This window comes from Kitasatospora sp. NPDC053057, assembly GCF_044546945.1.
In the GTDB taxonomy this organism is placed as follows: Bacteria; Actinomycetota; Actinomycetes; order Streptomycetales; family Streptomycetaceae; genus Kitasatospora.
In genome coordinates this window covers 1-108939 of sequence record NZ_JBITZP010000007.1, presented here as the reverse complement: position 1 = coordinate 108939, position 108939 = coordinate 1, and the positions used below count along the sequence as shown (strand labels likewise).

Genomic DNA, 108939 nt, shown 5'->3' with positions numbered 1-108939 from the left:
GTTCACCCGGACCCGGATGATGGAGACCGAGGCGTACCGGCCGGTAACCAACCCGCCCCACCGGGCCCCACCGAATGGCCGGTACACCGCTCACAGGCCCGTCGTGTGCGCTCGCGACGGGCCTGTCCTGCCGCCGCCCGGGCCAGGACGGCGGGACGACGGGACGCACGGGGCCGTCAGGGCGAGTATGGAGGGAAGGCTGCAGCTGCGCCCGTCGGCCCGAACGAGGTTTTGTGATGACTGTGCCATGGAAGTCGCCGTCGAGGCCCGGCAAAGAAGCCGCCGGGGCGATGGCCGGGCGCGGCATCGAGGCGCTGGCACGGATCATGCGGTCGGTGCCGGACCGGCTCGACGCGCACATGGGCGGCCTCTACCTCCTCTCGGAGGACCGGCAGGTGCTCGAACTGGCGGTGACGCTGGGGGCCGCCCGGCAGTTCACCAGGCCGTGGCGGCACATCGGCCTGACCGCGCCGATCCCGGTGGCCGAAGCCGTGCGCAGCGGCCAGGTCGTCTGGGTGGGCGGCGGGGACGACATGGCGAGGCTGTACCCGAGGGTCGCGGTCGCCATGCCGTACGCGTTCTGCCTCGCGGCCGTTCCGCTGGTCGCGCGGGGGACGACGTACGGCGCGCTCTTCATCCTCTGGCCCGCCGCGCATTCCCCCGAGCTGTCGGCCCTCGAACGTGAGGGGCTCGGTGCGCTGGCGGCGCGCCTGGCCGAGGTGGCGGCGGAGGCGGCCGACGCGGGCCGTCCGATCCGGGCCGGCCCACGCTCTGCGGCGGCGGAGGAACGTGTCGCGGATCCCCTCGGGTCGGCGATAGCGCGGCTGCCGGAGGGCCTCTGCGACATCGATCTGGACGGCCGGCTGGCCGCGGTCACACCCGCCGCCGAGGTACTGCTAGGCGAACCGGCGGAACGGCTGCTCGGCGCACGGCCGTGGGCGGTGCTGCCCTGGCTGCGGGACCCGGTGTACGAGTACCACTACCGGGGTGCGGTGATCAGCGGGCAGTCCACCTCCTTCGTCGCACTGCGGCCGCCGGACCGGTGGCTGTCGTTCCAGCTCTTCCCGGACGCCTCCGGACTCACCGCGCGGGTCGCCACCGCAGATCCCGGCACCGCCGCCGAAGCCGCCGTGGACCCCTCCCGGCACCACCGGCACTCCGGATTCTCGACCGAGCGGGCCGTGCACACGCGGCCCGGGGCGCTCTACCACGTCCTCCACCTCGCGAGCGCGCTGACCGAGGCCATCGGCGTGCAGGACGTGGTGCGCATGGTGTCCGAACAGATCGTGCCGGCCTTCGGCGGCCAGGCCGTCGCGGTCCTGATGGCCGAGGGGGGCCGGCTGCGCATCGTCGGGCACCGTGGCTATCCTCCCGGCCAGGTCGACCAGTTCGACGGCACCCCGTTGACGGAGTCCACCCCCGGCGTCCAGGCGGCGACCAACGCCGTGCCGGCGTTCTTCGAGTCCCGTGCGGAGCTGGAACTCCTCTACCCGAACCGCCGCGAGACGCAGGACGGGATGGCCGCCTGGGCCTACCTGCCGCTGGTGACCTCGCGGAGGCTGATCGGCACCTGCGTGCTGGCCTTCGCCGAACCGCACCACTTCGACCTGGAGGAGCGTGCCGTCCTCACCTCGCTCGGTGGTCTGATCGCCCAGGCCCTGGACCGCGCCCGGCTGTACGACACCAAGCTCGGCCTCGCCCAGGGCCTCCAGGAGAGCCTGCTGCCGCATGTGCTGCCCGCGGTCCCGGGCCTGGAGGTCAGCGCCCGCTACCTGCCGTGCACCGAGGGCATGGACGTCGGGGGCGACTTCTACGACCTCATGCGGGTGGGGCCCGACAGCGTGGCCATCGTCATCGGCGATGTCCAGGGCCACAACGTCAACGCCGCCGCGCTGATGGGCCAGGTGCGCACCGCCGTCCGGGCCTTCGCCGCCGCCGATGCCGATCCGAGCACGGTACTGGCGCGCACCAATCGCCTGCTGGTCGACCTGGACACGCCGCTCCTGGCCAGCTGCACCTACCTCTGCGTCGATCTCGCCGCCCGCGAGGCAAAGCTGGCCAACGCGGGCCATCCCGTACCCCTGCTCTACCGCCGCGACGGCCGGGCGGGGGTCGTGGAGCCGCCCATCGGCCTGGTCCTGAACGTCGACCCCGCCGCGGAGTACCCGCAGCTCCGCGTCGACCTGCCGATCGGCACCACCCTGGCCCTGTACACCGACGGCCTCGTCGACACGCCGGGCGCCGACCCCGACCAGGCGCTGGCCGACCTCACGGCCACCCTCGCCCGCCACGGCGGCCAACCGCTGGCCCGGCTGGCCGACGCCCTCATCGGCCGGGCCGGACACGCGGAGCACCGCACCGACGACATCGCGTTGCTGCTGGTCCGATCGGTCCCACGCTGAGACGCGTACGCCCTCTGATCCCCGCGGTCGAGCCTCGCGGGTGGGTCTGATTCAGGCCAGGGAATGACATGTTCACGACAGTAGAGTGATCTCCCCGTTACTGTACGTGCCAGAACCGTCATGCTGTTCCTGCGGAGACGATCCGGCCGTCGAGGTGCACCGGCCGCCTCTCGTCGCCTCCGGTGTCGACGCCACCCGATCGGGTGGTCGTCGTCCCATCCTGCGAGCAAGGGCCCTGCCGTCCGTCATGGCCAAGACGGACCGCAAGCCATTGCAGGTCCCAACTTCCTTACCAGCAAAGGTGATTGACTGATGCTGCCTGCCATGTCACAGCGCGACCGGGAGAGCTTCCTCGCCGACCGGCGGGTCGGGGTCCTGAGCGTCGCGGATCCCAGAGAAGGCGACCGCGCGCCGCTGAGCGTGCCGGTCTGGTACGGCTACGAGCCCGGGGGAGAGGTCCTCGTCCAGACGGGGCGCGAGACGGTGAAGGGCCGACTGCTGCGCGCCGCGGGCCGGTTCAGCCTCTGCGTGCAGGACGAGCGGCGGCCCTACCGGTACGTGAGCGTCGAGGGGCCCGTCGTCGCGGTCGAGGACCCGGTGCCGCCGGCCGTCCGGGACGCGCTGGCCCACCGCTACCTGGAGCCGGACGAGGCCCGCGGCTACCTCGACGCCACCGCCGACCAGCTCAAGGACGACATCCTGTTCCGGCTGCGCCCCCAGCGCTGGCGCACCGCAGACTTCGCGGCCTTCGCGGCCGACTTCACCGAGCCCGCCGATCCGCTCGCCGACAGCGCGGGCTGAACCGGCCCGCCGTCGGCACCGGCACGGCACGGCACGCGCGGCACCCCATCGCAACCGCCATAGCCGCCGCAGGCCGCCGTCGCGGCCGACGAAGCCGACCCTCTTGAGAAGGACCAATGACCTCTACCGACGTTTCGTCACGCCTGATCCACATCCCGGCCGCCCGCCCCGCCGCAGGCGCCCCCGGCCCCGACTACCCGCAGGACCTCACCCTCCCGGAGCTCTTCGCCCGGCAGGCGGCCGCACACCCGCACGCACCGGCCGCCCGGTACCGCGACCGCACCCTCAGCTACGGCCGGCTCGACGCCGACTCGACCGCCCTGGCCGCCCGACTGCTCGCCGCCGGCATCGCACCGGGCGAACCGGTGGGCGTGTGCGGCAGCCGCTCCCCGGAGGCGCTGGTCGCGCTGCTGGGCATCCTCAAGGCCGGCTGCGCGTACGTGCCGCTCGACGACGACCTGCCCCCGGCCCGCCTGCGGGCCATGGCCGAGGACGCCGGACTGCGCGCCGCCGTCACCCTGCCCGGCGCCGAACGCCGGGTCCGCGGACTGCGGGTGAGCATCCCGGTCGTCGCCGACGAGGGCGCCGTACCGAAGCCCGTCCGGACCACCGGCGCCTTGTCCGCGGCCACCGACTGCTCCTACGTCGCCTTCACCTCCGGCACCACCGGCCGCCCCAAGCCCGTGGCGATCCCGCACCGGGGCGTCGTCCGCCTCGTCCTGTCCGACCGCGAACTGCCCCCGCCCGGGCCCGGCGACCGGATCCTGCACGGCTACGGCCTGTCCTCGGACGCCTCGACGATCGAGATCTGGGGCGCCCTGCTCACCGGCGCCTGCCTCGTCATCGCCGACCGCGAGGAACTCCTCTCGCCGACCGCCCTGGAAGACCTCCTCCGCGCCCGGGGCGTCACCGTCGCCTACCTGACCACGAGCGTCTTCCACCTCCTCGCCCGGACCCGCCCGCAGGCGATGGCCGGCCTGCGGTTCGTCTCGGCCGGCGGCGAGGCGATGGACCCGCGGCTGGCCAACGCCGTCCTCGCGGCCTGCCCCGCCACCACGGTCGTCAACTTCTACGGCCCGACGGAGAATTCGGTCGTCTCCACCGCCCACCGGGTGCGCCCGCTGCCCGAGGACGCCACGCACGTCCCCATCGGCCGCCCGTTCGGCGCCACCACCTGCCACGTCCTGCGCGCCGACGGCACACCCGCGGCGCCCGGCGAGGAAGGCGAGCTGTACGTCGGCGGGGACGGCGTGGCCCTCGGCTACCCGGGCGACGAGCAGTTGACCGCGGAGCGCTTCGTCCACCTGCCGCGGGTCGAACCCGGCGGACGGCTCTACCGCACCGGCGACCGGGCCGTCCGGAGCGCCGACGGCCTGCTGGAGTACCGCGGCCGGGCGGACCGCCAGGTGAAGCTGCGCGGCGCGCGGATCGAGCTCGACGAGGTGGAGTCGCGTCTGCGCACCCACCCGTCCGTCGGTGAGGCCGTCGTCGAGGCCGAGGACGGCGCGCTCACCGCGTACATCACCCCCGCAGCCCCCGGCGCCGACCTGCCGCTGCCCGAGCTGCGCGGCTACTGCGCCCAGTGGCTGCCCCCGCAGGCCGTCCCCTCGCTCGTCGCCCTCGACCACTTCCCGGTGACCAGCGGCGGCAAGGTCGACCGCAAGCGGCTGCGCGCCACCGCCGTCGGCCCCGCCGACGAGGAGCCGCACGAGGCCCCGGCCGAAGGACTGACCGTCCTCCTCGCCGGGATCTGGCAGCAGGTGCTGCGCACCAGGCCCGCCCCCGAGGACGACTTCTTCCACCTGGGCGGCGACTCCCTGCTCGCCTCCGAGGCCGTCACCCGCACCCTCGCCGCGCTCGGCCTCGACGCCGGGCTCAGCTCCGCCCTCATCCGGGCCCTGCTCACCGCGCCCACCCTCCGGAGCTTCACCGAGGCCGTCCGCGCCGCCCGCGAAGGCTCCCCGACGGCCGCCGGCGAGACCACCGTCGACTTCACCCGCGAGACCGAACTCGGCTTCCGGCTCCCGCCCGTCCAGGGCCCCGCGCCCTGCCCCCAGGACCCGAAGGACGTCCTGCTCACCGGCGCCTCCGGCTTCGTCGGCGCCTTCCTCCTCGCGGCCCTGCTGCGCCGCACCGCCGCCCGCGTCCACTGCCCCGTCCGCGCCGCGAGCCCCGCCCACGCCGAACAGCGCGTGCGCACCGCCCTCGCCCGCTACGGCCTGCACCTCGACGAGGCCGACTGGCAGCGCGTGACGTGCTTCCCCGCCGACCTCTCCGAGCCCGCCCTCGGACTGCCGGACGACCACCGCGCCGAACTCGCCGACCGCCTCGACCTGATCGTGCACAACGGCGCCCAGGTCAACTTCCTCTACCCGTACGAACAACTGCGCGCCCCCAACGTGGACGGCACCCGCGAGATCGTCCGGCTCGCCGCGCCCCGCCGCGTCCCGGTCCACTTCCTGTCGACGGTCGCCGTCGTCGCGGGCTCCGGCGCCGCCGGGGTGCGCGAGGTCGCCGAGGACGCCCCGCTGGCCCACGCCGACGGGCTCACCATGGGCTACGCCGAGAGCAAGTGGGTGGGGGAGAGGGTGCTGCGCCAGGCGGCGGCCCAGGGGCTGCCGGTGGCCGTCCACCGCCCCTACGAGGTGACGGGCGACCAGGTGAGCGGCGTGAGCAACACCGAGACCGCCATCTGCTCCCTCTTCAAGACGATCGCCGAGACCGGGCTCGCCCCCGACATCGCCCTGCCGATGGACTTCGTCCCCGTCGACCACCTCGCCGAGGCCGTGGTCCACATCGCCACCCGCCAGGACGCCGACGGCCGCACCTACCACCTCACCAACCCCCGCCCTGCGATGCTCTCGGACGTCATCGAGCGGATGCGCGCGGCCGGCTACGCGGTCCGCACCCTGCCCTACCCGCAGTGGGTCGGCGAACTGGTCCGGCACGTCGCCGCCAACCCCACCAGCGCCACCGCGCCGTTCGTGTCGCTGTGCGTGGACCGCAGCCGCACCGCCGACATGTCCGTCAAGGAGCTGTACTTCGAGGGCACCTTCCCGGTGCTCGGCCGGCACAACGCCGAAGCCGCCCTGGCGGGCAGCGGACTGCACTGCCCGCCGGTCGACGCCGCGCTGCTGGACCGCTACCTGGAGTACTTCCTCGCCTCCGGCTACCTGCCGCGCCCCGCCACCGTCACCACCCAGGAGGGCACCCGATGACCGACACCGCCGTCCCGGCCCCCGTACCAGCCGCCGTACCAGCCGCCGTCCCGGCCCCGATCCCCGTTCCCGAGGTGACGCCGGGCACCGCCGGACCGCCCTGCGCCTACGCCCGGCTGCGCGCCGAACAGCCCGTCGCCAAGGCGCAGTTGCCCAACGGCGAGACCGCCTGGCTGCTCAGTCGCTACGAGGACGCCCGCGCCGCCTTCGCCGACCCCCGGCTCGTCCGGCCCCTGCTGTCCGCCTGGCCGCCCGTCGAGGGCGACGACGCACCGCCGCCGTGCCTGCCGACCTTCCTGGAGATGACGGGCGAGCACCACGAGCGCGTACGCCGCGTCGTCCTGCCGCTGTTCGGCCGCGGGCGACTGGAGTTCATGCGGCCCCGCATCCGCGCCATCGCGCAGGAGCTGATCGACACGATGACGGCCGCCGCACCCGACCGCACGGCCGACCTCGTCGCCGCGTACGTCGAACCGCTGCCGCTGCGCGTGCTGTGCGAGACCATCGGCCTCCCGCACGAGGACCGCGACCGCTACCTCCCGCACACCCTCACCCTGCTCAGCGCCGCCGGGCTGAGCATGGACGAGATCCTCGCCGCCCTGTACGCCCTGCAGGACTACGCCTCGGAACTGATCACCCGCAAGGAACAGGAAGAGGGCGGGGATGACGACTACATCCGCCTGCTCCTCGCCGAGAGCCGCCGCCCCGGCGCCGAGCTGACCAGGGACGACGTCGTCAGCTTCGTCGTCACCATGCTGATGGCCGGCTACAAGACCAACATGCAGCACACCGGCAACGCCCTGCTCGCCCTCCTCACCCACCCGGGCCAGCTCCACCGGCTGCGCGACCATCCCGCCGGGATCCCCACCGCCGTGGACGAACTGCTGCGCCACGTCCCGCTGATGAACGCGATCAACATCCTCGTCGCCGAGGAGGACTTCACCCTCCACGGGCAGCGGATCAGGGCCGGCGACGCCGTCGTGCCGGTGCCCGCCTCCGCCAACCGCGACCCCGAGGCCTTCACCGACCCCGACCGCCTCGACCTCACCCGCACCCCCAACCCGCACATCGCCTTCGGCCACGGTCCGCACGCCTGCACCGGCGCGCACCTGACCCGGATGCAACTGGCCATCGTGATCCAGGTGTTGCTGGAGGAGCTGCCCGGCATCGAACTCGCCGAGCCCGCCGAGTCGCTGCCCTGGGACGAGACCACCCCGCTGCGCGCCCCCGCCAGACTGCCGGTGCGCTGGTGACGACGGCATCCCCGCAACACGCCTCCGAATCCGCCCAGAAAGGACCGCGCCACGTGAGCGCACCCCAGGCTCCCGCCGCCACCACGGGTGACCACCCGCTGCCCCGCTACCCGTTCAGCACCGACGGCGACCGCCTCGCCCCCGAACTGGACGAACTGCGCAGCCGCTGCCCCGTCGCCCGGGTCAGGACCAACTCCGGCGGCGAGGCGTGGCTGGTCACCGGCTACGAGCTGGCCCGCGAGGTCCTGCGCGACCGCGCCTTCGCCCGCTCCGTGCTCGGCGAGGACGACAGCCCGGCCCAGGACGCCCCGATCCTGGCGCCCGAACTGATGGACGCCATGAACCACCTCCAGCAGGCCGGGCTGCGCGACGAGGTGCTCACCGCGCTCGGCCGCAACCAGCCCGAACTGCCCGCCGACTGGGTCGCCGAGGTCACCCGGGAGGGGCTGGAGCGGATGGTCGCCGAGGGCGCGCCGGGCGACCTCCAGCGGCACTTCGCCGAGTGGGTCGCCGCGCAGTGCCTGTGCCGGCTGCTCGGCCTGCCCTTCGAGGACCGCGAGTGGCTCGCCGAGCGCGCCGACAAGGACCTCACCATGGCGACGTACTCCGACGCGGAACTCGCCGTCAACTGGGAGGAGATCCGCGCCCACATGGCGGCCTTCATGGCCGCCCGCACGCCCGGGCGCCCGCGCGGCCTCGCCGACCGGCTCGCCGACCTGGACGACCGCCACCAAGGCCTGGACGAACGGCAGTTGTCCAACATCGTCGCCGTGCTGTTCGTCAGCGGCTACGAGGACTTCGCGAGCTTCCTGGGCGTCGCCGCGTTCAACCTCCTCCAGCACCCCGAGGCGATGGCCGCGCTGCGGGAGAGCCCCGAGTCGACACCCCAGCACGTGGAGGAACTGCTGCGGTGCAGCGTCGTGCTCGGCAACGCGATCCCGCGCTTCGTCACCCAGGACACCTCCCTGGGCGGCGCGCAGGTCAGGACCGGCGACCTGATCCTGCTCTCCCTGGACGCCGCCAACTTCGACCCCGAGGCCTTCGCGGACGCCGAGCGGTTCGCGCCCGACCGCTCGCCCAACCCCCATCTGCGCTTCGGCCACGGCCGGCACCACTGCCCCGGTGCCCACCTGGTGCGCCGGCAGTCCGACGTCGCCTTCCGGGTCCTGCTCCAGCGGTTCCCGGGCCTGCGCCTGGCCGTGCCGCCCGCCGAAGTCCCCTGGCACCCCAACCGGATGGCCATCATGGCCGCCGCCGTCCCGGTCACCTGGTGACCTGAGCGGCCCCGGTTCCGGGAGGCCCCGCCACCGGTGGCTCCCTGGCGACGGTCGGTCGTCAGGGCGTCGCCGGTGGCGGCAGCCGGCCCCGCCCTGACGCCCTTACAGCTGCGCCGTGAGGGCGACCAGCAGCGCGGCCAGTCCCACGGCCAGCCAGGCCACGTAGTCCCCGAGCAGCCCGGAGTGCAGTCGGCGCAGCGGCAGGACGGTCACCCGGTACAGCCCGCCGGTGCCGCGCCTCGGGTCGCGGCGGAGGGCGGCGATGGCGAGGCCGACGGCCAGCAGGGCGGAGAGCAGGCCCAGCAGGACTCCGGACACCGTCCACCAGGCCTCGGGCGTGGCGCCGGCGGGGGCAGCCGTGCCGCCGAGGGTCTCGGTGAGGTACCCGTTCCGGTCGGTGAAGGCGGCCGCTCCCGCCGCGAGCGCGCGCCCCACGCCCGGCAGCACGCCGACGGCCAGGCAGCCCGCCAGCAGCAGCGCCGGGACGAGGAGCATCGGTGCCGGCGGTCGCCGGCCCGGTTCGCGGATCTCGGGCTCCTCGCCGTCGCCGGTGGTCGCCGCCACCTCGGGGTGCTCGGCCGGTGGCGCGCCGAGCCCGCCGAAGACCCGCAGCCCGGCGCGCAGGACCGCGCCGCCGGTGAGCGCGGAGACCAGCACGAACACCACCGGCAGCCAGCCGCCCCAGTGCCCGGCGGCCTCCTCGGTGACGGCCTTGCCGAGCCCGGTGCCGAACGGCGGCAGCCCGGCCAGGGCGAGCGCGCCGAGGACGAACAGCAGCCCGGTGAAACGGAGTTCGCGGGCCCGGCCGTGCAGCCCGTGCTCGTCCACCGAGCCGTACCGGTCGAGCAGCACGCCGGTGAGGCCGAACAGTGCCGCCTTGGCGCCCGCGTGGCCGGCCACGTACACGGCCGAGCCGGTCAGCCCGGCCGGGTCGAGCAGCGCGGCGCCGATCAGGAACAGGCCGATGTGCCCGACGGTCGAGAAGGCGAGCATCCGCTTCAGGTGCCGCTGCTGCCAGCACATCACGGCGCCGACCAGCGCCGTCAGCACGCCCGCGGCGAGCAGGGTGTCGCGGACCGCTGCGTCCGGCAGTCCACCCGCCCCGGCGAAGACCACGCGGTGGATCCGCGCCACCCCGTAGACGCCGAGTTCGACCATCACCCCGGACAGCAGCATGCACACCGGGCTGGGCGCCACCGCGTGGGCGTCCGGCAGCCAGAAGTGGAAGGGCGCCGTCGCGGCCTTGACCAGCGGGCCGGCCAGGACCAGCACGAAGGCGACGACGACCAGGGCGTCCCGGCCGTGTCCGGCCGCGGCGTGCTGGTCCAGTGCGGCGCCGATCTGGGCGAGGCCGAGTTCGCCGGTGCGGGCGTAGAGCAGGCCGATGCCGAGCAGCGAGAGGTACGCGGCGGCCGAGTTGACCAGTCCGAAGGCGAGCGCGCCCTGCAGCGGGCGCGGGTCCTCGATCCGGTAGCCGGTCAGCGCGTAGGCGACGGCGCCCATCAGTTCGAAGAAGACGAAGGCGTCGAAGAGGTCCCCGGTGAGCGCGAAGCCGCACATCCCGGCCTCGAAGAGCAGCAGCAGGGCGGGGAACACCCCGCCGTGCTCGCCGGAGGGCTCCTCGAAGTACCGCCAGGCGTAGCAGAGCACGGCGAGGACGAGGACGGCCGAGAGCAGGGCGAGGCCGGTGCCGAGGCGGTCGGCGACCAGCACGATGCCGACGCTGTGGCCGCCGCGCGGGCTCCAGCCGCCGAGCCAGGACACCGCCCGGCCGTCCGGTGCGGTCCGGGCCCACAGCAGGGCCAGACAGGCCACGTCGGCGGCGGCCAGGACGGCGGTCAGCGCGTCGCGGCCCGGGCGGGGCAGCCGGCGGCCGGCCACGGCCAGGACGGCGGCGCCGAGCAGCGGGATGGCGACGGCCAGCGGCAGCAGGTCAGTGGTGTTCACCGGCCGGTCACCCGCGCAGCCCGGTGAGTTCCTCCGGGTCCACCGTGCCGTGCCGCTTGCGCAGTTGGATGACCAGCGACAGCAGCAGCGCGGTGACGGTCGCCCCGACCACGATGTCGGTCAGGGCGAGCGCCTGGACCACCGGGTCGACCACCGGGGCGTCGGTCGGCAGGTCGGAGTAGACGGGCGCGGTGGCGCCGCTGCGGTAGCCGACCGCGAGCAGCAGCACGTAGGTGGAGGACTGCGCGACGGCCAGGCAGCCGACCGCCTGCACCAGGTTGCGGCTGGTCACCAGGCCGTACAGCCCGGCGAGCAGGATCCACCCGGCGATCAGGTAGGGGAAGATGCTCACCGGCGCTCCCCGCGATGGACGATCTCGACCGCCTGGTCCAGGAAGTGCGCCAGCAGGACCACCACGCCCGAGGCGACCTCGACCCCGACGGCGGCGTTGATCACCGCCACCAGCCCGCTGGAGGACAACTGGTTGAAGGTGCCGAGCGGCAGGGTGTTGGCGAGGTAGCCGGCGCCCTGGGCGAGGCCGATCAGTCCGAGCGCGGCGTAGGTGCCGGCCGCGATCGCGTCCGCCACGTCCAGGACGGCCAGCGGGCGGATCCGCTTGAGCACCAGGTAGTCGGCGGCCACGTAGGCCAGATGCAGGGCGGTGGCGAGCGCGACGCCGCCCTGGAAGCCGCCGCCGGGGCTCAACTGGCCGTGGGCGACGAGGTATCCGCCGACCAGAAGGGTGACCGGCAGCAGGGTGGCGCCGAACAGCCGGGTGGTGGGCAGTACGGGTTCGGCGGCGGCGCGGCGCTTGTGCTCGTCCCGGGCCAGCCGCAGCAGCATGCCGGCGCCGAGCACCGAGCCGAACAGGATCGACTCCTCGCCGAGGGTGTCGAAGGCCCGCTGGTCGAAGTTGACGGAGGAGACGATGTTGGCGGTCTGCCGGGCCAGCCCGGCCGCCACCGCCCGTTCGCCGTACGGGTGGTGGCTGCCGCCGAAGCCGGGCAGCTCGGTCGCGGCGGTGATCAGGGCGGCGGCGAGGACGGTGGCGGCGGTCAGGAACAGCCGCAGCCGGGCGGTGCGGCTCACTCGGTGCGGTCCGGGTGTTCGTCCGACTGCTCCTGGCGTCGCACCCGCCGGACGGTCAGCAGGATCAGCAGTGGGGTGATCGCGCTGCCGACGCCGAGCTGGGAGAGCGCGACGTCGGGTGCCTGGAGCACGGTGAACAGCAGCGCCAGGCAGAGCCCGAGCAGCGCGAGGACGGCGGCCTGCCGGACCGGGTCGCGGGTGAGCGCGGCGGCGGTCGCGGTGACGGCGGTGAGCAGCAGGGCGATGACGGTGAGGGTGTTGGTCACTGCTGGGCCTCCCGTTCGGCGCGGACGGTGGTGCGTGCGACGGCCATGGTGGTGACGGTGCCGCCGATGGCCAGCAACAGGCCGATCACCAGCAGCTTGACGGCGGCCCGCCCCGGCCCGGTGTCCACGGCGAGGGCGAGCGTGACCAGCGGTGCGCCGAGGGTGGCGGCGGGGGAGAGGGCGTGCAGCCGCAGGTACGGGCCGGGCAGCACGGTGAGGGCGAGGGCGGCGAGCAGCAGGGCGGCGGTGCCGGCCACCAGCAGCACCAGGGCGAGGGTGTGCCGGGGCGTCACTGCTGCCTCCCGGCCAGGAAGCGGGTGAACACCAGTGTCCCGGCGGGTGCCAGCACCGCGAGGTCCAGCGCCAGGTCGGTGTACGAGGTGCGGCTGAACCCCTGGGCGAGCAGCAGCAGGACGACGGAGGTGATCGTCGCGGCGAGGTTGAGCCCGGCCAGCCGCTGCTGGGGTGAGCCGCGCAGGCCGAGCAGCAGGCAGGGTCCGATCCCGCCGGCGGCCAGCACGGCCGCCGCGAGCAGCCAGGCGTTCACTCCCCGGCTCCGGTCAACGCCCGTTCCAGCGCGGAGAGTTCGTCGCCCAGGGCGTGGACGGTCAGCTCGCCGTCCCGGCTCTCCACCGTGTACGCGCCGGGCGTCGAGGACAGCAGCGCCGCGCCCCAGGCCGCCCCGGTGCCGGGGGCGAGCCGTACGGTGCGGAACCCGCCGCGCCGGTGGCCGGGCGAGAGCACGGCGAGCGCGAGCCGGCCGGTGTCGGCCAGCAGGGTCCACGGGAACGCCCACAGCGCCCTGGCCAGCCGGGCCGGTCCGCCGGGAGCGGCCCCGGACGCGCGCCGGACGGCCACCGCACCCAGCGCCCCGAGGAGCGCCACGCCGCCGCCCACCGCCACTTCCAGCGGGGACACCGAGCTGATGAATACGATGTTCAGCAACAGCAACACCCCCCACCAGAGCAGGAGTTCGAGCATCGTTCGCATTCCACCACCCCCATGTCGGTCCTCCGGGCACCCGCCACCGCGGCGGGCGGCCCCCAGGTGTACCGTCCGGTCGGCGCACGCGTCCCGCGCGCAACGCCGCCGCGCGCGCGATCGCGGCACCGGACCACCCGTTCGCCGGACGGCGGGCCGGAAAGCTCCGATGATCGGCCCGGCCCGCGCGGTCGTACCGCCGGCACTCCTACCGCTTCGGCTACCGCTTCGGCTCGTGGGCCGGCTCGGTCACCTCGAACTCCGGGCCGTCCTGCGGCCCCTTCTCCTCCTCGTGCTCCGGTGGTGGACTGCCCTCGCCGGTCATCCGGGACTCCGGCGTCTCGACCGGCTCCGGCGGGTCCTTCGGAGCGGGGTTCCTCATGGTGCTCATCTCGCTCTCCTCCCGGGGCGGGACCGCGCGGCCGGGCAGGGCTGGACATCACGGCCTTGATGGCGGCTCCCTCGCTCCGGACGGGCCGGCGGCCGCGCGAAGCGGCCGCCGGCACCGGGCTCAGTCCTTCCCGGCGTCCTTGATCTTCTCGCCGGCCTGCTTGAGGTCGCTCTTGATCTGCTTGCCCTTGCCCTCGGCCGCGACGACCGGGTCGTCGATGGCCTTCCCGGCGGCCTCCTTGGCCTTGCCGTGGGCCTTCTCCGCGATGTTGCGCAGCTTGTCCTCGGTGCCCATCGGGTTGCGCTCCTCTCGTGCGTCGGACGGCGGGGCCGGGTCGTGGCCCCCGCGCCGCGTGTGCCCGGAGCGCGCGCTTCCACACCGGCCGGCGGCCGTCAACCTCGGCCGGGATCGGTTCTGGTCCGGCTCGGCATGGGCCGGCGGGCCGGGGGAGGTTCTACGGGCACCGGGGACACCGGCCTCAGGACGCCGTGGGCTCGTTGTGGGCCCGCCCCGCCCGGCGTCCGAGGGCGGTGAGCCGGTCGACCGGACCACCGCGCCGGTGCCGGGACGCGGCCCGCAGGCCCGGTACGCCGTGCTCCGGCGCGCCGCCAGCCGGCGGCAGCAGCCGCGCGGTCAGGCCGAGCAGCCGGTTGGTGGTGGCCGGCGCGACGCCGTGGGCGAGCACGCCGGCCTTGGCCAGCGGCGTCAGCACCAGCTCGCGCCGCCCGGCCTCGACCGCCCGGACGATCCGTCGCGCGGCGCGCCCGGCGTCCATCGACACCAGCGGCAGGGACGCGGCGGTGGCGAACCAGGCGTACTCGCTGCCCGCCTGCCCGGCGAACTCGGCGGCCGTGTGAGAGCCGGTGCGCATCAGCCCCGGCAGCACGGTGGTCACCCGGATGCCGTACTGCGCCAGCTCCGCCGCCAGCCCCTCCGAGAGGCCGGTGAGCGCGAACTTGGCGGTCACGTACGGCAGCAGGTGCGGAGCCGGGATCCGGCCGCCGACCGAGCTGATCATGACGATCGAGCCCGCGCCGCGGGCCCGCATCGCCGGCAGCACCGCCTGGACCAGCCGCAGCGGCGCCATCGTCATCAGCTCGTGCGCCCGCCGGAAGTCCTGCTCCTGCATCGCCGAGACCGGGCCGACCTGGATCAGGCCGGCATTGTTGACCAGCAGGTCCACCTCGGCGCCGAAGCGCTCCCGCACGGCCGCGAGCAGCCGCCCGGGCGCCTCCGGATCCATCAGGTCGCAGACCGTGCCGGCCACCTCACCCGGGCGGCCGCGCAGCTGGCGCAGCGCCCGCTCCAGCGCCAACTCGTCCCGGCCGCACAGCATCACGGCACAGCCCCGCTCCGCCAGCTCCCCCGCGATCAGCAGCCCCAGCCCCCGGGAGGAGCCGGTCACCAGCGCCGTCCGTCCGGCCAGCACACCCATCGCCCGCACCCTTCCTCGCTCCGGGAAGTCCGACGCCAGCGCGTGTGTCCGACCGCTCCGCCCGCAAACCGTGGGCGGTCCGCCCGATCAGGGCGGAGCCGGGTGCGCCCACGCCAGCAGCCGGTCGCGTGGCCAGGTGGTGACGAGCCGGTCGGGGCCGAGGCCGAAGCGGGCCGCGCGGGCGTAGCCGGAGGTGAGCCAGTGCAGTTGCTCCGGGGCGTGGGCATCGGTGTCGACGGCGAACAGGCAGCCCGCGTCGGCGGCCAGGCGGAGCAGCTCGTCGGGCGGGTCGCGGCGCTCGGGGCGGCAGTTGATCTCCACGGCCGTCCCGGCGGCGGCGCAGGCGGCGAACACGGCCTCGGCGTCGAATCGGGAGGGCGGCCGGCCGCGGCCGGTGACGATCCGGCCGGTGCAGTGCCCGAGCACGTTGGTGCGCGGGTGGCGGACCGCCGCCAGCATCCTGGCCGTCATCGGTTCCGGGTCCGCGCGTAGCCTGGAGTGCACCGAGGCCACCACCACGTCGAGCCGGCCGAGGAGTTCGGGTTCCTGGTCGAGCGAGCCGTCCTCCAGGATGTCGCACTCGATTCCGGTCAGGAGCCGGAACGAGCCGTCGGGCCCGTCGTGGGCGTTGCACGCCGCGACCACGTCGAGCTGGTGCCGCAGCCGTTCGGGGCTGAGGCCGTGGGCGATGGTCAGCCGGGGCGAGTGGTCGGTGAGGACGGCCCAGCGGTGTCCGAGCGCGCGGGCGGCCTCGGCCATCTCCTCGATCGGGTGGCCGCCGTCGGACCAGTCGGAGTGCAGGTGGCAGTCGCCCCGCGCGGCCGCGAGCAGGTCCCACCCGGCCTGGGCGGCCGGCCCGGCGGAGGCTTCGAGCCGGGCGAGGTAGGTCGGGGTCGCGCCGGCGGCGGCCTGGGCGATCACCTCGGCGGTGACCGGTCCTACGCCCGGCAGGCGGCGGGCAAGCGCGGCGTCCACCGGCCCGGGCGGCAGGGCGCGGACCGCGTCGGCCGCGGTGTGGAAGGCCCGCACCCGGTAGGGGGAGGCGTCCTTCCACTCCAGCAGGAAGGCGATCCGCCGCAGCGCCGTGGCCGGGTCCATGACGGTCGGTCTGCGAGCGGCCGCCGGTCACCGCCCCCGCGCGAGCGCGCGGGCGGCGGCGCCGGCGAGGACCGCGCCGCCGGTGGCGAGCAGGCCGTGGTGCTGGGAGGCCCAGAGTTGGGCGCTCCGTTCGTGGGCCTCCTCGTCGAAACGGCCGTGGGCGCCGTGGTCCTGGGAGGCGTCGCTCGGTGTCCAGAGGTTGGCGTGGTCCTCCGGGTGGCGCGGCCCGTGGTCCTGCTGGGAGTCGATGCCGGTGCGGGCGAGGTAGCGGTCGAGCAGGCCGGGGGCGAGCGCGTTGGCGATCAGGGTGGCCGCGGTGCTGCCGCCGACCCAGTACTCGCGCCGGCCGGGGTGGTCGGCGGCGTACCGGACGGCGCGGGCGGCCAGTTCGGGCTGGTGGACGGGCGGGACGGGCCGGGCCCGACCGCGCAGCCGGTTGAGCACCCAGTCGAACTGCGGGGTGTTGACCGCGGGCAGCTGCACCATGGTCACCCGCACCCCCGACCCGCTGGCCAGGAGTTCGCAGCGCAGCGCCTCGTGCCAGCCCTGGATGGCGTGCTTGGCGCCGCTGTAGGCGGTCTGCAGCGGGATGCCGCGGTAGGCGATCGCGGAGCCGACCTGCACGATGGTGCCGTGGTCGCGCGGCAGCATCCGGCGCAGCGCGGCCCGGGTGGCGTTGACGTAGCCGAGGTAGGTGACCTCGGTGACCCGGCGGAACTCCTCGGCGCTGATCTCGGTGAACGGTGCGAACACCGACACGAAGGCGTCGTTGACCCAGACGTCGATCGGGCCGAACTCCGCCTCGGCGCGGGCCGCCGCCGCCTCGCAGGCCTCCGGGTCGGAGACGTCCGCGAGGACGGTGCGCACCGGCGAGCCGGCGGCCTCGGCCTCGGCGGAGGCCGCGCGCAGCCCGGCGATGCCACGGGCGATCAGCACCAGCCGGTCGCCGTCGGTGGCGAACGCCCGGACGCAGGCCCGGCCGACTCCTGCGGTGGCGCCGGTGATGACCACGGTTCGGGGCTTGGAACGCGTACGGATCCTCATGGCGGGCGTCTTGCCCGGCCTCCGGCGCCGAAACGTTCCGCGCGGGTCGCCGTGCGCGGGTCACCGTTCAGGGGTGGTTGAAGCGTCATTGTGGTCGTCGCGGTCGGGGTCGTCCGGCCCGTCCGGGGGCCGGGGGCTCCGGCCGTTGTGCCGGTGCAGCTGCCCGAAGGGCAGCAGCAGCCAGCAGGACGCGAACCACAGCATGACGGCGGCGGTGATCCAGCCGGAGATCGCCGAGCCGGTCGCCACCCGCAGCAGGAGCAGCAGGGCCGAGCCGACGGTCAGGGCCAGCAGCACCAGGCCGATGGCCACCAACCGGGCGGCGGCGTCGACCAGTTGGGGCTTCAGGCGGCGCCCGGCGAAGATCCGGTGGTAGGCGACCGGGGAGGTCAGCGAGCCGGTGGCGAGCGCGCCGAGCACGACGGTGGCCACGTAGAGTCCGTGGTCGAAGTCGCCGAGTTGGGCGAAGCGGGGCATGAAGACCACGCTCAACAGGAACCCGAAGAGGATCTGCGAGCCGGTCTGGGCGACCCTGACCTCCTGGAGCAGGTCGCTCCAGCGCCGGTCCGCCCGTTCCTCGGGCGACTCCTGACGGCCGACCCTCGGCCGGGGAGACCGGCCGTCGCGGCCGTTGTTCGGCGTCGCCATGGTGATCGCCTCCGCCTCCTCACGTCGGCGCGTGTAGCCGCGCCCGGGCCGGGCAAACGCGGGGCATGGACGAGGAGCACGTGGCCTGCCCGGTCGCACCCGGGACGGCCCCCGAGTACTCGACCGTCCGCCCTGCGCGGCACGGTGGTCGGGACGGCGCAACGCCGTCCCGACCGGGGCTCGGGGCCGAGGTCCCGCCCGGTTCCTCGCCGGATCCGGCTCCGGAGCCGGATCCGGATCCGGAGCCCGGACGGCCGTCGGAGGACGTGTCGTCGGCGCGACCAGGCGCTCCGCCGGGCCCGGTGTGAGGAGGCCCGGCATGGACCGTACCGGGCGAGGACGACCGACGACCGACGCGGAGACCAGGCGGCTCGCGTTCGACGGCAGCGACGGCGCGGTGCAGCGCAGTCGTGAGTTCAGCCGTGCGGCGCTGCGGTCCTGGCACTGGCTGCCCGCCGCCGACGACGAGCAACGGGCCCTGGCGGAGGACGTCCTGCTGATGGTCTCGGAGCTGGTCACCAACGCCTGTCTGCACGCCCCCGGCGGCCCGCGCGAGCTGCGCCTGGACTGGGACGGCGCCCGCCTGCGGGTGGAGGTCGCGGACGCCAGCCCGGTGATGCCGCGGCTGGTTCCGTCCGGCAATCCGGGCCGGCCGGGCGGGCACGGCCTGCGGGTGGTCGACCGGCTCGCCCGCGCTTGGGGCGCGGGGCCCGACGACGGGGGCAAGCTGGTCTGGCTGGAGGTGCCGTCCCCGCTCGACCGGTACGTCCGGATCGACGCTCGACCGGTACGTCCGGATCGACGGCTTCATCCGTCTGGTTGACGTCCCGTTGTTGACGTCCCGTCAGTTGACGGTCCGTAACTCTTCGAGGACCCCGCACCGTGCCCGACGGGCCGGCCCGGGGTCCGCTACTGCTCCCTACTGCTGCCCGGGGTGCGGCTGAGGCGGTGGTGCCGGGTCGGGGTCCGGGTAGGGCGTGGGGTCTGGGAACGGCGGGATGGGCGGAGGCACCGGATCGGGGCCCTCTCCCGGCCGGGGCGCGGGGTTGGGGTGGGGGATCGGCTGGGTGTCCGGATCAGGGGGCGTCGGAACGGTCATGGCGCACCTTCGTCGGAAGTCGGAGGACGGAAATCAGCGACCGAGGCTCAGCGACCGAGGCTCAGCGGCCGAGGCTCAGTGACCGAGCGCATGGGCCAGTTCGCGCTTGTTCATCTTCGAACGGCCCTTGATGTTGCGGTGTTTGGCCTCGTTGTACAGCTGGTCGTACGTCGGGCCTTGGGAGCCGCTGTGCGAGCGCTGTCCGCCACGCCGGCCGGACGACATGTCGTGGGTCGAGGTACGGCTAGCGGTCTTGGACTCGCCGTGCCGGGCGCGTTCCTTGTTGACCGTCCGGGAGGCGATCTCCTTGGCCCGCTTCTCACTCTCGCCCCGGTCGAGCGCGCTCTCCTTGATGTGCTCGTACTGGCGCTCCCGCTTGGGGCTGGATCCTCGGGGCATGGCCGGCCCTCCTCTCCTGGTCCAGATTGCTACCTGAGCGCGTGTACCCGGACAAATCGCAAAAAATCATCTGAAAACATGAATTCCATGTCGTATGTCGGGTAGAACGATCCTGCGGCGGTTGGGACGAACGGCCGCCGGCACCCAGGCCGGGTGCCACCGGGACCTCGCCGTCGACACCGGGCCCAGGTCCTGGGGAAGAGCCCCCGATGCGCGAGTGGTACCCGCAGGCGTCGCCGGGCGTTCACCCCGATGCCGAGGAGGACGCGTGTCCACCCCTCTCGAAACAGCTGCCCCTGTCGAACAGGAAACCATCCCCTCGGGCACTCTGCCCGACCTGCCACCGAGACCCACCAGGACCGAACTCCGCGCGATGGGCAAGATCGAGGCGCGGGAACTCAGCGACGCGCTGTTCGAGCGGCTGTCCGGGCTGGCCCGGGAGAGCGCCGCTTACAGCTATGTGCGCGGCACGATCATCGAGCTGAACATGCCGCTGGTGCGGTTCATCGCCGCCCGCTTCCGGCACCGCGCCGAGGACATGGAGGACATCCTCCAGGTCGGCACGATCGGCCTGATCAAGGCCGTCGACGGCTACGACCCACACCGCGGCGTCGAGTTCCTCACCTACGCCATCCCCACCATCGCCGGCGAGATGAAACGTTTCTTCCGGGACACCTCCTGGCCGGTGCGCGTCCCGCGCAGCATGCAGGAGCTCTACTTGACGGTGGCCCGCGGCTCCGACCGGCTGGAGCAGGAGCTCGGCCGGCTCCCCCAGCCGGAGGAGATCGCCGAGGATCTCCACCTGAGCGTCGAAGAGGCCACCGAGGGCCTGGTGGCGGGCCGGGTCTACCGCCCCAGCTCACTGGACGCGCTGCGGGACCAGGACAGCGACGAGAGTGGCAGCGCGATGCTGGACCGGCTCGGCGGCTGCGACCCCGGCATCGAACTCGCCGACTTCCGCACCGCGATACGCCCCCTGCTCGCCGAACTGCCCGAGCGCGAGCAGACGGTGCTCAAGCTCCGCTTCTGGGACGGCTGCACCCAGTCCGAGATCGCCGGGCGGATCGGCGTCTCCCAGATGCACGTCTCCCGGCTGCTCTCCGCCACGCTGACCCGGCTGCGCGAGCGGCTGGAGGACCGCGACGCCCCGGGCTGGGCCGACGAACCGGCCGAGGCGGACTGACTTTTCCCCTGCCGGGTGTTTCCGACCCCCCTCAGCGGTTAGCCGCGCTGGGGGGGGATCGTCGTGTGAAGGGCGTCAAGGAGGAGCACCGTGTCCCCGAAGGTTTCCGACCACATCCTGGAACGACTGCGCGCCTGGGACGTCCAGTACGTCTTCGGTTATCCCGGCGACGGCATCAACGGGCTGCTCGCGGCCTGGGGCCGGGCCGACAACAACCCCGTCTTCGTCCAGGCCCGGCACGAGGAGATGGCCGCGTTCGAGGCCGTCGGCTACGCCAAGTTCTCCGGCCGCACCGGAGTGTGCGCGGCGACCTCGGGCCCGGGCGCGATCCACCTGCTCAACGGGCTGTACGACGCCAAGCTGGACCACGTCCCGGTGGTGGCCGTGGTCGGGCAGACCGACCGCAGTGCGATGGGCGGCTCGTACCAGCAGGAGGTCGACCTGCTGAGCCTGTTCAAGGACGTCGCCGCCGAGTACTGCCAGATGGTGACCGTCCCCGAGCAGCTGCCCAACGTGCTCGACCGGGCGATGCGCACCGCCGCCGCCCGCCGCACCGTCACCGCCGTGATCGTGCCCGCCGACGTCCAGGAGCTGGACCACAACCCGCCGGAGCACGCCTTCAAGATGGTGCCCTCCAGCCTGGGCAGTCCCCAGTGGACGGTCGTCCCCGAGGACGCTGAGCTGCGCCGGGCCGCCGACGTGCTCAACAGCGGCCGCAAGGTCGCGATGCTGGTCGGCCAGGGCGCCCGCCACGCCCGCGAGCAGGTCCAGCAGACCGCCGAACTGCTCGGCGCCGGGGTCGCCAAGGCGCTGCTCGGCAAGGACGTGCTGCCCGACGTGCTGCCGTACGTCACCGGGTCGATCGGCCTGCTCGGCACCCGTCCCTCGTACGAGCTGATGCGCGACTGCGACACCCTGCTGACCGTCGGCTCGTCCTTCCCGTACACCCAGTTCCTGCCCGAGTTCGGGCAGGCCAGGGCCGTGCAGATCGACCTCGACCCGTTCATGGTCGGGCTGCGCTACCCGTACGAGGTCAATCTGGTCGGCGACGCCGCCCGCACGCTGGACCGGCTGCTGCCGCTGCTGATCCGCAAGGAGGACCGCGACTGGCAGCGCACCATCTGCGACAACACCGAGCGCTGGTGGGAGGTGATGGAGCGGCGCGCCGAGGTCGAGGCAGACCCGATCAACCCCGAGTACGCGATCCACGCCCTCGACCACCTGCTGCCCGACGACGTCATGGTCACCGCCGACTCCGGCTCCGCCGCCAACTGGTACGCCCGCCACCTGCGCTTCCGCGGCCGGATGCGCGGCTCGCTGTCCGGCACCCTGGCCACCATGGGCCCGGGCGTCCCGTACGCGATCGGCGCCAAGTTCGCCCACCCCGACCGGCCCGCGATCGCCATCGTCGGCGACGGCGCGATGCAGATGAACGGCCTCGCCGAGCTGATCACCATCTCCAAGTACTGGCAGCAGTGGGAGGACCCGCGGCTGGTGGTGGCGGTGCTCAACAACCGCGACCTCAACCAGGTCACCTGGGAGATGCGCGCCATGCAGGGCGCCCCGAGCTTCCTGCCCTCCCAGCAGCTCCCCGACGTCGACTACGCGGGCTTCGCCCGCACCCTCGGGCTCGGCGCCGAATGCGCGACCGCACCGGAGGACGTCCCCGGCGGCTGGCAGCACGCCCTGAACGCGGACCGCCCCTACGTCCTGGAGCTGCGCACCGACCCGGCCGTCCCACCGATCCCGCCGCACGCCAGCTGGGACCAGATCCAGGCCGCCGCCGAGTCCGTGCTGCGCGGCGACAGCGACCGGGCGGCGATGGTGCGCCAGGGCTTCAAGGCGAAGCTCCAGGAGCTGCTGCCGTCCTTCGGAGGCCGGCATGGGCGCCACTGACCTCATCGGCCTCACCGTGCGCAACGTCCGCACCGGGCGCTTCCAGCGCTCGCTGTCCCTGGCCACCGGCGCCGGCTCGGTGATCACCGCCGCCGAGATCTACCTGGAGCACGACCGGGCCGGCTTCGGCAACCGCGTCATGTGGTGGCCGGTCCTGCTGGGCCCGGTCGGCGCCGTCGCCGGGGTGGCCGGGATGCTCAGCCCGCGCGCGGCGCGCACCATGCTGCCGGTCGCCTCCGCCGCCATCGTCGCCAACGGCCTCCAGGGCACCTGGCTGCACGTGCGAGGCATCGCCGAGAAGCCGGGCGGCTGGGCGATGGCCCGCTACAACGTCGAGATGGGCCCGCCGCTGTTCGCACCGCTGCTGATGAGCCTGGTCGGAGGAATGGGCCTCGTCGCCGCCGTACTGCGCCGGGAGTCCGCCGATGCCTGAGCCCCGCTTCCCCGGCTTCGACGTGCTCTCCCAGGCCCGGCACTGGGACCGCGAGACGACGGCCGTCGTGGTCGCCCGAACCGGTCCCCAGCCGCCGCTGCGGCTCTTCACCCCCGCCGAGGAGGCCACCGCCCGCGCCCTGCTCGACCAACTGCTCGACCACCCCGACGTCCCGCTGCTGCCGATGATCGACGCCCGGCTCGCCGAACTGGAGACCGACGGCTGGCACTACGCCGACATGCCGATGGACGACGAGGCCTGGCGCCGCTCACTGCACGCCCTGGACGAGGACGCCGACGGCCCGTTCGCCGCGCTCAGCGAAGTCCAGCAGCGGGCGCTGATCGGGAGGATCCAGGAACTGGACGGCGAACGCTGGCACGGCCTGCCCGCCAAGCACGTCTGGAGCCTGTGGACCAGGTACGCCTGCACGGCGTACTACTCCCACCCCACCGCCTGGAACGAGATCGGTTTCGGCGGCCCCGCCCACCCGCGCGGCTACCTGCGCCTGGGCCCGGGCCGGCGCGAACCCTGGGAGGTCGCCGACGCCCACTCCAGCCCGCCCCGGCCGCCCGACGACGAGCCGCCCCGCCCGGTGCCCCCCGCGACCGACCCCGGCCGGCACTCCCGGCTGCGCGCCGCCGCCCAGACCGTACGGGCCAACGCCGCCGCCGAGCGCGAGGTCCGCCGCACCAACGCCTCCGCCTGGCTGCTGCCCCGCGACGGCCAGGGCTTCGACCACACCCTGCGGCGCGACATGCGGCGCCACGCGGACACCGACGAGGTCGACCTGCTGATCGTCGGCTGCGGTGCGGGCGGCGCCACCCTGGCCCAGCGGATGGCCCGCCGGGGCTGGAGCGTCGTGGTGCTGGAGGCCGGCCCGTTCTGGGACCCGCTCACCGACTGGGTCAGCGACGAGGCCTCCTCCCACCACCTGTACTGGACCGAGCCGCGGCTCATCTCCGGCACCGACCCGGTACCGCTCGGCTCCAACAACTCCGGCCGCGGCGTGGGCGGTTCGATGGTCCACTTCGCCGGCTACGCACCCCGCTTCCACCCCTCCGACTTCCGCACCCACAGCCTCGACGGCGTCGGCGCCGACTGGCCGATCGACTACGACGACCTGCGCGAGTCCTACCGCCGCATCGAGTACGAACTCCCCGTCGCCGGCCAGTACTGGCCCTGGGGCGAGCCCCACCCCTACCCGCACCCGCCGCACCCCGTCGGCGGCAACGGCGAGATCTTCCTGCGCGGCGCCGCCGCCCTCGGCATCCAGGCCCGGGTCGGCCCGGTCGCCATCACCAACGGCCGCTTCGGCCGCCGCCCGCACTGCGTCTACCGGGGTTTCTGCCTCCAGGGCTGCAAGGTCAACGCCAAGGCCTCCCCGCTGATCACCCACGTCCCCGACGCCCTCGCCCACGGCGCCGAGATCCGCGCCGACTGCATGGCCGCCGCCGTCGAGCTCGACGCCGACGGACTCGCCCGCGGCGTCCGCTACTTCCACCACGGCCGCGAACACCTCCAGCTCGCCCGTACCGTCGCCGTCGCCGGCTACGCCATCGAGACCCCGCGGCTGCTGCTCAACTCCGCCTGCCCGCGCTTCCCCGAAGGCCTGTGCAACGACCACGACCTGGTCGGCCGCTACGTCATGGTGCAGGGCGCCCCGCAGACCTCCGGCCGTTTCGAGGAGGAGATCCGCGCCCACAAGGCCCCGCCGCCCGAGGTCTCCACCGAGCAGTACTACGAGACCGACCCCGCCAAGCCCTACCGGCGCGGCTTCACCATCCAGAACATCTCCCCGCTGCCCATCACCTGGGCCGAGCACGTCGTCGCCCAGGGCCACTGGGGCGCCGACCTGCGCACCTACCTCTCCGACTACGTCCACTGGGCCACCCTCGGCGCCATGGCCGAACTGCTGCCCCAGCCGGACAACCGGGTCACCCTCGCCGAGCAGACCGACCGGCACGGCCTGCCGGTCGCCGACTTCGCCTTCTCCCAGTGCGACAACGACCGGATGCTGATCCGGGCCGCCCGCGAGGTGATGGAGTCCATCCTGCGCGCCGCCGGGGCCAGCGAGGTCATCACCATCGACCGCTACGCCCACCTGGTCGGCGGCTGCCGGATGGCCGACCACCCCCTCGCCGGCGTCGTCGACCACCGGCTGCGCGCCTTCGCCGTCCCCAACCTGCTGATCACCGACGGCAGCGTGCTGCCCACCCAGGGCAGCGCCAACCCGGCGCTGACCATCATGGCCCTGGTCGACCGGGCCGCCGGCCTGCTGGCGGCGGGCGAACGCTCCGGACTGAGGGCGCCGTCATGAGCGAGGTCGACCGGATCGGCGTGAGCGTCTACACCGTCCCCACCGACGCCCCCGAGGCGGACGGCACCCTCGCCTGGGACCACACCACCCTCGTCCTCGCCGAGGCCGTCAGCGGCCCGAACAGCGGCCTCGGCTGGACCTACGGCGCGCCCGCCACCGCCGCCGTGATCAGCGAGGAACTCGCCCCGCTGGTCACCGGCCGCGACCCGCACGACACCAGCGGCGCCCACGAGGCCATGAACCGGGCCGTGCGCAACACCGGCCGCCCCGGGCTCGTCTCCGGCGCGATCTCCGCCGTCGACCTCGCCCTGTGGGACCTGCGGGGCCACCTGCTCGGCCTGCCGCTCGCCCGGCTGCTCGGCGGCGCCGCCCGGCCCGTCCCGGTGTACGGCAGCGGCGGCTTCACCACCTACTCGGCCGAGCAGCAGGAACGCCAGCTGCGCGGCTGGGCCGAGGAGCAAGGCATCCCCAGGGTCAAGATCAAGATCGGCGAGTCCTGGGGTACCCGTGAGCAGCGCGACCTCGACCGGGTCCGCGCCGCCCGCGCCACCGTCGGCGACCAGGTCGAGCTCTACACCGACGCCAACGGCGGCTACCGGCGCAAACAGGCCGTCCGGATCGGCGCCGCCCTCGCCGACCAGGGCGTCAGCTGGTACGAGGAACCGGTCTCCTCCGACGACCTCACCGGCCTGCGGTCCGTCCGCGACGCCGTCCCGCCCGACGTCACCGCCGGCGAGTACGGCTACGACCTCGCCTACTTCGCCCGGATGATCCCCACCGTCGACTGCCTCCAGGCCGACGCCACCCGCTGCGGCGGCCTCACCGGCTGGCTGCGCGCCGCCGCCCTCGCCCAGGCCCACGGCCTCGACCTCTCCGCCCACTGCGCCCCCCACGTGCACGCCCACGCCGCCGCGGCCGTCCCCAACTGCCGCCACCTGGAGTGGTTCCACGACCACGTCCGGATCGAGCGACTGCTCTTCGACGGCACCCTCGACCCCACCGGCGGCACCGTCACCCCGGGCGCCGACGGCGCCCCCGGCCACGGGCTGCGGCTGGCCCCCGCCCGGGCCGCCGAGTACCGCACGGGGTGACCGCGGCAGCGGCTCCGGCGAAAGGATGAAGACCATGACGACCACCTCGGCAGCGCTCTTCGACGTCGACGGCACCCTGCTCGACACCGCGTACTTCCACGCCCTCGCCTGGTGGGAGGCCCTGCGGCAGCACGACCGCACCCTGCCCGTCGCCCGGGTCCACCGGGCGATCGGCATGGGCGCCGACCAACTCCTCGACCACCTGCTCGGCGCCGACCGCGACCACGGCGACGACGAGGGCATCACCGCCGCCCACACCGCCCTCTACGCCCGGTTCTGGCCCCAGATCCAGCCGCTGCCGCGCGCCGCCGACCTGCTGCGCGCCTGCGCCGGCCGGGGCTGGCCGGTCGTCCTCGCCAGCTCCGCCTCCGAGCGGGAACTCGCGGTGCTGCGCCGCGCGCTCGACGCCGACGAGGTGATCACGGCGGCCACCTCCGCCGACGACGTGGCCGCCACCAAGCCCGCCCCCGACCTCGTCCGCGCCGCCCTCGACCGCGCGGGCGCCGAACCCGAGCACGCCGTCTTCATCGGCGACACCGTCTGGGACGTCACCGCGGCAGGCCGGGCCCGGGTCCCGTGCGTCGCGGTGGAGAGCGGCGGCTTCGACACCCGGGAGCTCCTCGGCGCCGGCGCCGCCGAGGTCCACCGGGACACCGCCGAACTGCTGGCGGACCTCGACCGCAGCCTGCTGGCCAGCCCGCCGGCGTGAGCCTCCCGAAGCTCAGGTGGAGCACCCCCGGGCGGAGTGAACTCCCCTGGGCGGGGTACCCGTGGGGGCGTCCCGAACGGACCCCGCCGGAGGAGGCCGCGATGGACCGACCCGCCGAACACCCCGATGCGTCCCGCTCGACCCGCGCCGAGCCGGACGGCCGGCCGCTCGACGAGCCCGGGGGCCCTCTGCCGCCCGACCGGGCCCAGGCGATCCTGGAGGCGGCGAAGCGGATCGGCTCGCTGCTCAAGGCCAAGGACCACCCCTTCGCGCTGGCCGGCGGGGTCGCCGCCTACGCCCACGGCGCCGACGTGCGGCTCCAGCACGACGCCGACTTCTGCATCCGCCGCGAGGACGCCGAGGCCGTCACCCACACCCTGCGCGAGGCCGGGGTCCAGGTGTTCCTGCCGCCCGAGGACTGGCTGATCAAGGCCCACTGCCTGGGCCAGGACATCGACCTGATCCTGGAGCACGCCAAGCGGCCGGTCACCTCGGAGCTGCTGGACCGCGCCGAGGTGCTGCCGGTGGACTCCGTGCAGATGCCGGTGCTCTCGGCCACCGACCTGGTCAGCGGCCTGCTGGCCGCCTTCTCCGAGCACCACTGCGACTTCGGGGCGGTGCTGTCGGTGGTGCGGCCGCTGCGGGAGAAGGTCGACTGGCGGCGGGTACGGGCGGAGCGCGGCCGGCAGCCGATGCCCGCCGCGTTCCTGTACCTCCTGGAACGGCTCCAGGTGATCGAACCCGAGGAGGCCGCCGTATGACCGCCGCCGACACCACCGGATCCGACGACACCGAGTACCGGCTCGCCCACCTGCGCGACCGCCTCGCCGACGACGAGGTCGGCGAGCTCAGTCTGCGGATCGAACTGCACGGCACCCACGTCACGGTGTGCGGCACCGTGCCGAGCGAGCAGCACCGCGCCGCCGTCGAGCGCATCGTGATCGAGGTCCTGGACGGCCTGACGGTGTACACCGACATCGCGCTGGCCGACGACCGGCCGCCGACCGGGGCGGAGGACCTGCCGTGATCCGGGTGGCCGCGGTCGGCGACATCCACCTCGGCCCGGACAGCCGGGGCCTGCTGCGGCCCGCCTTCGCCACCCTGGGCGAGCTGGCGGACGTGCTGCTGCTGGCCGGGGACCTCACCCGGCACGGCACCCCCGAGGAGGCCGCCGTGGTGGGGGAGGAGGTCGGCGGACTGCCGGTGCCGGTGATCGCCGTCCTCGGCAACCACGACTACGACGCCGGCCGGCCGGAGGAGGTCACCAGGATCCTGGCCTCGAACGGCGTCCAGGTGCTGGAACGCAGCTCCACCGCCGTCCGGGTGGACGGCCTGCTGGTCGGCGTGGCCGGCACCAAGGGCTTCGGCGGTGGCTTCGCGGGCCGCAGCGCCGGCGAGTTCGGCGAGCCCGAGATGAAGGCCTTCGTCCGGCACAGCCGCGAGTGCGCCGACGGGCTGCGCACCGCCCTGGACCGACTGGCCGCCGAGGGCTGCGACCTGCGGATCGCCCTGACCCACTTCGCCCCCGTCCCCGACACCCTGGCCGGGGAGCCGCCGGAGATCCACCCGTTCCTGGGCAGCTACCTGCTCGCCGAGGCGATCGACGGGGCCGGCGCCGACCTGGCCGTGCACGGCCACGCGCACCTGGGCACCGAACGCGGCCTTACCGCCTGCGGGGTGCGGGTGCGCAACGTCGCCCAGCCCGTCATCGGCCGCGCCTTCGCCGTCTACCGGCTGCGCCCGCCGGTCAGCTGACCGGCGGCCGGGCCAGCCGGGCCGCGCACTCCAGCAGCATCGCGTGCACGAAGGCCTGCGGCAGGTTGCCGCGCTGCTGGCGCTGGGCGATGTCGTACTCCTCGGAGAACAGGCCGGCCGAGCCGCAGAGCCCGCGGGTGGTCTCGAACCAGCGGGCGGCCTCGACGGCGTCGCCCTGCTGGTGCTCGGCGAGGGCCATCAGGAAGCCGCACAGCACGAAGGCGCCCTCGGCTTCGGCCAGCGGGCGTTCGTCGTGCCGGAAGCGGTAGGCGAAGTGCCCGTCGGTGAGCTGCTCGCGGCAGGCCCGCAGGGTGGCGACGGTGCGCGGGTCGTCGGCGGGCGGCCAGCCGCGCACCGGTGGCAGCAGCAGGGACATGTCGGCCGCCGGGTCATCGGGGGAGCGCTGCCAGCGGCCGGACGGGTGCAGCGCGCTGCGGGCGGCGCGGGCCGACAGCCGGTCGGCCAGTGCGCTCCACTCGGCCGCGAGCCCGTCCGTCAGCCCGGCCGCCCGGGACACCTGCGGGCGGGTGATCGCGCGCAGCCCGGCGGCGCAGATCAGCCTGCTGTGGGTCCACCGCTGGGCGTCCAACTCCCAGATGCCGGCGTCCGGTTCACGCCACCGCGCGGCGATCGCGGCGGCCGCGGTACGGACCGCGCCGCGGGAGTCCGGGCCCAGCCGGCCGTGCCGGGCGGCGGCCGCGAACAGCAGCAACGTCTCGCCGAACGCGTCCAGTTGGAACTGCCGGGTGATCCGGTTGCCGACCTGGTCGTGGCCGCCCGGGTATCCGGGCAGGTCGACGGTGTGCTGGTCCGGCACCCGCCCGCCGGTCACGGTGTAGGCGGGGGCGAGGTGCGGGCCGTCCTCCTCCAGCCGCGCGGCGGTGAACCGTACGGCGTCGTCCAGGAGCCGGTCGGGCCCGCAGGCGGCGACGGCCTGCCCGGCCAGGCACTGGTCGCGGATCCAGACGTAGCGGTAGTCGTAGTTGCGGCCCTCCTCGGCGCGTTCGGGCAGGCTGGTGGTGGCCGCGGCCACCATGCCGCCGGTGGCGGGGGAGGTGAGGCCGTGCAGCACGGCGTAGGAGAAGCGGGCGTCGCGCCCGTCGCAGGTGTGCCGGAGGTCCGGTACGGCGGCGTGCCAGGCGCGTTCGGTGGCCCGCCAGCACCGTTCCGGGTCCGGCGGCGGCGTGTCGAGGCCGCGGTCGGACACCTCCAGGACGAGGTCCAGCCGCTCGCCCGCGGCGAGGGCGACGTCCGCCAGCAGGCTTCCGTCGGGGCCGGGGCGGGCCGTCCTGGCGCCCGTCCAGCGCAGCCGCAGCCGCCCGGCGCGGATCGTCCAGCCGTCCGCCGTCCGGTGCGGAGCACGGGGGCGGGCCGTTCCGAAGCCGCTGCCGGCCGCCAGCCGCAGCCGCAGACGGGCCGGTCCGTAGTCGGCCTGGACGCGGCGCAGCAGCACCAGCCGGTGCGGGTCGGCGGGCAGCGCGAGGGCCTCCCGGCACACCACCACGCCCTGCTCGGTGATCCACCGGCCGCGCCGGACCAGCCCGTGGTCCTCGTAGTAGCCGCCGGGCACGAACCGGCCGACCGGGGTCACCGCGTACTCGCCGGTGCCGCCGATCAGTCCGGCGAACACCGGGTCGGAGTCCCAGCGGGGCGCGCAGAGCCAGGCGACCTCGCCGGACGGGCCGACGAGGGCTCCGCGTTCGCCGTCGGCGAGCAGGGCGTACTCGCGCAGGCTGCAGGGCGGGAAGGCCGTCAAGACAGCCCCCCTAGGCCATTCGCGGCAGGATCTGCTCGCGGTAGAAGTCGAAGAAGCCTTCCTGGTCCGGGCCGATCTGGCCGACGTAGACCTCGTCGAAGCCCGCGCCGACGTAGTCGCGCAGCCGGTCGGCGTGCTCCTGGGGGGCGTCCCCGCAGGTGACCGCCCGGGCCACCATCTCCTCCGTCACCAGCTCGGTGGCCTGCTCGAAGTGCCGTGGCGTGGGCAGGACCTGGGCGAGCTCGCCGGGCAGCAGTTCGCTCGGCCAGAGCCGGTGGGCGGTCTTGACCGCCCGCTCGCGGTCGGGCGACCAGCACACCTTCACACCGCCGATCACCGGTCCGGTGCCGCCCGCCGCGCGGTAGCGCCCGACCAGTTCGGTGTCGGGGGTCATGGTGACCAGCCCGTCCGCGTACTCCGCCGCCGACGCGGCCGCCTTGGGGCCGAACGCCGAGACGTACACGGGCAGTCGGCCGTCCTTCGGCGGGGTGTAGAGCCGGGCGTTCTCGACGGTGTAGTGGATGCCGCGGTGCGAGACGGGGCGGCCGGTGAACAGCTCGCGCATCACCGAGACGGCTTCCTCCAGCATCTCCGCCCGCACGTCGAACGGCGGCCAGCGGTCGCCCAGGACGTGCTCGTTGAGCGCCTCGCCGGTGCCCACGCCCAGCCGCAGCCCGCCGGCCAGCTGCACGTCCGCGGTGGCCGCCGCCTGGGCCGTCACCGCTGGGTGGAGCCGCACGGTCGGGCAGGTGACCAGGGTGGTCACCGGCAGCCGGGTGACCTGGGAGAGGGCCCCGATCACGCCCCAGACGAACGGGCTGCTGCCCTGGGCCTCGTTCCACGGGTGGTAGTGGTCGGAGATCGCCAGCCGGGTGAAGCCGGCCCGCTCCGCCAGCTCGGCCTGCTCGACCAGCTGGGCGGGGGTGAACTCCTCGCAGGACAGGAAGTAGCCGAACGCGGTGGTCATGGCGGCCTCGGTTCCTCGGTGGGCTCCTCGGGATTCCCCCGTCGGAGCGGCTAACCGGGCCGGGCCCGGTGAAACCTCGCCGCCGTCCCGCGGCTGCGCCACGTACTGAGGCGCTTCAGCGCGCCGGGGTGAACTCCGTGAGCCGGTCCAGGCCCGCGGCGACGGCCGCGAAGCCGCGGTCGAGCATCCGCAGCTCGTACTCCTCGACGGCGGCGGCCAGCTGCGTTTCGCCGCGGTGGACGGTGGTGAGCGAGCGGCAGAGCAGCGCGGCGTCGCGGAACGCCGTGTTGGCGCCCTGGCCGGCGCTCGGCGGCATGGCGTGGATCGCGTCGCCGAGCAGGGTGACCGGCCCGGTGCCCCAGTGGGGTACGGGCTTGGCGTAGCGGATCGTCAACGGCGAGCTGTTGCCCGTGTCGGACTGCCGGACGAGCTCGACCAGGTCGGGGTGCCAGCCGTCGATCAGGTCGAGCAGCCGGTCGCGCACCGCCGCCCAGGCCTCGGGCTCCGGGCCGAGCGGCTGGGGGAGCATCGCCACCCAGCGCAAGTAGCTGTCGGCGTCCGGCAGTTCCACGTCGGGCGCCAGCTCGGCCGCCGCGAGCCGCGGTGGCCGCCGGAACTCCATCCGGCCGATCAGCAGGCTCAGGCCGGAGCCGCGCACCAGGGTGCCGGCCCCCGGCACCAGGGTGGCGAGGCGTTCGGTCAGCGGGGTGCGGCCGAGCAGTGCGTTGCCGGGGACGGCGGCGACCTCGGCCCCGGGCAGCAGCTGCCGGCGCACCGCCGAACCCACGCCATCCGCCCCGACCAGGAGGTCGCCCGGCGCGCTGCCGCCGTCCGCGAGCCGGGCCTCGACCCGGCCGTCCGCCCGCTCGTCGTACCCGACCACGGCCCGGCCGAACTCCACCCGGTCCCCGAGCCCCGTGAGCAGCAGCTGCCGCAGCACGTGCCGGTCGGCGGCCGTGCCGTCGGCCGCCGCGCCGAGCCGGCGGAGCTCGTTCAACTGCGGGTCGACCACCCGCCGTTCGCCCGCGAGCGGGCCGGTCACGGCCTCCAGCAGGCCGTGCAGCCGGGGCGGCAGGCACTCCCGCAGCGCGGCGAGCCCCGGTCCGTCCAGGCCGATCCGGAAGCCCTGGTAGCGGCTGTCCGCACCGGGCTCGCGCTCGAAGACCCGGACGTCGATCCCCGCCCGGACCAGCCCCTGCGCCAGGCAGAGCCCGCCGATCCCGGCCCCGGCCACCAACACCTTCATGCGCTTCTCCTCGTCTCTCGTGATGGTCGTTCGGGTGTCAGCCGCGCGGGGTGAGCAGGATGACCGCGGCCGTTCGATTGACGTGCCATCAGCTTCGGCGATCCCGGCCCCCGAGCGGCAGACCGGTCCGTCACCGATCGGAGATGACAGCTGTCACCCCCGGCACCCTGACCGCCGTCATCCCGCCGGCGGGCCCTGCGGGGCCTCGGCCCGGGTGAACCCGTGGCTCCGCTCCACCTTCGCCACGTGCAGCGTGTAGTTCCGGTACCACTCGGCTTGGCCGCGCTTCTGCGCCGCGCGGTGCTCGACGTTGGTCCGCCACTCGCTGAGGGCCTCGGCATCGCGGAAGTACCCGACGGTGATGGCCAGCCCGCCGGGCGACTGGGCGTAGTCCATCCCCAGGTACCCGGGGATGTCCCGCACCAGCTCCTCCATGCGCGCGTTGGTCTCGCTGTAGCCGCTCTGGTCCGGGGTCCGCACGGCGGTGAACACCGCGACGTAGTAGGGGGGTTCGAAGGCCTCGACGGGCAGGACGGGTGCTTCCGCGTGATCGTTCATGGCGCCACCGTAGGGCGGCCCGCGCCCGACGATCCAGCGTCCCACCCGAACGGGACACACCGGGGACGGGACGGGGCGCGGTGGGACGGCGCGCGGTGGGACGGCGCGCGCCAACCCGGCCGGGACGGCTCCGGGCCCTCCGGAACACGGCCCCGACCGGGCCCGCGTTCAGGCGGCCTGCAGTTCCGCCAGCGCGCCCTTCGACAGGCTGACCCGGACCAGGGCGGCGGCCAGTCGGGCGTGCTCCTTCGGCGGGACGAGCGCGCCCAGGCCGCGGGGCGTGTGCGGCAGGCCGAGGTCCTCGGCGGCCGCACAAGCCCGCTCGTCGAAGAACGGGTGCAGCCACGGCCACACCGTCTGGACCTCCCGGCAGAAGATGTCCGCGCCCACCGGGCCGATCCGCGGGACCTCCCGCAGCAGCTCCCGCAGGGCGTCGGGATCGCCGTCGGCCTCGTCGCGCAGCCTGCGCAGGTCGCCGTGCCAGCGGTCGAGCACCAGCTGCGCCCCTTCGCCGAGCGCGGTCGCGGTGCTCTCGTCGTACCGGACGTAGTGGGCCCGGCCCAGCGCGTCCACCCGGTCCTGCCAGCCGGAGTCGGCCATCGCGCGCGGCGTGCGGTACCCGGCGGCGGACAGCTCCCGGGCGGCCTTGGTGGCGGTCCCGGCGCTGATCCGGATCGAGCACAGGACGGTCAGGACCAGCAGCCGGTACAGCGGCGAGGGCTTGTCCCGCAGTGTGATGCTGGCTTCCTCGGCGTACGTCCGGCCGTGCTCGGCGAGCAGCCGGGAGGTGATCGTGTCGACGGTCATCGTGCGGCACCTCCGTCCTCGTTCACATCGTGTCCGTCAGGCCGGGACGGTCAGCCCGCTCCGGGCAGCCGCACCTCCAGATGCCCCGAGAGCACCCGGGTCTCCAGCACCGGCTGCGGCGCGGTCGCGGGGCCGCCGGCCACCTCGCCGTCCCGCAGCCGGAACTCGCTGCCGTGCCAGGGGCAGCGCAGGCAGCCGTCGACGACGCTGCCCTCCGAGAGCGGGCCGGAGAGGTGGGCGCAGCGCTCCGCGAGCACGTGGCAGCGTTCGCCGTCGCGGACCACGACCACGGAGAGTTCGCCGGCCCGGCGGCGGACCGGCTGTCCGACGGGGAAGTCCTCGACCGGGCCGAGCGCGGCCCAGTCCGGCGGCGCCAGCCGGGGCACCGCGGCGGCCCGGTCGGGCCCGGCGGCCTGCCGGTAGGCGAGATGTCCGCCGAGCACGCCGCCGGCCGTCACGGCGGCCATCCCGGCCCAGCCGAGCAGCCGGCCGCGCCCGCGATGCCCACGGCAGCGGGCCAGCAGCGAACCGGCGTACAGCAGCACCCCGCCGGTGTTGGCGACCGCGTGCACCAGCCCGGTGCGCCGCCGCGGCGCGTCGAGCCGGGCCCAGTCCACCCAGCCCGCCAGCGCGGCGGGCCCGGCGGTCAGCAGGCCCACCGCCACCAGGGCGTCGGCCGAACGGCGCCGGCCCGGCGTGAGGTCGAGCAGTCCCGCCGACGTCCAGCAGCCGATCGGCAGCTGGACCAGCGACGGATGCAGCGGGTGGCCCAGCCAGACCCCGTGCAGGGCGTCGCGGTAGGGGCCCAGCGGAAGGGCCTGGACCGCGTCGGCGAGCGGCTGGGCCGGCGCGTCCAGCACCTCCCAGTGCGCGGGTGCCTCCAGGGCGCGGCGCAGCAGGCGGGACCAGCGGCGGGTGTGCAGAGCTGAGGTGTCCATATCGGGCGGCTAGCCGAACCCGGCCCGGCCAAACCCGCCCGGGACCCGGGGTGCCCGCCGGAGAGCCCCTCGACCGGCCGCGGGCCCACGCCTTCGTCCACGGCCGGGACATCGACGAGGGCGGTCAGGACTTCGTGGTTCCCCGGCGTGATCGGCTGCATACTGTCCGGACACGTCCGGAGGTTCTCATGCCCATGGTGGATGTCACGGCGCTCGCCCGGCTGGTCGCGGAGTACGACGCCCTGTCCGCGCTGTGCTCTCCCGAAGCCCAGCAGCGGCTGCGCGACGTCTGCTACACGATCGCCGTCTACACCGGTGAGACGGACGCCGTCCGCGCCGTCGCCCTGGCCCGCGCCCTGCTGGCCCCGGGCCATCCCGGGCCCGTCGACGGCGCCGCCGTGGCAGCCGTGCCGGTCGCCGCCCGGGACGACGGCGCGCTGCTGGCCGAACTCGGCGAACTCGCCGAGCGGGAGCGGGAACGGCACCGGCCGTTCTCGACCCTGCCGGACGTCCTCCAGCTGACCAGGGTCGCCGTGCCCGACTGCCTCGGCGCCGCCGTGAGCACCTGGCACGACGACGGCACCGTCGAGACGCTTGCCGCCGGCTCCCCGCAGCTGCTGGCGTTGGAACGCGCCCAGGGCGAGGCGGGCGCCGGGCCGCTGGCCCGGATCCGCCACCAGGGCGAGGGGCAGCTCCTGGTCCGGCTCGACCCGGTCCGCCCCGGCCGGTTCGCGGACCGGGCCCGGCGCTGCGGGGTGCGGGCCGTGGCCATCGAGCACCTGCGCGCCCTGCCGCACGGGTGCACCGCCTTCAGCGTCTACCTGCGGACGCCGGTGGACCCCGGCTCCCCGGCGAGCGCGCTGGTCACCGTCCTGGCCCTGCAGGCCTCGGTCGCACTGGACCGCTCGGCGCTGGCCGGGGCGGTCGCCGACCTGCTCGACCGCCGGCACGCCACCGGCCTGGCCATCGGCCTCACCATGGAGCGGTTCGGGGTGACCCCGCACACCGCGCTGACCCTGCTCGCCCGGGCGGCCCTGCGGCTGGGCACGGACCTGGACAGCGTGGTCCGCCGGATCGCGGCGGACGGCCGGTAGCGCTAGGCGGAACCGGGTTCGGGCTCCCGGGGGCAGCGGTGTTTCCGAGCGGCGGCCCCGGGCAGCCGCCGGGTGTCCGAGCCACTGCCACCTGGGACGACATCATGACCACACCCGATCCCGATCCCGACCGCACCCCCGGGCTGGACGAACACGGCGCACTGCCCGGTGGCGACACCCCACCGGCCGAGGGGGGAATCTCCGGCATCTCCCACCCGGAGCCCGTGGAAGTGCGGCGGGCCTGGGGGCCCTGGCCCGCCGCCGTGATCGTGCTGCTGGCACTGGCGGTCTCCGCCATGCTGGTCGGCATGATCATCGTGCTGACCTGATGCGCACGCCGGCCCGCCCGACCCGCGGTCAGCGATCGCTGGCCGCGAGCGCCTCGCGGACGGTCACCAGGCAGGGGTCGCAGTACCGGTCCGGCACCTCGGCGCCGGTGCCGTCCGCGGCCGGAACCACCCGCTGGGACGGTTCGAGGAACCGCCCGCACAGTGACGCCGTCGCGTCGTCCTTCGCCACCACGTGCCACACCACGGCGGGCGGCGACACCGCCGGGTCGTGCTCGGCCCACATCTCGTACATGGCGACCTCCGGGTCTCGGGGCTCGGTCACCCCATGCAACCCCGGGACACCCGGGTCGGCCACCGGGCCGGGCCCGGTGGGATGGTTACACCGCTCCGAGGCGGGCACACGCGCGGTCGGCCGGGACGGACCCGGCCGGGCGACACGAGGAGGCCCCAGATGAGCATGGTGAAGGAGTCCGTGGACGTCGACGTCCCGCTGCACACCGCCTACAACCAGTGGACGCAGTTCGAGGAGTTCCCCCGCTTCATGGAGGGCGTCGACGCGGTGACCCAGCTCGACGACCGCCACAACCACTGGCGCACCAGCATCGGCGGGGTCAGCCGGGAGTTCGACACCGAGATCGTCGACCAGCAGCCCGACGAGCGGATCGCCTGGCGGACCACGGACGGCGACGTGGAGCAGAAGGGCGTGGTGACCTTCCAGCGGCTGGACGACCTGCACACCCGGGTCAACATGGCCATCGACTTCCGGCCCGAGGGCATGGCCGAGAAGACCGGCGACGTGCTGGGCGTGGTCGACCGGCGGGTGAAGGGGGACCTGAAGCGCTTCAAGGAGTTCATCGAGGAGCGCGGCCGGGCGGAGGGCGGCTGGCGCGGCCGGATCAGCCCGGGCTGACCTCACGCGCAGGTGCGGCCCCGCTCCCCGGGGAGTTCCCGGGAGCGGGGCCGCATCCGTGCCGTGGGTCTCGGCGGCCCCCGGGTCGGCCCGGCTCGTTCCGGTGGGCGGATCGGCCGAGGGCGGCGGATCGGCCGAGGTCGCCCGTAGCGGCCGGTTTGCCGGGCAGATGCGGGGTAGGCGCGCGGCATGGAGGACTTCGGACCCCCGGCGGACGACTGGACCGCCGACGACACGGAAGCGTTCGACCTGTGTGACCAGTGCGGCCGGGTCCTCGCCGCCTCGGACCTGCTCAGCGCGCTGGTGCCGGACTCCTCCGCGCTGCACCCGAGCGATCCGGAGCTGGACGGCAGACGGGTGCTCACCGCTTGCACGCTGGAGCACCTGGCCGAGTTGGTCGAGCAGTACCGCGGTCGCCCGTTCGTCCCCGAGGAGCAGTGGGCCGGCAAGGTCTGCCGGACGCTCGCCGCGCAGGAGGAGCCCGTCCCGCTCAGCCTGGTCGCCCGGATGAGCGGCCTGTCCGTGCAGCAGACGGTGCGGGGGGTGGAGTGGCACAACACCCGCGCCCGCGAGTGGCAGGCCCGCTACGGCGACCGGGCGGCCGCCGACCAGGACGACGACGAGCCGTGACGCCACCGAACCGGCAACGGCCCCACCAGCTACGGAGGATGACGAACCATGAGGACCGCCAAGCGCTACCGCCTGGTCGCCACGGACCCGTACCGGGAGTTCGTGCTCACCGCCACCGGGGCGATGGGCAGCACGGGCACCCAGGTGTACGTGGACGAGTCCGGAGCCATCCGTGCCGAGATCGACGGCGACGGCGAGATACGGACCATCACCACCGCCCTCCCGCTGGGCCGTCCGGTCCGCGCGGAGCCGCTGGACTGACCGCCGGTCCGACGGCCCGATGAGCCACCGGCTGATCCCGAGGTCGCGCCCGGGACCAGCCGGTGACGGCTGTGTCGACGGCTGTGCGACGACGGCTGTGCGACGGCGGCCCGCGCGTCACGCGCGGCCGCTCGGATCGGAACCCGCCGATCCGGCATGGCCGAGGCGAGGCCGGGTACCCGCCGACATCCGGGGGCGCGGCCCGCCGCGCCCGACGCCCGCCAACGCTGCCAAGGAGGAGCGATGACCCACCCCACCAAGGTCCTGGCGATCGTGACGAACTACGGCGTCGAACAGGACGAACTCCTCGTCCCCCTGCGGCACCTGCGCGAGAACGGCGTGCAGGTCGACATCGCGGCCCCGCACCGGGATGACATCCGCACCCTGGTCCACGACAAGGAGCCGGGCGAGACCGTGCGCCCGACCCACACCCTCGACCAGATCGAACCCTCCGGCTACGACCTGCTGCTCATCCCCGGCGGCACGGTCAACGCGGACACCCTGCGGCTGCGCCAGGAGGCGGTGGCCCTGGTGCTCGCCTTCACCACCTCCGGCCGGCCCGTCGCCGCCATCTGCCACGGCCCGTGGATGCTGGCCGAGGCGGGCGTCGCCTACGGCAAGCGGCTCACCTCCTACCCGTCCCTGCGCACCGACCTCGCCAACGCCGGCGCGACCTGGGCCGACGAGGCGCTGGTCACCGACGACGCCAACGGCTGGCGGCTGGTCACCTCCCGCAACCCGGGCGACCTCGACCACTTCCTGCGGGGGATCGACTCCGCCCTGAGCGCCCGCGCCGGGGCCGCCGCCTGAACGGTGTCAGGGCACGGCGAAGGCCCGTACGGACGCCGCTTCGTACAGGCCTTCGCCATGGGCCGCGCTGGTCACCGTGAGGGGAACCGGTGGTGCTCCACCAATCGGGTGAACTCGTCCCAGAACACCGGACCGGCCCGCTGACCGTCCGCGCAGACCGCGACCCCGGCCAGCCCGTCCGGCGTGCCGAACCCGGCCGCCCGGGACAGCTCGATGCCCGAGCCCAGCACCGCGACCGGCTCCGGTCCGGTCGGGCTCAGGGCGAGTGCTGCCCGGTGGTGTCGTGCCCGGTGAGGTGGTCGCGCAGGGCGGTGATCGCCCCGGTACCCGGCGGCAGCCCCCAGACCGTCGCACCCGTCGTACCCGGTGGGCCCGCTCGGGGTTCGTGCAGCCGGCGCTCGCACCGCCGCAGCTCGTCCGGCCGGGCGCGGGCCCGGAGTGCGGGGAAGAGCTGCTCCTCCTCGCCGCGCAGGTGGGTGCGGAGCACCAGGACCAGGACGGCGGTGGCGCGGCGGCGCCCGGCGACGGACAGCCGGCGGTCGTCCGCCCGGTCCAGCAGCAGGCGGATCGACGCGTGGGTCCGCCCGGCGGCGTCCGCGAGCGCCCGTCCGCCCGGGAGGCACCGGCGTGCCAGCGGGTAGAGGTGCTCCTCCTCGGCCCTCAGATGGGGCAGGACGAGCCGCCGCAGTCCGTCCAGCAGCCGCAGGTCCTCGTCGTCGGTGGCTCCGTCGCGGGCCCGGACGCCGTCCAGCTGTCGCAGCAGCGCCTCGATGGCCCGGTGCTGGGCGAACAGCCCGCTCGGGAACCCTTCGGCAGCGTTCATGGGGACCTCCTCCCGCCGGCCTCGGTGACGTTGGCCGTCCCGGTCGTCGCTCCGGAGCCGGGACGTACCCGGCGGGTGCCCGGGATCGACGGCGGCAATCCCGCCGACGGCCATCGGCCCGGCGGCGTTCACGCTGGTGACGGTCCCGCCGGAGGCCCGCGTTTGCGCCCGGGCGGGCCGGGGACACGCCGGACCGGCGGGGGGAATTGTCGAGGAGGAGACCAGCGATGTCGAACGATGCCATCGTCCTGCTGCGGGAGGACCACAAGGAGGTCCGCCGCCTGTTCCGCGAGTACCGGGGGCTCGCCGACAGCGGCGGCGACGACGGGGCGCGGCGCGGGGCGGTCCAGCGCATCGTCGAGGAGCTGACCGTCCACACCTACCTGGAGGACGAACTGGTCTACCCCAGGATCCGCCAGGAGCTGCCCGGGCTCGCCGAGGAGATGGACCGCGCCGAGCAGGAGCACCACGTCGCCGACCTGCTCTGCGAGGAGCTCAGCCGGATGGCCCCCGACGACGAGGGCTACGACGCCAAGACCGCCGTCCTGATCGACGCCGTCGAGCGGCACATCGAGCGGGAGGAGGACGAGTGGTTCCCCAAGGTGCGGGCCGCGCTCGGCCGCACGGAACTGCGGGAGCTGGGCGAGCGGATGCAGGCGGTGCGCGAGACCGCCCCGCGCCACCCGACCGCCGGCGGCGTGCTGCACCGCATCGCCGACGCGCTGGAGGGCTGACCCGGGCCGGCCGTAGCAAGCAGATCCCGCGGTGACCGGACCGCGCAGGAAGGAAGTCCCGTGCCGTGGACGACCCTGAGGGAGTTGAGGATCATGGGACACGGCGGAAACGTGATCGCCGAGTTGACGACTGATCACCGCGAGGTGGCGAGGCTGTTCGACGAGGTCCTGGCGCTGCCACCGGGCGCCCCGCGCCGCCGCGAGTTCGCTCGCGCCGCCACAGGGCGTAGCGCCGGCCGTAGGCTGAGGCCATGACGGAGCGGCCGGCGGGCCTCGGGTGGACCTTCCTCACCAACCACGCCCGCGTACTGGTGCAGATCGCCCGCGACCCCGGCATCCGGGTGCGGGACATCGCCACGCGCTGTCTGCTCACCGAACGGGCCGTGCAGCGGATCATCGTCGACCTCGAAGCGGCCGGCTACCTCACCCACGAGCGCCAGGGGCGGGTCAACCACTACCGGGTGATCACCGGGAAACAGCTGCGCCATCCGGCCGACGCCGGGCCCACCCTCGCGGAGCTGCTGGCCGCGCTGTTGCGCTGACCGCACCTGGGCGAGGGTGGGCGAGGCTGGGCAGGGTCAGTCGGCTGTCGTCGCCCGGCTCGTAGGCGCGGCGTTCGTCGCGTAGGGCGGCTTCGAGGGTGTCACCCGGCGGGTGGGGGCCGGTCATGGCCGGCCCCGCCGGGGGCTGGGGAGCGTGGTCACCATCGCGTGGTCACCATCGATACCACCGGCCGCCACCGCGGCCGCCCGCGGCGAACACGAAACCGAGGAGCCACAGCACCAGTACGGCGAGCGCGATCCACCACAGGGCGTGGATGGCGAAGCCCACTCCGCCCAGGATGATCGCCAACAGCAGGACGAGGACGATGAGAAGCATCGGATTCGGCTCTCTCGTGAGGAGCGGACGATTACGAGTCCGGCGTGTGCCCGCTTCGGCCCGGTCCATACGTGGATGGCAGCCTCACTCTGAACGGCTGATAGCCCCCGGGGTATCCTGCCGGGATGCCTGCACCAGATGCCGGAACCGATCCAGCCGTCGTGCTGTCGGGCTACGGCCCCGTCGGCCGTGCCTACGCCGAGCGACTGCTGACCCAGGGGGACGGGCTCGCCCGCGACCACGGCGTCCGGCCGAGGCTCGCGGCCGTACGCGTCGGCTCCGCGCAGGTCCTGCTCCCCGGCGGCGAACCCGTCCCGCCGCGCCCGGCGTGGGGTCCGCTCGCCTCCCTGGAGCAGACCCTCGACCGGACCGGCGCGCGGGTGCTGGTCCAGGCGCTCCCGTCCTCCCCGCAGGCACGGCAGCAGGCCGCGGAGGAAGCCGTGCTGGCGCTGAGCCGCGGGGTCCACGTCGTCACCGCCACCAAGAGCCACCTGCTGAGCCACTGGAGTGAACTCGGCGCTGCCGCCCGGGCGGGCGGCAGCCTGATCAGGATCTCCGGGGCCACCGGCGCCGCCCTCCCGGCCGCGGACCTGGCCCGCACCGGAGTGCGCGGGCTCGGCTGCCGCTCGGTCCGGGCCTGCCCCAACGGCACCGCCACCTTCGTGCTCGACCGCCTGGCGGCGGGCGACTCCCTCGCCCAGGCGGTCCGCGAGGCCCAGCGCCGCGGCATCGCCGAGGCCGACCCCTCGGCCGACCTCTCGGGTGGCGACGCGGCCACCAAGGTGCGCCTGCTCGCGGCACTGCTGTGGGGCTGGGAGCCGTCGGCCGTACGGATCAGCACCGAGCCCGTGGACGCGCAGGCCGGCCCGGCAGCGGTGGCCGCGGCCGCCCGGGGGCACCGGCTGCGGGCCGTGGCGAGCGCGAGCGCCGACCGCCCGCTCGTGGTCGAGGTCCGCCTGGAGCAGACCGAGCCGGGCGACCCCCTGCACGCGCTCACCGGCCCGGAGAAGGCCGTCGTCTACGGCTGCCCCGACGCCGGTGACATCACGGTCAGCGGGGGCCGGTCCAGCCCGCTCGGCGCGGCGCTCGCGATGCTGCGGGACACCCTCGACGTGACGGCGCCCCGCGGGTACGGCTTCGGCTGAGGCAACCGGGCTCCTGGGCCCAAGGGATCGTGGAGGCGTTGTGGGGACGGATCCAGCCGCCCGGCGGGCGGCCGAGCAGGCGGACGGCGGCGCGGGCATGCGGCCGTGGCGGTTCGTGGTGTGGTTCGGCACCGTCAGCCTGCTCGCGGACTTCGTCTACGAGGGCGCCCGCTCCATCACCGGCCCGCTGCTCGCCTCGCTCGGCGCCTCCGCGACGGTGGTCGGCGTGGTGACCGGCGCGGGCGAGGCCGCGGCACTCGTCCCGCGCATGCTGTCCGGGCCGCTCGCCGACCGCACCGGGCGGTACTGGGCGCTGGCGATCGGCGGCTATGTGCTCACCGTGGCGTCCGTCCCGCTGCTCGGCGTGGTGGGGTCGCTGGGCACGGCCTGCGTGCTGGTGATCGCCGAACGGGTCGGCAAGGCGATCCGCTCCCCGGCCAAGGACACCCTGCTCTCCCACGCCACCGCCGCCACCGGCCGGGGCCGGGGCTTCGCCGTGCACGAGGCCCTGGACCAGGTCGGCGCCGTCATCGGCCCGCTCACCGTCGCGGGCATGCTCGCGGCCACCGGCGGCTACGGGCCCGCGCTCGGCGTCCTCGCCGTCCCGGGCGCGGCCATGCTCGGCCTGCTGTGGTGGCTGCGCACCCGGGTGCCCGACCCGAGCCGCTACGAGTCCGCGCTGCGCCCCACCCCGCGGGCCGCCCCCGGCCCGACCGTGCCGGCACCCGGACGGACGCCGCTGCCCCGCGCGTTCTGGGCGTACGCCGCGTTCACCGCCGTGACCATGACCGGCTTCACGACCTACGGCGTGCTCTCCTTCCACCTCGTCCGGCGCCATCTGCTCTCCGCCTCCGCGGTACCGGTGGTGTACGCCGGGGCGATGTTGACCGGCGCGCTGGCGAGCCTGGCGACCGGCTGGCTGTACGACCGGATCGGCCCGCGCACCCTGGTGGTGCTGCCGGTGCTGGCCGCGGCGGTGCCCGCGCTGGGCTTCAGCGACGCGGTGGCGGCGGCGGTGGCCGGTGCGCTGGTGTGGGGCGCCGCGCTGGGCGTGCAGGAGTCGACCCTGCGGGCCGTGGTCGCCGACCTCGTCCCCGCACCGCGCCGGGCGACCGCGTACGGGGTGTTCGCGGCCGTCGTCGGCGCCACCACCCTGGCCGGCGGGGCCCTCACCGGCGCGCTCTACGCGGTGTCCGTGCCTGCTCTGGTCACCACCGTGGTCGCCGTCCAGGCCGCCGCCCTGGTGCTGCTCGTCACCGTGCGCCCCGGCCGCGGCTGAAGGCCCTACGGCGTCCGCAGGGCCGCCTCGCAGGCGAGGCAGCGCCGGTCGGCCATGGCGGGCGGGTACCAGGGTTCGCCCGGTCGGGTCGGCCGGTAGTGGGAGTGCTCCATCGGGTCGGTGTCCAGGCCGCACAGGGTGCGGGGGAGTGGATCCTCGGGCACGTCCGGATCGCCGCCCGCGGCGTGCACCGCGAACACCACCGGTTCCACGCCGTCCGGCCCCAGGGCCTCGTCCTGTTCCAGTTCGAACAGGACGACGATCGCCGTCATGTCGTTCCACCCGTTCGTGTTCCGGCCGCCGTCCGACGGACTCCGCCGGTCACCGCTTCTTCTTCGCCAGCCACTCGGCGAGCACGGCGGCCTGGCTGTGGTCGACGTCCTTGGTGGCGGTCAGCAGGGTGAGCCTGTCGCCGGTGGCGAGTTCGCGCAGGTGCCCGGCGGCCTCCTGGTGGTCGTCATCGCGCAGCTCGGTGAGGTAGCGGCGGCGGAACTCGGTGAAGCGCTCCGCGTTGTGGCCGTACCACTTGCGCAGCTCGGTGGACGGGGCGACATCGCGCAGCCACTCGTCCAGGTGGGCGTCCTCCTTCTTCATCCCGCGCGGCCAGACACGGTCCACCAGCACCCGCTGCCCGTCCTGCGGAGAGGAGTCCTCGTAGATCCGCCGGTAGGTGATCTTCGTGGCCATGACGGGTCCTCTCGGTTGCGCGGTGCGGCGGGAGGCGCCGGGCGTCCCACACCAGCGTGTGCCCGGATCGGGCGGATCCGCACACCGACGGCGGAGCCCGGGGCGACCCGCCCCCGGCGGTGCCGCGTGGCGCCCCGGCGCACCGGGCGGCCGCCGCTAGGGTCCCGCCGGGGGGCGTCATCGGCTCCGCTGCGGAGGTTCCATGAGTGCGTCCGACACCACCGCGCCGCCGCGCACCCGGGTCAGGGTGCGGCGGGGCAGTACCTTGCTGCGCTGGCTGTTCACCACCGACCACAAGGTGATCGGCAACCTCTACCTGGCGACGGCCTTCGGGTTCTTCCTGGTGGGGGGTCTGATGGCGCTGCTGATGCGGGCGCAGTTGGTGGGGCCCGACACCGGTTTCCTGTCGAACGAGCAGTACAACCAGATGTTCACCATGCACGGCACGATCATGCTGCTGCTGTTCGCCACCCCGACCTTCGCCGGCTTCGCCAACGCGATCATGCCGCTCCAGATCGGCGCCCCCGACGTGGCCTTCCCCCGGCTGAACGCCTTCACGTACTGGGCCTTCCTGCTGGGCGGGCTGATGGTGCTGAGCGGCTTCCTCACCGCGGGCGGGGCGCCCGCCTTCGGCTGGTTCGCCTACGCGCCGCTGAACGGGCCGGAGCACTCGCCGGGGACGGGCCCGGACCTGTGGGCGCTCGGCCTGGTGGTGGCGGGGCTCGGGACGATCCTGGGCTCGGTCAACTTCATCACCACCATCACCTGCCTGCGGGCGCCGGGCATGACCCTGTTCCGGATGCCGATCTTCACCTGGAACGTGCTGTTCACCTCGATCATGGTGCTGCTGGCCTTCCCCGTGCTCACCGCCGCCCTGCTGCTGCTGGAGGCGGACCGCAAGTTCGGCGCCCACGTCTTCGACCCGGCCAACGGCGGGGCGCTGCTGTGGCAGCACCTGTTCTGGTTCTTCGGCCATCCGGAGGTGTACATCGTCGCGGTGCCGTTCTTCGGCATCGTCAGCGAGATCATCCCGGTCTTCAGCCGCAAACCGCTGTTCGGCTACTACGGGATGATCGGCGCGACCATCGCCATCACCTCGCTGTCGATGTCGGTGTGGGCCCACCACATGTTCGCCACCGGGCAGGTGCTGCTGCCGTTCTTCTCGATGATGTCCTTCCTCATCGCGGTGCCCACCGGGGTGAAGTTCTTCAACTGGATCGGGACCATGTGGAACGGCTCGCTGTCCTTCGAGACCCCGATGCTGTGGTCGATCGGATTCCTGGTGACCTTCCTGTTCGGCGGCCTGAGCGGGGTGCTGCTGGCCGCGCCGCCGATCGACTTCCACGTCACCGACAGCTACTTCGTGGTGGCCCACCTCCACTACGTCCTGTTCGGGACGGTCGTGTTCGCGACCTTCGGGGGCTTCTACTTCTGGTGGCCGAAGATCACCGGGAAGATGCTCGACGAGCGGCTCGGCAAGGTGCAGTTCTGGATCCTGTTCGTCGGGTTCCAGACCACCTTCCTGGTGATGCACTGGCTGGGCGCCCAGGGCATGCCCCGGCGCTACGCGACGTACCTGGCCGTGGACGGCTTCACCACGCTCAACGTGGTCGCCTCGATCGGTGCCTTCCTGCTCGGCGTCTCCAACCTGCCGTTCTTCTACAACGTCTGGATCACCACCCGGCACGGCACCCTGGTCGACCAGGACGACCCGTGGGGCTGGGGCCGCTCACTCGAATGGGCCACCTCCAGCCCACCGCCGCACCATAACTTCCTGGTGCTGCCCCGGATCCGCTCGGAGTCGCCGGCCTTCGACCTGCACCACCCGGAGGTGCCGGCGGAGGACTCGTCGAGCGGCTCCGAACAGCCCCAGGGCGGCCGGAGCGGACAGGGGGGCAGGCGATGAAGGCCGAGGGATGGCTGTTCACCGTGATGACGGTGTTCTTCGCGGTGACCGGGCTCGTGTACGGGTTCTGGGCCCGGGAGCCGGCCGGCAAGGCGATCCTGACGGTGGCGTTCCTGATGTCGGCGCTGGTCGCGCTGTTCTGGTTCGTCCAGCACCAGCGGCGGGGCGGCGGACGGCCCCAGGACCGCAAGGACGCGGAGATCGTGGAGAACGCCGGGCCGATGGGCTTCTTCCCGGCCCGCAGCGGCTACCCGGTGCTCACGGCGGCGGGCCTGGCGGTCTTCGCGCTGGGCCTGGTGTTCGCCCGCTGGCTGATCGTCTGCGGGGCCGTGCTGCTCGCCTTCGCCGTGTTCGGGTTCATCTTCCAGTACCACGACCGCGGCGACGACGGGGCCTGAGCCGCCGGAACAGCCGGCCCAGCGGCCCGTGCCCCCTCGCAGGTGCGGTCCGCTCGCCGGCCGGCCGCGGGGGGTGCACCGGATCGGTGAGGACGGCTGTGACGGCGCGGGACTCCTGCTCGGTGGCGGGCAGGTCGACCCGGTCGCCGTGGTACCAGGAGCCGAGCGCCGCCCGGACCTGCTCGGTGCGCGGCGCCCCGGGCAGCGGCTCGTCCGGCCGGGGCGCGTCCCGGACCAGCATCACGTACCGCTCGGCCGCCGGCACCGGCTGGTGGTGCCCGTCGAAGCCGCCCTCGATCGACTGGTCGATCCGGCCGGTCTCGTCGCCCTCCAGCAGCCGGGCGCGGTCCCTGGCCTGCAGGGCCAGGCAGAGCCGCCGGGTCACCATGAAGGCGAGCGGCGGTGCCAGGAAGAACGCCGCACGCAGCACCCAGGTCAGCGAGTTGACCGAGACTCCGAAGGAGTACGCGATCACGTCGTTGCCGCCGGCGACCAGCAGCACCGTATAGAAGGCGATGCCGGCCGCCCCCAGTGCGGTGCGGACGGGCTTGTTGCGCGGCCGGTCGCACAGGTGGTGCTCGCCGCCGCCCGGGGTCAGCCAGCGCTCCGCGAAGGGGTAGGCGTACAGCGCCCCGAACAGCAGACCGGGCACCACCAGCGCGGGCAGGAAGGCGCTCCAGGAGATGGTGTGCCCGAGCACCCCGGTCTCGACGGCCGGCATCAGCCGCAGGGCGCCCTCGATGAACCCGATGTACCAGTCGGGCTGGGCGCCCGCCCCGGCGATGTCGGGCCGGTAGGCGCTGTACCGCCAGATCGGGTTGATCTCCGCGAGCAGCGCCGACAGCGTCAGGATCCCGCCGACGGTGAACGCCAGGCCGGTGGTGCGGGCCAGGAACTGGGGGAAGAACGGGTGTCCCACCACGTTCCGGTTGGTGCGGCCCGGCGCCGCCCACTGGGTGTGCTTCAGAACCACCACCAGGGTCAGGTGGGCGCCGATCAGCGCCAGCAGCAGGCCGGGCACCAGGAGGATGTGCACGGTGAACAGCCGAGGGATGATCGCGTGCCCGGGGAACTCGCCGCCGAAGGCGAAGAAGCTGAGGTAGGTGCCGACCACCGGCACGGAGAGCAGGACGCCCTCGGCGATCCTGAGCCCGGTGCCGGAGAGGGTGTCGTCCGGCAGGGAGTAGCCGGAGAACCCCTCCAGCAGGGCGAGGGTGAACATGGTCACCCCGATCACCCAGTTCAGCTCGCGCGGGCGGCGGAAGGCGCCGGTGAAGAACACCCGGAGCAGGTGGGCGCAGATCGAGGCGGTGAACAGCAGGGCGGCCCAGTGGTGGATCTGACGGACCAGCAGGCCGCCGCGCACCTCGAAGCTGATCCGCAGGGTCGAGGCGTAGGCCTCGGACATCCGCACCCCGCGCAGCGGCAGGTAGGGGCCGTGGTAGTCGATGTCGGCCATGCTCGGGGCGAAGAAGAAGGTGAGGAAGACCCCGGTCAGCAGCAGCAGGACGAAGCTGTACAGCGCCAGTTCGCCCAGCAGGAACGACCAGTGGTCGGGGAACACCTTGCGGAGCAGTTCCCTGCCCGCCTCCGTCAGCGGAAGCCGTCCGTCGACGGCCCGTACTGCGCGCTCACCGGGCGTCGGCTCGGGTGGGCTCGCCCCCACCCGCTGGTCGCGGTCCGGCAGGCCGTTCGGAGACGGGTGGTGGCCCTGGTTTCCGTCCATAGCGGGCAACCTAGTGCGAAACGCCCCGTCCGGGCGCGCAGGCCGTCGCGATCCTCCCTCCGAGCGAGCGGCGGAGCACCCCATCGGAGCAACCCGCGCAGCCCCGGTGGAGGTGGCGGACGGCCGGGGCCGGTCGGTCAGCCGGGGTGCCGGGCCGCGTGCTTGGCCAGTTCCCGCTGGTCGGCCTCGCAACTCCCCGGAGCGAGGCCGACCAGCACCTGGGCTATCCCCAGTAGCCCACGTGCACGGCGGAAGCCTCCTCGAAGAGGAACGGCCCGGACACCTCCACCGTGTTGCCGCCGGCCGCGAAGACCGTGCGGCAGGGCAGGTCGAGCACCGGCTCGTCCGGGTCCACGCCCGCGATGGCGTTCAGCTCGGTCGCGGCGAGCGCGTAGACCACCCGGCGGATGCCGCTCCAGTAGATCGCCCCGGCGCACATCGCGCAGGGCTCGGTGCTGGAGTAGAGGGTGGCCTCGGCGAGCTGGTGCGGGGCCAGGGTGCGGGAGGCCTGGCGGACCAGGTTGGTCTCCGCGTGGGCGGTGACGTCGTGGTCCGACAGCACGCTGTTCTCGGCCGTGAGCAGGACGGTCCCGGAGGGGTCGGTGAGCAGCGCGCCGAAGGGGTGGTTGCCGTGGGCGCGGGCGGAGGCGCCGAGCTCGATGGCGGCGAGCAGATGGGAGTGGTCGGCCATGACAGGTCTCCTCGGGGCGGTGCAGGTCGTGGCGTTAAACGTATAACGTCAGCGGTGGTCGGTGGTTGTCAGCTGCCGTAGCCTCCTCCGCCGGGGGTGCGGATCTCCAGGGCGTCCCCCGCCTCGACGTCGGCGCTGCCGCAGCCGGGCAGGTCCTCGACGCTGCCGTCGGCGCGCAGGATCCGGTTCTCGCCGAGGCCGCCGGGGGAGCCACCGTCCAGGCCGTACGGGGGGACGCGGCGGTGGCCGGAGAGCAGGCTGACCGTCATCGGTTCGCGGAAGCGCAGCCGGCGCAGTGCGCCGTTGCCGCCGTGCCAGCGGCCCTCGCCGCCGCTGCCGGGGCGGACGGTGAACTCCTCGACCAGGACGGGAAGGCGCCACTCCAGGACCTCGGGGTCGGTGAGGCGGGAGTTGGTCATGTGGGTCTGGACGACGTCGGCGCCGTGGAAGCCGGGCCCGGCGCCGGACCCGGAGGCGATGGTCTCGTAGTACTGGTGGTTTTCGTTGCCGAAGCTGAGGTTGTTCATCGTGCCGGAGCCCTCGGCCTGGACGCCGAGCGCGGCGTAGAGCGCGCCGGTGATGGCCTGGGAGGTCTCGACGTTGCCCGCGGCGACGGCGGCGGGGTGGCTCGGGGCGAGCATCGAGCCGGGCGGGACGACGATCCGCAGCGGGCGCAGACAGCCGTCGTTGAGCGGGATGTCGTCGTCGACGAGGGTGCGGAACACGTACAGGACGGCGGCGGTGACCACGGCGGAGGGCGCGTTGAGATTGCTCCCGAGCTGGGGCGAGGTGCCGGTGAAGTCGATGGTGGCGCTGCGGTCCTCGCGGTCCACCCGGACCTCGACGGCGATCACGGCGCCGGAGTCGGTCTCGTAGCGGTACGAGCCGTCGCCCAGGCCGTCGATGGCGCGGCGCACCGCCTGCTCGGCGTTGTCCTGGACGTGCCGCATGTAGGCCTGGACGACGTCGAGGCCGAAGTGCTCGATCATCGAGTTGACCTCGTCGACGCCCTTGCGGTTGGCGGCGATCTGGGCGCGCAGGTCGGCGAGGTTGGTGTCCGGGTCGCGGGAGGGGTACCGCGCCCCGGTGAGCAGCCGGACCGTCTCCTCCTCGCGCAGCCGGCCGTTCACCACCAGCGGCCAGTCGTCGAAGAGCACGCCCTCCTCCTCGATCTCGCGGCTGGCGGCGGGCATCGAGCCCGGGGTGATGCCGCCGATCTCGGCGTGGTGGCCACGGGAGGCGACGAAGAACAGGACGTCCTTCCCGGCGGCGTCGAAGACCGGGGTGACCACGGTGACGTCGGGCAGGTGGGTGCCGCCGTGGTACGGGTCGTTGACCGCGTAGGTGTCGCCCGGGCGCAGCTCGGGGCCGCGGCGGCGGATCACCTCCTTGACGGTGGTGCCCATCGAGCCGAGGTGCACCGGGATGTGCGGCGCGTTGGCGACGAGGTTGCCGTCCGGGTCGAAGAGGGCGCAGGAGAAGTCCAGCCGCTCCTTGATGTTGACCGACTGGGCGGTAGATTCCAGCCGGGCTCCCATCTGTTGGGCGATGGCCATGAAGAGGTTGTTGAAGACCTCCAGCAGGACGGGGTCGGCGGCGGTGGTGACGGCCTCCCCCGTGCGGGCCTCGACGTGCTCGACCAGCAGGTGGCCGGCCTGCGTCACGGTCGCCCGCCAGCCGTCGTCCACGACGGTGGTGGCATTGGCCTCGGCGATCACCGCCGGGCCGGTCACGGTGGACCCGTGGCGCATGGACTCCCGCTTCAGCAGCGGGACTTGGCGCCGTTCGCCGTCGGTGTACAGCTCGACGGTGAGGGGCTCGGCCTCGGGGGCGGCGTCGGTCTCGGCCTCGGTTTCGGAGGCGGGGGAGAGGGCGCCGAGTTCCGGCTGCTCGGTGAGGCCGGTGCCCTCGACGGCGAGGGCCTCGATGACCAGCGGGCGGTCCATCAGGAAGGAGTAGGTGGCCTGGTGCCGCTGCTCGAACTCGGCCCGCATGTCGGCCGGTTCGCCCAGCGGGACGCCGATCGTGGTGTCGGTGCCCTGGTAGCGCAGCCGGGCCCGGTGGGTCAGCCGGATCCGCTCCTCCGGGATGCCCTGGTCGAGCAGCCGGTCGGTGGCTTCCGCCACCAGCTCGTCGGCCCGCTCCCGTACGGCGGCCATCTCGCCTTCCGCCAGCGGCCGTTCGACGGCGTGTTCGCGCAGCACGGTGGTGTCGGCCAGGCCGATGCCGAGGGCGGACAGCACGCCCGCCATCGGCGGGACCAGCACGGTGCGGATGCCCAGCGCCTCGGCCACCGGGCAGGCGGCCTGGCCGCCCGCGCCGCCGAAGGTGGTCAGCGCGTAGCGGGTGACGTCATGGCCCTGCTGGACGGAGATGCGCTTGATCGCGTTGGCGATGTTGCCGACCGCGATCCGCAGGAAGCCCTCGGCCGCCTCCTCGGCCGAGCGGTCGCCGATCTCCCCGGCGAGTTCGGCGAACTGACGTCGCGTCAACTCGCGGTCGAGCGGCTGGTCGCCGTCCGGGCCGAAGACGTGCGGGAAGTGCTCGGCCTGGATCCGGCCCAGCAGCAGGTTGGCGTCGGTGACGGTCAGCGGCCCGCCGCCCCGGTAGCAGGCCGGCCCGGGATCCGCTCCGGCCGAGTCCGGTCCGACCCGCAGGCGTTCGCCGTCGAAGCGCAGTACCGAGCCGCCGCCCGCCGCGACGGTGTGGATGGCCAGCATCGGCGCCCGCAGCCGCACCCCGGCGACCTGGGTGGTGACCACCCGCTCGTACTCGCCCGCGAAGTGCGACACGTCGGTGGAGGTGCCGCCCATGTCGAAGCCGATCACCCGGTCGTACCCGGCCAGTTCGGACATCCGCACCATGCCGACGATGCCGCCCGCCGGGCCGGACAGGATCGCGTCCTTGCCGCGGAAGTGCCCGGCCTCGGCCAGTCCGCCGTTGGACTGCATGAACATCAGCCGCACGCCCGCGAGTTGGTCCGCCACCCGGTGGACGTAGCGGCGCAGCCCGGGGTTCAGGTAGGCGTCCACCACGGCGGTGTCCCCACGCGGCACCAGCTTCATCAACGGGCTGGCCTCGCTGGACAACGACACCTGGTCGAAGCCGAGTTGCTCGGCGAGGTGCCCGATCTCGCGTTCGTGCGCGGGGTGGAGGTAGCTGTGCAGGCAGACCACGGCGACGGAGCGGATGCCGTCCGCCAGGCAGCCGCGCAGCTCCTCGGCGAGCCGGTCGAGGTCGGGCGGGCGCAGCACCTCGCCGTCGGCGGCGATCCGCTCGTCCACCTCGACCACCCGGGCGTACAGCGGCTCGGGCAGGGTGATCGCGCGGGCGAAGATCTGCGGCCGGTTCTGGTAGCCGATCCGCAGCGCGTCAGCGAAGCCGCGGGTGATGCAAAGGGCGGTCGGCTCGCCGGTGCGCTCCAGCAGGGCGTTGGTGGCCACCGTCGTCCCCATCCGGACGGAGTCGATGTCCGTCCCGAGGTCGGCGTCGGGCGGCAGCAGGGCGCGGATCCCGGCCACGGCGGGGTCGCGGTGGCGGGCCGGGTCGTGCGAGAGCAGCTTGTGGGTCAGCAGCCGGCCGTCCGGGGCCAGCGCCACCACGTCGGTGAAGGTGCCGCCGCGGTCCACCCAGAACTGCCAGCCCCTGGTTGCCATCACCGGCTCCTCCTCAGGCCCCGGCGTGCGCGAACAGCGCCGCGTGGCGGGCGATCGCCCCCGCGTGGTCGGCGCACTGGTGGTAGCAGCAGGCCAGCAGCACCAGGTCGGCGGCATCCACCGGGTCCGTGGCTCCGTCGCGCAGCAGCAGCTCGTACAGCAGCCGCTGCCGCTGGCCGGCCTCCGGCAGCTCGGTGAGCACATGGGTGACGCCCCCGGGCGCGCCGGACTCCAGCGCGTCGGCCGCCCGCGCCACCAGGTCCAGCGCCGCCTCGGCGATCCCGCGCAGCGGGGCCAGCAGCCGATCGCCGTACGGTTCCCGCTCCTGCCGCGCCCAGGCCGTCTCCAGCAGTCGCTGCACCAGCTGCCCGAGCGCCTCCACCTCACACCCGACGTGGACGCCCACGACCACCCCGGCCCGCCCGTCCGGCGCCGTGGCGGCGTCCTCCTCGATCCGGGCGCGCAGCTCGGCCAGGGCCTTCTCCGCCGCCGCGATCGCGTCATGGCCGGCGGCCGGGTCGGTCAGCACGGCGGTGGCGCCGCGCAGCGCGTGGTGCGCCAGCCGGACGAGGTCGGCCAGCTCGCCGACCAGAGCGCGGCAGCCGGACATCCTGCTCACCTCCCGTTCCCTCGACCAGTGTCTCCCCGCCGCCGCGGCGCCGCCCCTAGCCGTAGAGCCGGGCGCCGTACCGCGGTCCGTAGTACTGCTCCAGGTCCGCCAGCTCCTCGTCGGGCCGCTCCAGGCTCTTGGCGATGCGCGCCCGCGACGGGGCCGCCTGCGGGTCCCAGGACTCCGGCTTCCAGAGCGCCGAGCGCAGGAACGACTTGGAGCAGTGGTAGAAGACCTCCTCGATCTCGACCAGCAGCGCGCCCGGGGGCCGGTGGCCGTTGACCACCAGCCGGTCGAAGAACGGCGCGTCGCGCAGCAGGCGGGCCCGGCCGTTGATCCGCAGGGTGTCGCCGCGGCCGGGGATCACGTACAGCAGGCCGACGTGGGGGTTGGCCAGGATGTTCCGGAAGCCGTCCGTGCGCCGGTTGCCGGGGCGCTCCGGCAGGACGATCGTGGTGTCGTCCAGGACCAGGGTGAACCCGGCCGGGTCGCCCTTGGGGGAGGCGTCGCAGCTGCCGTCGGCCGACGCCGTCGAGACCACGCAGAACGGCGAGGCCGCCAGCCACCGGCGGTCGTGCTCGTGCAGCGAGGTCCGCACCTTGGCCGCGTCCCGGGGAGTCGGCGAACCGAGCAGCTCCCGCAGTTCACTCTCCGAAGTGATCTCCACCAGTTCGTCCCTCCGCATGGACGTACCCCTCTCCCCGTATGCCGCGATCACGTCGGGCCCAGCCTATGCAGGGGCGGGGGCGGGCGTTCGCCGGTTCACCAGGGCAGCGCGGACAGCAGGGGTTGGGGGACTGCTCAGGCGAGGGCGAGCAGGCTGACGGCGAGGGCGGCGGTGCCTGCCCCCCGGCCCCATGGCCTGAGGCGCTCGGGTCAGCGGTCCAGGGCGGCCAGGCGCCGTTGGGCGGCGGACAGTGAGCGGCCGCGGGGGAGAGGCCGCCAGGGGTCGTCCGCGGTGAGCTTGTCGGCGTCGGCGAGGGTCCAGCGGCGGGCCGTGAGAGACGGGTCCTCGACGTCGGCCCAGGCGACCGGCGCGGCGACGGGGGCGCCCGGCAGGGCCCGTACGGCGTAGGGGGCGACGGCGGTCTGGGCGTAGGCGTTGCGCTGGGTGTCGAGGTAGAGGCGGCCGCGGCGGGCGGCCTTGCGGGCGGCGGTGGTGAGGCGGTCCGGGTGGCGGGCGGCCAGCAGTTCGGCGAGGTCGCGGGCGAAGGCGCGGACCTCGTCGAAGGGCGCCCGGCGGTCCAGCGGGACGAGGACGTGCAGGCCGCGGGAGCCGGTGGTCATCGCGAGGGCGGGCAGGTCGAGTTGGTCCTCCAGCAGTGCGCGCAGCAGCAGCGCGGCCTCGCGCACCGGGGCGAACCCGGTACCGGGCGGGTCGAGGTCGAGGACCAGGCGGTCCGGGTGGTCGGGGCGGTCGCTGCGCGAGAGGAAGCGGTGCAGGGTGGTGCAGGCCTGGTCGGCGAGGTAGACCAGGGTGGCCGTGTCCTCGCAGAGGGCGTACGTCACCGTGCCGTCCTCCTTGGGGAGTTCGACCCGGTGCACCCAGTCCGGGAAGTGCTCGGGGACGTCCTTCTGGTAGAAGCCGCGGTCCTCGATGCCGTCGGGGTGGCGTTCGAGCATGAGCGGCCGCCCGCGCAGCTGCGGGAGCATGCGGGCGGCGACGGTCCGGTAGTAGCGCGCGAGGTCGGCCTTGGTGAGGCCGTCCTCGGGGAACAGCACCTTGTCCGGGCGGTCCACCGACACGGTGCGGCGGCCGGCCCGGATGTTCACGGCGGCGGTCATCCCGGCCTCCCGGGGGCGTCAGGGCGTCGCCCCGGCCGCGACCTGGCGCAGGGTGTGGCCGGTGCGGGCGGAGCGGGCGCGGTACGGATCGGGCGTGCCGTGGGCGGACGCGCGGGCGTCGGCCTGCTTGACCAGCAGCCAGGCCTCCCGGCCGCCGCCGTCGCGGTCGGTGCGGATCCGGGTGAGCGCGTAGCCGCCGTGCAGCTTGTGGCCGTCGAGCCGGAAGGAGGCGTGGCCGCGGTCGAGCGCCTCGGTGAACGGCACCGGGCGGCCGTCGCGGTCGGTGGTGAGGTTGCGGAAGGTGCCCTCGTCCCAGACGATCACCGTGCCCGCGCCGTACTCGCCCTCGGGGATGACGCCCTCGAAGGTGCGGTACTCGAGCGGGTGGTCCTCGGTGGGGGTGGCCAGGCGCTTGTCGTGCGGGTCGGTGGACGGGCCCTTCGGCACGGCCCAGGACTTCAGCACGCCGTCGGCCTCCAGCCGGAAGTCGAAGTGCATGGTGCGCGCGTCGTGGATCTGCACCACGAAACGTGACTCGTCCTCCGGCGGGCCGGTGTACCCGCCGCGCGGTTCCGCCGTCCGGGCGAAGTCCCGCCGGCGGTGGTAGCGGTCCAGGGCGTCGTTGGCGGCCATCGCGTCCTCCCAGCGGATGCGGTTACGACGAGGCGGCTACCCCGGCCACCGGCTCTCACCCGTCGGCCACCGGTTCCCACCCGTCCCGGACGTTACGGGGACCGCCCGGCCGGGCACCCGTCCGGTGGGAGGTGGCGCGGATGGACGGGCCGGGGCTTTCCGGGCGCGAACTGCGGATCCTCACGGAAATCGAGAACCAGCTGCGGGTGGACCGCCACCTGGACCGCGCCCTGCGCACCATGCGGCATGGCCCCCGCTGGCTGGCGGGGTGGGTGCTGCGGGCGGTCGCCCGGGTGCCGGTCTTCGTGTTCTCGCTGCTGGGGGCGCTCTCCGCGACCCTGGTGCTGATCAGCGCCACCGCGCACTCACCCGCCGCGCTCACGGGATTCTCCCTGGTCTGGGCGTCGTCGATCGCGCTGGGCACGGCGCGGGTGGTCGCCCACCGCCGGGGCATCGCCCCGTGACCCCGGCCTGCCCGGTCTGTCCGGCGGGTCGTGGTGCCGCAGCTCGCTGATCACCGCCCAGGCCACCGACACCACCGGCACGGCGACCACCGCGCCCAGCACCCCGGCCAGCACGGCGCCGCCGATCACCGACAGCGCCACCGCCACCGGGTGGATGCGCACCGACCAGCCCAGCACCAGCGGATGCAGCAGATGCCCCTCGATCTGGCCGATGATCACGATCAGCGCGAGCACCAGCAGCGCGACCACCGGCCCGCGCGCGGCGAGCGCCACCAGCGCGGCGACCGCCAGGGCGATCGGGGAGCCGATCAGCGGCACCAGCGCCGCCACGAACTCCAGCACCATCAGCGGCAGCACCAGCGGCACCCGCAGGACGGCCAGGGCGATGCCGACCAGCCCCGCGTTGGTCGCCGCCACGATCAGCACGCCGCGGGTGTAGCCGGCGAAGGTGTGCCAGGCGGCCCGCCCGGCCCGGCTCCAGACCGGGCGGGCCCGGGCCGGGAGCTGGTGCTGCGCCCAGGCCCACATCCGATCGCCGGAGTGCAGGAAGAACACCGAGCAGAACACCGCCAGGGCCAGCCCGGTGACCATCTCCACGGCGGTGCTGGCCCCGCTGAGCGCGGTGGTCAGCAGGGCCGAGCGGTGCGCCGAGAGGAACGCCCCGATCTTCGCCCGCAGGTCTGTGACGGTGCCGGGCCGCAGGTGGAAGGGGGCGCGGGTGAGCCACTGGTCGATCCGGCCGAGACCGCCGCGCAGCTCGTTGCCGAGCCCGCTCCACTCGTCGGCGACGTTCGTCCCGACCAGCGTCAGGACCCCGCCGACGAGCGCGATCGCGCACACGAAGGCCACCAGCACGGCGAGCGATCGGGGCATCACCCGGCCGAGCAGGTCGACCAGCGGGCGCAGCACGGAGGTGATCACCAGCGCCAGGAACAGCGCGATCACCGGCACCTGGAGTTCGCCGAGGACGGTGACGGCCAGGTACGCGGCCACGCCGAGCAGCCCCAGCCGCCAGATGTACCCGGCGGCGGTGCGCAGCCCGGCCGGGACGTGCTCCGGGGGTGCCACCGGACGGGCCCGGCGCAGCGCCACCCGGGGCGGGCGGCTGCCGAGCGGCCGGGGCCGCCTGCCCGGCCGTCCCGGGCCGTTCACGCCCACCGGTCGGCTCCCGGGCGTCGACTGGGCCGACCGGGCCGAACGGGCAGCACCGGCCGCACCGGCCGGATGGGCCGGTGCGGCCGCGGGTCTCGGCGGGGCTTGCTCACGGGACGGTCTCCGGGGCGGGCCACGGTCGGCTCAGTCGGGCGTCTCGTGCGGCTCCGGCTCGCGGGCCGGCTCGGTCAGTTCGGACTCCTCCCCGTCGTCCGGCCCGCGCTGCCCCTCGTCGGGCACGAGCGGCGGTCCGTCGTCGGCCGTCCGGGACCCGGGTGTCTCGACCGGGACCGGCGGGTCCTTCGGCACGGGCTGGCCGTGGTCGCGGGTCGGCTCCTGATCGCGGGTCGGCTCCTGGCCGCTCATGGGGGCCTCGCCTCCTTCGTCTCGATCCGATCCTGCTCCGGGCCGTGCTCCACCCGCGCCTCGAGTGCGCCGGACGGAGTTGTGCTCAGGCTGCCTTGTCGTGGTGGATGCGCAGCGGGCGGACGTTCTGCACCGTGGGCTCGTCGTTCTCCTGGTAGTGGGTGAACCGGACTCCGATGTGGTAGTTCCGCACCAGCATCCAGCCGAGGAAGCCTCCCGGATGGAAGTCCTGCCCCCAGCGTCTCTCCGGCTCGGGAGCTCGTACACCTCGGCGCGGCGGCATCCGGTGCGGCCGGACCTCCCGCCCCCGGCGGCCGTCCGAGCGATTCGGCGCCCCGCGCGGCATGATGGTCGGGACGGCACCCTGCCGTTCCGAGCGGACCGGGAGCGTGCGATGCCAGGGCCAACCGAGGTCCCCAGTGAGGGGGAGCAGCAGGGCGGCAGCCTGCACGTCGTGGTGGACGACCGGGCGTCGGTGCGGGTCGTCACGCTGGCCGGGGAACTGGACCACGACTCGGCGCACGTGCTGCGCGCCGCACTGGCGCGACCGCTGCACGACGGCGTCCGGCGGATCGTGGTCGACCTCGCGGAGCTGCGGTTCTGTGACTCCACCGGCCTGAACATCCTGCTGCGCGCCCGGCTCGACGCGGCCGCGATCGGGCGGACCCTCGAAATCTCGCGGCCGGAGCCGATCGTGGCCAGGCTGTTCGAGGTCACCGGCACCGACACGGTGCTGCGGGTCCGCCTCGACCCCGACACGGAGCCCGGCCCCCCGGCGCCCGAGGCCGCCGCCGACGCCCCTCCTGCCGACTCGGAGTGAGGCGGCGCAGCGGATCCGGGCCGGCCGGGCGGGCACGGCCCGCGGGTGGTGGACCGGCTCGCCAGGGCCTGGGGGTCGGTGCCCGAGGACGGCGGCAAGCTGGTCTGGCTGGAGGTGCCGTCCCCGCTGGACCACCGCGCCCCGGCCGCTGACGCCTGCCGACATCGTCAGGGAACCGGATGAACCGGGCGAAAGGTGCGTCGGCGGCCGGATACCGGGTAGAAGCCCCGTGCAGCGGCCGCGGGTTCGCGGCGCTGCCGGGAGAACACCGTGTTCGGAATTCTGGAGACCGCGCCTTCGGGGCCGTCCGACCTGCCCCCGCGCCCGACCGAGGCCGAGCTCCGCGGGATGGGGAAGACGGAGGCGCGGGAACTCAGCGACGCGCTGTTCGAGCGGCTGTCCGGGCTGGCCCGGGAGAGCGCCGCTTACAGCTACGTACGGGGCACGATCATCGAGCTGAACATGCCGCTGGTGCGGTTCATCGCCGCCCGCTTCCGGCACCGTGCCGAGGACATGGAGGACATCCTCCAGGTCGGCACGATCGGCCTGATCAAGGCCGTCGACGGCTACGACCCACACCGCGGCGTCGAGTTCCTCACCTACGCCATCCCCACCATCACGGGTGAGGTCAAGAGGTACTTCCGGGACACCTCCTGGCCGGTGCGCGTCCCGCGGAGCATGCAGGAGCTCTACCTGACGGTGGCCCGCGGCTCGGACCGGCTGGAGCAGCAACTCGGCCGCCCGCCCCAGCCGGAGGAGATCGCCGAGGATCTCCACCTGAGCGTCGAGCAGACCACCGAGGGCCTGGTGGCGGGCCGGGTCTACCGCCCCAGCTCGCTGGACGCGCTGCGCGAGCAGGACAGTGACGAGAGCGGCAGTGCGATGCTGGACCGGCTCGGCGGCTGCGACCCCGGCATCGAACTCGCCGACTTCCGCACCGCGATACGCCCCCTGCTCGCCGAACTGCCCGAGCGCGAGCAGGCGGTGCTCAAGCTGCGCTTCTGGGACGGCTGCACCCAGTCCGAGATCGCCGGGCGGATCGGCGTCTCCCAGATGCACGTCTCCCGGCTGCTCTCGGCCACGCTGACCCGGCTGCGCGAGCGGCTGGAGGACCGCGACGCCCCGGGCTGGGCCGAGGAGCCGGAGGAATGCGGCTGAACTGCTCGGGCGCCCGGCGTTTCCCGGCCCCCGCAGTGGATAGTCGCGCTGCGGGGGTCGTCGCGGGTGAAGACGTGGAGGAGGAGCACGATGGCGCGCCGCCAGGTGAAGGGCCAGGGCTTGACGGTCGGCCGCCTCGGCGCACCCGGAGCGTTCACCGTGCAGTCCTCACCCTGGGCCGAGGGCACCGTGGTCAGCCTGTACGGGGAACTCGACCTGGACTCGGTCACCGAGCTGAACGAGGTGCTCCTGCCGGCTCTGGCCCAGCCCGCCACCGTCGTCGTGATCGACTGCGCCGGGCTGGAGTTCTGCGACTCCACCGGGCTCAACGCCCTGCTGCGCGCTCAGGCCCGGGCGGTCGACGACGGCAGCCGGATCGAACTGGCCCGCCCCCGGCCGCTGGTCCTGCGGATGCTCGAACTCACCGGTGCCACCGACGCCTTCAGGGTGCGTGACACCGTCCCCGGCTGACCGCGCGTACGGCGTCGAGGCGGAGGACGGCCGGGGAAGCGGCGGAAGGGAGCCGAACATGGCCGGGCTGCTGATCGACGGCGACGACCTGGTCGTCCGCTTGTCGTGGTGGGAGCGCATCGTCACCCGCCGCAGGGAGGTCCGGGTGCCGCTGGACACCGTCACGACGGTCGAGGTCCAACCGGACCGCTGGCGGGCGCTGCGCGGCGTCCGGGACGGCGGACTGGCCGTCCCCGGCGCGCTCTGCCTGGGCGTGTGGCGCCACAAGGACGGGCGGGACTTCGTCGCCCTGCGCGGGCACGAGCACGCCGTGCTGTGCGTGGGTCTGCGCCCGCCCGCGCCGTTCGCCGGGCTCGCCGTGGAGACGGACGACCCAGTGCGGACCGCGGCCGAGCTGCGTACGGCCCGGGGGCGGCGCGCCGCCCCCGCCTGAGCAGGCACTCACGGTGGCCGAGGCTGCCGCCCCCGGGCTTCCGGTGGCACAGTGGGAGCAGGGCGGTGGCCCGCCGCCCGGGCCGGGGTGCCCAGGAGGCGCCCGGCCGTGCGATCCGGACGGTGGACGGATGGACGAGCACCCTGAGAACGGGCTTGCCGAACAGTCGCTGCGGCAGCTGCTCGCCGGGCTCACGGCGGTCCGCGACGGCGATTTCCGCACCCGGCTGGACCCGGACCGGCCGGGGGAGCTGGGGGAGATCGCCACGGTCTTCAACGGGATGTCCGAGCAGCTGTCCCGGGTCACTTCGGAGGTGACCAGGGTCGCCCGCGAGGTCGGTACGGAGGGCCGGCTCGGCGGGCAGGCCCAGGTGCCGGACGCGACCGGGACGTGGCTCGACCTCACCGACTCGGTCAACGCGATGGCGGGCAACCTCACCGGCCAGGTCCGGGCGATCGCCCGGGTGGCCACGGCCGTCGCCGGGGGTGACCTCACCCAGAAGATCCGGGTGGACGCGCGCGGCGAGATCCTGGACCTCAAGGAGACCCTCAACACGATGGTCGACCAGCTGTCCGCCTTCGCCGACGAGGTCACCCGGGTGGCCCGGGAGGTCGGTACGGCCGGGAACCTGGGTGGACAGGCGACCGTCCGGGGCGTCTCCGGCACCTGGAAGGACCTCACCGACAACGTCAACGTGATGGCCTCCAACCTCACCGGCCAGGTCCGCTCGATGTCCGAGGTGGCGACCGCCGTCGCGCGCGGGGACCTCTCCAAGAAGATCACGGTGGAGGCCAAGGGCGAGGTCGCGGCGCTCGCGGCCGCGATCAACACCATGGTGGACACCCTCTCGGTGTTCGCCGGCGAGGTGACCAGGGTCGCCCGCGAGGTCGGCACCGAGGGCATCCTGGGGGGCCAGGCCCGGATGCCGAACGTCGCCGGGACGTGGAAGGACCTCGCCGACAGCGTCAACTTCATGGCGCACAACCTGACCAGCCAGGTGCGCAACATCGCCCAGGTGACCACCGCCGTCGCCGAGGGCGACCTTACCCGCAAGATCGACGTCGACGCGCGAGGGGAGATCCTGGAGCTGAAGACCACCGTCAACACGATGGTGGAGCAGCTGAGCTCCTTCGCCGCCGAGGTGACCAGGGTGGCGCGCGAGGTCGGCAGCGAGGGCCGGCTCGGCGGCCAGGCCCGGGTGGAGGGCGTCTCCGGCACCTGGAAGCGGCTCACCGAGAACGTCAACGAGCTGGCCGGCAACCTCACCCGGCAGGTCCGGGCGATCGCCGAGGTCACCAGCGCCGTCGCGGCCGGCGACCTCACCCGCTCGATCAGCGTGGACGCCTCCGGCGAGGTCGCCGACCTCAAGGACAACATCAACGCCATGGTCGAGTCGCTGCGCGAGACCACCCGGGCCAACCAGGAGCAGGACTGGCTGAAGACCAACCTGGCCCGCTTCTCCGCCGCGATCCAGCGCCGCCGGGACATCCAGGCCGTCGCCGAGATGATCACCGACGAGCTGACGCCCCTGGTCGACGCCCAGTACGGCGCCTTCTTCCTGGCCGAGGAGAGCGACGGCGGCATCGAACTGGCCCGGATCAGCGCCTATGGCCGGGCGGTGGACGAACTCTCCGACCAGCGAGTCAAGTTGGGCGACTCCCTGGTCGGCCAGGCGGCGCGGAGCCGACGGATCATCGCGATCGACGAGCTGCCGCCCGGCTACGCCGTCATCGCCTCCGGCGCCGGAGCCGCCGACGCCCGCTCGCTCGTCCTGCTGCCCATCGCGCTGGAGGAATGGCTGCTCGGCGTGCTGGAGTTCGCGTCCGTGCACCCCTTCACCGAGGTGCACCGCGACTTCCTGGCGCAGTTCGCCGAGGCCTGCGGCGTCAACATCGGCACCCTGCTGGCCAACGCCCGCACCGACGAACTGCTCGGCGAATCGCAGCGGCTCACCGCCGAACTCCAGGCCAGGTCCGAGGAGTTGCAGGCCGGGCAGGAGGAACTCAGGTACTCCAACGCCGAGCTGGAGGAACAGGCCGCGCTGCTCGCCGAACGCAACCGGGACATCGAGGCCAAGAACCTGGAGATCGAGCAGGCCCGCCAGGAACTGGAGGAACGCGCCCGGCAGTTGAGCCTGACCTCGATGTACAAGTCCGAGTTCCTGGCGAACATGAGCCACGAGCTGCGCACCCCGCTGAACAGCCTGCTGATCCTCGCCCAGCTGCTCGCCCAGAACGCCACCGGCAACCTCACCGCCAAGCAGGTCGAGTACGCGGGCGTCATCCACTCCGCCGGCACCGACCTGCTCCAGCTCATCAACGACATCCTCGACCTCTCCAAGGTCGAGGCCGGCAAGATGGAGCTGTCCCCCGAACCCTTCGCCGTGCGGGAGCTGTTGGAGTACGTCGAGTCCAGCTTCCTGCCCCTCGCCGACCAGAAGGGCCTCACCTTCGAGGTCGCCGTCGACCGGAGCGTCCCGGAGGAACTCGTCACCGACCAGGCACGACTTCGCCAGGTGCTGCGCAACCTCCTCTCCAACGCGATCAAGTTCACCGACAACGGCCGGGTGGAGCTGCGGATCCAGTGCGTCGAGGGCCCGGGGCTGCCGCCCGAGCTGGGCCACGCGGGGGCGGCGGTGGCCTTCCGGGTCGAGGACACCGGGATCGGCATCGACCCCACCCAACTCGACACCATCTTCGGCGCCTTCCAGCAGGCCGACGGCACCACCAGCCGCCGCTACGGCGGTACCGGTCTCGGCCTGTCGATCAGCCGGGAACTCGCCCGACTGCTCGGCGGCGCCCTCACCGTCGCCTCCACCGCCGGGCAGGGCAGTCGCTTCACGTTCTACCTGCCCATCGCCGCGCCCGAGCGACCGCGCGGTGGCCCGGCGGGCGAGCCCGGGGTCCTGGTGATCGAACCCGCGCCGCCCGGCCTGCTCACCCTGCTCGCCCGCGCCGCCGTCGAGTCCATGGGGGCCGTCGAGCCGGCGGTGCGGATCGACAGTGCGGAGGACGAACCGGGGCTGCGGGCCGCACTCGCCGCCGGACGGCACCGCTGCGTGGTGCTCGACCTCGCCCACTCCGGTGAACTCGCGCCCGCCCTGCTCGCCGCGCTCGGGGACGGCGCCGCCGTCCTCGGGTACCAGGGCGACGGCGCGGCCGACCCGGTCGCGGTCGGCGGAATGGAGGTCACCCACGGACTGGACGACCTGCGCGAACGCCTGATCCGGCGGCTCGGCGGCCGCCACCCGACCGATCCCGGACCGGGACCCGGATCCGGCGCTCCGGCCGCTGGCGAGCGGCTCGCCGGGCGGACCGCCCTGATCGTCGACGACGACGTGCGCAACGTCTTCGCCCTGGCCTCCGTCCTGGAGGAGAGCGGGCTGACCGTGCTGCACGCCAGCGACGGCCAGACCGGGCTCGACCTGCTGCGGGCCCACCCCGAGACCGACCTCGTCCTGATGGACGTCATGATGCCCGGCCTCGACGGCTACGCCGCGATCGCAGCCATCCGCGCCGACGAGCGCTTCGCGCGGCTGCCGGTCATCGCCGTCACCGCGAAGGCCATGCCGGGCGACAAGGACAAGAGCCTCGCGGCCGGCGCCGACGACCACGTCACCAAACCCGTCGACACCACCCGGCTGATCGACCGGGTGCACCGCTGGCTGGACGCGTCATGACCGCCCGGCCCGAGCTCGAGGAGAGCACGGCCCGGGCCCTCGCCGAGACGGTCCGCCGACTGCAGAACGCCGCCGCCCGGGCGAGGACCGAGGCCCAGACCCGCAGCGTCGTGGATCTGGCCACCGGCATCCTGTCCGAGCGCCTCGGTGTCCTCCCCGCCGAGGCGGCCGCCCACCTGGTCCGGCTGGCCCACGAGGCCGGTGTCGCGGTCGCGGCGCTGGCCGCCGACATCGCGCGACTTCCCGCCGCCGAGGACGCGAACAAGGTGCCCGCGGCGACGGGCGCGCCCCCGCTCCTCACCCCCACCCTCGGGGCCGAGCCCGACCTGCAGCGGGTCGCCGGGGCCGTCCTGGAACAGCTGGCCGCCTCGCTCGGGGCGCACGCCCTCGCCGTCTGGCAGCGCCTGCCCGGAGGCGCGCTCGCCCTCGCCGCGCACAGCGGACTCGCCGCCGCGGAGGCCGAGGCCTGGAGCAGGGTCCCGCCCGGCGTCGCCACCCCGGCCCAGCGGGTGGTCGGCGGCGCGGCGGAGCTGTGGCCCGGCGATCCGGAGCACGCCGGTCCGTCGGTCGGAAACGGATCGGCCCGGGCGGTCCTGCCACTGCTGGAGGCGGGCCGGCGGCGAGGTGCGCTGGAGGTGCTCTGGCCGGAGCCCGGGCCGCCCCTCACCCCGTCCCAGCGCCGCCAGCTCCGGGCCCTCGCCGAGCTCTGCGCGACCCTCCTCGGTCCGGTCGGCGAGCCGCCGACGCCCGAGGACCTGGACGTCCTCCTCGAAGGACTGCTCGCCCCCGCGCTGCTGCTGGAACCCGATCTCAGGGCCGGTCAGCTCGCCGACTTCACGATCCGACGGGTCAACGCGCAGTTCCGCGACCCGCTGGGCCGCCCCCGGGACGCGCTGGAGGGCTCGTCGTTCCTGGAGGCCTACCCGGTCGCCGGGGCCACCGGGCTATTCGAACGACTGCTGGCGGTGTACCGGACCGGAGTGCCGCTGACCGGCGGATTCGTCCGGCTGGTCCTGCGGGACGGGCCGCACGTGGTGCCCGTCACCGTACGGCTGGCGGTCGCCCCGGTCGGCGGGCGGCTGCTGGTCGGCTGGGAACCGGAGACCGGGCCGTCGGGCGAGGACGAGCAGACGGCCCTGCTGCGCCAGGCCCAGCGGCTGGCCCGGGTCGCCGGGTTCGAGGAGGGGGCCGACGACGGCCGGATCCGCTGGAGCGTCGGCCTCCGAGAGCTCTTCGGCCTGCCCGCCGGAGCGTCGCCCGTCCCGCTGGCCCACCTCGCCCGGCACGTCCATCCGGACGACGAACCCGCCGTGCGCCGACTGGTCGACACCGTCCGGCACCGGCGGCGAACCTCCTCGGCGGTGTTCCGGCTGGTCCGTCCGGGCGGCAGCTACCACTACACCCGGGTCATCGCCGAGCCCGTCCTCGACGACGAGGGCCGGCTCGTCGCGGTGCGCGGTGCCTACCACGACGTATCCGCCCAGCACCGCACCGAGGTCGCCCTGGGCGCCACCCGGGCGCGGCTGGCCGACAGCGAGCAGGAGGCCGCCGAACGCGGGCAGCTCGCCCTCCGGCTCCAGCAGGCCATCCTGCCCGCCGCGCCGCCGCCGCTCGGGGTGACCGGCCTGCGGGCGGCCGTGCGCTACCGCCCCGCAGCCAAGCGCGACCGGGTCGGCGGCGACTGGTACGACGTGCTGCCGCTGCCCGACAAGCGCGTCCTGCTCGCCGTCGGGGACGTCGCCGGGCACGGCGTCGGCGCCGCCACCGGGATGGTCGCGCTGCGCCACGCCCTGCGCGGCCTGGCCGTCACCGGCGCGGGCCCGGCACGGCTGCTGGAGTGGGCCAACACCGTGGCGCTGCGGGAGCCGGGGCAGGTCACCGCCACCGCCGTGTGCGTGCTGCTCGACCCGGCGGGCGGCGCGCTGCGCTGGGCGCGGGCCGGCCACCTCCCGCCGATCCGGCTGGGCAGCGACGGCGCACACGTGCTGCCGCTGCCGCACGGCGTGCTGCTCGGGGCCCTGGACGAGGCCCGGTACGAGGAGTACAGCGCGCACCTGTCCACCGGGGACGTGCTGCTGCTCTACACCGACGGCCTGGTCGAACGGCGGGACCGGCCCGTGGAGGACTCCGTCGACCAGCTGATCCGCACGGCCGGGGCACCGGGCCCGGACCTGGAGGGCTATCTGGACCGGCTGCTCGACCTCAGCCCCGCCGACACCGACGACGACACCTGTCTGATCGCGGTCCGGGTCGAGTAGGGCGCCCGCTCCCGGCGTGGTCGGGCCTCGCCGGGACGTTACGGACGGAGCCCGCCGGGTAGGCGCGGCCTGGTAATGGGGGGCAGCCGACACCGGGACGGAAGGGAATCCCCATGCTGCTGCTAGGACTTCTGCTGATGGCGGCCTCCGGCGCCTTCATCGGGCTGCTGATCGCCGACAACCTCGCCGGCGGGCCGGAGTACCAGGTGACGATCCTCGGCAACGACCTCGTGAAGCTGAACAGCCTCGCCATCTTCCTCTCCGGCGTCGCCCTCGCCCTGCTCTTCTGCCTGGGCCTGGCCATGATGCGGCTGTCCCGGCGTGCCGTCCGGCGTCCGGTCGCGGCCGCCGGGTATCGCGGCCGTGCCCAGCCGGTGGAACCGGTCGCCCCGCTGGAGACCCGCGACACCTCGGCCGGGACGGCCCCCGTCGTACCCGAGGAGCGCGCCGCCGAACAGGGTGGCCGGGCCGCCGGGATCCCCGGGGAGCCGCAGCGGCGACGCAGCCGGCACCTGTTCGGGCACTGATCCGGGGCGCTGAGGCCGAAGGAGGCCGACGGGCGCACGACACGGCATGACCAGGGGCACCGGATGGAGGAGGGAGGTGCGATCGGATGGGCGGAGCCCGGGTGCCCGCACGCTTGCGCTCCTCGCCGTGGGCACGCCGACTGCCCCTGTCCGCCCAGCCGGGTGCGGTCGCCGAGGCGCGCTCCTGCACCGCCGGGTTCCTGGCCGACGTGACCGACCCCCGGGTGGTCGCCGACGCGGTCCTGCTGGTGTCCGAACTGGTCGGCAACGCCGTCCGGCACACCGGCGCACCGAGTTCGCTGCTCCTGGTGCGCTGCCCGGGGCTGCTGCGGATCGAGGTCAGCGACTCCAGCCGCCGTCCGCCGCTGCCGCGGGCGCCGTACGGCCCGAACGGGGGCGGCGGCCTCGGCCTGTTCCTGCTGAGCCGCCTCGCGCTGCGCTGGGGCTGGTACCCGGCAGGGCCGGGCAAGGCCGTCTGGTGCGAGCTGCGGATACCCGAGGACTGACGCTCCGCTCGGCCACTGCGGGGGATCGGACGCTCGTCCAGGCGGACGTCATGTCGGTGAGGATCACAGAGACCCGCCCCTCCATGGCACCGTCGCGCCCGGCCCATGCGCAGGGGACCACCGTCCCATCCCGGTCCCGGGCGCCCGCTACGTGCTGTCCGGCCCCCACACCTCAAGGGTGGCCGCCGCCCAGGCCCGTACCCGCTCCGGGAACCCCGCGGCCGGGAACGTCCCGTCCTGCGCGACCTCCTCGATGGTGACGGCGAACCCGCCCCGCGGCGCCTCCCGCCCCGGCCGGACCGCCGTGCCCCGCGCGGCCCCGCCCGTCACCCGGTGGGAGTTCGCCGCGCGGGCCCGCCCGATCAGCTTGTCCAGCGCCGGCAGCCCGCCGTCGAGGTACGCCCGCAGCAGGCCCCGCGCGCCCGCCCCGCCGTCGCCGGGAAGCCGGCCGGGGTGCTGCAACAGGAAGCAGGACACCGACACCCCGTGCAGCGGCCCCCACGGCTCCGCCCGCGAGTGGTCCAGCGCGAGCAGCCCGTGGAACAGCTCCTCGCACCCCCGCGCACCGCACTCCCCGCAGGGGTCCGTCACGCCCGCACCTCCTTGCTCATGTACATCGACGACACGCCGTAGCCGCTGCGGCGGTACAGGGCGATGGCGGCCTCGTTGCCGCCGAACACGTTCAGGGCGAGCGCCGTCATGCCCTCGCGGGCGACGAGCCCCTCGGCGGCGGTGAGGATGGCGGCGCCGTACCCCTGACGGCGGAACGGCGGGAGGACGTGTATGTGGTACAGCCACGCGGAGGTGGAGGAGCCGGCCTCGGCGCGCGGGTCCGGGCCGATCCAGGCGGTGCCGACGGTCTCGCCCGACTCGTTCTCCGCCACCACGAGGTGGTGGCGGGCGGTGGCGAGGCCGTCCGGGAGGAACCTGGCGGTGCCCTGGCGGGTGCGCTCCCGGGCCAGTTCCTCGGGCATGAGTTTCGCGAGTTCGCGCACCGTCTCCGATTCGCGCACCTCGGTGGCCGACCGGTACTCGGCCGGGGTCATCTGACGCAGGGTCACTGAGCGCTCGTCCATGCCGCCATCCTCGACCAGAGGGCGGTGGCGGCGAAAGCGCTTTTGCCGCGGGTAGCGCGAGGGCGTGGTACCGCGGTACTACGGACGGCCCGATGATCAGCCTGCGGTGCCACGGGCCGGGCGCGGCCCGCCCTTAGCGTGGAACCGTGGGCGGCCGGGACGGCCCGGCCCCTGAGCGTAAGGGCGAGCGATGATCGAGGCGCACCAGCTGACGAAGCGGTACGGCGAGAAGACCGCCGTGGACGGGCTGGACTTCACGGTCCGGCCGGGAGCGGTGACCGGGTTCCTCGGGCCCAACGGGGCGGGGAAGTCGACGACCATGCGGATGATCGTCGGACTGGACGCGCCCACCAGCGGCTCGGTGCGGGTCAACGGCCGCCGGTACGCCGAGCACGCCGCGCCGCTGCAGGAGGTCGGCGCCCTGCTGGAGGCCAAGTCGATCCACCCCGGCCGCTCGGCGTTCAACCACCTGATGGCCCAGGCCCACACCCACGGCATCCCGCGCCGCCGGGTCGACGAGGTCATCGAGCTGACCGGCCTGCAGTCGGTGGCCCGCAAGCGCGCCGGCGCGTTCTCGCTCGGCATGGGCCAGCGCCTCGGCATCGCGGCCGCCCTGCTCGGCGACCCCGCCACGGTGATGCTGGACGAGCCGGTCAACGGGCTCGACCCCGAGGGCGTGCTGTGGATCCGCAACCTGCTCACCTCGCTCGCCGCCGAGGGCCGGACGGTCTTCGTCTCCTCGCACCTGATGAGCGAGGTCTCGCTGGTCGCCGACCACCTGATCATCGTCGGACGCGGCAAGCTGCTGGCCGACACCACCGTGCAGGAGCTGGTCCAGCAGGCCGGCGGCGACGTCGTCAAGGTGGTCAGCGCCGACCCGGCCCGGCTGCGCTCGCTGCTCGCCGGACCGGACGTGGAGATCACCGGCCGCACCGGCTCGGAGGAGCTGCTGGTCACCGGGCGGTCGGCCCGCGAGATCGGGCTCACGGCCGCCGAGCACGGCATCGCCGTGTTCGAGCTGACCCCCCGCACGGTCTCCCTGGAGGAGGCGTTCATGGACCTCACCCGGGACGCCGTCGAGTACCACGGCACCACGACCACCACCGAGACCACGAGGAGCGCGGCATGAGTACGATCGCCCCTAGCCAGACGCCGTCCACGCCCGCCGATCTTCGCACCGCCCGTCCCGCCTACAAGGTGACGGCCGCGCGCGTGCTGCGTTCGGAGTGGGCCAAGCTGTGGTCGCTGCGCTCCACCTGGATCACGCTCGGTCTGGCACTGCTGTTCCTGGTCGCCTTCGGCCTGATCGCCGCCTTCCAGTTCAAGTCGCGGATCACCTCCGGCCGCCCGATGGACCGGGACTTCGCCAACGCGACCACGCTCAGCCTCTCCCTGTTCGGCACCAACTTCGCCCAGCTGGCGCTCGGTGTCCTCGGGGTGCTGGTCGCGGCCGGCGAGTACTCGACCGGCATGATCCGCTCCACCCTGGCCGCCGTGCCGCGCCGCCTGCCGGTGCTGTGGTCCAAGGCCGCCGTGTACGGCCTGATCGCGCTGGTGCTGGGCACCGTCGGGGTGTTCGTCGCCTTCTCGGCCGACACCGGCATCCTGTCCGGCACCCGGGCGGCGATGAGCCTCTCCGACGCCGGCGTGGTGCGCGGCCTGCTCGGCGCCGGCCTCTACCTCGGCCTGGTCGGCGTGATCGGCGTCGCCCTCGGCGCGCTGCTGCGCTCGGTGGCCGGCGGCATCGCCGTCCTGGTCGCCTCGCTGATGCTGATCCCCGGGCTGACCTCGCTGCTGCCCACCTCCTGGCAGAGCCACATCAGCCCCTACCTGCCCAGCCACGCCGGTGAGGCGATGTTCACCCTGCACCACGACTCGACGCTGCTCTCGCCGACGGCCGGCCTGCTGGTCTTCCTCGGCTGGACGGTGCTCGCCCTGGCCGGTGCCGCCGTACGGCTGCTGCGCACCGACGCCTGAGCCCAAGGCACGTCTGGGACACTCGCGGTGCGGCGCCGGAACGGACCGGCGTCGCACCGCACTGCTTTGCACCGCACCGCACTGCTTTGCGCCGCACTGCTTTCACGACCATCAGGGAGGCCCCACCGGTGAGCGAGGACCACGCCACCTCCGCCGGCCCGTTCGCGGCCACCGACGCGCTGTCCGGCCACCCGCTGTTCGCCCGGCTGGCCCGGATCGGCCAGCGGCTGCGCGAGGCGGACCGCGACCACCCCTGGGTGCTGGACGCCGCCGCGGTGGCCGTGGTCTTCCTGATGTTCTGCCTGCCCGACCTCTTCCCGGGCCACGGCGAGGGCGGCCCGCACGAGCACCGGCTCACCCTCGTCCGCCCGCCGCTGCCGGGCGCCCTGGCCCTGCAGGCGGGCCTGGTGCTGCCGCTGCTGTGGCGCCGCCGTCGGCCCACCGAGGCCTTCGCGGCGATCATGGCGGTGTTCGTGCTGCAGTGGTCGCTGGGCATCGGCCTGCGCGCCGACGCCGCCCTGCTGGTGGCGCTCTACAGCCTGGCCCTGCACGGCCGGCTGCGGCACCTGGCCTGGTCCTGCGCGGTGATGGTCGGCGCGATGGCCCTGGTCGCGGTGGAGGTCTCCGGCGGCGGGCTGCCGGTCGGGGACGCCCTGTTCTTCCTGGTCAGCGCCGCCACCGCGGGCGTCGCCCTGGGCATCGCGGTGCGCATCCGCCGGGCCCAGCTGGCCGGGCTGCGCGAGCGTGCCGCCCGGCTGGAGATCGAGCGCGACCAGCGCAGCCGGCTGGCCACCGCCACCGAACGCACCCGGGTGGCCCGGGAGATGCACGACATCATCGGCCACAACCTGTCCGTCATCGTCACCCTGGCCGACGGCGGCGCCTACGCCGCCCAGGCCTCCCCCGAGCGCGGCCGGGAGGCGCTGCAGCTGATCGGCGAGACCAGCCGCCAGGCGCTCGGCGAACTGCGCCGGATGCTCGGCGTGCTGCGCGACCAGGCCGAACAGACCGCCGAGTTCAACCCGCAGCCCGGCATCGCCGACGTGGACGGGCTGTGCGCCCGGATCCGGGCCGCCGGCCCCCAGGTGGTGTACACCGTCGGCGGCGACCTGGACCAGCTGGACCGCGGCGTCCAGCTGATGGCCTACCGGATCGTCCAGGAGGCGCTCACCAACACCCTCAAGCACGCCGGCCCCGAGACCCGGGCGCACGTGACCCTGACCGCCGACGCCAGCCGGCTGCGGGTGCGGATCCAGGACAGCGGCCCGCCCGGCGGTGACCGCCCGCCGGTGCGGCCGGACGGCGAGGGGCACGGTCTGGCCGGGATGCGCGAACGCGCGGCCCTGTACGGCGGCACCGTCACGGCGGGCCCCGGCCCTGGGGCAGGATGGACCGTGGAGGCCGTACTGGACCTCACCCCCGACCCGACAGGCGGCCACCCGTGACCACCGTCCTCATCGTGGACGACCAGCCACTGCAGCGCTACGGCTTCCGGATGCTGCTGGAGAGCCAGCCCGACACCGAGGTGGTCGGCGAGGCAGCCCACGGCACCGAGGCCGTCCGGCTGGCCGCCGACCTGCGGCCCGACGTCGTCCTGATGGACATCCGGATGCCCGGCATGGACGGCATCGAGGCCACCCGCCGGATCGTCGCCAGCGGCGGACGCTCGCGGATCCTGGTGCTCACCACCTTCGACCTGGACGAGTACGCCCACGCCGCGCTGCGCGCCGGGGCCAGCGGCTTCCTGCTCAAGGACGCGCGGCCGGAGGAACTGCTCGCCGGGATCCGGGCGGTGGCCGAGGGCGACGCGGTGGTGGCCCCGGCCATCACCCGGCGGCTGCTCGACGCCTACGCCCACCACCTGCCGGTCCGCCCGCCCGGCGCGGCGCCCGTGGATGACCCGCGGCTGGAGGCGCTGACCGAGCGCGAGCGGGAGATCCTGGTGGCCATCGCACAGGGCTGGACCAACAGCGAGATCGCCCAGCGGCTGGTGCTGGCCGAATCGACCGTCAAGACGCACGTGAGCCGGGTCCTCGGGAAGATCGGCGCCCGGGACCGGGTGCAGGCGGTGATCTTCGCCTACGACCGTGGCCTGACCCGGCCGAACCCGCCGATCGCGAGCTGATCCGACGGTCCCGGGTGCCTTGTATCCGACCTCGCCACGGTGGGCGGCGGCTACGGCGCCAAGCCCCCCGGCCGGACCAGGCCGGACTCGTAGGCCGCCACGATGGCCTGGGCCCGGTCGCGCAGGCCCAGCTTGAACAGGATCCGGGTGACGTGGGTCTTCACCGTGGTCTCACCGAGGACGAGCCGCTCGGCCAACTCGGCGTTGCTCAGGCCCCGGGCGAGCAGCCGCAGCACGTCCAGCTCGCGCGGGGTGAGCGCGGACAGGTCACGGTGCAGAGCCTCGTCGGCCGCGTCCTGGCGGGCGAAGCGCTCGATCAGGCGGCGGGTGATGCTCGGCGCGAGCAGGGCGTCGCCGGCCCGCACCTGGCGGACGGCGCCGACCAGTTGCTCGGGGGAGACGTCCTTCAGCAGGAAGCCGCTGGCCCCGGCGCCGAGCGCGGCGTAGACGTAGCGGTCCAGGTCGAAGGTGGTCAGCATGATGATCCGGGGCGGTACCGCGCCCGCCGGCAGCTCCGCGAAGATCCGCCGGGTCGCCTCCAGGCCGTCCAGTTCGGGCATCCGGATGTCCATCAGCACCACGTCGGGCGAGGTGCGCAGGACGGCCTCGACCGCCTCCAGCCCGTCCGCGGCCTCGGCGACCACGTCTATCCCCTCCGCCTTGAAGATCAGCCGGAAGCCGGTCCGCAGCAGGTCCTGGTCGTCCGCGATCACCACCCGCAGCCGCTGCTCGGACCGCCCGCCGTGCTGCCCGGACAGCTCGGACTGCCCGCCCGCCTCGTTCATGCCGTTCCGCCCCCGTCGTGGTTCCTGCCGCCGGTCAATCTACTGCCCAGGTCACGGCGGGTCAGCACGGCGCCTCCCGGGGGATGACGGCCCGGACCCGGAAGCCCCCGCCCGCCTCCACGGCGGCCTCCAGCGTGCCGCCGTAGACGCCCAGGCGCTCGCGCAGGCCGAGCAGCCCGCGCCCGTTGCCGGAGTGCGCGGCGGGCGCGGGGCGGCCGCCGGAGTCGGCCACCACCAGGGTCAGTTGCCGCGGCGCGTGCTCCACGGTGATCCGCACCGAGGCGCCCTGGGCGTGCTTCATGGCATTGGTCACCGCCTCCTGGACCACCCGGTAGGCGGCCAGGTCCATGCCGGGCGGCAGCTGCACCGGCTCGCCCAGCACCGTCAGTTCGACCGGGACCCCGGCGCCGCGCACCCGCTCCGCGAGCGCGGGCAGCCGGCTCAGCCCCGGCGCGGGCCGCAGCTCGGCGTCGTCGTCCGAGAAGTCCTCGGCCTCGCCCATCGTGAGCAGGTCCATCGCGTGGCGCAGCTCCGTCATCGCGGCCCGGCCGCTCGACTCCACCGCCCGCAGCGTCTGCTCGGCCTCGGCCTGGTCGATCCGCATGATCTTCCGGGCGGCGCCGGCCTGCACCGTCATCACGCTGACGTGATGGGTGATCACGTCGTGCAGCTCTCGGGCGATCCGGGAGCGCTCCTGCTCGGTCGCGAGCAGCGCGGCCTGCTCCTTCTCCCGCAGCAGCGCCCGCTCCCGCAGCGACCAGGTGCGCACCGTGTTGACCACCAGGGCGACCGGGACCAGGAACAGGAAGGTCGCCGTCCCGGACTCCAGCGCGGGCACGCTGGACTCATGGGTCACCACCAGGACGGCGGTCGCCGCCGCCGCGCCGGTCAGCGCGAGCACCCGCCGACTGCTGTGGATCGCCGCGCTGTAGACGGCGACCACGCAGGCCAGGAAGGTGAACAGCGGGTCGAAGCCCGGGCTGAGGTGGAACAGCAGGCTCGCCGCCACGACCGTCCCGCACACCGACAGCGGGTACCGGCGCCGCACCAGCAGCGGCAGCGCCGCCAGCACGGCCAGCGCCACCTGCCAGGGGTGCACGGCGCCGTAGTGGTGGACGACCATCCCGTAGGCGGGCGGCGGCCCGGCGGGTATGCCGTCCGGGGCGACGGGCATGGTGGGCGCGGTCAGCGCCACGCTGACCGGCGAGCGGCCCAGCGCGCTGTCCACCGTCCCGGCGGTGAGGGCGAGCGCCAGCGCCGCGTCGGCGGCCCGGGACCAGGCGGTACGCCGCGGCGGCGGGGCGGTCGTGGTGCGCAGCGCGGTGAGCCCGGCCGACCAGCGGCGGGCGAGAGCGGAGAGCGGTTGGAGATCCACGGCCCGGAGTCTGGCAAACCCGCCCGCCCCGGCGCATCCCTCCGCCCGACGAACGGTCTCCGACCTGCGGCATCCGCCTTGAGGAGGATGCCGTGCGGACTCGTCCCCGAGGAGGACCCGCCGGGGCCGAGGCGGGTTCGTCATCCTGCCGGACGTGGGTGGACGGGCGTCGGACCTAGCGTCAGGGCCGTTGATCCGTCCGCCCCCTGGAGGCACTGTGACCCCGCCCGTCATCGAGATCCGAGCCGTGCGCAAGGAGTACGACTCCGGCCGGCCCGCCCTCGCCGGCCTCGACCTGGACGTGGCCGCCGGCGAGGCGCTCGCCGTCCTCGGCCGCTCCGGCAGCGGGAAGTCGACGCTGCTCAACCTGATCGCCGGGCTGGACCGGCCCAGCGCGGGCACGGTCGCCGTCGCCGGGCTGCGCCTGGACGGGCTGAGCGAGGCCGAACTGGCCCGCTACCGGCGCGAGCGGCTCGGCATGGTCTTCCAGTTCTTCCACCTGCTGGACGATCTCTCCGTCACCGACAACGTGCTGCTTCCGGCCCAACTGGCCGGACTGCCCCGGGCGTTGGCCCGCCGTCGGGCCGCCGAGCTGTTGGAGCGGCTCGGCATCGCCCGCCATGCGGCGGCTTTCCCCGGCCGGCTCTCCGGTGGGGAGCGGCAGCGGGTGGCCGTCGCCCGGGCGCTGATGAACCGCCCGGCCCTGCTGCTCGCGGACGAGCCGACCGGCGCCCTGGACAGCGCCTCCGCCGCCGACGTGCGGGACCTGCTGGTCGGCCTCCACCGGGAGGGCCAGACCATCGTGCTGGTCACCCACGACAGGTCGCTGGCCCGGGAGTGCGCGACCCGCACCATCGAGCTGGTCGACGGCCGGATCGCGCAGGACGCCCGCGCGGAGGCGGCCCGATGAACGCCCTGGGCAAGGTGGTCCGGGCCGGGGTGGGCCGCCGCCGGGTGCAGACCGTCGCGGTCCTGCTGACCACGCTGATGGCCGTCACCGCGGCCGTCCTGGCCGCCGGGCTGCTGGTCGCCTCCCGGGCGCCCTTCGACACCGCCTTCGCCGCGCAGCGCGGCGCCGAGCTGACGGCCGAGTACGACGCGGCGCGCAGCACCGAGGCGCAGGCCGCCGCGACGGCGCACGTCCCCGGGGTGACGGCCGCGGCCGGGCCCTACCCGGTGCTGTCGGTCGGTCCGCACATCGGGCCCAACACCTCCGGGATGCCGGTCGGCCAGGAGATGGCGCCGCTGCGGTTCGTCGGGCGGGCCGACGCCGGGGGAGCGGTGGACGCCCTGCGGCTGGCCTCCGGGCGGTGGGCGAGCGGTCCGGGCGAGGTGGTGCTGGAGGCGCACAACGCGCCGCTGGACGTCGGCGACCAGCTGGCCTTCCCCGACCTGCCGGGGCAGCCGAGCCTCACCGTCGTCGGCCTGGCCGCCTCGATGACCGGCAGCGCCGACGCCTGGGTGCCGCCCGCGACCCTCGCCCGGCTGACCCCGCCGGGTGCCCGGCCGGACCGGCAACTTCTCTACCGCTTCCAGCAGGCCGCGACGGACGCCCAACTGGCCGCCGACCGGGCGGCGTTGGCCTCGGCCGTCCCGCCCGGCGCGCTCGGCTCCGTCGCCTCCTACCTCACCGTCAGGCAGGCCGCCGAGAAGTCCTCGGCCACCTTCGTGCCGTTCGTGACCGCTTTCGGCGCCCTCGGCCTGGTGATGTCGGTGCTGGTCATCGCCATCGTGGTGGGCGGCTCGGTGAGCGCCGCCACCCGCCGTATCGGCATCCTCAAGGCCCTGGGCTTCACCCCGGACCAGGTGGTCCGGGCCTATCTGGCGCAGGCGCTGATCCCCGCCTCGGCGGGCACCCTGCTCGGCGTGCTGCTGGCGAGCCTGCTGGCCGTCCCCGTGCTGGGCGAGGCCGCGACCGCGTACGGCACCGGCCCGCTGACCCTCGCGCCCTGGGTGGAGCTGGCCGTGGCGGGCGGCGCGCTGGCCGCCGTCGCCGTGGCCGCCCTGGTGCCGGCCCTGCGCGGCGGACGGCTGCGCACCGTGGACGCGCTGACCACCGGCCGCACCCCGCGGGCCGGCCGCGGCCGTACGGTGCGCGCGCTGCTGGGCCGACTGCCGCTGCCGCGCGCCGTCAGCCTCGGCCTGGGCGGGCCCTTCGTCCGGCCCGGCCGGTCGGCGACGATGGTGACCGCGGTGCTGCTGGGCAGCATCGGCGTCACCTTCGCCCTCGGGCTGACCTTGTCGCTGAACGGCATCCAGGACGGCATGAACCGCAAGTCGCCCGGGAGCGTGGTGGTGCAGGCCCTCGGTCCGCCGCCCGCCCCGGTGCCGGGCGCCGCCGCGCAGCCCGTACGGAAGGCCGACCCGGAGACGGTCGGCGCGCTGATCGCCGCCCAGCCAGGCACCCGGCGCTACCTGCGCACCGGCCTCACCCGGGTCGGCGTGGCGGGCCTGGCCGGGCCGACCGAGGTGGTCGCGTACAGCGGCGACTCCTCCTGGGGCGCCTACCAGATGGTCGCCGGCAGCTGGTTCGACGGCCCGGGCCAGGTCGTCGTCCCCGGCGGCTTCCTGAGCTCGACCGGCACCCGGCTGGGCGACACCGTCACCCTGACCGCCAACGGCCACCAAGCCCGGGTCCGCATCGTCGGCGAGGCCTTCGCCACCCGGCCGGCCATCCTCACCGACGCCCGCTCGCTGGACGGCCTCGGCGCCTACGTCGTCCCGGAGTCGGTCGAGTTCGACATCGACCTCACGGCGGGCACCGGCCGGCAGGGCTACGTCGACGCCCTGAACCTCGCGCTCGCCCCCTACGGCATCACCGCCCAGCCGAACGACGGCCGGCTGAGCAGCATGGCGCTGTCCATGGACACGCTGGCCGGCACGCTCGCCCTGATGCTGGTCGCGGTGGCCGGGCTCGGGGTGCTCAACACCGTGGTGCTGGACACCCGGGAGCGCATCCGGGACTTCGGCATCCACCGCGCCCTCGGCATGGCACCGCGGCAGACCGTGACGATGATCCTCACCTCGGTCGCGGGCATCGGCCTGGTGGCGGGCCTGGCCGGGGTCCCGGTCGGGGTCGCGTTGCACGACTACGTGCTGCCGCGGATGGGCCGCGCGGCCGGGACGACGATCCCCGCCGCGGACCTGGCGGTCTATCACGGATGGGTGGTGGCGCCGCTGCTGCTGGCCGGCCTGCTGATGGCGGTGGGCGGGGCGCTGCTCCCGGCCGGCTGGGCGGCCCGGACGGGGACGGCGGCGGCGCTGCGGACGGAGTAGCCGCGGCCGGAGGAGTCGTGGCCGAGCAGCCGTGGCCGAGCGGCCGTCGACGGCGCTGGCACCCGGGCCAGCTCCTCCGGGTGCCGGCGCCGGGCCGTCGGGCGGTCAGCCGCTCAGAGGTTCTTCTCCAGCGCGGCCAGGTAGTTGCGCATGAGGTGGTCGCGCACGCCGTCGCCGGTGGGCTCGAAGGCGGCGGAGGTCAGGCCCTTGGCGCGGTTGGCGAGCCCGGAGATCAGGCCGCTGGCGCCCTCGTGGATGGTCCCCGCGGAGTCGATGAACCGCAGGGTCTCGATGTGGGTGAAGGCCGGCTCCGGCGGCAGCTGGGGGACGATGTCGTTGTTGTTGACGAAGCGGTGACTCCGGCCCTTGAGCGCCTTGTCGTACGCGGTGGTGAGCAGCCGGTCGCAGGTGCGGGGCTGGCCGAAGGTGTACACCCCGTCGACCGTCAGGCGCGGGTCCTCCAGGTTGAGGCGGGCGGCGGCGAGCATGGCGAGGGCGCCGCCCAGGCTGTGGCCGGTGAACCACACGGTCTGGTCGTTGTCGCGCAGTTCGGCGAGGCTCTTGCGGACGTCGGGGAAGACGGACTCCAGGGCCTCGGCGAAGCCGTAGTGGACGTAGCCGGTGCCCGCCGGGCCGGGCCAGGGCGGGGTGGTGGAGTCGGTGAGCCAGTCGCGGATCTCCTTGGGTTCGGTGCCGCGGAAGGCGACCACGATCATCCGGTCGCTCGCCATGGTGTAGGCCTGGGTGTCCTGGAGCGGGAACGGCGGGGTGAACCGGGTCTCGTGGTGGCGCACCGTGTCGAAGCCCCAGTCCCGGGCCTGCCGGTCGATGGTGGCGTCGTCCTTGTAGGCGAGATCGGCGGCCTTGGCCAGGCAGTAGGCGTGGGCGAGGCTGTAGCCGGTCGCGTTCTGGTCGAAGGTGGTGGGCACGGCCACGGCGGGGCTGCCTTTCGTCGGGGGAAGGTGTCCCTCGTTGGTAGCGGACCCGTTCGCCATCGCCGGGGCGGCGGCGCCCGGGAGTCACCCGAACGGCTCCGGGGCGCCGCACGGACCGATCCGTATGTGTACGTGTCATCTGATCGCTTCATGGGATTTGCGACCCTTGGGAGGGAACGGGTTCGTTCACTAACATGGGCGGTAGGCCTGGTGAACGCGGCAGGCCTGGTGAACAGGGAACCCCCGGAAGGTGTGCAGCCATGTCCGCTGAAGCCCGAACTGCTGAGGGCGGCATCGAGCGCGCAGCGGCGACGGCCGCCCCCGTCCGTCGGCGCGGCGAGGTGCTGGAGAGCGCCATCTACGGGGCGGCCCTCCAGCAGCTCACCACCGACGGCTACGCGCGGCTCACCATGGAGGGCGTGGCCGCCGCCGCGCAGACCGGCAAGGCCGCCCTCTACCGGCGCTGGACCTCCAAGGAGGAGCTGGTCATGGACGCGCTGCGGGCCAGCCTGCCCCCGGCCGGACCGGCCCCCGACACCGGCAGCCTGCGCGGGGACCTGCTGGCGGTGGTGGCGGGGCTGCGCACCGCGATGTTCAGCGAACCGGGCGCCGCCGTCCGCGCGATCATGAGCGAGATCGACCACCAGCGCGCCCACGCCTTCCTGGAGCTGGTGCTGGAACGGGTGGTCGAGCCCACCACCGCGCTGATCGCCGAGGTGCTCGACCGGGGCGCCGCCCGGGGCGAGGTCCGTCCCGGGGCGGTCACCCCACTGGTCACCGACGTGGTGCCGGCGCTGATGCTGTACCGGATCAAGATGTGCGGCGGGGGCGCCGTCGAACTCGATCCGGCGTCGATCGTCGACGAGGTGCTGCTGCCGATCGTCCGCCGCCCGTGAGGCTCAGGCCCCGCTGTTGCGCAGCATGTCCTCGCGCTCGACGACCTTGACCCGCTCGCGGTCCTGGGCCTGGCCGAGGGCGCGCTCGTGGGCGTCGAGCCGCTTCCAGCCGTCCCAGGTGGTGTAGCGGACGCCGCGGGCGCGCAGGTGCTCCTCGATCGCCGCGGGGTCGGGTTCGGCGGCGCCCGGCAGGCGGCCGCCGGCGTGGTCGTCCAGCAGGCAGGCGACGGTCTCGTTGGCGTCGCCCTTGGTGTGGCCGATCAGGCCGACCGGGCCGCGCTTGATCCAGCCGGTGACGTAGACGGCGGGGAGGTGGGAGCCGTCGCCGTCCAGCACGCGGCCGGCCCGGTGCGGGACGGTGCCGGCGACCGGGTCGAACGGCAGCTTGGGCAGCTCGTCGGAGTAGTAGCCGACGGCCCGGTAGACCGCCTGGACGTCCCAGTCGGTGTGGCGGCCGGTGCCGCGCACGTTGCCGGTGCCGTCCAGCTCGGTGCGCTCGGTGCGCAGGCCGACCACCCGGCCGTCCTCGCCGAGGACCTCGACCGGGGACTCGAAGAAGTGCAGGTACACCCGGTGGGGGCGGTCGCCGACGTCGCGGATCGCCCAGTTCTCGACCGTGGCGGCGACCAGGTCGACGTGCTTGACGGCGCGCCGCTCGGCGATCGAGCCCTCGTCGTACTCGATGTCCTCCGGGTTGACGATCACCTCGATGGTGGGCGAGTGGTCGAGCTCGCGCAGCTCCATCGGGCTGAACTTGGCCTGTGCCGGGCCGCGGCGGCCGAAGACGTGCACCTCGACGGCGCGGTTGCGGCCCAGGCCCTCGTACACGTTCGGCGGGATCTCGGTGGGCAGCAGCTCGTCGGCGGTCTTGGCGAGGATCCGGGCGACGTCCAGGGCGACGTTGCCGACGCCGAGGACGGCGACCTTCTCGGCCTCCAGCGGCCAGCTGCGGGGCACGTCCGGGTGACCGTCGTACCAGGAGACGAAGTCGGCCGCGCCGTAGGAGCCGTCCAGTTCGATGCCGGGCAGGTCGAGCGCGCGGTCGGCCATCGCGCCGGTGGCGAAGACCACGGCGTCGTAGTAGCGGTGCAGGTCGTCCAGGGCGAGGTCGGACGGGTAGTCGACGTTGCCGAAGAGGCGGACCTGGGGCTTGTCCAGCACCTGGTGCAGGGCGGTGACGATGCCCTTGATCCGCGGGTGGTCGGGCGCCACGCCGTAGCGGATCAGACCGAACGGCGCGGGCATCCGCTCGAACAGGTCGATCGAGACACCGGGCGCCTGCGCGGCGTCGGACTTCAGCAGGGCGTCGGCGGCGTAGATGCCGGCGGGGCCGGCTCCGACGATGGCGACTCGGATCGGGCGGGTCATGCGGGTGGATCCTCCGGTCGGGCGCAGGGGGAGGTGATTGGTCTGGATCCTTGCAGCCAACCCGCTGTTCGTACGGAGGTGTAGTCGGTGCTGATCTATGAGGTCATAGAGCGAACCTATGGCCGGCCCGGGAACTTTCCCGGGCCGGCCGAGTGGGCGTCAGCCGCGCTCGGCGTCGGTCGCCTGCGGCGGGACGGTCGGAGCCGCACCGGCCGTTCCCTCGGTGAGCCGGGCCGTGGAGGCCTCGAAGAAGCGCAGCAGCTCCACCGGGAACGGCAGCACCAGCGTCGAGTTCTTCTCCGCCGCGACCTCCACCACCGTCTGCAGCATGCGCAGCTGCATCGCCGCCGGGGTCTCGGCCATCTTGCTCGCCGCCTCGGCGAGCTTGGCGGCCGCCTGGAACTCGCCGTCCGCAGTGATGATACGGGCCCGGCGCTCGCGGTCGGCCTCGGCCTGGCGGGCCATCGAGCGCTTCATCGAGTCGGGCAGGCTGACGTCCTTGATCTCCACCCGGTCGATGTGCACGCCCCAGCCAGCCGCCGGGCTCTCCAGCATGACCTCCAGGCCCTGGTGCAGGTTCTCCCGCCCGGACAGCAGGTCGTCCAGCTCGCTCTTGCCGATGATCGAGCGCAGCGAGGTCTGGGCGACCTGCAGCATGGCGAAGCCGTAGTTCTGCACGTCCACGGTGGCCTTGATCGGCTCGACCACGCGGAAGTACAGCACCGCGTCGACGCTCACCGAGACGTTGTCCTTGGTGATGCCCTCCTGCGCGGGCACCGGCATGGTGACCACCTGGACGTTCACCTTGCGCATCCGGTCGAGCACCGGCACCAGCATCGTCAGACCCGGCTCGCGGACCTGCCCGCGCACCTTGCCGAGCCGGAACACCACACCGCGCTCGTACTGCTGCACCACCCGCATGCCGGTCATCAGCCACAGCAGGACGACCACCACGACGATCACGAGTACCGCCACGCCTGTTCTACCTTCTCCCCGTCGCGGCGCAGCCGGGCCGGGTCCGGGGTGGCCCTGTCGCCGGATGCTCGCCGCGCGCAGCACAGTATGCGCCCGGCCGGGCGGCACGGTAAGGCGTGTGCGGCGGGATCTTGACGCATCGTTGACGGCCCGCGCCGGGGGCGGGAACCGGGGCGCGCCGCTGCCTGACCCGGGTGGCGCGCCCCCACCGGAGCGGATCAGGCGCGGAAGACCTCGGCGTGCTCGGCCGCGAACTCGGCGAAGGTGCGCGGCGCACGGCCGGTCAGCTTCTCCACGTCCGAGCCGACCGCCGAGGCCTGCCCGGCCGCGTACAGCCCGTACAGCTCGACCATGCCCTCGGCCCGCCACGGGTCCCAGCCCATGCCGAGCAGGCCGTCCAGTGCCACCTCGGGGGTGAGCGCGGCGTACGCGACCGGGTGGCCCGCGGCGGTGGTCAGCTGCTCGGCCAGCTCGCCGTGGGTGAGCGCCGCCGGGCCGGTCAGGGTGTAGACCGCGCCCTCGTGCCCCTCCGTCGCCAGCACCTCGACGGCGGCCGCCGCGACGTCCCGGGCGTCCACGTACGACACCGCGCCCTTGCCGCCCGGCACGGCCAGGTGGCCGGCCTTGACGGTCGGGGCCGTGCCGAGGAAGTTCTGGTAGAAGCCGTTCGGGCCGAGCACCGTCCACGGCAGGCCGGAGGCCTTCAGGTGGTCCAGGCCCGCGATGTGCGCGCCGATGAAGCGCACGCCCTCCGGGCGGTACTCGATGCCGGCGGCCGCGTGCAGCACGATCCGCGGGCGGCGGCCGGTGCGGACGGCCGCGTCGATCACGTTCTTCTCGTGCTGGGCCATCTCCGGGTGCACGGCCACCAGCAGGTAGATCGTGTCGGCCCCGGCGAGGGCGGCGTCCAGCGACGCCGGGTCGGCGAAGTCGGCGGCGACCCGCTCGACCGCCTCGTCCCACTCGGCCGGGCCCTCGGACCCGGCGCGCACCAGCGCCCGTACCGCCTGGCCGCGCTCACGCAGCCCCACGACCACCTTGGACCCGACCGTACCGGTGGCACCCGTCACGACGATCACGGATGTGTCTCCTCGTCCCCGTTCACGACACGGACCTGATTCCGCGTCAGGGGCATGATCGCAGGCGGGGGATGAGGGATCAATGTCGGGCCGCGCGCAGGCCGCGAGGGGCGCGCCGACACGCACGGGGCCCTGCCGTTCCTCGACTTGGCCATGGCCGGACGCTTGGATGGATCGGGCCTGGTCACCGTCCGGACGCCGGTCCGGTGGCCCCCTGGGCGAGCCGAGGAGCCACCACCGTGAACCACACGTCCGATCCCGACCCCACCGCCGTGGCCCGCCGGGTCGCCGAACGGCGCGAGCGACTCGGCCTCAGTGAGGAGGACCTGGCCCACCGGGCCGCGATGGCGCCGCGCTACCTGGGCCACCTGCTCCAAGCCGGGCCCGTCTTCGACCCCGGCGGCTTCATCCGGATCGCCGCCGCGCTCGGCGCGACCCGGGACGAACTCCTGGAGGACGGCCCCGAGGCCCCGCCCGGACGCGGCGGTCCCGGCCCGCGGCCCCGGCTGCTCAACCTGACCGACGCCGAGTGCTGGGAGCTGGTCGGCTCGCACGGGATCGGCCGGATCGCCCTGCCGGTACGGCCAGGCCCGGCGGTCCGCCCCGTCAACTACGTGGTCGACCGGGCGTCCTTCGCCTACCGCACCGGCGACCAGGCCGGGACTGCCCCGGAGGAGGGGGCGGAGGTGTCCCTGGAGGTCGACCGGATCGACGAGTTCCAGGGCCGCGGCTGGACCGTGCTCGCCGTGGGGCCGGCCCGGTACGTGGACGACCCGGAGGAACGGCGCCGGCTCGACGGCCTGCCCGGCGCGGCCCCCTGGGCGGGCGGCGACCGGCCGCGCTGGGTGCGGATCCGGCCCGCGGAGATCACCGGCCGCCGGCTGGTCACCGGCTGAGAGCGGCGACCCGGGCGGCGGTGCGGGTGGCCGGCAGGCCGGTCGCCCGGGCCCGGGGCGCCGTCAAGTCCTGTACCGGCGCAGCGGGTTGGGGGATCAGCTGGTGGCGGGCGGCGGCTGACCGCTCGGGCATACTCGTCGGATGGACGGAACCGCCAGGGCTGCGTGGACCAACACCACCCACGACTGGGCCGCCGCCGTGGACGCCGAGCACCTCGCCCGGATCCGCGCGGACGCCGCGGGGTTCGCGCCGGACGGGGTGGAGCACCTCGTGCTGGAGGTGCTCGCCTACGCCGGCGACGAGGCGGCCGCACGCGGCGCGGGCCGGTGCGTCGTCACCCTGCACGCCGACGGCTCGGTCTCCGTCCGGGACGACGGGCGGGGCACCGACACCCGGGTCGACGAGCACGGCGAGATGGTCAAGAAGCCCGTCATGGCCACCAAGGACCTGCGCTTCTTCGACCAGCCAGAGGCGGAGCGGCTCCCGGACGGGCACCCGCGCCGGGGCATGTCCGTCGTCGCGGCGCTCAGCACCCTGCTGGTGCACACCAACCGCCGGCTCAACGGGGCCTGGACCCAGCGCTACGAGCACGGCCTCCCGGTCACCGGCCTCGACCCGGTCGAGCCCGACGGCACCACCGGCACCTGCGTGACCTTCCGGCCTGACCCGTCGTTGCTCCCGCAGAGCCCGTTGGACGCGGACCGGCTGACCCGGTGGGCGGCGCACTGGCCCGCCCTGGAGGTCCGCGTCGAGTCCGCCGGGCGGGACGGTAGCGCGGCGACGAGGAGCGGGTGCGGATGGGCGTGACGCTAGGCGTGGTGGTGCTGACCATGGGCGATCGGCCCCGGGAACTGCGCGCGCTGCTCGACTCGGTGGCCGCCCAGGAGGGCGAGCGCACCCCGTGCCCGCCCCGTCGCCCGATCCACTGGAGCACGGTGTGGCGGATGGCGCGGCTGGGGCGGCCCCCGCTGTTCTGAGTCCGCCTTGTAGCGGGCGCTACCGGCCGCTACGCTCACCGCCATGAAGCAGCTGAACGTCCGCCTGGACGACGCCGTGCACGAGGCGCTGGAGCAGCGCGCGGAGGCCGCCGGGATGAGCCTGCCGGACTACGCGCGCAAGGTCCTGGCGGAGGAGGCGGACGAGCGCCGCGAGCGGTTCCTGACCGCCGCCGCCCACTTCGCCCAGGCCTGGGGCCCCGCGTTCGAGGCGGAGTTCGGCCCGTACCCGGCCCCCGCCGATCACGCCGCGGCGGACGCGGCGTGATCCTGCGGATCGACCGGACCTGGCTGCTCGACATCGCCCACCAGTTCCTGCCCGGCGACCCGGACGTCACCGACTACGGCACCCTCGCGGCAGCGGTGGCCCGGCATGCCGACGAGGTCATGGACGTCCCCGTCTACGGCGCGGTGCACCAGCGCGCGGCCGCACTGATGCACCAGCTGATCCGCGTCCCGGCCCTGGAATCGGCCAACGAGCACTTCGCCGCCGTCGTCGCCGCCTCCTACCTCAGCGCCTCCGGCGTCATCGTCACCGCCGAACCCAAACAGGCCGTCGACCTCGCCGCCCGCATCCGCGCGGGCCAGGCCGACGTCCGGGAGACCGCGACCACGCTCCGCACCTGGTACCGCTGAACCGGCGGCCGCCGGCCCGCCGCGCACGAGAAGTCGGACCGGCCGACTTCTCATGGTCGAAGGGGTGACGGTGGGGGTCCACCTCGTCCCACGTCAGGCTGTGGGGGCCAGGTCCAGAGTCACCGGGCGAGCGTGACGGCGCTCCGGCCCGCGTTCAACCGGTTTTCGAACGACTCTCGGGCCGGGCGGCGGCGCACTACGGACGGTTCGCCAGGTAGGCCTTCGCCTCGGCGGAGGCCTTGGCGTAGGAGCCGGAGTCGAAGGGCGGCTGGGGGTCGTACTCGATGGCGAGTTGGAAGGCCTCGGCGGCGGTCTGGCCCGCGATCAGTTCGGCCAGGCGCAGTGCCATGTCGATGCCCGAGGACACCCCGGCGGCGGTGATGACGCCGTCGGGCTGTTCCACGACGCGCCGGGCCGTGTAGGTGGCGCCGTACGACTCCAGGAGGTCGACGGCGCTCCAGTGGGTGGTGGCCTCCAGCCCGTCGAGCAGGCCGGCCGCGCCGAGCAGCAGGGAGCCGGTGCACACGGAGGTGGTCCAGGTGGTCGTCGCGTGGATGCGGCGGATCCAGGCGAGCAGCGGTTCGTCGGTGACGCCGCGCCGGGCGCCGGGGCCGCCGGGGACGAGCAGGAGGTCGGCCGCCCTGACGTCCTGGAAGGAGGCCGTGGCGAGGAGGCTGAGCGACCCCTCGCCGTCGGTGTGGGGGCCCGGAGCGGCGGCGGCGAAGACGAGGTCGGCCTCCGGCAGCATGCGGAGGACTTCGTACGGGCCGACGGCGTCGAGCGCGGTGAAGCCGTCGAAGAGCGGGATGACGATGCGCATGGGCGGGCCTTTCAGGCGGGGACGAGGTGGGGGGAGAAGCGCCTGCGGTACTCGCCGGGAGTGACGTGCAGGGTGCGCTTGAAGCTGCGGTGCAGGGTCTCGACGGTGCCGAAGCCGCAGGAGCGGGCCACCGCGTCGAGCGTCGCCGCGGTGGTCTCCAACAGGCGCTTGGCGGCCTCGATCCGGACGCTCTCGACGTACGAGGCGGGGGTGCGGCCGGTCTCCGTGCGGAAGACCCGGGTGAAGTTCCGTTCGCTCATGGCGACGCGGCCGGCGAGGGCGGGCACGCCGAGGTCGGCGTCGGGGTGGTCGGCGATCCAGTCGAGGAGCTCGCGCAGCGGTGCCCGGTCCGGCCGCTGGGCGGCCAGCTGGGCGCTGAACTGCGCCTGACCGCCCGGGCGTTGGACGAACATCACCAGTCGGCGGGCGATCCTGCGGGAGACCTCCGGGCCGTGGTCGGCCTCGGTCATCGCGAGCGCCAGGTCCATGCCCGCGGTGATCCCGGCCGAGGTCCACAGCTCGCCGTCGCGCACGAAGATCGGGTCGGGGTCGACGGTGACCCGCGGGTAACGCTCGGCGAGCTGGGCGCAGCGCGCCCAGTGGGTGACCGCGCGCCGCCCGTCGAGGAGCCCGGCCGCGCCCAGCAGGAAGGCGCCGCTGCACACCGAGGCGGTGCGGCGGGCACGACGGGCGGTGCGGGCGAACCAGTCGACGAACGGTCCGTCCTCGCAGGCCGGGTGGACACCCTCGCCGCCGACGGCGATGAGGGTGTCCACCGGGGCGCACGCCCGGTCGAACTCATCGGTCGTCAGGGTCGGCGAGACGGCGAGACCACCGCTGGCCGGCACCGGGCCGGGCACGGCGGCCACGGTGTCGATGACGACGCCCCCGGTCAGTTCCCCCGCCTGAGTGAAGACCTCGTGCGGTCCGGTCAGGTCGAGGATCTGGAAGTCCGGGAAGACGGCGAAGACGATGCGCGGGCTGCTCACCCCTCCAGCCTGGCCGGATGCCCCGATGGCGGCAAGGACACAGGGGTGACGATTTCCGCCACGCCCGCCGCCCGCCTGCCCGCCACGCCCCGGCCGGGCGGGGGCGGTGTTCAGCGGGCCAGGTCCAAGGCCCGGTTCAGGTTGTACTCGGCGATGCCCGCCATCGCCGCCCGGTCGGGGAAGTCGCCGTCCAGCAGCCGTAGCGGCCCCGCCGTCAGCGAGAGCCGCTGCGCCAGCAGGTAGAGGGCGAGCCGGTCCCCGTCCAGCCCGGCCGCCTCCAACGGCCGGTAGGCCTCGTGCAGGCGGATCCGCAGGAACACGTGCTCCCACTCCACGTCGAAGTACATCGAGCCCTCGACGTCGATCACCACGGGCTGCCCGGCCGCGTCCACCAGCACGTGGTCGGGCCCCAGTTCGCCGTGCACGACGGCGTACTCCGCCCGCGGCCGCACCGCCCCAGCCAGGGCCAGCAGCCGCTCCGCCAACCGCTCACGGGCGGCCGCCACCCGGGGATCGCGCGCCGCCGCCTCGGCCAGGTCCCGCAGGGCACGCTCCAGCACGACCCCCTCGCACGAGCTCCCGTGCGAGGCTCCGCCCGCGTCGACCACGGCCACCTTGCCGTACCCCGGAGCCCGGTGGCCGCGCATCGCCTCCAGCGCCTCCCCGAGCCGGGCCAGCACCGGGGCGGCGGCCCGCGGATCGCGCGCGAGCAGGGCCTCCAGGCTCTCGCCCGGCACGTCCTCGACGACCGCCAGGTCGGCCGGGCCGTACGCACCGTCGCGGTCGACCAGCCGGATCGCCGGGACGCGGACGCCGAGCCCGGCCAGCCGTGTGTGCGCCGCCTCGAACAGGTCGAGCCCGAGCCCCGGGGAGAACGGGTCGGCGAGGTCGTCGTCGCCCTCGGCGGCCGGCCAGTAGTTCTCCGCGTCGTCCCAGCGGTAGGCGACCGCCGTCGTCGCGTCGTCCATCACCAGGCGGTACACGCCCTTCTTGCTGCCGCCCGCCATCCGCTCAACGGCCGCCAGCCGTCCACCCAGAGCGGCCCGCGCCGCACCCGCCAACTGCCGCTGCACCACTGCCCCGACCGCCACCCGTGCGCCCCGCCTCTCCGTCCTCGTGATCCGCGCACCCTACCCGGTGCCGGCGCGCGGCCGCGTGAGAGCCTTACGGAGATGAATCCCGGGGACAACGAGGCGGCGGTCGGCGAACGGCTGCACCGGCGCGGCTGGCGCAGGGCGTTCACCGTCGAGGAGATGGTGGGCAGTTGGGCCTGGCTGGTCGGCGAGGTCGAGCGCGGTTACCGGGACGACGTCGAGGAGTACGTCAACGACCTGTGCTGCCGGAACTGGCTGCACGAGGCGTGGCTGCTGCTGGACGACCGGACCGTGCTGCTCTGGACGGGCAGGATCGAGGCACTCGACCGACGGTTCCGCGCCGCGACCGTCGACGACGACGGCGTCGCCCTCGACCGGTTCCACCGCATCCCGCCGCCCGGGCTGTGGTGGTGGCGACGCCACCCGCGCGTGCTGGTCGGGGACCTCGGCCGCGCGCTGCGCCCGGCGCTCTGACCGCTACCGCGAACGGCGCAGGGCCCGCCGCAGCTGGTCGACGGTGGGGGCCCGCAGAGCGCGCCGTGGGCGTCCCGGAACAGCCGGCACGACAGGCCGGCGGGCTGACCGCCCCGCCCCGCACCTCCGCCGGCTACCGCGACTACCCGCCGCAGACCGCCGACCGGCTGGCCTTCATCCGCGACGCCCAGGCCGCCGGGCTGACCCTCGGCGAGATCCGCGAGGTCCCGCGGATCCGCGACGACGGCCAGGCGCCCTGCGCGCACGTGGCGGCGCTCGTGGCCGAACACCTGCGTACGGTCGAGCAGCGCATCGCGGAGCTCACCCGGGCGAGGACCGAACTGCTGCGCCTCGCCGAGACGGCGGCCGCCACCGACCCGGCCACCTGCACCGAGGCCGACATCTGCCGGATCCTGTCGTCCCGGTGACGGCATCCGTCGGCGGCGATCTGCTTGACCTCAAGCGTATTGTGAGCAAACACATTTGACGAGATGTCAGTCACAAGGCGGTTGGTACGGCGTGCCGGGGAAGTACCGGTGCCACTGCTCGCGGGTGATGGCGGTGCCCACCGTGTCGCAGAGGTGCCGGGTGAGCCGGTCGATGTCGGGGTCGATGAGGACGACCCTGCTGGGCGCGCCGTCGGCTCCGAACTCGCTGACCAGGAGGCTGCGCCCGTCGGGGCTGAAGCCGGCGCTGAAGACGACGTGCGCGGCGGTGAGCATGCCGACCTCGGACGGCTCGTGGGGATCCGCCACCCGCCACAGGTGGATCTGTCCGGCGTCGGGATCGGTGGTCTGCTGGGCCATGGCCCGGCTGACGAGCAGACGGTCGTCGGGGCTGAACTGGAGGTAGCCCTGTCGCTCCACGGCGAGCGAACCGGCGGGCGCCGGGTGGTGGATGTCGGTGATGTCCCACAGGTCGATGGTTTTGTCGGTTGACACCGCGAGGGTGCGGCCGTCGTGGCTGAGTACGAAGTCGTTCACGACGCCCCTGGCGAGCTCGCCGTGGTCGGGGCGTCGGGGGTCGCTGAGGTCCCACAGCTGGATGGTCTTCGGGTTGGCGCGCGGGATCCTGGCCATGGCGATCGCGAGCAGGTTCGCTGTGTGGTCCTCCGACACGGCCTTGTCACCGAGGTCGATCGGTGCGGCGGCGGCCGGATGCCGGGGATCGGTGAGGTCCCAGACGCTCATCCGGCGAGCTTCCAACCGGTCGACGGAGACCAGTTTCCGGTTGACGAGGCGGAGCCGCCCGGGCGGTTGAGGGGACTGGATGGTGGAGAGCTCCTTCGGGGCCCGTGCGTCTCCGGCGTCCCACACGTGGATCCGGCCGTCCCGACCGTTGGTCACTACGAGCCCGCCCTCGATGTCCAGGTCGCTGGTGAACGTGGTGATTGCTTCGGCATGCTCGACGTACTCGGCGAGCTCGTTGAGCGTGCCGCCCTTCGTGGGGTGGTCCGGGTCGGTGACGTCCCAGAGCTGCGGGGGACCGACATCGCTGAACGCGATCAGCGTGCGGTCGTTGACGGGGCGGGCGACCCCCGACTGGAACGCCGTCAACGTTCCGGCCTGGCGCGCGTCGTAGGGACCGGTGGTCCGCCACAGCCGGTACTTGCGGGCGCCGTCGGTGCCACGGTCGCGCGGCAGGTCGACGGCCCAGGCGAGGGTGCGGCTGTCCGGCGTGAAGTCCCCGTAGGCGCCTGTGTCGGACAGGACGGCCGTAGGGGCCGGGTGCCAGCTCCGGATCCGATTCTCCACGCTCGCACTGAGCAGGGACGACGCGCCGTCGCCGACCACGAGCGAGAAGATCGCCCCGGGGGTGGGGTAGTCGGCGGCGCGGACCGGAGCGTGCGGATCGCCGATGTCCACGGCCTCGACGTGACTGGTCTGGACGCCGGTGTCGATGGACGCGCCGACCGCCAGCGTCCGGCCGTCCGGCGAGAAGGCGAGGGCCGCCACGGTCTGCGTCGAGTCGATCGCCACCGGATTCGACTGGCCGTAGACGTCGGTGACGGGTGCGGGCTTGGCCGGATCGCCGGTGTCCCACAGCCTCACGCCCCGGCCGTTGGCGCCGAGCGCCAGCAGGGGCGCCCGGGGGCTGAAGGCCACGCCGAGCGCGTGGCTGTCGGCGAGCGTGGCGGTGAGCGCCGGCTTGAACGGGTCGGTGACGTTCCAGAGTTGGGTCGAGGTGGAGTCCTCGGACTCGGAGTGTACGAGGGCGAGCAGGCGTCCGTCCGAGCTGAACGACCCGGCCTGCTCAGTATTCATGGCGGTGGGCAGGGTGCTGGCCCGGACCGGGTGCCGGGGATCGCTGAGGTCCCACAGCGAGGACCCGGTCTGGCCGAGGGCGGCCAGCCTGCGCCCGTCCGGGCTGAGGGTCAGGGAACCGGAGGCGTCGGGCAGGACGGCGACGGCCTCCGGGCGGGCGGGGTCCGTCACATTCCACAGCCGTACCGTGGTGTCGGTGTCCTGGGCCGCGAGCAGCCGGCCGCCCTGGGTGAGCGCCAGGCCCGCGTACTTGCTTCCGGTCCGGATCACGGACAGGGACTTCGCCCGGCGGGGATCCGAGAGGTCCCAGAGCCGGACGGTGTGATCGTTGCTCGCGCTGGCGAGCAGGTGTCGGTCGGTACTGTAGGCGAGCTTCTTGACGGTGTCGGTGTGCCCCTCCACCGGCGTGTAGTACGGCGCCGGCGCCGAGTCGAGCAGGGCGCTGCGCGCCTCCGGGGTATCCGCGATCTTCCGCGCGGACAGGGCGAGTTGAAGGGCCAGGGTCGGATCGATCGACCGGATCTTCTCGGCGGCCTGCGCGCCGACCTTGGAGGCGAGGAAGTCCCGCTGCTCGTCCGCGACCCGGTTCTGCCACACCGCCGCGCCGACCCCGGCGACCGCCACCAGCAGCAGCACGGCCAGGGTGCCGGCCAGGGCCCGCAGCCGGGTGGTGCGCCGGCGTTCGGCGCGCTGTTCGGCGGCCTGCCGGGCCTGGCCGGCGGCCACGAACTCCCGGGCCGCCGAGGTGGTTCCGTGCCGCTGCGCGGACTCCTCGATCCACTGCAGCGCGGCGGCCAGCCGGACGCCCCGGTACAGCGCCCCCTCGTCGCGCTCGTCCCGCTCCCAGGCGTCCGCGGCGTCGTGCAGCCGCTGGCGGACCAGCAAGCCGGCCCGGTCGTTCTCGATCCAGTCCCGCAGCCGCTGCCAGGCGCGCAGCACCGCCTCGTGGGCCAGTTCGGCGTGGTCGTCGTCCACGACCACCAGCCGGGCCTCGGTGAGCGCGGCGCGCGCCGTGGGGGCGGCCGGGTCCCCTTCGAGGTCCAGTTCGCCGAGCGGGGCCCGGCGGCGGGTGTCCTCGGCGCCGTCCACCACGTGCACCAGGCGCAGCAGGATCTGCCGGGCGGCGCGCCGCCCGTCGGCGTCCAGCCCGTCGTAGGTGGCCTCGGCCGTCTGCGCGACCGCGCCCCAGATGCCGCCCGAGGCCTGGTAGCCCGCCATGGTCAGCGTCCGCCCTGCCCGCCTCTGCCAGGTGGCCAGCAGCGCGTGGGACAGCAACGGCAGGGCGGCCCCGGGGCCGCGGTGGCCGCCGCCGGTGCGTAGGTCACGCAGCAACAGGTCCAGCAGTCCGGGCTCCAGGCTGAGTCCGGCGAGCCGGGCCGGTTTCTCGACGGCGTCCCGCAGCTCCTCGGTGTTCATCGGGCCGATCAGCACCTGGCCGTCCGGCAGGGCCTCCGCCAGCGCCGGGTACGCCATGCAGTGCCCGTAGAAGTCGGCGCGCAGCCCCAGCAGGACCACCGCGCGAGGTGCGGCCGACTCGGCACTGCGGGTGGACGCGGCCGACAGCGCCGCGACGAACGCCTCCCGTTCCCGCTCGTCCGCGCACGCGGTGACCAGCTCCTCGAACTGGTCCACCACCAGCACCAGCCGTGAATCGCCTTCGGGCAGCCGGTCGACGATCGACCCTGGATCCGTCAGCAGGGCGGCCCGGATGGACTCGGGGTCATCCTGCGTCAACTCCGCGAGCACGCGGGCGAGTTGCACCACCGGTCGATCGCCCGGGGTGAACACCACCCGCGGCCAGCGCCCCGGCCGCAGCTCCGCCGGCAGCCCGTGGTCGAGCGCGGGCAGCAGCCCGGCGCGCAGCAGCGAGGACTTGCCGGCGCCGGACGGGCCGATGACCACGAGCGGCCCGTCCTTCGCGAGCTGTTCGGTGACGCGGTCGACCAGCCTCGCCGTCAGCGCCTCGCGGCCGAAGAAGAACTGGGCGTCCTCCACGCCGTACGGTGCCAGGCCCCGGTACGGGCAGGTCGCCGGTTCGGGCCCCGGCACGGGTATCAGTACCGGCTGGTAGGCCGGGTTGGCGGCCAGGACCAGCTCACCGGCCCGCCCCTCGGACTGGCGGCGCGGCCGGGGGAAGCCCCGGTCGCCCAGCGCCCGCGACAGGGCCCGGTGGAGGCCGTCCAGCGTCAGCTGCGGCGGTCCCGTCGGGTCGCCATCGCGCAGCAGGCGCAGCAGCTCGCCACTGAAGGCGGTGTACGGCGCGCCGGGCGGCGCCAGCGCGAGTTCCTCCGGCGCGGCGGAGGCCAGGACGAAGCCGCCGCCGGGGTAGGCGGTCTCGAAGGGGCTGCCCGCGCCGCCGACGGGTGCCGCCCGGCCGGAGAAGCAGCAGTCCAGGACCAGGACGACCGAGCGGGCACGAGAGGTGGCCAGGGTCTCGCGCAGCGTCGCGTAGCGCAGGCCCTTGTAGGCCAGGCCGCGGGTGAGGTGGTCGGTGACGCGGGTCGCGAGGTACAGCTCGTTGTCGTCGCCGACCAGGCCGTGGCCGACGTAGTAGACGAGCAGGACGGAGTCCGCCGTCTCGGCCGCGCTGGTCAGTTCCTCGCCGAGCACGACCGGGTTCTCCGGGTCGATCACGGTGCGCACGTGCTCCGGGGCGAGGCCGCAGCGGTCGACGAGCTCCCGCTCGATCGCGCGGACGGTCCCGGCGGCGGCCGGGACGTCGGGCAGGACCGAACCGGGGACGTGGCTGCCGGTCCCGATGATCAGGGCCCGGGCGCCGGGAAGTCCCAACGGCAGTCCGGTGTCACTCATCGCCGTCGGGGAGCGCGGTCGGCCCGGGGCGGTCGGCGAGCGACCGGCCCACCTCGCGGACCAGGGCGGCGACGCCGTCCGGGCCGAGGCCGTGCACCGCCGTCGCCCGCAGTTCGATCGAGCTGCCGTCCGTGCGGGTCACCTGGACCACCGTCTCGCCGGCCCGCCGCCGGATCCAGGCGATCAGGGCGCTGGTCAGGCCGGACACGGCGCCGCCCGTGCCGACCGCGACGGTCAGCACGTCGGCGAGGGTGCCCAGCTCGCCGGGCCGCGGCGGCGCGGCCTCCAGTTCTACGCGCCCGCGCAACTCGTCCTCGGCCCGCAGCCAGGCCAGCAGGGAGGCGGCGGCGCCGCGGTCGGCGTCGGTCACACGGATTCGGAGTGGTTTGTCCACGGTCCCCCCAGGGGCCAACGGTGCACGCTGTGTTGACCTAGCGTCACAATAATGAGCGGTCGCGGTCAAACGCCGTGGTCGGCGGGCCGCGCGGGCCGCCCGGCGACTCAGGCTGCGCCGAACGGGTGAGAGGGTGCGGCCGTCCGGCGCCCCTTGCGGCGGCGGCGTGTCGCCTGGCGGATCCCCGGGTGGGACGGGAGGGTGACTGGCGGGGGACCACACGAGGAAAGAGCGAGCATGCCCGAAGTCACCACCCCGTACGTGACCGGCACCCCGTGCTGGATCGATCTGATGGCGCAGGACCAGCAGGCCGCGCTGGACTTCTACCGCGACCTGTTCGGCTGGCAGGGGCAGGTCGGCCCGGCCGAGTTCGGCGGGTACGCCGTCTGCCGGCTCGACGGCAGGGCGGCGGCCGGCATCGGCCCGGCGATGGCCCCCGAGGGCATGCCGGAGCCGCCCACCGTGTGGACCAGCTACCTGGCCACCACCGACGCCCAGGCCACCCAGGACGCGATCGTCGCGGCCGGCGGCACCCTGCTGGTGCCGGTGATGGACGTCGGGACCCTCGGCCGGATGCTGGTCGCCGCCGACCCGCAGGGCGCGGTGTTCGGCGTCTGGCAGGAGGTGGACTTCTCCGGTGCCGGGGTGGTCAACGAGCCCGGCGCGCTGACCTGGAACGAACTCCACACCGACGACATCATGGGCGCCACCGCCTTCTACGGCGAGGCGTTCGGCATCGAGGTCGTGCCGGTGGAGGGCAACGACCAGTACTGGGAGCTGAAGGTCGGCGGACGCCCGGTCGGCGGCGCCTCGCTGCTCGCCGACGACCCGCCCGGCACCCCCGCGCACTGGCTGTGCTACTTCGCGGTCGACGACGTCGACTCCGCCGCCGACGCCGTGGTCAAGCGCAACGGCACCCTCCTCGCCCCGCCCTTCGACATGGTGGCCGGCCGGATGGCGGTGGTCGCGGACCCGCAGGGCGCCCCGTTCGCGATGATCAAGCTCGGCCCGAGGTAGCAGCGCTGCCGCGTCGACCGAACGACGAGCCCGCCCGGACCCTCTGGGCGGGCTCGTTTCGTCCGTCCGCGTTGAGCCGGCTCAGCCCGTTCAGCCGGCTTTCAGTCGGCCAGTCTGTTCAGCCGGCTCAGTCCGTTCAGGCGGTCGCGGCGCCGAACCACCGGGCCATCGCGTCGTTCAGCGTCTGCTGATCGTCGCCGACCCAGGCCACGTACCCGTCGGGGCGCAGCAGCACGGCGGGGACGTCCAGCTCCTCCACGGGGTCCACGACCTGGTCGACGCGGTCCGCCCAGCCCGCCACCGAGAGGGCGCCGCCCGTCGCGTCGAGCAGCAGCGCCCGGCCGCCGTGCATCCGCTCGTACAGGCGCCCCTGCTTCAGTCGAACGTCCCGCAGGCGGCGGCCTAGCAGCTCGTGGCCCCCGCCGAGGTCGTAGCGGACCCCGACGCCGAAGACCATCTCGGTGATGTACCGGTTCACCTCCTCGAAGTCCATCAGGGTGGAGAGCAGCTCCCGCAGCGCGACCGCGCCGGGCTCGGCGCCCAGCAGGGTCATCTGGGCCCGGGTGTTGGCCAGGACCCGGGCGCCCACCGGGTGGCGTTCGGCCTGGTAGCTGTCCAGCAGGCCGGCGGGGGCGTGGCCGTGCACGGCGGCCGCGAGCTTCCAGCCGAGGTTGTAGGCGTCCTGGATGCCGAGGTTGAGGCCCTGGCCGCCGGTGGGCGGGTGGATGTGCGCGGCGTCGCCCGCCAGGAACGCCCGGCCGACCCGGTACTGCTCGGCCTGCCGGGTGGCGTCGCCGAAGCGGGAGAGCCAGCGGGGCGAGTGCGCGCCGAAGTCGGTGCCGGCGGTGGCGCGCAGCTGCTGCCGGAACTCCTCCAGGGTGGGCGCCTCGGCGCGGTCCTCCGCCACGTCCGCGGCGGGCACGACCATGCGGTACGCCCCCTCGCCCCGGGGGACGGCGCCGAAGCGCAGCTCGGTGCGGCGGACCTCGGTGACCACGGCCTCGATCGTCGCCGGGTCCTCGGCCAGCGACAGCTCGCCGAGCAGGGTGTCGACCCGGGAGGGCTCGCCGGGGAAGGCGATGCCGAGCTGCCGGCGCACCGTGCTGCGGCCGCCGTCGCAGCCGACCAGGTAGCGCGAGCGCAGCCGGGTTCCGTCCGCCAGCTCGACCGTCACCGCGTCCTCGTCCTGGCTGAGCCCGGTCACCTCCCGGCCGCGCCGGATCTCGGCGCCGAGTTCGAGCGCGTACTCGTGGAGCAGCCGCTCGGTGACCGGCTGCTCGACGGTGAGGCCGTACGGGTGGGCGGTGTCCATGGTCTCCGGCCAGGGCTTGTGGATGTGGCCGAAGAAGCCGCCGACCTGGAACTTCCCGCCCACCGCGAGGAACCGGTCCAGCAGCCCGCGCTGGTCCATCATCTCCACGCTGCGCACGTGCAGCCCCTGCCCGCGGGACTCCTCGGTCGGCTCGGTCAGCCGCTCCAGCACGACCACCCGCACGCCCTGGAGCCGCAGTTCGATCGCCAGCATGAGGCCGGTCGGCCCGCCGCCGACCACGATCACATCGATCATCGGAACATCCCCCAGTGAGTTCGAACGAGGCCGGCAACTCGGGACACCGGCGTACGTACGGTGCGAACCGTGTATTTCGCCAGGTTCCGGCCTCGGGCGACGATTGTGCGCCCTGACGGGGGCCTTGCCGCAAGGCCCCCTGGGGGCGATACCTTGGTAGTGGCGAGGAGTCCCTGATCTCCTCGCCTTTGTTGTCGGCGGCGGCGTGGGCGATGGTGTCGGCGACGTTGTCGGCGAGGGCCCGTACGCTGCCCCGATGAACATCGACGATCTTGAATGGCAGCGGCGCGAACCCGGCGGGATCAAGGACGTCTGAGGCGGGGGCCTGCGCGGTCAGTCGGTTCAGAGGCCGATGGCGTCGGCCGTCTCCTCGCTGGTCCAGGCGAAGAAGTCCGTGGCCGGGTCGAGTGAGCCGACCAGGTGGCCGTGGAGTTCGAAGCCGATCAGCCCGATGAGCTGGACCAACGCGGAGACGGCGCGGGCGAGGGTGTGCGGGGAACTGCTGCGGATCGCCCCGGGCTTCCCGGTCTTCCGGATCACGATCGACTGAGCGGGCGTCAGACGTCAGGCGGTCGGTACCAGATAGCGGAGCTTGCGGCCCTCCGTGGCAACGAGACGGCCGCCGTTGGCCTCGATCACGCGCCGCGAGGCGGTATTCGTCTCGTCGCAGGTCAGCAGCGCCCCGCCGACGCCCAGCGCGGCGGCCACCGGCAGGGCGGCGGCCAGCATCGCGGTCGCATGGCCCCGCCGCCGGGCACCCGGCCGCACGTCGTAACCGATGTGCCCGCCGATCCGCTCCAGCTTCGGGGTCAGCCGATGACGGATCGCCAGCCGCCCCAGCAGCTGATCGCCCTCGGCCCACCACAGCGTCGTCATCGGCACCCCCACATCCCGGCGCATCCCCGCCTCGGTGCGCTCGGCCAGGACGCGCGCGACGTAGCCGGCGAACGCGGCGGGGGCCGTCAGGGCGGCGGGTTCGACGTCGGAGACGAACCACGGGACGGGCGCACCGGGCTCGGCGTGGAACTCGGCCACCGCCGCCAGGAAGGAACACCGCAGCCGGACGGTCGGGTCGATCAGTTCGGGCATCGCGCCATGATGCCCGACCGCCCACGCCGCCGTCATGGCCCGGGCCGAAGCTCCGCGGGCGTGGGGTCGGCCGGCGGACGATCAGCTCGGGTGCAGCACCGCGGAGACGATCTCGCGTACCCGGCCGGGCGTGATCCCCTCGCACTGTTCCACGGCGAGCGGGTGGTCGGTCGGCTCCAGCTCGATGCGGGGGCGCTCGCCGACCGGCCGGGTGTGGGCCATGGTCTTCAGGTTGACCGTGCTCGGCGAGTAGATCAGCCGCGGGCGACGGCTTACGGGCCGCCACTGACCATGTGTCCTCGGAGTGGATTGATGACGAACGAAGCGGATCCCGCCGACTGCGGGGGCGCCGGTGCTGCTAGCGTGGCGCGGAAATCGCAGCGATGGGAGTACGGGCGTGACGGGCGGGCATCGGTGGCTGGTGGATGAGACGCCCTGGCCGGAGCAGGCCCGGTTGGGGTACGGCGCGTTGGTGGAGCTGGTCACGCCCGAGCCGCCGGCGCCGGACCTGAGGTGGCTGGGGGACGGACTGGTCGGCACCCGGGGCGTGGTGGTCGGCTGCGAGGTGGAGGACGACGGCCCGGTGTACGGGGTGGTGACCGAGGACGGGAGCCCGTGGCGGCTGCGGCCGGAGTTCCTGGCCGCGCTGGGCGGCTGCCGGACGGACCTGCCACCGCGCTACCGCAGCGATCTGCCGGAGGGCACCCGGGTGCGGATCCTGGCCGGCCCGGCCCCGGAGGGCGGGCCGGCCGGGGCCGTCGGGCGGGTCACCGGGCTGTGGTGGGAGCGCGCGCTGGAGCCGCCGATGGGGTACACCGTCGAGGTGGGCGAGTACACCCACTGCGTGACCCCGGAGCAGGTCGAACCGCTCTGACCGCCGAACCGCTCTGACCGCCAGAGTGTCTGACCGCCGGAGTGTCTGACCGCCGGAGTGTCTGACCGCCCGAGCGCGGGCCAGGTCAGCCCTTGCCGCCCGCCTTCAGGACCTGGGCCGCGGCCACGCCCGCGGCGCTGTTGCCGTGGCCGCCGCCCTCGACCTCGGCGGCGACCGCGAGGTCGTTGCGGTAGGCGATGAACCAGCTGTTGGTGGCCTGGCTCGAACCGGCCTCGACGGTGCCGGTCTTGGCGCCGATCTGGCCGCTCAGCCCGGACATCGGGGCCCGGGCGGTGCCCTGGGTGGCGGTCCGGGCCATCATCGAGCGCAGGCCCTGGGCGACGTCGGCGGGCAGCCTGCCGGGTGCCGTCACGCGCTTGGCGTCCTCGCGCAGCACGGGCTGACGGAACGTTCCGCTCTGCACGGTGGCGGCGACCGAGGCCATCAGCAGCGAGTTCACCTGGATCTGGCCCTGGCCGATGTACTCGGCGGCCGCCTCGTCCTTGTTCCCCGGTACCGGGATGGTGGCGTCCCGGCTGGGGATGCCGATCCGCCACTGCAGACCGAGGCCGAACTGGTCACGGGCGACCGACGCCAGGGTGCCGGGCTGGAGTTTCTCCAGGCCCTTGTCGATGAACCCGGTGTTGCAGGAGTGGATGAAGTCGTCGCCGAGGGTGTAGTCGAGGTGGTTGCCGGGCTCGTCGTTGTGCCAGGTCCGAGGGGAGTTGGTGGTCTCCTTGCAGGGCGCCGCGGTGTCCGGGGTCACCCCGGCCTCCAGCAGCGCGGCCGAGGTGATCACCTTCATCGTCGAACCGGGCGCCTGCCCGCCGCCGACCGCCCGGTTGAAGTCGGCCTGCGGGGCGTAGGCCATCGCCAGGATGTTCCCGGTGCTCGGCTGGACCGCCACCAGCGAGGCGGGCTTGCCGTCCGCCGACTGCTGCTTCACCGCGTCCTCGGCGACCTGCTGGAGGTCGGCGTCCAGAGTGAGCTTGACCTGGGGCGCGCTCGGCGGGGTCAGCACGAACAGCTGCTCCGCGTCCTGCGACCCGCCGCCGGTGAGCACCACGGCCTGCCCGGTGACGACCTTCGCGCCGTCGGGCGGGGCGATCTGGGGCAGCACGGACCGCAGCGACGGGAACGAGTCCAGTGGCCGGCCCTTGCGGTCGGTGGGCTTGGACACCGGGTTGGGCAGGGCCTTGACGGCGAGCGTCTTCCCCGCGCCGAGCTTGGGGTGGATCACCGTCGGCGCCCAACGCACCAGGATGCGCCCGTCCGCGGCGCGCACGACGCCCAGCGTGCTGTCGTACTCCCAGGCCTCCGTGGTGCCGTCGAACTCGGCCCGCACCCGGTAGCCGACGGCCGGTTCGCTCGGCGTGCCGGAGGGCGCGGCGCCCGTCCCGGTCAGGGTGAGCGCACGGGCGGACACGCCGTCGTGGAACGAGGTCAGCGCCATCCGGGCGGCCTCCGGGCGGTCGGTCAGGCCCGCCGCGACGGTGAGGTCCCCGCGGCCCCAGGCCGCCAGGAAGTCCTTGGCCACCGCGTCGGCCTCTGCGGCGGTGGGCGGCGTCTGCGGGCCGTTCGACGCCGTCGCGTTCGCACCGGCCCCGCTGCCGGAGGAACCGCCGGACACGGCGCTCACCACGTTGTAGGCGCCGTACCCGCCGACGACCACCAGCGCGGTGAACACCCCGCCGACCGCCACCAGCCAGACCCGGCGGGATCGCGGACGGCGCGGGGTCTCCTCGTGGTCGGCGTGGACGAGGTAGTCGTCGTGGTCCTGGTCCGGGTAATGCTCGTCGTGCTCTCGGTGCATGGTGCTGCGTCCCCCCTGCGTATGCCGGTGTGTGCCGCCCGCCCCCTCCCGGTTGCGCCTGTCGTCCAGGGCCCGCCGGGCCGTTCGGGCCCGGACAGCCTATGCGGCGGCGGCCCGCCGGTCGACAGTGGGGGCTTTGGCGGCGTTTGACCTGTGGAACGCCCAGGTGGCCGAGGCCGTCGAGGCCGAGGATGGCGACGGTGTCACCCGGGCGGGCGGCGGCGCGACGGGCGACCAGGCGGGAAACGGCGACGGCCCGTATGAGCGCGTTGCTCGTACGGGCCGTCCCTGGTGACCTGACGTCGGCTCAGGCCTTCTTCACCACACTGGACTTGAGCTGCATCGCCCCGAAGCCCTCGATCCGGCAGTCGATGTCGTGGCCGTCCACGCCGTCGACCAGGCGGATGTTGCGAACCTTGGTGCCCGCCTTGATGCCCGAGGCGCTGCCCTTGACCTTGAGGGCCTTGACGACGGTCACGGTGTCGCCGTCGCTCAGCACGTTGCCGACCGAGTCCTTGATCACGCGCTCGCCGGCGCCCGCCTGGGCGTCGGCGTCGGCGGGAGCCCACTCGTGGCCGCACTCGGGGCAGACCATGAGGGCGTCCATCTCATAGGTGTACTCGCTGGAGCACTGCGGGCACGGGGGGAGGTTGTCGCTCATGGGGCTCTGGCTGTCCTGTTCTGTCCGGTCGGCAACGAGTGTCGGCGGCTGGCCAGCCTGTATGAACTTGAAGAATTTTTCAAATCGCCATTCCGGCTCACCTGGCCGATCCCCGGCTCCCACCCGGCGCGCGCCCACCCCGTCCGCGCCGTGGACGCGGACGCTCCGGCCTGATATCCAGTCGACTGGCAACCGGGCGGAGCGGGCGCCCCCGGGTCGGACGGACCACCAAGGAAGCAGGGGCGATGCGCAGGATTCTGATCGTCGGCGCCGGGCAGGCCGGCCTCCAACTGGCCCTCGGGCTGCAGTCCCACGGCTACGACGTCACGCTGCTGACCGACCGTGACGCGCAGGAGGTACGGGACGGGCGGGTGCTGTCCACCCAGTGCATGTTCGACTCCGCGCTGCGCACCGAGCGCGCCCTGGGCCTCGACCTGTGGGCCGAGCAGGCGCCCCGGATCGAGGGGGTCGGGTTGTCGGTCGGCGGGCCGGAGGCGGTCCGGGTGATCGACTGGGTCGGGCGGCTGGACGCCCACGCGCAGTCCGTCGACCAGCGGCTGAAGATGTCGACCTGGCTGGAGGCCTTCTCCGCCCGCGGCGGCCGGGTGGAGCTGCGGCAGGTGAGCGCCGCCGACCTCGAACACCTCGCCGGCTCGTACGACCTGGTGCTGGTCGCCTCCGGCAAGGGCAAGTCGGCCTCGCTGTTCGAACGCGACGAGGAGCGGTCCCCGTACCTGCGGCCGCAGCGCGCACTGGCCGTGAGCTATGTGTACGGCCTTGCGCCGCGCCCCGAGCACGACTTCCCGGCGGTGCGCTGCAACCTGGTGCCCGGCATCGGCGAGTTCTTCACCCTGCCGGCCCTGACGGCCGCCGGGCCCTGCGACATCCTGCTGTGGGAGGCCCAGCCGGGCGGTCCGGCGGACGCCTTCGACGGGATCCGCGACCCGGCGGAACACCTGCGGGTGATGCTGGAGTTGATGAAGGCCTTCACACCTTGGGAGTACGACCGCACCCGCGCCGGCGTCGAACTCACCGACGCCGGTGCCACCCTGGCCGGCCGCTTCACCCCGGTGGTCCGCCGTCCGGTCGGTGAACTGCCCGGCGGCCAGGCGGTGCTGGGCGTCGCCGACGTGGTCGTCACCAACGACCCGATCACCGGCCAGGGCGCCAACAACGCCGCCAAGTGCGCCGCCCTGTATCTGGAGGCGATCCTCGCGCACGGGGACAAGCCCTTCGACCGGGACTTCCAGCAGTCCGCCTTCGACCGCTTCTGGGCGGAGACCGCGCGGGCCGTCACCGCCTGGACGAACGCGATGCTCGCCCCGGCGCCCCCGCACGCGGTGGAGCTGTTCGCTGCGGCCGGTCAAGTCCCCGCCGTGGCCGACCGGTTCGCCAACTCCTTCAACGACCCGGCGGATGTGGAGGAGTGGCTCCTCGACCCGGAGAAGGCGGCCGCCTACCTGGCCTCGGTGGCACCACCGAGGCGCTGAGCGTCGGACGTGTCACGGTGAGGTCAAGGTCTCGCCAAGTTCCGCGCGGGGGCGTCCTGATCATGGTGGGTTCGTGTCAACCCCGGCCCGCCGGGGGACATTTACGCACAGAACGCGAACTTCAGGAGACATGTGGTGGCGGTCGACGGCAGCAACATGGCGCACGCTGTGATCGAGACGGCGGTGAAGGAACGCACGCGCCTGCACACCGGCCGCAGCCGGACGACGGCGATCGTGGTGCTGGTCCTCCTGGCGGGCCTCGGCTTGTTCCTGGCGCTGGTGGTCGGCAAGACCGACCCGACCAGCGCCCCGACCTGCGACGGGAAGACCATGACCCGGAGCGACGAGTGCCGGATCTGGTCCAACCGCGGCGGCGGAGGCACCTTCGGCTACCAGGAGATGATCGATCGCCGCGAGTCCGGCAAGGGGGTGTGGCAGGTGGTCGGCTTCGTCGCCACCGGCCTGTCCGTCGTCCTGATGGGCGTGGCGGTCACCAAGCTCAACCCCAACCGCCCCTGGGGCAAGCCGGTCACCGCCGTCTGCCCGCGGTGCCACCAGCCCACCCTGCGGGAGAAGCTGACGGTGCACACCATCTCCCGGGGACGGACCAACTACCGCTACAGCGGCATCGTCACGCTCTGCACCCCGGTCTGCGGCTTCACCGCGGTGCGCCAGCGCTGACGCGGGCCTGAACGGATCGGGGCCGGGTGCCGCAAGCACCCGGCCCCGATCGCATCAACGAGGTAGGTCGTTCGCGCCGCGGTGTGCGAGTAGGCCCGGCCCCTCCGGGGACCGTCGGCGCTGCCAGAACGGGCGGCTGCGCCACCGCTCCTCGCCGATGTGGATCTGGCGGTGGCCGTACCGGTAGGCGTCGAAGGTCTCGCCCAGCCGCTCCGCGTAGCCGTCGAGCGCGTCGGCCTCGCCGCGGAGTCTGGCGTCGATCGCCTGGCCGGCGCAGAGACCCGAGTAGAGGGCGGTGAGGATGCCCTGTGAGGAGAGCGGGTCGAAGGCGATCGCCGCGTCCCCGGCCGCGATCCAGCCCTCGCCGGCGAGCGGCTCCAGCCGGGCGGTGTGCGCGGCGCTGCGGCGCGGGGCCGTCCCGGCGAGGGGCGAGCGGCCGATGGCGAGCCGGGCGGTGTGACGGGTGGCGGCAAGCCGGTCGAGGTAGGTCCGGGTGTGGCCGAGGCCCGGCGGGGCGAGGTCGGTGTCGGTGAAGTAGGTGACGAGCCGGTGGGCGGGGTTGTGGGGCGCGGTGTACCACCAGCCGTCGGGGGCGGACTCGACGAGGGAGGCGCCCTCGGTGTCGGCGGGGCCGGCGGTGAGGCGAAGGTGGACGGCGACCAGGCGGTCGTAGCGGTGGCGGCGGGCTCCGCACCTGGTCGCCAGCGCGGCGCGGCGGCCGGTGGCGTCGACCAGCCACCGGCAGCGCACCGGGCGGGCCGTGCCGTCGGCGCACACGGTCACCTGCCAGCCGCCGCCGTGGTGGGGGGCCGGGTGGGTGACCGTGGCACGTTCGGCGACCTCCGCCCGGTGCGCGCGGACGGCGGCGCGCAGCAGGCGGTCGAAGGCGGGCCGGTCGAGGTGCCAGCCGTGGCCGTACGGATCGGTGATGAAGTCCGTCCGGTGCAGGTGCGGTGAGCCCCACGCGGAGAGGGTGGCGCGGCAGGGACGGTGATCGGCGTCGAGCGACCGGATGTCGACGCCGAGGTCGTGGAGGAGCAAGCGGGCGGCGGGCACGAGGGACTCGCCGGTTTTGGGCGGGCCGCTGCCCGCGTCGGCGAGCAGGACGGTGCGTCCCGCCCGGGCCAGCGTGAGGGCGGCGGCGGCGCCCGCCGGGCCGCCGCCCGCGACGACGGCGTCGTACTGGTCGGTCCGGCACCGGTCGGCGTACGGGCCGTCGCCCAGGCCGGCGTCGTACCGGCGGAACGTGCGGCCGTCGGTGGGCGCCGCCGCCGTGGTCACCGGGTGTCCCGGAAGGGATCGACCTTGGCGAGGTAACCGGCCGAGATCTCCTCGGGCCGGAACACGCTGGTGCGGGCGACCTCGTCGGCCGCGTGCTGGTTGACGGTGGCGCGCCGGGCCTCGTCGAGCTGGGGGTGGCCGGCCTCACGCACATGGATGTTGACGAGGTTCTGGCGGTCGTCGACCTTGCCGAGCGAGGGGTCGGGCGTGGACTCCACCAGGATCGCCTTCGGGAACTTGTCGTCCACGGTGTACGGGTTGGTCTCGACGACGCCGAACTTGGACCAGTTCTCGACCATCTGCTTCAGACCGGTCAGCTTGTCCGGGCTCAGGAACCGCAGCCACACCGCCCGCTTCACGAACGCCTCTTCGCGCTTGTCCTCCGTGACGGTGCCGTTCGGGGCCTGGTTGACGATGTCGAAGTCGGTCTTCTTCAGGACGTGGTTGGGCACCCGGGCCGGCCAGAAGGACGGCAGGTAAGGGCTATAGCGGGGGCCGATGTTGGCCCGGAGTTCGTAGCCGGAGCGGCAGCTCGCGGTGTCGGTCTGCCAGGGGAGGCCCATCCAGCGGGTGAGGCCGCCCGGGATCTGGGCGTGCAGGGGGCCGTTGGCCGACAGCGCGCGTCCCGGCAGGAGGTACTGGCCGTAGTCGGGTTCGGGATCGCTGTCCGGGCGGTGGCTGATCCGGAACGGCTCGGCGTAGAGCGTGTCGTGGCGGATCGGCCAGGTGACCTCGCAGCCGGGGTGGAAGGCGTCGGCGAGGCAGTAGTCCAGGGCGGCCCGGTCGAGCAGCGCGGGCCGCAGCTCGACGGGCGCTGCGTCCAGCGACTGGTAGACGGTGTGCTTCGTCTTGTCGTCGAAGTTTCCGTCCACCCACTGGGCGAGCATGGCCTCCTGGGTCGTCGTCAGGACCCCGTACTGGCGGGGCGACTTCGCCGGCACGGCCATGGCGTCCCCGTAGAGCCAGGGCCAGGGCAGCGGGGACAGGCCGTCCCGGTCGTAGCTGCGCATCTGGTAGTACACGCGCTGGCGCAGGTCGCGGTACTGGTCCTTCTTGCTGCCGAGGATGGCGAGCAGTCCCGGCGAGGTGAAGTCGTTGGGGCCGTTCCATCCGTACTCGGCCGCGAAGCCCTGGTTGACCCACTGGTGTCCGTTGAACCGCTGGAGCAGCGGCTTGATGTGCTCGTCGAAGACGACCGTCGTGGGGGCGGGCAGGTCACCGCTCTGGACGAAGAGGTCGTACAGCAGGTCGTGGAGCGTCACGATGCCCTTGACGTCCGGCGCGTAGTTCGGGGGTGCGACCACCACCCAGGCCGGTTTCACCTCCACCGGCGTGCCGCCGATCGTGACCTTGGCGGTCACCGGACCGTCGGAGATGTCGTCGTACCAGCCCTCGTTGTTGCCGAACGTGGTGAGCGGGGACGGCGGACTGGTGAACGAGGCGGAACTTCCCTTGCCACCCAGGACGACGAGCCGCCCGCTGTCGTCGGTCCGCAGCTCTCCCAGGTAGACGGGGATGTTGTTGATCTTCCCGGTGTCGAAGCTCCGGCCGCTCTGGTTCGCCCCCGAGATCGTCCGGGGGCCCGGGTCGATGGTCAGCACATCCCTGGCGAGCGCGTTGTTGCGCCGTTCGTACTGGTCCTGGGACAGACGCTGGGCCTCGGGGATGTCCAGCGCGAGCGAGAACTTGTACCAGGCCGCCTTCCGGTTGGCCAGGTGGACCGTCCACTCGACGCCGGCACCGCCCTGCCCGTCCAGGATCTCCCGGACGACGTTGCCCTCCTTGTCGTAGCCGTACACGCGGAAGCGCGCCGCCTGCCGCTTGATCTTGCCGGTGCCCTCCTTGGAGAAGCCCGGTGGATGGGGCGGCTCGTCCGGTGTCTCCGGTCCGTAGAAGAACGTGTCGCCGTTGCCCACCCGCGCGATGCCGATCGCGGGGTGGATCTTCACATAGGCAATGTCGGTCATTCGGATGGCTCCTGGAAGTTCGCGGGCTCCGGCGGGACGACGGAGCCTCGGACACGGACACGAATGCCCCAGGGCCGGGCGGTGGCCGACGGCCACTTCGAGCGGAACCGCCGGGGTCCGTACCGCGGGCTCCGCAGCCTCTCCGTCGTGGGGTGCGTCGGCCGCGGATCGGCTGACAGGTGCACGAACGGATGCCGCGCGAGGATGTCCGCGCCTCCAGCATGTGACCGGGGCCATCACCCGTCATGCTGGGGGCGGCCGTTCAAGGTAGGCATCGTTCGAATGCCACCTATGCCGGGGCCGAGGAGCTCCGGGTCGGGCATGCCGCTCTCGGGGCGGATCTGCGTCGTCATGGACATCAACACTTCGCGCCCCACCCCCTGTGACCTGCTCTGCCCGCCTGCCGTAGTGCCGGTGGAACGCCCTGTCAGCGGATTCCGCCGACGGCGGAGACCAACGTGGATCAGTCGGCGAGCCCCAGCGGGTCCGGGGCGGTGCCGAGCAGCTCGGGGCCGTTGTTGCGCACGCTGTTGACCGTGGGTGGGACGGCGCGGACCCGCAGGGCGCCGTCGGCGGGGCGGCGCAGCAGGTGGTGGAGTTCGGCCGGGTCGGTGTGGCCGGGGGAGAGCCAGGTGGGGAGGTCGTCGGGGGCGATGGTGAGCGGCATCCGGTCGTGGACGCGCCCGGCGGAGTCGGTGGCGTCGGTGGTGATGACGGTGGCGGTGGCGAGCCAGGCGAGCGGGTCGTCCTCGGGGCGGGCGGGGTCGCGCCAGAACTCGTACAGGCCGGCCATCAGCATCACGCCGCCGGTGCTGAGGAAGTACGGCTGCTTGTACTTCTTGCGGTCGTCGGTGGCGGGCACCTCGCGCCACTCGTAGTAGCCGTCGGCGGGGATGACACAGCGGCGGGCGGTGAAGGCCTTGCGGAAGGCGGGCTTGGTGTCGACGGTCTCCGAGCGGGCGTTGATCATCCGGGCACCGCCGGACGCGTCCTTGGACCAGGACGGGACGAGGCCCCAGCGCAGCGGGCGCAGCTGGCGCAGCACTTCGCCGGTGTCCCGGTCGACGCGTTCCAGGACGGCCGGCACCGGGTCGGTGGGGGCGACGTTCCAGCTCGGCGCGAGGGTTTCGGCCGGGTCCCACCGGAGCTCTCCGAGCAGCGAGACGAGGTCCTGGGGCGTGGTGGTGGAGACGAAGCGGCCGCACATGCCCCCAGCCTGCCACCCGGCACGGACAGCCGGGGCCTTCAGCGCGCCGGGCGGCCGTGCGGGGCGGGGCCGGGGTGGCCCGGGGTGTGGCCGAAGGTACGGCGGAAGACGTCGATGAAGGCGCGGGTGGCGCGGGCCGTTGCGCAGGGGGCCGGGCACCGGGGGATGGCCTGGATGCCCCTATGACTGTCAAGCAGTCATGCCGGGAGCGGTGTGAGCCCGACACGTGGCAGCAGCGAGAAGACCTCGCGGGCGACGTAGCGCTT

At 74.1% G+C, this 108939-nt stretch carries 112 protein-coding genes and 3 pseudogenes; 57 read left to right on the top strand and 58 right to left on the bottom strand.

Annotated features, from left to right (window positions below; all coding sequences use genetic code 11):
- Positions 1-236: 236 nt before the first annotated feature.
- The 5 genes from ACIG5E_RS10545 (at position 237) to ACIG5E_RS10525 (ending at position 8948) form a co-directional block, all read left to right on the top strand.
- A complete protein-coding gene (locus tag ACIG5E_RS10545) occupies positions 237-2402 on the top strand; it encodes a SpoIIE family protein phosphatase (RefSeq protein ID WP_396532905.1) in 2166 nt (721 codons plus the stop codon).
- Positions 2403-2726: 324 nt separating this feature from the next.
- A complete protein-coding gene (locus tag ACIG5E_RS10540; RefSeq protein ID WP_396532904.1) occupies positions 2727-3203 on the top strand; it encodes a pyridoxamine 5'-phosphate oxidase family protein in 477 nt (158 codons plus the stop codon).
- Between the two features lie 116 nt (positions 3204-3319).
- Positions 3320-6421, top strand: coding sequence for an amino acid adenylation domain-containing protein (locus tag ACIG5E_RS10535; RefSeq protein WP_396532903.1), 3102 nt, complete (start codon positions 3320-3322; stop codon positions 6419-6421).
- The gene (locus ACIG5E_RS10530; RefSeq protein ID WP_396532902.1) at positions 6418-7674 is read left to right on the top strand and encodes a cytochrome P450; all 1257 of its coding nucleotides are present in this window, start codon (positions 6418-6420) and stop codon (positions 7672-7674) included. The genes ACIG5E_RS10535 and ACIG5E_RS10530 overlap by 4 nt, the downstream gene beginning before the upstream one ends.
- Before the next feature lie 53 nt (positions 7675-7727).
- Complete coding sequence (locus ACIG5E_RS10525) at positions 7728-8948, top strand: cytochrome P450 (RefSeq protein ID WP_396532901.1); 1221 nt, start codon at positions 7728-7730, stop codon at positions 8946-8948.
- A 105-nt stretch (positions 8949-9053) separates the two neighbouring features.
- Here the strand turns inward: ACIG5E_RS10525 and ACIG5E_RS10520 are convergent, their stop codons facing one another.
- The 13 genes from ACIG5E_RS10520 to ACIG5E_RS10460 all read right to left on the bottom strand — a co-directional run bounded on the left by ACIG5E_RS10520 (position 9054) and on the right by ACIG5E_RS10460 (position 17850).
- Positions 9054-10898, bottom strand: a complete 1845-nt coding sequence (locus tag ACIG5E_RS10520) for a complex I subunit 5 family protein (protein WP_396532900.1) — start codon at positions 10896-10898, stop codon at positions 9054-9056.
- A 7-nt stretch (positions 10899-10905) separates the two neighbouring features.
- Positions 10906-11250 (bottom strand): sodium:proton antiporter, encoded by a 345-nt coding sequence (locus tag ACIG5E_RS10515; protein ID WP_396532899.1) that lies wholly within the window; start codon positions 11248-11250, stop codon positions 10906-10908.
- Positions 11247-11987 carry an MnhB domain-containing protein gene (locus ACIG5E_RS10510; protein WP_396532898.1) on the bottom strand — a complete coding sequence of 247 codons (741 nt, stop codon included), beginning with the start codon at positions 11985-11987 and terminating at the stop codon, positions 11247-11249. The genes ACIG5E_RS10515 and ACIG5E_RS10510 overlap by 4 nt, the downstream gene beginning before the upstream one ends.
- On the bottom strand, positions 11984-12253 hold the full coding sequence (locus ACIG5E_RS10505) for a Na(+)/H(+) antiporter subunit B (protein WP_396532897.1): 270 nt from the start codon (positions 12251-12253) through the stop codon (positions 11984-11986). The genes ACIG5E_RS10510 and ACIG5E_RS10505 overlap by 4 nt, the downstream gene beginning before the upstream one ends.
- Entirely contained in the window at positions 12250-12546 is a 297-nt protein-coding gene (locus ACIG5E_RS10500) for a cation:proton antiporter (protein WP_396532895.1), read from the bottom strand. The genes ACIG5E_RS10505 and ACIG5E_RS10500 overlap by 4 nt, the downstream gene beginning before the upstream one ends.
- Entirely contained in the window at positions 12543-12800 is a 258-nt protein-coding gene (locus ACIG5E_RS10495; protein WP_396532894.1) for a monovalent cation/H+ antiporter complex subunit F, read from the bottom strand. Before ACIG5E_RS10495 ends, ACIG5E_RS10500 begins: the two co-directional genes overlap by 4 nt.
- A complete protein-coding gene (locus ACIG5E_RS10490; RefSeq protein WP_396532892.1) occupies positions 12797-13243 on the bottom strand; it encodes a Na+/H+ antiporter subunit E in 447 nt (148 codons plus the stop codon). The genes ACIG5E_RS10495 and ACIG5E_RS10490 overlap by 4 nt, the downstream gene beginning before the upstream one ends.
- Positions 13244-13454: 211 nt before the next feature.
- Entirely contained in the window at positions 13455-13625 is a 171-nt protein-coding gene (locus ACIG5E_RS10485; protein WP_396532891.1) for a hypothetical protein, read from the bottom strand.
- 120 nt (positions 13626-13745) lie between these two features.
- Positions 13746-13919: a CsbD family protein gene (locus ACIG5E_RS10480; protein WP_396532889.1), complete on the bottom strand. Its 174-nt coding sequence runs from the start codon at positions 13917-13919 to the stop codon at positions 13746-13748.
- 184 nt (positions 13920-14103) lie between these two features.
- Positions 14104-15060, bottom strand: a complete 957-nt coding sequence (locus tag ACIG5E_RS10475) for an SDR family NAD(P)-dependent oxidoreductase (protein ID WP_396532888.1) — start codon at positions 15058-15060, stop codon at positions 14104-14106.
- Between the two features lie 87 nt (positions 15061-15147).
- The gene (locus ACIG5E_RS10470; RefSeq protein WP_396532887.1) at positions 15148-16158 is read right to left on the bottom strand and encodes a PHP domain-containing protein; all 1011 of its coding nucleotides are present in this window, start codon (positions 16156-16158) and stop codon (positions 15148-15150) included.
- A gap of 27 nt (positions 16159-16185) precedes the next feature.
- On the bottom strand, positions 16186-17202 hold the full coding sequence (locus ACIG5E_RS10465) for an SDR family oxidoreductase (RefSeq protein ID WP_396532886.1): 1017 nt from the start codon (positions 17200-17202) through the stop codon (positions 16186-16188).
- A gap of 60 nt (positions 17203-17262) precedes the next feature.
- Positions 17263-17850 carry a DUF6328 family protein gene (locus ACIG5E_RS10460; protein WP_396532885.1) on the bottom strand — a complete coding sequence of 196 codons (588 nt, stop codon included), beginning with the start codon at positions 17848-17850 and terminating at the stop codon, positions 17263-17265.
- Positions 17851-18169: 319 nt separating this feature from the next.
- On the opposite strand from ACIG5E_RS10460, the gene ACIG5E_RS10455 reads away from it, so the two are divergent.
- Positions 18170-18673, top strand: a complete 504-nt coding sequence (locus tag ACIG5E_RS10455; RefSeq protein WP_396532884.1) for an ATP-binding protein — start codon at positions 18170-18172, stop codon at positions 18671-18673.
- Positions 18674-19024: 351 nt separating this feature from the next.
- Here the strand turns inward: ACIG5E_RS10455 and ACIG5E_RS10450 are convergent, their stop codons facing one another.
- Positions 19025-19348, bottom strand: a complete 324-nt coding sequence (locus tag ACIG5E_RS10450) for a plasmid stabilization protein (RefSeq protein ID WP_396532883.1) — start codon at positions 19346-19348, stop codon at positions 19025-19027.
- A 268-nt stretch (positions 19349-19616) separates the two neighbouring features.
- Here ACIG5E_RS10450 and ACIG5E_RS10445 point away from each other — a divergent pair, with 268 nt between their 5' ends.
- The 9 genes from ACIG5E_RS10445 to ACIG5E_RS10405 all read left to right on the top strand — a co-directional run bounded on the left by ACIG5E_RS10445 (position 19617) and on the right by ACIG5E_RS10405 (position 28732).
- A complete protein-coding gene (locus tag ACIG5E_RS10445) occupies positions 19617-20531 on the top strand; it encodes a SigB/SigF/SigG family RNA polymerase sigma factor (RefSeq protein WP_396532881.1) in 915 nt (304 codons plus the stop codon).
- 90 nt (positions 20532-20621) lie between these two features.
- A complete protein-coding gene (locus tag ACIG5E_RS10440) occupies positions 20622-22427 on the top strand; it encodes a thiamine pyrophosphate-requiring protein (protein WP_396532880.1) in 1806 nt (601 codons plus the stop codon).
- Positions 22414-22860: a hypothetical protein gene (locus ACIG5E_RS10435; protein WP_396532878.1), complete on the top strand. Its 447-nt coding sequence runs from the start codon at positions 22414-22416 to the stop codon at positions 22858-22860. The genes ACIG5E_RS10440 and ACIG5E_RS10435 overlap by 14 nt, the downstream gene beginning before the upstream one ends.
- Positions 22853-25177: a GMC family oxidoreductase gene (locus ACIG5E_RS10430; RefSeq protein WP_396532877.1), complete on the top strand. Its 2325-nt coding sequence runs from the start codon at positions 22853-22855 to the stop codon at positions 25175-25177. The genes ACIG5E_RS10435 and ACIG5E_RS10430 overlap by 8 nt, the downstream gene beginning before the upstream one ends.
- Complete coding sequence (locus tag ACIG5E_RS10425; protein ID WP_396532876.1) at positions 25174-26268, top strand: enolase C-terminal domain-like protein; 1095 nt, start codon at positions 25174-25176, stop codon at positions 26266-26268. The genes ACIG5E_RS10430 and ACIG5E_RS10425 overlap by 4 nt, the downstream gene beginning before the upstream one ends.
- Positions 26269-26302: 34 nt before the next feature.
- Positions 26303-26977 carry an HAD family hydrolase gene (locus ACIG5E_RS10420; RefSeq protein ID WP_396532875.1) on the top strand — a complete coding sequence of 225 codons (675 nt, stop codon included), beginning with the start codon at positions 26303-26305 and terminating at the stop codon, positions 26975-26977.
- 101 nt (positions 26978-27078) lie between these two features.
- Entirely contained in the window at positions 27079-27738 is a 660-nt protein-coding gene (locus ACIG5E_RS10415) for a nucleotidyltransferase family protein (protein ID WP_396532874.1), read from the top strand.
- A complete protein-coding gene (locus ACIG5E_RS10410; RefSeq protein ID WP_396532873.1) occupies positions 27735-28004 on the top strand; it encodes a BON domain-containing protein in 270 nt (89 codons plus the stop codon). Before ACIG5E_RS10415 ends, ACIG5E_RS10410 begins: the two co-directional genes overlap by 4 nt.
- Positions 28001-28732, top strand: a complete 732-nt coding sequence (locus tag ACIG5E_RS10405; protein ID WP_396532872.1) for a metallophosphoesterase — start codon at positions 28001-28003, stop codon at positions 28730-28732. Before ACIG5E_RS10410 ends, ACIG5E_RS10405 begins: the two co-directional genes overlap by 4 nt.
- Here the strand turns inward: ACIG5E_RS10405 and ACIG5E_RS10400 are convergent.
- The 6 genes from ACIG5E_RS10400 to ACIG5E_RS10375 form a co-directional block, all read right to left on the bottom strand.
- Positions 28725-30488, bottom strand: a complete 1764-nt coding sequence (locus tag ACIG5E_RS10400) for a glycoside hydrolase family 15 protein (RefSeq protein ID WP_396532871.1) — start codon at positions 30486-30488, stop codon at positions 28725-28727. The two genes, ACIG5E_RS10405 and ACIG5E_RS10400, sit on opposite strands and share 8 nt — an antisense overlap.
- Before the next feature lie 10 nt (positions 30489-30498).
- On the bottom strand, positions 30499-31455 hold the full coding sequence (locus tag ACIG5E_RS10395) for a TIGR03557 family F420-dependent LLM class oxidoreductase (RefSeq protein WP_396532870.1): 957 nt from the start codon (positions 31453-31455) through the stop codon (positions 30499-30501).
- 115 nt (positions 31456-31570) lie between these two features.
- Positions 31571-32701, bottom strand: coding sequence for an FAD-dependent oxidoreductase (locus ACIG5E_RS10390; protein ID WP_396532868.1), 1131 nt, complete (start codon positions 32699-32701; stop codon positions 31571-31573).
- A 177-nt stretch (positions 32702-32878) separates the two neighbouring features.
- Positions 32879-33259 carry an antibiotic biosynthesis monooxygenase family protein gene (locus ACIG5E_RS10385; RefSeq protein ID WP_396532867.1) on the bottom strand — a complete coding sequence of 127 codons (381 nt, stop codon included), beginning with the start codon at positions 33257-33259 and terminating at the stop codon, positions 32879-32881.
- Between the two features lie 168 nt (positions 33260-33427).
- Positions 33428-34066, bottom strand: a complete 639-nt coding sequence (locus ACIG5E_RS10380) for an endonuclease (RefSeq protein ID WP_396532866.1) — start codon at positions 34064-34066, stop codon at positions 33428-33430.
- 50 nt (positions 34067-34116) lie between these two features.
- Positions 34117-35004, bottom strand: a complete 888-nt coding sequence (locus ACIG5E_RS10375; RefSeq protein WP_396532865.1) for a Rieske 2Fe-2S domain-containing protein — start codon at positions 35002-35004, stop codon at positions 34117-34119.
- 194 nt (positions 35005-35198) lie between these two features.
- Between ACIG5E_RS10375 and ACIG5E_RS10370 the strand changes: the two genes are divergently transcribed.
- Together ACIG5E_RS10370 and ACIG5E_RS10365 are read left to right on the top strand one after the other, a co-directional pair.
- Positions 35199-36098 carry a DUF5133 domain-containing protein gene (locus tag ACIG5E_RS10370; protein ID WP_396532864.1) on the top strand — a complete coding sequence of 300 codons (900 nt, stop codon included), beginning with the start codon at positions 35199-35201 and terminating at the stop codon, positions 36096-36098.
- A 104-nt stretch (positions 36099-36202) separates the two neighbouring features.
- Positions 36203-36427 (top strand): DUF6480 family protein, encoded by a 225-nt coding sequence (locus ACIG5E_RS10365; protein WP_396532863.1) that lies wholly within the window; start codon positions 36203-36205, stop codon positions 36425-36427.
- A gap of 28 nt (positions 36428-36455) precedes the next feature.
- Here ACIG5E_RS10365 and ACIG5E_RS10360 read toward each other — a convergent pair whose 3' ends face one another.
- Positions 36456-36710 carry a hypothetical protein gene (locus ACIG5E_RS10360; RefSeq protein WP_396532862.1) on the bottom strand — a complete coding sequence of 85 codons (255 nt, stop codon included), beginning with the start codon at positions 36708-36710 and terminating at the stop codon, positions 36456-36458.
- A gap of 129 nt (positions 36711-36839) precedes the next feature.
- Between ACIG5E_RS10360 and ACIG5E_RS10355 the strand changes: the two genes are divergently transcribed.
- From ACIG5E_RS10355 to ACIG5E_RS10340, 4 genes are all read left to right on the top strand, one after another.
- Positions 36840-37298, top strand: coding sequence for an SRPBCC family protein (locus tag ACIG5E_RS10355; protein WP_396532861.1), 459 nt, complete (start codon positions 36840-36842; stop codon positions 37296-37298).
- A 189-nt stretch (positions 37299-37487) separates the two neighbouring features.
- Positions 37488-37928 carry a hypothetical protein gene (locus ACIG5E_RS10350; protein WP_396532860.1) on the top strand — a complete coding sequence of 147 codons (441 nt, stop codon included), beginning with the start codon at positions 37488-37490 and terminating at the stop codon, positions 37926-37928.
- 48 nt (positions 37929-37976) lie between these two features.
- Complete coding sequence (locus ACIG5E_RS10345) at positions 37977-38189, top strand: DUF6296 family protein (RefSeq protein WP_396532859.1); 213 nt, start codon at positions 37977-37979, stop codon at positions 38187-38189.
- A gap of 243 nt (positions 38190-38432) precedes the next feature.
- Entirely contained in the window at positions 38433-38999 is a 567-nt protein-coding gene (locus ACIG5E_RS10340; protein ID WP_396532858.1) for a type 1 glutamine amidotransferase domain-containing protein, read from the top strand.
- A gap of 71 nt (positions 39000-39070) precedes the next feature.
- On the opposite strand, the gene ACIG5E_RS10335 is transcribed toward ACIG5E_RS10340, so the two are convergent.
- A complete protein-coding gene (locus tag ACIG5E_RS10335; protein WP_396532857.1) occupies positions 39071-39229 on the bottom strand; it encodes a hypothetical protein in 159 nt (52 codons plus the stop codon).
- A gap of 26 nt (positions 39230-39255) precedes the next feature.
- Positions 39256-39822 carry a hemerythrin domain-containing protein gene (locus tag ACIG5E_RS10330; protein WP_396532856.1) on the bottom strand — a complete coding sequence of 189 codons (567 nt, stop codon included), beginning with the start codon at positions 39820-39822 and terminating at the stop codon, positions 39256-39258.
- 227 nt (positions 39823-40049) lie between these two features.
- Between ACIG5E_RS10330 and ACIG5E_RS10325 the strand changes: the two genes are divergently transcribed.
- The 3 genes and pseudogenes from ACIG5E_RS10325 to ACIG5E_RS10315 all read left to right on the top strand — a co-directional run bounded on the left by ACIG5E_RS10325 (position 40050) and on the right by ACIG5E_RS10315 (position 41098).
- Positions 40050-40556, top strand: coding sequence for a hemerythrin domain-containing protein (locus tag ACIG5E_RS10325; protein WP_396532854.1), 507 nt, complete (start codon positions 40050-40052; stop codon positions 40554-40556).
- 93 nt (positions 40557-40649) lie between these two features.
- Positions 40650-40775: pseudogene (locus tag ACIG5E_RS10320) on the top strand (hemerythrin domain-containing protein); the annotation flags it as partial.
- Between the two features lie 32 nt (positions 40776-40807).
- The gene (locus ACIG5E_RS10315; RefSeq protein ID WP_396532852.1) at positions 40808-41098 is read left to right on the top strand and encodes a helix-turn-helix transcriptional regulator; all 291 of its coding nucleotides are present in this window, start codon (positions 40808-40810) and stop codon (positions 41096-41098) included.
- 172 nt (positions 41099-41270) lie between these two features.
- On the opposite strand, the gene ACIG5E_RS10310 is transcribed toward ACIG5E_RS10315, so the two are convergent.
- Complete coding sequence (locus ACIG5E_RS10310; RefSeq protein WP_396532850.1) at positions 41271-41435, bottom strand: hydrophobic protein; 165 nt, start codon at positions 41433-41435, stop codon at positions 41271-41273.
- Between the two features lie 125 nt (positions 41436-41560).
- Here ACIG5E_RS10310 and ACIG5E_RS10305 point away from each other — a divergent pair, with 125 nt between their 5' ends.
- Positions 41561-42580 carry a homoserine dehydrogenase gene (locus ACIG5E_RS10305; protein WP_396532849.1) on the top strand — a complete coding sequence of 340 codons (1020 nt, stop codon included), beginning with the start codon at positions 41561-41563 and terminating at the stop codon, positions 42578-42580.
- A gap of 40 nt (positions 42581-42620) precedes the next feature.
- On the top strand, positions 42621-43859 hold the full coding sequence (locus tag ACIG5E_RS10300; RefSeq protein WP_396532847.1) for an MFS transporter: 1239 nt from the start codon (positions 42621-42623) through the stop codon (positions 43857-43859).
- Positions 43860-43864: 5 nt separating this feature from the next.
- Here ACIG5E_RS10300 and ACIG5E_RS10295 read toward each other — a convergent pair whose 3' ends face one another.
- Together ACIG5E_RS10295 and ACIG5E_RS10290 are read right to left on the bottom strand one after the other, a co-directional pair.
- Positions 43865-44131 (bottom strand): hypothetical protein, encoded by a 267-nt coding sequence (locus ACIG5E_RS10295; protein WP_396532845.1) that lies wholly within the window; start codon positions 44129-44131, stop codon positions 43865-43867.
- Between the two features lie 49 nt (positions 44132-44180).
- Positions 44181-44546: a DUF488 domain-containing protein gene (locus tag ACIG5E_RS10290; protein WP_396532843.1), complete on the bottom strand. Its 366-nt coding sequence runs from the start codon at positions 44544-44546 to the stop codon at positions 44181-44183.
- Positions 44547-44748: 202 nt separating this feature from the next.
- Here ACIG5E_RS10290 and ctaD point away from each other — a divergent pair, with 202 nt between their 5' ends.
- A complete protein-coding gene (ctaD, locus tag ACIG5E_RS10285) occupies positions 44749-46452 on the top strand; it encodes a cytochrome c oxidase subunit I (protein ID WP_396532841.1) in 1704 nt (567 codons plus the stop codon).
- Positions 46449-46850, top strand: coding sequence for a cytochrome c oxidase subunit 4 (locus tag ACIG5E_RS10280; RefSeq protein WP_396532839.1), 402 nt, complete (start codon positions 46449-46451; stop codon positions 46848-46850). The genes ctaD and ACIG5E_RS10280 overlap by 4 nt, the downstream gene beginning before the upstream one ends.
- Here the strand turns inward: ACIG5E_RS10280 and ACIG5E_RS10275 are convergent.
- The 7 genes from ACIG5E_RS10275 to ACIG5E_RS10245 all read right to left on the bottom strand — a co-directional run bounded on the left by ACIG5E_RS10275 (position 46810) and on the right by ACIG5E_RS10245 (position 55951).
- Positions 46810-48576, bottom strand: a complete 1767-nt coding sequence (locus ACIG5E_RS10275; protein WP_396532837.1) for a cytochrome bc complex cytochrome b subunit — start codon at positions 48574-48576, stop codon at positions 46810-46812. The two genes, ACIG5E_RS10280 and ACIG5E_RS10275, sit on opposite strands and share 41 nt — an antisense overlap.
- Positions 48577-48799: 223 nt before the next feature.
- Positions 48800-49267, bottom strand: coding sequence for a nucleoside deaminase (locus ACIG5E_RS10270; RefSeq protein WP_396532835.1), 468 nt, complete (start codon positions 49265-49267; stop codon positions 48800-48802).
- Positions 49268-49335: 68 nt separating this feature from the next.
- Positions 49336-52923 (bottom strand): hydantoinase B/oxoprolinase family protein, encoded by a 3588-nt coding sequence (locus tag ACIG5E_RS10265; protein WP_396532833.1) that lies wholly within the window; start codon positions 52921-52923, stop codon positions 49336-49338.
- Positions 52924-52936: 13 nt separating this feature from the next.
- Complete coding sequence (locus ACIG5E_RS10260; RefSeq protein WP_396532831.1) at positions 52937-53542, bottom strand: hypothetical protein; 606 nt, start codon at positions 53540-53542, stop codon at positions 52937-52939.
- Positions 53543-53588: 46 nt separating this feature from the next.
- Positions 53589-54218 (bottom strand): pyridoxamine 5'-phosphate oxidase family protein, encoded by a 630-nt coding sequence (locus ACIG5E_RS10255; RefSeq protein WP_396532829.1) that lies wholly within the window; start codon positions 54216-54218, stop codon positions 53589-53591.
- A 191-nt stretch (positions 54219-54409) separates the two neighbouring features.
- Positions 54410-55318 (bottom strand): non-homologous end-joining DNA ligase, encoded by a 909-nt coding sequence (ligD, locus tag ACIG5E_RS10250; protein ID WP_396532827.1) that lies wholly within the window; start codon positions 55316-55318, stop codon positions 54410-54412.
- An 18-nt stretch (positions 55319-55336) separates the two neighbouring features.
- Positions 55337-55951 (bottom strand): DNA polymerase ligase N-terminal domain-containing protein, encoded by a 615-nt coding sequence (locus ACIG5E_RS10245; RefSeq protein ID WP_396532825.1) that lies wholly within the window; start codon positions 55949-55951, stop codon positions 55337-55339.
- A 140-nt stretch (positions 55952-56091) separates the two neighbouring features.
- Here ACIG5E_RS10245 and ACIG5E_RS10240 point away from each other — a divergent pair, with 140 nt between their 5' ends.
- Entirely contained in the window at positions 56092-56415 is a 324-nt protein-coding gene (locus ACIG5E_RS10240; RefSeq protein WP_396532823.1) for a hypothetical protein, read from the top strand.
- On the opposite strand, the gene ACIG5E_RS10235 is transcribed toward ACIG5E_RS10240, so the two are convergent.
- Positions 56317-57573, bottom strand: coding sequence for an AI-2E family transporter (locus tag ACIG5E_RS10235; protein ID WP_396532822.1), 1257 nt, complete (start codon positions 57571-57573; stop codon positions 56317-56319). The genes ACIG5E_RS10240 and ACIG5E_RS10235 overlap by 99 nt on opposite strands.
- Positions 57574-57711: 138 nt before the next feature.
- A complete protein-coding gene (locus ACIG5E_RS10230; RefSeq protein WP_396532820.1) occupies positions 57712-57933 on the bottom strand; it encodes a hypothetical protein in 222 nt (73 codons plus the stop codon).
- A gap of 394 nt (positions 57934-58327) precedes the next feature.
- On the opposite strand from ACIG5E_RS10230, the gene ACIG5E_RS10225 reads away from it, so the two are divergent.
- The 9 genes from ACIG5E_RS10225 (at position 58328) to ACIG5E_RS10185 (ending at position 67785) form a co-directional block, all read left to right on the top strand.
- Positions 58328-58753: an STAS domain-containing protein gene (locus ACIG5E_RS10225; protein ID WP_396532818.1), complete on the top strand. Its 426-nt coding sequence runs from the start codon at positions 58328-58330 to the stop codon at positions 58751-58753.
- A gap of 45 nt (positions 58754-58798) precedes the next feature.
- Entirely contained in the window at positions 58799-58936 is a 138-nt protein-coding gene (locus ACIG5E_RS10220) for a hypothetical protein (protein WP_396532816.1), read from the top strand.
- Between the two features lie 87 nt (positions 58937-59023).
- Complete coding sequence (locus ACIG5E_RS10215) at positions 59024-59911, top strand: SigB/SigF/SigG family RNA polymerase sigma factor (RefSeq protein ID WP_396532814.1); 888 nt, start codon at positions 59024-59026, stop codon at positions 59909-59911.
- A gap of 90 nt (positions 59912-60001) precedes the next feature.
- Complete coding sequence (locus ACIG5E_RS10210; protein WP_396532813.1) at positions 60002-60382, top strand: STAS domain-containing protein; 381 nt, start codon at positions 60002-60004, stop codon at positions 60380-60382.
- 58 nt (positions 60383-60440) lie between these two features.
- On the top strand, positions 60441-60815 hold the full coding sequence (locus ACIG5E_RS10205; RefSeq protein WP_396532811.1) for a hypothetical protein: 375 nt from the start codon (positions 60441-60443) through the stop codon (positions 60813-60815).
- Positions 60816-60945: 130 nt separating this feature from the next.
- Positions 60946-64494: a HAMP domain-containing protein gene (locus ACIG5E_RS10200; RefSeq protein ID WP_396532809.1), complete on the top strand. Its 3549-nt coding sequence runs from the start codon at positions 60946-60948 to the stop codon at positions 64492-64494.
- Complete coding sequence (locus ACIG5E_RS10195) at positions 64491-66752, top strand: SpoIIE family protein phosphatase (protein ID WP_396532808.1); 2262 nt, start codon at positions 64491-64493, stop codon at positions 66750-66752. The genes ACIG5E_RS10200 and ACIG5E_RS10195 overlap by 4 nt, the downstream gene beginning before the upstream one ends.
- A 113-nt stretch (positions 66753-66865) precedes the next feature.
- Complete coding sequence (locus tag ACIG5E_RS10190; protein ID WP_396532806.1) at positions 66866-67279, top strand: hypothetical protein; 414 nt, start codon at positions 66866-66868, stop codon at positions 67277-67279.
- 101 nt (positions 67280-67380) lie between these two features.
- On the top strand, positions 67381-67785 hold the full coding sequence (locus ACIG5E_RS10185) for an ATP-binding protein (protein ID WP_396532805.1): 405 nt from the start codon (positions 67381-67383) through the stop codon (positions 67783-67785).
- Between the two features lie 147 nt (positions 67786-67932).
- On the opposite strand, the gene ACIG5E_RS10180 is transcribed toward ACIG5E_RS10185, so the two are convergent.
- Both ACIG5E_RS10180 and ACIG5E_RS10175 read right to left on the bottom strand, forming a co-directional pair.
- Complete coding sequence (locus ACIG5E_RS10180) at positions 67933-68376, bottom strand: DUF5946 family protein (RefSeq protein WP_396532803.1); 444 nt, start codon at positions 68374-68376, stop codon at positions 67933-67935.
- Positions 68373-68861 (bottom strand): GNAT family N-acetyltransferase, encoded by a 489-nt coding sequence (locus ACIG5E_RS10175; RefSeq protein WP_396532801.1) that lies wholly within the window; start codon positions 68859-68861, stop codon positions 68373-68375. The genes ACIG5E_RS10180 and ACIG5E_RS10175 overlap by 4 nt, the downstream gene beginning before the upstream one ends.
- Before the next feature lie 190 nt (positions 68862-69051).
- Between ACIG5E_RS10175 and ACIG5E_RS10170 the strand changes: the two genes are divergently transcribed.
- The 4 genes from ACIG5E_RS10170 (at position 69052) to ACIG5E_RS10155 (ending at position 72963) form a co-directional block, all read left to right on the top strand.
- Entirely contained in the window at positions 69052-69990 is a 939-nt protein-coding gene (locus ACIG5E_RS10170) for an ATP-binding cassette domain-containing protein (protein WP_396532800.1), read from the top strand.
- Positions 69987-70838, top strand: a complete 852-nt coding sequence (locus ACIG5E_RS10165; protein WP_396532798.1) for an ABC transporter permease — start codon at positions 69987-69989, stop codon at positions 70836-70838. The genes ACIG5E_RS10170 and ACIG5E_RS10165 overlap by 4 nt, the downstream gene beginning before the upstream one ends.
- Positions 70839-70966: 128 nt before the next feature.
- Positions 70967-72283 carry a histidine kinase gene (locus tag ACIG5E_RS10160; protein WP_396532796.1) on the top strand — a complete coding sequence of 439 codons (1317 nt, stop codon included), beginning with the start codon at positions 70967-70969 and terminating at the stop codon, positions 72281-72283.
- Entirely contained in the window at positions 72280-72963 is a 684-nt protein-coding gene (locus ACIG5E_RS10155; protein ID WP_396532794.1) for a response regulator, read from the top strand. The genes ACIG5E_RS10160 and ACIG5E_RS10155 overlap by 4 nt, the downstream gene beginning before the upstream one ends.
- A 50-nt stretch (positions 72964-73013) precedes the next feature.
- On the opposite strand, the gene ACIG5E_RS10150 is transcribed toward ACIG5E_RS10155, so the two are convergent.
- Together ACIG5E_RS10150 and ACIG5E_RS10145 are read right to left on the bottom strand one after the other, a co-directional pair.
- Positions 73014-73748 (bottom strand): response regulator, encoded by a 735-nt coding sequence (locus tag ACIG5E_RS10150; RefSeq protein ID WP_396532792.1) that lies wholly within the window; start codon positions 73746-73748, stop codon positions 73014-73016.
- A gap of 61 nt (positions 73749-73809) precedes the next feature.
- Positions 73810-75123 (bottom strand): sensor histidine kinase, encoded by a 1314-nt coding sequence (locus tag ACIG5E_RS10145; protein ID WP_396532790.1) that lies wholly within the window; start codon positions 75121-75123, stop codon positions 73810-73812.
- Between the two features lie 217 nt (positions 75124-75340).
- Here ACIG5E_RS10145 and ACIG5E_RS10140 point away from each other — a divergent pair, with 217 nt between their 5' ends.
- Both ACIG5E_RS10140 and ACIG5E_RS10135 read left to right on the top strand, forming a co-directional pair.
- Positions 75341-76033 carry an ABC transporter ATP-binding protein gene (locus tag ACIG5E_RS10140; protein WP_396532789.1) on the top strand — a complete coding sequence of 231 codons (693 nt, stop codon included), beginning with the start codon at positions 75341-75343 and terminating at the stop codon, positions 76031-76033.
- Complete coding sequence (locus ACIG5E_RS10135; protein WP_396532788.1) at positions 76030-78399, top strand: FtsX-like permease family protein; 2370 nt, start codon at positions 76030-76032, stop codon at positions 78397-78399. The genes ACIG5E_RS10140 and ACIG5E_RS10135 overlap by 4 nt, the downstream gene beginning before the upstream one ends.
- Before the next feature lie 113 nt (positions 78400-78512).
- On the opposite strand, the gene ACIG5E_RS10130 is transcribed toward ACIG5E_RS10135, so the two are convergent.
- Complete coding sequence (locus ACIG5E_RS10130) at positions 78513-79334, bottom strand: lipase family protein (protein WP_396532787.1); 822 nt, start codon at positions 79332-79334, stop codon at positions 78513-78515.
- 260 nt (positions 79335-79594) lie between these two features.
- Here ACIG5E_RS10130 and ACIG5E_RS10125 point away from each other — a divergent pair, with 260 nt between their 5' ends.
- Positions 79595-80230, top strand: a complete 636-nt coding sequence (locus ACIG5E_RS10125; protein WP_396532785.1) for a TetR-like C-terminal domain-containing protein — start codon at positions 79595-79597, stop codon at positions 80228-80230.
- Between the two features lie 3 nt (positions 80231-80233).
- On the opposite strand, the gene ACIG5E_RS10120 is transcribed toward ACIG5E_RS10125, so the two are convergent.
- The 3 genes from ACIG5E_RS10120 to ACIG5E_RS10110 all read right to left on the bottom strand — a co-directional run bounded on the left by ACIG5E_RS10120 (position 80234) and on the right by ACIG5E_RS10110 (position 83652).
- On the bottom strand, positions 80234-81598 hold the full coding sequence (locus tag ACIG5E_RS10120) for an FAD-dependent oxidoreductase (protein WP_396532784.1): 1365 nt from the start codon (positions 81596-81598) through the stop codon (positions 80234-80236).
- A 159-nt stretch (positions 81599-81757) separates the two neighbouring features.
- Positions 81758-82528, bottom strand: coding sequence for a slipin family protein (locus ACIG5E_RS10115; RefSeq protein WP_396533047.1), 771 nt, complete (start codon positions 82526-82528; stop codon positions 81758-81760).
- 263 nt (positions 82529-82791) lie between these two features.
- Positions 82792-83652: an NAD(P)H-binding protein gene (locus ACIG5E_RS10110; RefSeq protein WP_396532783.1), complete on the bottom strand. Its 861-nt coding sequence runs from the start codon at positions 83650-83652 to the stop codon at positions 82792-82794.
- A gap of 239 nt (positions 83653-83891) precedes the next feature.
- Here ACIG5E_RS10110 and ACIG5E_RS10105 point away from each other — a divergent pair, with 239 nt between their 5' ends.
- On the top strand, positions 83892-84548 hold the full coding sequence (locus ACIG5E_RS10105) for a pyridoxamine 5'-phosphate oxidase family protein (RefSeq protein WP_396532781.1): 657 nt from the start codon (positions 83892-83894) through the stop codon (positions 84546-84548).
- Here the strand turns inward: ACIG5E_RS10105 and ACIG5E_RS10100 are convergent.
- Positions 84538-84681, bottom strand: coding sequence for a hypothetical protein (locus tag ACIG5E_RS10100; RefSeq protein ID WP_396532780.1), 144 nt, complete (start codon positions 84679-84681; stop codon positions 84538-84540). The genes ACIG5E_RS10105 and ACIG5E_RS10100 overlap by 11 nt on opposite strands.
- 9 nt (positions 84682-84690) lie before the next feature.
- On the opposite strand from ACIG5E_RS10100, the gene ACIG5E_RS10095 reads away from it, so the two are divergent.
- The 4 genes and pseudogenes from ACIG5E_RS10095 to ACIG5E_RS10080 all read left to right on the top strand — a co-directional run bounded on the left by ACIG5E_RS10095 (position 84691) and on the right by ACIG5E_RS10080 (position 86180).
- Positions 84691-85356, top strand: coding sequence for an ATP-binding protein (locus ACIG5E_RS10095; protein WP_396532779.1), 666 nt, complete (start codon positions 84691-84693; stop codon positions 85354-85356).
- Positions 85353-85442, top strand: a pseudogene (locus ACIG5E_RS10090) (glycosyltransferase family 2 protein); the annotation flags it as partial. The gene ACIG5E_RS10095 and the pseudogene ACIG5E_RS10090, both read left to right, overlap by 4 nt.
- Before the next feature lie 127 nt (positions 85443-85569).
- Positions 85570-85812 (top strand): plasmid mobilization protein, encoded by a 243-nt coding sequence (locus ACIG5E_RS10085; protein WP_396532777.1) that lies wholly within the window; start codon positions 85570-85572, stop codon positions 85810-85812.
- Positions 85809-86180, top strand: coding sequence for a fic family toxin-antitoxin system, toxin component (locus ACIG5E_RS10080; RefSeq protein WP_396532775.1), 372 nt, complete (start codon positions 85809-85811; stop codon positions 86178-86180). Before ACIG5E_RS10085 ends, ACIG5E_RS10080 begins: the two co-directional genes overlap by 4 nt.
- Before the next feature lie 196 nt (positions 86181-86376).
- Here the strand turns inward: ACIG5E_RS10080 and ACIG5E_RS10075 are convergent, their stop codons facing one another.
- The 3 genes from ACIG5E_RS10075 to ACIG5E_RS10065 form a co-directional block, all read right to left on the bottom strand.
- A complete protein-coding gene (locus ACIG5E_RS10075) occupies positions 86377-87000 on the bottom strand; it encodes a DJ-1/PfpI family protein (protein WP_396532774.1) in 624 nt (207 codons plus the stop codon).
- An 11-nt stretch (positions 87001-87011) separates the two neighbouring features.
- Complete coding sequence (locus ACIG5E_RS10070) at positions 87012-87989, bottom strand: GlxA family transcriptional regulator (RefSeq protein ID WP_396532773.1); 978 nt, start codon at positions 87987-87989, stop codon at positions 87012-87014.
- Between the two features lie 110 nt (positions 87990-88099).
- The gene (locus tag ACIG5E_RS10065; RefSeq protein ID WP_396533046.1) at positions 88100-88996 is read right to left on the bottom strand and encodes a phosphotransferase family protein; all 897 of its coding nucleotides are present in this window, start codon (positions 88994-88996) and stop codon (positions 88100-88102) included.
- Positions 88997-89161: 165 nt separating this feature from the next.
- Here ACIG5E_RS10065 and ACIG5E_RS10060 point away from each other — a divergent pair, with 165 nt between their 5' ends.
- Together ACIG5E_RS10060 and ACIG5E_RS10055 are read left to right on the top strand one after the other, a co-directional pair.
- Positions 89162-89557 (top strand): hypothetical protein, encoded by a 396-nt coding sequence (locus tag ACIG5E_RS10060; RefSeq protein ID WP_396532772.1) that lies wholly within the window; start codon positions 89162-89164, stop codon positions 89555-89557.
- 65 nt (positions 89558-89622) lie between these two features.
- On the top strand, positions 89623-89985 hold the full coding sequence (locus ACIG5E_RS10055; RefSeq protein WP_396532770.1) for a MerR family DNA-binding protein: 363 nt from the start codon (positions 89623-89625) through the stop codon (positions 89983-89985).
- 66 nt (positions 89986-90051) lie between these two features.
- On the opposite strand, the gene ACIG5E_RS10050 is transcribed toward ACIG5E_RS10055, so the two are convergent.
- A complete protein-coding gene (locus tag ACIG5E_RS10050; protein ID WP_396532768.1) occupies positions 90052-94632 on the bottom strand; it encodes a hypothetical protein in 4581 nt (1526 codons plus the stop codon).
- Entirely contained in the window at positions 94625-95002 is a 378-nt protein-coding gene (locus ACIG5E_RS10045; protein ID WP_396532766.1) for a hypothetical protein, read from the bottom strand. Before ACIG5E_RS10045 ends, ACIG5E_RS10050 begins: the two co-directional genes overlap by 8 nt.
- A 261-nt stretch (positions 95003-95263) precedes the next feature.
- Here ACIG5E_RS10045 and ACIG5E_RS10040 point away from each other — a divergent pair, with 261 nt between their 5' ends.
- A complete protein-coding gene (locus ACIG5E_RS10040; protein WP_396532764.1) occupies positions 95264-96043 on the top strand; it encodes a VOC family protein in 780 nt (259 codons plus the stop codon).
- 136 nt (positions 96044-96179) lie between these two features.
- Here the strand turns inward: ACIG5E_RS10040 and rox are convergent, their stop codons facing one another.
- From rox to ACIG5E_RS10020, 4 genes and pseudogenes are all read right to left on the bottom strand, one after another.
- Complete coding sequence (gene rox, locus ACIG5E_RS10035) at positions 96180-97610, bottom strand: rifampin monooxygenase (protein ID WP_396532762.1); 1431 nt, start codon at positions 97608-97610, stop codon at positions 96180-96182.
- Between the two features lie 342 nt (positions 97611-97952).
- Entirely contained in the window at positions 97953-98150 is a 198-nt protein-coding gene (locus ACIG5E_RS10030) for a hypothetical protein (RefSeq protein ID WP_396532760.1), read from the bottom strand.
- 24 nt (positions 98151-98174) lie between these two features.
- Positions 98175-98699, bottom strand: coding sequence for a GNAT family N-acetyltransferase (locus ACIG5E_RS10025; protein ID WP_396532758.1), 525 nt, complete (start codon positions 98697-98699; stop codon positions 98175-98177).
- A gap of 81 nt (positions 98700-98780) precedes the next feature.
- Positions 98781-98942 (bottom strand): annotated as a pseudogene (locus ACIG5E_RS10020) (DUF2199 domain-containing protein); the annotation flags it as partial.
- Positions 98943-99096: 154 nt separating this feature from the next.
- On the opposite strand from ACIG5E_RS10020, the gene ACIG5E_RS10015 reads away from it, so the two are divergent.
- The gene (locus ACIG5E_RS10015; RefSeq protein ID WP_396533055.1) at positions 99097-99573 is read left to right on the top strand and encodes a hypothetical protein; all 477 of its coding nucleotides are present in this window, start codon (positions 99097-99099) and stop codon (positions 99571-99573) included.
- A gap of 85 nt (positions 99574-99658) precedes the next feature.
- Here ACIG5E_RS10015 and ACIG5E_RS10010 read toward each other — a convergent pair whose 3' ends face one another.
- Positions 99659-101386, bottom strand: coding sequence for a penicillin-binding transpeptidase domain-containing protein (locus ACIG5E_RS10010; protein ID WP_396532756.1), 1728 nt, complete (start codon positions 101384-101386; stop codon positions 99659-99661).
- 136 nt (positions 101387-101522) lie between these two features.
- Here ACIG5E_RS10010 and ACIG5E_RS10005 point away from each other — a divergent pair, with 136 nt between their 5' ends.
- A complete protein-coding gene (locus ACIG5E_RS10005; protein WP_396532755.1) occupies positions 101523-101681 on the top strand; it encodes a hypothetical protein in 159 nt (52 codons plus the stop codon).
- 12 nt (positions 101682-101693) lie between these two features.
- Here the strand turns inward: ACIG5E_RS10005 and ACIG5E_RS10000 are convergent, their stop codons facing one another.
- Positions 101694-102047: a zinc ribbon domain-containing protein YjdM gene (locus tag ACIG5E_RS10000; RefSeq protein WP_396532754.1), complete on the bottom strand. Its 354-nt coding sequence runs from the start codon at positions 102045-102047 to the stop codon at positions 101694-101696.
- Between the two features lie 245 nt (positions 102048-102292).
- Between ACIG5E_RS10000 and ACIG5E_RS09995 the strand changes: the two genes are divergently transcribed.
- The gene (locus tag ACIG5E_RS09995; RefSeq protein WP_396532753.1) at positions 102293-103537 is read left to right on the top strand and encodes a styrene monooxygenase/indole monooxygenase family protein; all 1245 of its coding nucleotides are present in this window, start codon (positions 102293-102295) and stop codon (positions 103535-103537) included.
- A gap of 135 nt (positions 103538-103672) precedes the next feature.
- Positions 103673-104218 (top strand): hypothetical protein, encoded by a 546-nt coding sequence (locus ACIG5E_RS09990; protein WP_396532751.1) that lies wholly within the window; start codon positions 103673-103675, stop codon positions 104216-104218.
- Between the two features lie 54 nt (positions 104219-104272).
- On the opposite strand, the gene ACIG5E_RS09985 is transcribed toward ACIG5E_RS09990, so the two are convergent.
- The 3 genes from ACIG5E_RS09985 to ACIG5E_RS09975 all read right to left on the bottom strand — a co-directional run bounded on the left by ACIG5E_RS09985 (position 104273) and on the right by ACIG5E_RS09975 (position 108673).
- Entirely contained in the window at positions 104273-105499 is a 1227-nt protein-coding gene (locus ACIG5E_RS09985; RefSeq protein ID WP_396532750.1) for an NAD(P)/FAD-dependent oxidoreductase, read from the bottom strand.
- Complete coding sequence (locus ACIG5E_RS09980) at positions 105496-107466, bottom strand: LodA/GoxA family CTQ-dependent oxidase (protein ID WP_396532749.1); 1971 nt, start codon at positions 107464-107466, stop codon at positions 105496-105498. Before ACIG5E_RS09980 ends, ACIG5E_RS09985 begins: the two co-directional genes overlap by 4 nt.
- A gap of 463 nt (positions 107467-107929) precedes the next feature.
- Positions 107930-108673, bottom strand: coding sequence for an SOS response-associated peptidase (locus ACIG5E_RS09975; RefSeq protein WP_396532747.1), 744 nt, complete (start codon positions 108671-108673; stop codon positions 107930-107932).
- Positions 108674-108939 lie beyond the last annotated feature (266 nt).

What these genes read in the sequence shown, in the direction of transcription:
- ACIG5E_RS10280 (WP_396532839.1), top strand. Translation starts at nt 46,449, where the DNA reads ATGAAGGCCGAGGGATGGCTGTTCACCGTGATGACGGTGTTCTTCGCG.
- ACIG5E_RS10420 (WP_396532875.1), top strand. Translation starts at nt 26,303, where the DNA reads ATGACGACCACCTCGGCAGCGCTCTTCGACGTCGACGGCACCCTGCTC.
- ACIG5E_RS10340 (WP_396532858.1), top strand. Translation starts at nt 38,433, where the DNA reads ATGACCCACCCCACCAAGGTCCTGGCGATCGTGACGAACTACGGCGTC.
- ACIG5E_RS09995 (WP_396532753.1), top strand. Translation starts at nt 102,293, where the DNA reads ATGCGCAGGATTCTGATCGTCGGCGCCGGGCAGGCCGGCCTCCAACTG.
- ACIG5E_RS10540 (WP_396532904.1), top strand. Translation starts at nt 2,727, where the DNA reads ATGTCACAGCGCGACCGGGAGAGCTTCCTCGCCGACCGGCGGGTCGGG.
- ACIG5E_RS10545 (WP_396532905.1), top strand. Translation starts at nt 237, where the DNA reads ATGACTGTGCCATGGAAGTCGCCGTCGAGGCCCGGCAAAGAAGCCGCC.
- ACIG5E_RS10265 (WP_396532833.1), bottom strand. Translation starts at nt 52,923, where the DNA reads ATGGCAACCAGGGGCTGGCAGTTCTGGGTGGACCGCGGCGGCACCTTC.
- ACIG5E_RS10490 (WP_396532892.1), bottom strand. Translation starts at nt 13,243, where the DNA reads ATGCGAACGATGCTCGAACTCCTGCTCTGGTGGGGGGTGTTGCTGTTG.
- ACIG5E_RS10315 (WP_396532852.1), top strand. Translation starts at nt 40,808, where the DNA reads ATGACGGAGCGGCCGGCGGGCCTCGGGTGGACCTTCCTCACCAACCAC.
- ACIG5E_RS10125 (WP_396532785.1), top strand. Translation starts at nt 79,595, where the DNA reads ATGTCCGCTGAAGCCCGAACTGCTGAGGGCGGCATCGAGCGCGCAGCG.
- ACIG5E_RS10195 (WP_396532808.1), top strand. Translation starts at nt 64,491, where the DNA reads ATGACCGCCCGGCCCGAGCTCGAGGAGAGCACGGCCCGGGCCCTCGCC.
- ACIG5E_RS10470 (WP_396532887.1), bottom strand. Translation starts at nt 16,158, where the DNA reads ATGGACCCGGCCACGGCGCTGCGGCGGATCGCCTTCCTGCTGGAGTGG.
- ACIG5E_RS10530 (WP_396532902.1), top strand. Translation starts at nt 6,418, where the DNA reads ATGACCGACACCGCCGTCCCGGCCCCCGTACCAGCCGCCGTACCAGCC.
- ligD (WP_396532827.1), bottom strand. Translation starts at nt 55,318, where the DNA reads ATGACCGCCGCCGTGAACATCCGGGCCGGCCGCCGCACCGTGTCGGTG.
- ACIG5E_RS10275 (WP_396532837.1), bottom strand. Translation starts at nt 48,576, where the DNA reads ATGGACGGAAACCAGGGCCACCACCCGTCTCCGAACGGCCTGCCGGAC.
- ACIG5E_RS10430 (WP_396532877.1), top strand. Translation starts at nt 22,853, where the DNA reads ATGCCTGAGCCCCGCTTCCCCGGCTTCGACGTGCTCTCCCAGGCCCGG.
- ACIG5E_RS10485 (WP_396532891.1), bottom strand. Translation starts at nt 13,625, where the DNA reads ATGAGCACCATGAGGAACCCCGCTCCGAAGGACCCGCCGGAGCCGGTC.
- ACIG5E_RS10150 (WP_396532792.1), bottom strand. Translation starts at nt 73,748, where the DNA reads ATGAACGAGGCGGGCGGGCAGTCCGAGCTGTCCGGGCAGCACGGCGGG.
- rox (WP_396532762.1), bottom strand. Translation starts at nt 97,610, where the DNA reads ATGATCGATGTGATCGTGGTCGGCGGCGGGCCGACCGGCCTCATGCTG.
- ACIG5E_RS10025 (WP_396532758.1), bottom strand. Translation starts at nt 98,699, where the DNA reads ATGCCCGAACTGATCGACCCGACCGTCCGGCTGCGGTGTTCCTTCCTG.
- ACIG5E_RS10050 (WP_396532768.1), bottom strand. Translation starts at nt 94,632, where the DNA reads ATGAGTGACACCGGACTGCCGTTGGGACTTCCCGGCGCCCGGGCCCTG.
- ACIG5E_RS10165 (WP_396532798.1), top strand. Translation starts at nt 69,987, where the DNA reads ATGAGTACGATCGCCCCTAGCCAGACGCCGTCCACGCCCGCCGATCTT.
- ACIG5E_RS10270 (WP_396532835.1), bottom strand. Translation starts at nt 49,267, where the DNA reads ATGGCCGACCACTCCCATCTGCTCGCCGCCATCGAGCTCGGCGCCTCC.
- ACIG5E_RS10190 (WP_396532806.1), top strand. Translation starts at nt 66,866, where the DNA reads ATGCTGCTGCTAGGACTTCTGCTGATGGCGGCCTCCGGCGCCTTCATC.
- ACIG5E_RS10475 (WP_396532888.1), bottom strand. Translation starts at nt 15,060, where the DNA reads ATGGGTGTGCTGGCCGGACGGACGGCGCTGGTGACCGGCTCCTCCCGG.
- ACIG5E_RS10455 (WP_396532884.1), top strand. Translation starts at nt 18,170, where the DNA reads ATGGACCGTACCGGGCGAGGACGACCGACGACCGACGCGGAGACCAGG.
- ctaD (WP_396532841.1), top strand. Translation starts at nt 44,749, where the DNA reads ATGAGTGCGTCCGACACCACCGCGCCGCCGCGCACCCGGGTCAGGGTG.
- ACIG5E_RS10395 (WP_396532870.1), bottom strand. Translation starts at nt 31,455, where the DNA reads ATGACCACCGCGTTCGGCTACTTCCTGTCCTGCGAGGAGTTCACCCCC.
- ACIG5E_RS10435 (WP_396532878.1), top strand. Translation starts at nt 22,414, where the DNA reads ATGGGCGCCACTGACCTCATCGGCCTCACCGTGCGCAACGTCCGCACC.
- ACIG5E_RS10450 (WP_396532883.1), bottom strand. Translation starts at nt 19,348, where the DNA reads ATGCCCCGAGGATCCAGCCCCAAGCGGGAGCGCCAGTACGAGCACATC.
- ACIG5E_RS09980 (WP_396532749.1), bottom strand. Translation starts at nt 107,466, where the DNA reads ATGACCGACATTGCCTATGTGAAGATCCACCCCGCGATCGGCATCGCG.
- ACIG5E_RS10060 (WP_396532772.1), top strand. Translation starts at nt 89,162, where the DNA reads ATGAATCCCGGGGACAACGAGGCGGCGGTCGGCGAACGGCTGCACCGG.
- ACIG5E_RS10115 (WP_396533047.1), bottom strand. Translation starts at nt 82,528, where the DNA reads ATGACCGGCATGCGGGTGGTGCAGCAGTACGAGCGCGGTGTGGTGTTC.
- ACIG5E_RS10345 (WP_396532859.1), top strand. Translation starts at nt 37,977, where the DNA reads ATGAGGACCGCCAAGCGCTACCGCCTGGTCGCCACGGACCCGTACCGG.
- ACIG5E_RS10040 (WP_396532764.1), top strand. Translation starts at nt 95,264, where the DNA reads ATGCCCGAAGTCACCACCCCGTACGTGACCGGCACCCCGTGCTGGATC.
- ACIG5E_RS10065 (WP_396533046.1), bottom strand. Translation starts at nt 88,996, where the DNA reads ATGGCGGGCGGCAGCAAGAAGGGCGTGTACCGCCTGGTGATGGACGAC.
- ACIG5E_RS10465 (WP_396532886.1), bottom strand. Translation starts at nt 17,202, where the DNA reads ATGAGGATCCGTACGCGTTCCAAGCCCCGAACCGTGGTCATCACCGGC.
- ACIG5E_RS10120 (WP_396532784.1), bottom strand. Translation starts at nt 81,598, where the DNA reads ATGACCCGCCCGATCCGAGTCGCCATCGTCGGAGCCGGCCCCGCCGGC.
- ACIG5E_RS10000 (WP_396532754.1), bottom strand. Translation starts at nt 102,047, where the DNA reads ATGAGCGACAACCTCCCCCCGTGCCCGCAGTGCTCCAGCGAGTACACC.
- ACIG5E_RS10230 (WP_396532820.1), bottom strand. Translation starts at nt 57,933, where the DNA reads ATGAGCGGCCAGGAGCCGACCCGCGATCAGGAGCCGACCCGCGACCAC.
- ACIG5E_RS10325 (WP_396532854.1), top strand. Translation starts at nt 40,050, where the DNA reads ATGTCGAACGATGCCATCGTCCTGCTGCGGGAGGACCACAAGGAGGTC.
- ACIG5E_RS10290 (WP_396532843.1), bottom strand. Translation starts at nt 44,546, where the DNA reads ATGGCCACGAAGATCACCTACCGGCGGATCTACGAGGACTCCTCTCCG.
- ACIG5E_RS10350 (WP_396532860.1), top strand. Translation starts at nt 37,488, where the DNA reads ATGGAGGACTTCGGACCCCCGGCGGACGACTGGACCGCCGACGACACG.
- ACIG5E_RS10170 (WP_396532800.1), top strand. Translation starts at nt 69,052, where the DNA reads ATGATCGAGGCGCACCAGCTGACGAAGCGGTACGGCGAGAAGACCGCC.
- ACIG5E_RS10355 (WP_396532861.1), top strand. Translation starts at nt 36,840, where the DNA reads ATGAGCATGGTGAAGGAGTCCGTGGACGTCGACGTCCCGCTGCACACC.
- ACIG5E_RS10295 (WP_396532845.1), bottom strand. Translation starts at nt 44,131, where the DNA reads ATGACGGCGATCGTCGTCCTGTTCGAACTGGAACAGGACGAGGCCCTG.
- ACIG5E_RS10100 (WP_396532780.1), bottom strand. Translation starts at nt 84,681, where the DNA reads ATGCCCGAGCGGTCAGCCGCCGCCCGCCACCAGCTGATCCCCCAACCC.
- ACIG5E_RS10460 (WP_396532885.1), bottom strand. Translation starts at nt 17,850, where the DNA reads ATGGCGACGCCGAACAACGGCCGCGACGGCCGGTCTCCCCGGCCGAGG.
- ACIG5E_RS10330 (WP_396532856.1), bottom strand. Translation starts at nt 39,822, where the DNA reads ATGAACGCTGCCGAAGGGTTCCCGAGCGGGCTGTTCGCCCAGCACCGG.
- ACIG5E_RS10205 (WP_396532811.1), top strand. Translation starts at nt 60,441, where the DNA reads ATGGCCGGGCTGCTGATCGACGGCGACGACCTGGTCGTCCGCTTGTCG.
- ACIG5E_RS10410 (WP_396532873.1), top strand. Translation starts at nt 27,735, where the DNA reads ATGACCGCCGCCGACACCACCGGATCCGACGACACCGAGTACCGGCTC.
- ACIG5E_RS09975 (WP_396532747.1), bottom strand. Translation starts at nt 108,673, where the DNA reads ATGTGCGGCCGCTTCGTCTCCACCACCACGCCCCAGGACCTCGTCTCG.
- ACIG5E_RS10535 (WP_396532903.1), top strand. Translation starts at nt 3,320, where the DNA reads ATGACCTCTACCGACGTTTCGTCACGCCTGATCCACATCCCGGCCGCC.
- ACIG5E_RS10200 (WP_396532809.1), top strand. Translation starts at nt 60,946, where the DNA reads ATGGACGAGCACCCTGAGAACGGGCTTGCCGAACAGTCGCTGCGGCAG.
- ACIG5E_RS10310 (WP_396532850.1), bottom strand. Translation starts at nt 41,435, where the DNA reads ATGCTTCTCATCGTCCTCGTCCTGCTGTTGGCGATCATCCTGGGCGGA.
- ACIG5E_RS10385 (WP_396532867.1), bottom strand. Translation starts at nt 33,259, where the DNA reads ATGAACGATCACGCGGAAGCACCCGTCCTGCCCGTCGAGGCCTTCGAA.
- ACIG5E_RS10225 (WP_396532818.1), top strand. Translation starts at nt 58,328, where the DNA reads ATGCCAGGGCCAACCGAGGTCCCCAGTGAGGGGGAGCAGCAGGGCGGC.
- ACIG5E_RS10245 (WP_396532825.1), bottom strand. Translation starts at nt 55,951, where the DNA reads ATGGCCGCCAACGACGCCCTGGACCGCTACCACCGCCGGCGGGACTTC.
- ACIG5E_RS10480 (WP_396532889.1), bottom strand. Translation starts at nt 13,919, where the DNA reads ATGGGCACCGAGGACAAGCTGCGCAACATCGCGGAGAAGGCCCACGGC.
- ACIG5E_RS10135 (WP_396532788.1), top strand. Translation starts at nt 76,030, where the DNA reads ATGAACGCCCTGGGCAAGGTGGTCCGGGCCGGGGTGGGCCGCCGCCGG.
- ACIG5E_RS10255 (WP_396532829.1), bottom strand. Translation starts at nt 54,218, where the DNA reads ATGCGGAGGGACGAACTGGTGGAGATCACTTCGGAGAGTGAACTGCGG.
- ACIG5E_RS10095 (WP_396532779.1), top strand. Translation starts at nt 84,691, where the DNA reads ATGGACGGAACCGCCAGGGCTGCGTGGACCAACACCACCCACGACTGG.
- ACIG5E_RS10210 (WP_396532813.1), top strand. Translation starts at nt 60,002, where the DNA reads ATGGCGCGCCGCCAGGTGAAGGGCCAGGGCTTGACGGTCGGCCGCCTC.
- ACIG5E_RS10010 (WP_396532756.1), bottom strand. Translation starts at nt 101,386, where the DNA reads ATGCACCGAGAGCACGACGAGCATTACCCGGACCAGGACCACGACGAC.
- ACIG5E_RS10175 (WP_396532801.1), bottom strand. Translation starts at nt 68,861, where the DNA reads ATGGACGAGCGCTCAGTGACCCTGCGTCAGATGACCCCGGCCGAGTAC.
- ACIG5E_RS10425 (WP_396532876.1), top strand. Translation starts at nt 25,174, where the DNA reads ATGAGCGAGGTCGACCGGATCGGCGTGAGCGTCTACACCGTCCCCACC.
- ACIG5E_RS10240 (WP_396532823.1), top strand. Translation starts at nt 56,092, where the DNA reads ATGGACGGGCCGGGGCTTTCCGGGCGCGAACTGCGGATCCTCACGGAA.
- ACIG5E_RS10075 (WP_396532774.1), bottom strand. Translation starts at nt 87,000, where the DNA reads ATGCGCATCGTCATCCCGCTCTTCGACGGCTTCACCGCGCTCGACGCC.
- ACIG5E_RS10365 (WP_396532863.1), top strand. Translation starts at nt 36,203, where the DNA reads ATGACCACACCCGATCCCGATCCCGACCGCACCCCCGGGCTGGACGAA.
- ACIG5E_RS10415 (WP_396532874.1), top strand. Translation starts at nt 27,079, where the DNA reads ATGGACCGACCCGCCGAACACCCCGATGCGTCCCGCTCGACCCGCGCC.
- ACIG5E_RS10085 (WP_396532777.1), top strand. Translation starts at nt 85,570, where the DNA reads ATGAAGCAGCTGAACGTCCGCCTGGACGACGCCGTGCACGAGGCGCTG.
- ACIG5E_RS10390 (WP_396532868.1), bottom strand. Translation starts at nt 32,701, where the DNA reads ATGAAGGTGTTGGTGGCCGGGGCCGGGATCGGCGGGCTCTGCCTGGCG.
- ACIG5E_RS10380 (WP_396532866.1), bottom strand. Translation starts at nt 34,066, where the DNA reads ATGACCGTCGACACGATCACCTCCCGGCTGCTCGCCGAGCACGGCCGG.
- ACIG5E_RS10305 (WP_396532849.1), top strand. Translation starts at nt 41,561, where the DNA reads ATGCCTGCACCAGATGCCGGAACCGATCCAGCCGTCGTGCTGTCGGGC.
- ACIG5E_RS10370 (WP_396532864.1), top strand. Translation starts at nt 35,199, where the DNA reads ATGGTGGATGTCACGGCGCTCGCCCGGCTGGTCGCGGAGTACGACGCC.
- ACIG5E_RS10375 (WP_396532865.1), bottom strand. Translation starts at nt 35,004, where the DNA reads ATGGACACCTCAGCTCTGCACACCCGCCGCTGGTCCCGCCTGCTGCGC.